Source organism: Ruegeria sp. BG5 (genome assembly GCF_056538425.1).
The window spans coordinates 1-115,343 of the sequence record NZ_JBQFTC010000003.1; the positions used below are offsets into that span (position 1 = coordinate 1).

Consider the following 115,343-nt stretch of genomic DNA (forward strand, 5'->3'; position numbering starts at 1 on the left):
CCGAAACCTCGTCTGCACATGCCCCCCAATGGACGCATACAAAGACGCAGCTGAATAACAACAAACCCCCCGCCACAAAAAGGCGGGGGGTCCACGAACCGCCCCAAGCATTTAGTAATAGTACGTTCCACTTGTAGAAAGGCATCGCAATGAAACATTACGTCCCTAACGATGCGTGCCTGGAACTGGCAGGATCAGTGTCGCCGCAGCCCCAAAAGCAGCGCGACGTTGACGTGTTTGTGGCAACCGATATTGCAGCCGCATCAACCGGAATGATTGCGGAATTCTTCCAGGCCCTTAACGCGTTTTCCGAAGACTATTCCTATCAGGTGAACATCCGCCAGATTGCACAGGAAAAACCGGGGAACCCGATCTTCTGGCACGGGCGGACCGCTATCTTCTGGGGGGATCTGGAAAATCACTGGACCTTGTCCCCCATGGAAAGAGCATGGACCGCGCAGGTGATCAGCCTGGCCCAACGCACCATCCTTGTTGGAAGCGCCGTGTTGTTGCTGGCCGAAATCGGGCGTACGCACAAGAAATCCGTGGCGGTGCACCCGAACTTTGCCGCCGCCGCGCAGGAAAGCGGGCTGTGCATCTGTAGTGCTGACAGGCACCTGACTGCCGAGGGGCGCACGCATAGCGCCTCGACCCGGCTTGGTGCGTTGCGGTTGCTGGCTGATCTGGCCTCACTGGATCACGGGGCCTATATCGCGGACACGCTGCGCGCGTATATCGGCCTGACCGAGCCGGAAGCGCAGCACAAAAGCACTTTGGCCACACGGTTGATCCAAAGATCCGGCGCGGACCCGATGGTGTTGCACGCCGTTGATGCCATGCTGGCGCATATCGAGGACCCGCTGAAAATCCCCGATATTTCGCGCATTCTGGGAACCTCGACCCGACAGTTGCAGCGGCGGTTTCTGGAAAAAACCGGAACCAAACTGTTGTCGACCTACAAGGCCCTGCGGTTGGAACGGGCGCATGAGTTGCTGCGCCACACCGATCTGTCACAGCGCGAGATTTCGGCGGCGACCGGGTTTTCGTCGGTCACAACGCTGACCCGGTCGTTTCGCGACCGCTATCGCCTAACCCCGGACGCGATCCGCAGCCAGCGCTTTAGTGGCTGCCTCTAGCTGGGACATCCGAACCTGCCAGCAGATTGGCGGCGGCGCGGGCGATGACCAGTTCCTCATTCGTGGGGATCACCATTGTCACCACGCGGGACAGGTTGGTCGAGATGATCCGGTTGTTGTCTGCATTTGCGTCGGGATCTATCTCGATCCCCAGCCAGCCCATCCCGGTACAGACCCGGTCGCGCACAAGGCGTGAGTTTTCGCCAATGCCACCGGTGAAGACCAAAGCATCGATGCCACCCAGAACCGCCGCCATCGCACCAAGTTCGCGCCGCAGACGGAAGGTGAAATAGCTGATCGCCTGTCGGCTTTCATGCGTGTCGGCCTTTTCCAGTGTGCGCATATCATTGGACAGACCCGACAGGCCGAGCAGGCCGGATTTTCGGAACAGCAGATCCGAGATTTCTGTAGCGCTCAGCCCCTCCTGCTCCATCAGATACAGCACGACACCGGGATCAAGCTGACCGCAGCGGGTGCCCATCGGCAGCCCGTCCAAGGCCGAGAACCCCATGGTCGATCCGACAGAGCGCCCGCCGATCATCGCGCATATCGATGCCCCGTTGCCCAGATGCGCAACAACGACCCGGCCTTCATGCAGCAACGGTGCGGTATCCGCCATATGGCCCGAGATGTAGTCATAGCTGAGGCCGTGAAACCCGTAGCGACGTACACCTTTGTCATAATACTCGCGCGGCAGGGCGAAGACGTCATTCTCCCACGGGTGGTTGCGGTGAAAGGCGGTGTCGAAACAGGCGATCTGCGCCGCGTCGGGAAACCGTTCCATCGCCGCCCGCACCCCGGCCAGGTTATGCGGCTGGTGCAGCGGCGCGAAGGGCGAGAGTTTGTCCAGCGCCGCGATCGAGTCTGCGGTCAATGGCAAGGGCGTGTCGATATCCGGGCCTCCATGGACGACACGGTGCCCGACCGCCGACACCTGCGCGGACGGATAGGTTCGGCTGAGAAAGCCCAGAACCCAATCCAGCGCTGCTGCATGGTCCGGCGTCTCGCCCGGGCTGCCATTGGCCAGCGCCCTGCCGCTGGCCGATTTTGCCGTGACCGAGACGCTCGCCTCGCCGATGCGCTCGACGGTGCCGGTGCATTTCTCGACCGGGTCGCCGGGGGCAAGTTCGTAGAACCCGAACTTCAGCGAGGATGACCCGGCATTCAGCGTCACAACATGGGTCATGCCCGCCCCTTCCCAACTGCTGAGATGCGCGCCTGATGCAGCGCCGCCACTGCGCAAGACGCAAGCCGCGCCTTGTCGTCATCCGCACGGCTGGTCAGGATGATCGGCACTTTGGCCCCCATGACCACCCCTGCCCCTTCGGCATTGGCGATATAGGTCAGTTGCTTGGCCATCATGTTGCCCGCATCCAGATTGGGCACGACCAGAATATCGGTGCGGCCCGCAACCTCGGACACGATGCCTTTGGTGCGTGCGGCGGCAAGGCTGACCGCATTGTCCATCGCCAGCGGCCCATCGACCAAGCCGCCTTTGATCTGGCCACGCTCGGCCATCTTGGACAGAAGTGCCGCATCGACCGAAGACCGGATCGCCGGGTTCACCGTCTCAATAGCTGACAACACCCCGGCGCGGGGCTGTTCGATGCCCAGCGACAGCGCCAGATCGATGGCGTTCTGGGTGATGTCGATCTTGGTCTCAAGATCCGGTTCAATGTTGATCGCCGCGTCGGTCACAAGCAAAGGCCGCGGCTGGCCGGGTACATCCATGACAAAGACATGGGTAAAGCGCCGACCGGTCCGCAGCCCCTGATCCCGGCGCAATGCTGCCTTAAGCAGCTCATCCGTGTGCAAATGCCCTTTCATCACGGCCTGCGCCCGCCCTTCGGCAACCAGATCAACGGCGGTGTGTGCCGCGCCAAGGTGATCCATCACCGGCAGAATCTCGAACGCATCCAGCGACTGACCAATCTCACGCGCAGCGGCGTAGATTTTGTCCGGATCACCGATCAGGATCGGTTGAATAATGGTCTCACGCGCCGCCAGCAGGGCCCCACCCAATGAGTTCGCCTCTTCCGGGGCGACAATTGCGGTTGGCATCGGGTCCAATGGGCGCACCCGTTCCAGAAGGGCGTCAAAATGGCGATGACGTTTGACCACCAGGCCGGGCAGATCAACCTCGGCAAAGGTCATCTGTTTTTCCGGCGCAATCACGACGGCCTGACCGCGCAGGATCACGGCCCCATCCGATACCCGCGTGACGCTGGTGTCAAACACAACCTCGCGGTTGTCGCGCTTTTCCAGAACGGTGACTTTCGAGGTCAATTCGTCACCCGCATAGGCTTGCGCGACAAACTCGAAACTTTGGGATTTATACAGCGTGCCTGCGCCAGGCAGAACGTTGCCCAGCACCGCCGAGACCAGCGCGCCGACAAAGATCGCGGGGGCAAGCGCCTCGGGCTCATTGTCGCCGTCGCCGTCTTCATGCGCCAGATGCAGCGGATTGTGATTGCCCGAGTTGTTGGCGAAGACATAGAAGTCGTCAACCGAACAGCTGCGCGTGATTTCGGCGCTGTCTCCGACGCTAAGCTGATCGTATGGTTTGTTGTGATATTGCATGTTTTTCAGTTACCTACGACCCCGGGGGCCGCCCATTTCCAAACAATCCGACCCGAGCGTCTTGCATTGTGTCAACCAAGTCCAGCCAGATGCAGCCCGGTTGCCGGCAGCGTATCATTGGCTGCTTAACGAATTTGCGACGTGTCTGCCCTTTGTTCACGCCCTGCGCCGCGTGTCGCCGCCCTTCTTGCGCATGGTCAGGCCGATGCGTTTGCGCGGCACATCCACTTCGACCACGCGCACTTTGACGACCTGACCGGTCTTGACCACCTCATGCGGGTCCTTGACGAAACGGTCCGCCAGTTGGCTGACATGGACCAGCCCGTCCTGATGCACGCCGATATCGACAAACGCGCCGAAGGCCGCCACGTTGGTGACGGTGCCCTCCAGCATCATGCCGGGTTTCAGATCAGTGATCTCTTCCACCCCGTCCGTGAACGAGGCCGTGACGAAACTGGGGCGCGGGTCGCGGCCGGGTTTTTCCAATTCGGCAAAAATATCGCGCACGGTGGGTAGGCCGAACCTGTCATCCACAAACTGTTCCGCCCGCAAACGTTTCAGGGCACCCTCATGCCCCATGATCTGCCGGATATCCCGGCCACAGGCAGCAACCACACGGCGCGCGACGTCATAGGCCTCAGGGTGGACCGAGGAGGCATCCAGCGGCTCTGCCCCATCCCGGATCCTTAGGAACCCGGCGCATTGTTCAAAGGCGCGGGGGCCAAGGCGGGCGACGTCCAGCAGATCCTTGCGCGACCGGAATGGTCCGTTGATGTCCCGATGGCTGACGATGGCCTCGGCCTGCGCCGGACCCAGACCCGACACATGCGACAGCAGCGGGGCCGAGGCGGTGTTCAGATCAACCCCCACCGCGTTCACCACATCCTCGATCACGGTTGCCAGCGACTGGGACAGGCGGTGCTGATCCACGTCGTGCTGGTATTGCCCCACGCCGATGGATTTCGGTTCGATCTTCACCAGTTCGGCCAGCGGGTCCTGCAACCGGCGGGCAATCGACACCGCTCCGCGCAGCGAGACGTCCAGATCGGGAAACTCGCGCGCCGCCAGTTCCGAGGCGGAATAGACCGAGGCCCCGGCCTCGGATACCACAACCTTGGTGGGTGCTGTCACGCTCTTGGGCAACAGGCTGATCGCGTCGGCCACCATCCGTTCGGTTTCGCGGCTGGCAGTGCCATTGCCGATGGCAATCAGTTCGATCTGATGGGCCGAGATCAGGTTCAGGATCGCCGCCTGCGCCCCGCGCAAATCGTTCTTGGGCTGAAACGGATAGAGCGTGTCTGTCGCCACAACCTTACCCGTTGCATCCACCACAGCCGCCTTCACCCCGGTCCGGATACCCGGATCCAGCCCCAATGTAGGCCGCGCGCCTGCGGGGGCGGCAAACAACACATCCTTGAGGTTGCGGGAAAAGACCTGAATAGCCTCGTCCTGCGCCCGGCTGCGCAGGTCGGCCATCAGCTCGACCATCATGCTCAGCGACAGCTTGACCCGCCAGGTCCAGCCCGCCACTTTGCGCAGCCACTTGTCGCCCGGCCCATCGCCGCGCGTCTGCAAATGGGCGGCCACAATCGTCTCGGCCCGCCCTGCACCAAATTCCGGCTCCGGCGCGATGTCCAGCGTTACGATCCCCTCTTTCGAGGCCCGCAGCATCGCCAGCGCCCGGTGCGAGGGGACGTCGGCCCACAACTCGGAATGGTCGAAATAGTCGCTGAACTTGGCGCCTTCCTTTTCCTTGCCCTCAATGACCTTGGCACTCAGATACGCCTCGCGCTGCATGAAACTGCGTAACTCGCCCAAAAGGGCGGCGTTTTCGGTCAGCCGTTCGGTCAGAATATCCCGCGCCCCGTTTAGCGCGTCGCGCGGCGTAGGCACGGCGTCAGTAAAATACCCGTTTGCCAGCGCCTCGGGATCAGCGAACCGATCCGCAAGGATCGCATCGGCCAGAGGCTCCAACCCGTTTTCGCGGGCGATCATCGCCTTGGTGCGGCGTTTGGGTTTATAGGGCAGATAGATGTCTTCAAGCTGCGCTTTTGTATCGGACTGTGCGATGGATTTGGCCAGATCGTCGCTCAGCTTGCCCTGATCCTTGATCGATTTCAGAATCGTGTCACGCCGCGCCTCAAGCTCGCGCAAATAGGTCAGGCGGTCGGACAAGGTGCGCAGCTGACCGTCATCCAGCCCGCCCGTCGCCTCTTTCCGATACCGCGCCACAAACGGCACCGTCGCCCCGTCATCCAACAGTTTGACCGCTGCATTCACCTGTTCGGGGCGGGCTTGAATCTCGGTGGCGATGGTGCGGGCGATACGGTCCAATGGGGCCTCCTGAAATCAAGTTGGACGCACTTCTTAGACAGCCCGTCCCACAAGGGAAAGAGGCCCCGAAACTTTTATCAGGAGCCCGCCTTCTGTGCTGCCTCGCGCATCTGGCTGAGGGTCTGGCGCGGAGTCAGCGCTTCGGCTGAGATGTTCAGATCCAAAACCGCCCCGCTGTCCGACGCCAGCGCCCGTTCGAACGCGGCCTTGAACTCCTCGGTCCGCTCAACCCGCTCAGCATGGTAACCGTAAGACCTTGCAAGTGCTGCGAAATCCGGGTTCTCCAGCGTCGTGCCCGAGACGCGAGCGGGATAGGCTTTTTCCTGATGCATCCGAATGGTGCCGTATGTGCCATTGTTCAGGATCAATACGATGGGCTGGGCCCCGGCCTGCATGGCGGTTCCAAGCTCCTGACAGTTCATCTGAAAATCACCATCCCCGGCAAAACAGACAACAGTCCGGTCCGGATGCGCGACCTTGGCGGCAACGGCAGCCGGAAGCCCATAGCCCATCGCCCCGGATTGCGGAGCCAGCAGCCGCTGGTTCGGGCCGTACTTGAAGAACTTGTTCGGCCAAACGGTAAAGTTGCCGGCACCATTGGTCAGGATCGCATCCTCGGGCAGACGGTCGCGCAGATAGGCCGAGACCTTACCCATATCCACGGGGCTGGGCAGGTCGGGCAGATCGAAAAATGCCTCATAATCCGCGCGGGCTCTGGCCCGCCAGTCCGCCCAGCTGCCTTGCACAACCTGTTGCGACATGGCCTGAGCAAAGGCATTCGGGCCGGATTGGACACCTAGGTCAGCAATGTAGACCTTTCCAATCTCGCGGTCCGAGGCGTGCACATGGATCAGCGTCTGATCCGGTTTGGGCACGTTCAGCAAGGTGTAGCCATCAGTTGTCATCTCTCCGAACCGCACGCCAATGGCCAGAATCACATCCGCGCCCTGGATCTGTGCTCGGGTCGCCGGTGTCATGCCGGTCCCGGCGTCACCCACATAGCTGGGCGAGTGGTTGTCCAGGATGTCCTGAAACCGGAAGGCGGCGATCACCGGAATATCGGCGGCTTCGGCAAATCGCTGCAAAGCCGTGCTGCCCTCGGCCCGCCAGCCACCACCACCAATCAGGATCAGCGGGCGTTTTGCGGTCGAGAGTTTGGACACAACCGCCGCAATCGCGTCGGGCGTTGGGCCGGGTTCGTGAACCGGCGCAGGGCCCGTCAACGCGGGGACGTCTGTTACTTCGGTCAGCATATCCTCGGGCAAGGCGACAACCACTGGGCCGGGGCGGCCTGATATTGCGGTGGTCCAGGCGCGGGCGATGATCTCGGGGATGCGGTCCACCGCCTCAATCTCGGTTACCCATTTGGCGACAGTGCCGAAATAGGCGCGATAGTCGATCTCCTGAAACGCCTCGCGCCCTTTCATGTCCGTCCCGACCTGCCCTACGAACAGGATCATCGGGGCGCTGTCCTGCATCGCCGTGTGCACGCCAATTGAAGCATTGGTCGCGCCCGGTCCTCGGGTCACAAAGCAGATACCGGGCTGACCGGTCAGCTTGCCGTAAGCCGAAGCCATGAACGCAGCACCACCTTCATTCCGGCATAAGGTGAAATCCAGCGCGCCGTTTGTATCCCGCCTTGTGCTGCTTGTGTCATGCAGCGCATCCAGAACTGCCAGATAGCTTTCACCGGGAACGCCAAAACTGTGCCGCGCCCCAAGCCCCTGCAGGCATTCAACCAGTACCACACCGCCATTTCGTTGCGTCATCTCGGATCTGTCCTTCGAACCTGTCTGCGGCATTGCGCAGTCTCTGACGGGCAACTTGACCTAAGGGCGCGGCATACGCAAACGGGGAAATTCCTGATTTTGCGGTTTTGATATTTGGGTCCGTATTGCGCGCGAGGGTTTCGTCCTAAGGACCAAAAGGACTTAGAGCTATTTGGTTTTTAATAATCATTATTTCGGATTTTTGCGCGCTGCATTGGGCGGGTGTGTTGGACAGGCAAACCGGATGCAGGCGATTTACTCAAACGCCTCTGGCTCCAGGTCCTGCCAAAAGGCAAAGATTGCCGCCGCGTTCAGGCCAGAACGCCACCCATGTGCGCGGAAATGCTCTCGGTCCAGGTCATTGTCCAGGCCGGCCAGAAACAAACGCTTGTCGGCATCTCTCTGCGTGGGGTTTCGCCGCGAAACCAGCTCCTCGACGATCGAGAGTTTTCGCGCCCTTTCGGATCGCTCAGCCACCCGCGCGGCATAGGCGCGATCTTCCTCAGCCCGTTCTTCCTGACGCTGTTCCGCCGCGGCCAGAGCCTCAGGGCTTGGCTCTGGTTTCGTGTCCGGATCGGGTGGCTGGTAATCATCGCGCAGCGCAGCCGATAGGTAGCCCAGCGTTGATTTCACGCCCCCCTGCCCGCTTACATAGTCCAGCTTTTGCCGCACATAGTCTTCCCCATGTTCAGCAATCCATTGCCGCGCCAACCTGTCCGAGACACCCTGATCGCGCATCGTCTTGTAGATCGGCAGGTTGCGAACGCCGTCGCTGTCATCAATCTCGAACATCGCTTTCTGTGGATTGCCCTTGATACGGAATCGGATGTCCGTGACGGTGCGACCCTTCTTCTTGAATTCCGGTTCAATCAGAATGTCCGAGCTTTTGTTCACCTCGGCCACCGCCGGTTTGATGATCTTGGCGTTCAGATGCTTGAAGCTGCTGTAATAGTCGCTGCCATCCACGCCCATCAACTTGCGGAACACGTCCAGCGCCCACCACCCTGTCGAGCCCGTTCTGACGAAGCGATAGCAATTCTCATACAATGCCAGGCCATGGCCTGAGCTGAAATTCCTCTGAATCTGCACATTGATGAGGGCATAGATCTTGGGGTCATAAAGCTTCTGCGCCAACGCCGGGGAATAGGCATATTCGCACACCCCGTTCTTCAGCTTGGCAAAACTCAGCAAGGACGAGACGCCCCATTCCTGACGGCCCTGTTCATCCAGCATATCCCACTCGGCTACGGTTTCAGCCAAAGCGCGCAGGCTGGCGCGCAGTGTATCGAAGTCGTTGGAATTGTAGCCCACCATCATGGCCAGGGTTCTGGCGTCAATCGTATGGGTGGCGGCCGAGGTCAGTGCATCATAGGCATTCAGCAACAGCACATTGGACAGCTTACGCTGCAACAGCGTCAGCTTGCCGCTGATATGAATCGCGGCGACATTCTTTTTCACCGTCTCCCGGCGCAGAGCACCAGAGAGGGTATCCATGTCCAATAATGTATCCGGCATGATTCTGCCTGACTGCTCGTTTTAATATTTGTGCCACGAAAGGTACCCAATGATCAATCTTCTTTGGGTGCCCAAATACAGGATGAAAGGAATCCCGTAAACAGGTACCTAATGACTCTGCACTGAGAGTTATCCCCAGGGCAGGGACTCGGCGAAGACTGGATGCCGCTCAAAACGACTCGTCAACCTGTTCCGAGGGGCAGGATTAGGCTCTGATTTCGCCTGTTTTTTTGAATACCGCGAATCGGGCCCCCTCTTCCCGGATTCTGGCGCTTTTCGTCCTGCAAACAGGAACCTATTGTCCTGAAAAGAGGTTCCTTTCGTACCGTATTGAGGTCCGGTAGTACATTCATCTCATTGTTATTATTAGCAGTTTTGGGCCCAAAGAATCTAAAACTTCTAAATAGAATAAACTCTTTGTTGCGCCTTTTTCTGTTTTAAGAATTGGTTTCGCGACGAAACTCGGTCATTTGATGTATTTCTGTGGAAAAAACCGCAATGAAGGATAGCCGCCAGACAAAATGTTCGCTACATTTTGGAATATACGCTGGTAAGGCGAACATTATCCGAGGCATCGACAGTGAACAAATCCAACCAACCTCCCGTGCCGCCCTATTTGAATCTTGATCCAGAGAACGCGGCAACCAAGTTGCCTGATCCTATCGGGACATCTCGATTCGCAAAAGCGGCCACATTCTGCGCCAAGGGACGAGAAGACCTTGCCCGCCGTGGCTATGCCCCTGATGGAGAAAAACGGCTGCGGCGGTTTTCCATATGGGAAATCACCAAGTATCTTATCCCCGTCGCCCCCGCCCATCTGAGGCGGGTTCTGAAGGCCAATCCCGACCTGCCCCAGGGCGAGGGCGAGACCGGATCCAAATGGTTCACTTTGGAAGAGGTTCTGACCCTGCGCCAGCATTTCGCGGCTGAAGGCGTCAGCACAAAGGAATATCTGCCGTATCGTCCGGAGGGCCTTCCGGCAAAGGTCGTCGCCGTCGCCAACTTCAAGGGTGGTGTCGGAAAGACCTCGACTGCTGCTCATCTGGCGATGTCCGCCGCGCTGGACGGCTACAAGGTTCTCGTGATCGATTTGGACAGCCAGGGGTCCATGACCTCGATCCTTGGTGGTCGCGTCGCGGATGAATGGCAAACGGTGTTTCCATTGATCGCCAAAGACTATGCGCGCGCCGTGCAAGAGGAAAACAGGGTTCGCATCGCGGCGGGTCAACCCGAAATCCCCTTGGACGAAACGCTACAAGAGGCCCTGGCCACCCTGCCCCGCGATGTCATTCAAAAGACGCACTGGCCCAATATCGATCTGATCGGCGCGCAGCTGAACCTGTATTGGGCCGAGTTCCAGATTCCCGTCTGGCGCATGGGCCTGCGCAGCTGGCCTCTTTGGGATGGGTTGACGAACTTCCTGCAAGACGAGGGCGTTCTTAATGATTACGACATCGTGTTCCTCGATACCCCTCCTGCACTTGGGTACCTAACGATCAATGCGCTGGCCGCGGCGGATATTCTGTTGGTGCCGCTTGGGGCGTCATTCCTGGAGTTTGATTCGACGGGCCGGTTCTTCGACATGCTGTATACGACTTTTGCCAGCATCGAAGATGGCGAGAATGCCGCGCAACGGGCGGCAGGTTTACCCGAACTTAAGTTCGAATGGGATGTAGTCCGGGCAATCATCACGCGCTTTGACGCCAGTCAGCAGACCGACATGGCAAATGTCATACAGGCTTATTTCGGGGATTTCATGAATGCCTACCGTCAGGACTATACCGCTTTGGTCGGGCAGGCGGGGGAGCAAGTGAACGGGATTTACGAAGCGGATTACCGCGATTTCAACCGCGACACCTATGTGCGAGGCCGCGAGACCTTTGACCGGACTTATGCGGAATTCAAAGAGGTTCTGATCGGGTGCTGGTGGCGCGATGCTCAGATGGGAGGAGAGGCAGATGGCTAAACGCAGAAGACTGACCGCCCCGGACACGGCGGAACTGGAACAGCTCGAGGCTGGTTTCGTCGCGAAACCTTCGATCAGCCCGTTTGATACAAAATCCCCGGCACCGCCGATTGCACAGGTTGCGGCCGAGGCTGCGTCTTTGAACGGGATGGCTGCGGTGACGGACAGGGTCGCACTGGCGCAGGACCAAACAGATGCCGCCGCCTGGCGCGACGCAAAAGACGCTGGTCTGGTGGCGCAAAAGCTGCCCTTGGACGATATTGATGCCGACTATATCCGACGGGACCGCATGGTCGAGGATGAAGAGGCAATGGCCGAGTTGCTGGAGTCCTTGCGCGTCCACGGCCTTCGCACACCGATCGAGGTTACACCGGACGGTGAGGGGTATGGCCTTATTTCCGGGTTTAGACGCCTGGATGCCTTCCGGCGTCTGGCCATAACCGATCCGAGATTTGCGGCGATCCCGGCCTTTGTGCGCAACGCCGAGACAGGGCAGGGTGCCTATGTTTCGATGGTCGAAGAGAACGAACTGCGCGCCAACCTGAGCCCGTATGAGCGCGGTCGGATCGCTGTTCTGGCCGCAGGGCAGGGGGTTTTCGACTCCACCGAAGCCGCAGTGGACGTTTTGTTTGCAGCCGCGTCCAAGGCCAAACGTTCCAAGGTGCGCAGCTTTGCCAGTGTTCACGAGGCGCTGGGGGATTTGCTGCAGCATCCCATCGCCTTGACCGAGAAGGCCGGTCTGAAGCTCGCGGCCGCATTGAGGGACGGGGCACAAGCCAAACTGCGGCAGGCCCTGGCAGGTGCAGATGTTCTGGATGCCAAGGCGGAATGGTCCTTGCTGGAAAATGCGCTCAGGGACGCGCCCGAACCGTCCAGAGACAAAACGCGTGGCGGACGACCGCAACAGGTTGAGCGTTTGGCACCGGTCAGTCTTCCGGGTGGTGGGGAAATTCAGGCAGAGGTCTCGGCAGGCGAACTGCGCCTTCGCATTCGCGGGCGCAACTTGTCTGCAGATGATGCGGCGCGGATCGTTGAGCAGATTGCAGAGCACATGCTCTGACCTCGGTTTCGCAACGAAACTGAGGGGCAATCTAGGAGACTAGTTCCAACCTGGTTTGGGCCTTTCATTGAGGGTTTCAAGTTGTGCGCATTAATGTCAGAAAAAGAGCATTATGTGCATCGCCTCATTGTTTGAGAATGCACCTCTAAAGCAGGCGAAGGTCCAACTCCGAGACTGTCGCGAAGCAAAAAAACTGGAAGGTGCGGGGTGTGATGCGCTAATATTGAACGCGACCATTCAATAAGGTCGTCGATACAAGTTTGAGCAAAAACTGGGCGAATGGCGTCAATTCGCACAGGATTTAAGCAGATCGACAGGAGAATCGGCAGGTCCAGGGCGCAGTTCATAGAGTTCACTGCAACAGGCGGCGACAAATTTCCCGCAGCCTTGAAGCATGAGCCGTTCCCATCACCGAGACCATCCCGATATCGTCCCCCAATTTGGCCAATCCGCCCCGCGCCGTGGGCAGGGTCTTTTTGTCCAGCAAGGCACTGGGCCGCAAAACAGTCATCGACGGGTTCCAGCAGTCGGGCTCGTACAAGTGCATGTTCCCGCGCGCGCAGGACCTGGGTCTGGAGGCCGTTTTGCTCAACACGGCCGGTGGGATCACCGGAGGCGATCAGTTCCGCTTTACCGGGCAGATAGCCCCTGACACGACAGTGACTTTGACAACCCAAGCGTGTGAGCGGGTTTACAAGGCGCAGCCCGGACAAGTTGGTACCGTCAGTAACACGATCAAGGTGGGCAGGGGCGCGCGCCTGAACTGGCTGCCGCAAGAGACGATCCTCTATGACAACAGCGCTCTGAATCGGCGTCTGATCGTCGATCTCGATCCCGGCGCGCAGGCGCTGGTGGTCGAGCCGCTGATCTTCGGGCGGCAAGCCATGGGCGAAACCCTCGGCGACATACGCTTGTGGGACCACATCGAACTCCGCCTCGGAAATCAGCCATTGTTTCTGGATGCGATCCGGTTTGAAGGAGATCTGAATACGCATCTTGGCAGGCCCGACATTGGTGGCGGGGCAGGGGCTATGGCGTTGGTCATTCTGGCCTCGGACTCGGCAAGCGGTCATCTGAAAGCAGTGCGGGAAATACTGCCGGACACTGGAGGTGCCAGCCTTATCCGCGAAGACCTGATGGTGGTTCGGATACTGGCACCCAGCGGGTTCGCGTTGCGCCGCGTTTTGCTGCCGGTCCTGCGACGACTGAATTCCGAAACTCTCCCACGATGCTGGATGCTGTGACATGAACCTGACCCCGAGAGAGAAAGACAAATTGCTGATCGCCATGGCCGCCGAGGTCGCCCGCAAGCGTTTGGCGCGTGGCGTCAAGTTGAACCACCCCGAGGCGATCGCCCTGATCACCGATGCGGTGGTTGAAGGCGCGCGGGATGGGCGCTCGGTCGCTGACATGATGCAGGCCGGGGCCGAAGTCATCACACGCGATCAATGCATGGAGGGCGTGCCCGAGATGATCCACGACGTACAGGTCGAGGCCACGTTTCCGGACGGAACCAAGCTTGTGACCGTCCACAACCCTATTCGCTAACCCATACAGGAGGTCCAAATGAACCGCATGCTGTTTCCCGCCCTTGTCCTGTCCGGCCCGGCGCTGGCCCACTCGGACACCCATATTCACGCTCATGGCGGCGATTACGTCGCGTTGGGTGTTGGGCTGGCCCTGATCGCGCTGGTCGCCATCACTCTGATATCCAAACTGCCCAAATGATCCCGGGCGAGGTCATTCCGGCGAAGGGGTCGCTGACGCTCAATGCCGGGCGCAGCAGTCGTTTGGTTGTGGTGGCAAATACGGGCGACCGCCCGGTTCAGGTTGGCAGCCATTATCACTTTGCCGAGGCGAACTCGGCGCTTGATTTTGATCGCTATGCCGCATTGGGGATGCGGCTTGATATTCCGGCCGGGACAGCCGTGCGGTTCGAGCCGGGGCAAATGCGCGAGGTCATGCTGGTTCCGTACGAGGGGCGTCGGCACATTTACGGTTTCAACATGCATATCATGGGGGCTTTGAGAGATGCCGGGCAAGATTAGCCGCAGTGATTATGCCGCCATGTTCGGGCCAACGGTGGGCGACAGGGTGCGTCTGGCCGATACCGATCTGATTATCGAGGTTGAAAAGGACCTGATCGTGGATCGCGCGACAGCGGCCCGGTTCACCGAAACCGGGCATCGCGACGCGGTCTATGGCGAAGAGGTCAAGTTTGGTGGCGGCAAGGTGATCCGCGACGGGATGGGGCAGTCTCAGGTCACGCGGGCCGAGGGGGCCGTGGATACGGTCATCACCAATGCGCTGATCGTCGATCACTCGGGCATATACAAGGCGGATGTGGGCCTGAAAGACGGGCGCATTGCGAAGATCGGCAAGGCCGGAAATCCGGATACGCAACCCGGTGTCGACATCGTCATCGGACCGGGGACCGAGGTTATTGCGGGCGAGGGGCGCATTCTGACCGCCGGTGGTTTCGACAGCCATATCCACTTCATTTGCCCGCAACAAATCGAAGACGCGCTACACTCTGGCCTGACGACCATGCTGGGTGGTGGCACCGGCCCGGCCCATGGCACTTTGGCCACCACATGCACCCCCGGCCCCTGGCATATCGGGCGGATGTTGCAGGCGGCGGACGCCTTTCCGATGAACCTGGCCTTTGCGGGCAAGGGCAACGCTTCGCTGCCCGCCGCAATTGAGGAACAGGTCAAGGGCGGGGCCTGCGCGTTGAAACTGCACGAAGATTGGGGGACGACGCCCGCCGCCATCGACTGCTGCCTGTCTGTGGCGGATGCGATGGACGTGCAGGTAATGATCCACACCGATACGCTGAACGAATCCGGTTTCGTGGAAAACACGGTGGCTGCGATGAAAGGCCGGACGATCCATGCCTTCCACACCGAAGGCGCGGGTGGCGGCCATGCACCGGACATCATCAAGATCTGCGGCGAGAACCATGTTCTGCCCTCATCCACCAACCCGACGCGGCCCTTCACAGTGAACACGGTCGAGGAACATCTGGATATGTTGATGGTGTGCCACCACCTCGACAAATCCATCCCCGAGGATGTGGCCTTTGCCGAAAGCCGCATCCGTCGCGAGACCATCGCGGCCGAGGATATCCTGCACGACATGGGCGCGTTCAGCATCATTGCGTCCGACAGTCAGGCCATGGGCCGGGTGGGGGAGGTGCTGATCCGCACCTGGCAAACCGCCGACAAGATGAAGAAGCAACGCGGACGCCTGCCCGAGGAAACCGGTGACAACGACAACCTGCGCGTCCGCCGCTACATTGCGAAATACACCATCAATCCGGCCATCGCGCATGGCCTGAGCAATGAAATCGGCAGTATCGAAGAAGGCAAGCGTGCCGATCTGGTGCTGTGGAACCCGGCGTTTTTCGGGGTAAAGCCCGAGATGGTCTTACTGGGTGGCACCATCGCCTGTGCACAGATGGGGGACCCGAACGCCTCGATCCCGACGCCGCAGCCGGTCTATAGCCGTCCAATGTTCGGGGCCTATGGCCGCTCGGTCGAGCATTCAGCGATCACCTTTGTCTCGGCAGCGGCTCAGGCCGACGGGATTGGTGACGCGCTTGGTTTGGCCAAACAAACGGTTGCCGTGCGAAACACGCGAAACATCGGCAAGCGGGACCTGTTGCTGAACGATGCAACCCCGCATGTCGAGGTCGATCCCGAAACCTATGAGGTCCGCGCAGATGGCGAATTGCTGACTTGCCAACCGGCCGAGGTTTTGCCGATGGCGCAACGCTATTTCATGTTCTGAGATTGGAAGAGGCCCGATGACACCCGATATAAAAACCGCCCGCATCTATCACGATCACACCCATGCCCCTGCCCATGCGCAGGTTTCGCTGGACTATGACGGCCGGTTCCTGCGCCGCAAGATGCTGGCCACCGATGATGGTGAGGCGTTTCTGGTCGATCTGGCGCAGACGCTGTCGCTGGATCACGGCGGCGTTCTTGTTCTGGAGGATGGGCGCGAGATCGAAGTGGTCGCTGCGCCCGAAGATCTGCTGGAAGTCAGCGGCGACAACCTGCTGCGCCTGGCCTGGCATATCGGCAACCGCCACACGCCCTGTCAGATCGAACCGGGCCGTTTGCTGATCCAGCGCGATCATGTGATCCGGGACATGCTGGACAAGTTGGGTGCCACCACGCGCGAGGTTGTGGAACCCTTCACTCCGGAAGGCGGGGCTTACGGGCACGGCAGGACCCATGGCCACGCCCACTGACGCCGATATCCTGACGCTGAACCAGTGGCTGTCACCCGCCTATCCGGTGGGCGGGTTCACCTATTCGCACGGGCTGGAATGGGCCATCGATAGCGGGGCCGTGACGGATGCCAACAGCGCGGGCGCGTGGATTTCGGATGTGCTGAACCATGGCTCGGGCCGGAATGACGCTTTGTTTCTTGTGGCGGCTTATAATGCCAACTCGAAGAAGGAACTGACCGAGATCGACGCAACCGCACGCGCCTTCTGCGCCTCGTCCGAGCGGTTGATGGAAACGCAGCTTTTGGGTGAGGCCTTCTGTGGTGTCACAGCACAGGTTTGGGAGGTGGATCTGGCCGGCCTGACCTATCCGGTTGCGGTCGGACGTGCCGCGCGTCTGCATGGTTTGCCTCTGCTCCTGACGACACAGATGTTCGTGCAATCCTTCATGTCGAACCTTGTGGCATGTGCCACGCGGTTGGTTCCCCTTGGCCAGACCGAGGCGCAACGGCTGATCCGAGACCTGACACCGCTATGCTCCAGACTGGCGACCGAAGCGCAGGATCAAGGGCTCGAGGCGCTTAGCTCGACCGCGTTTCTGTCCGATATCGCGTCAATGAAACATGAAACCCAATATTCAAGGATGTTCCGAACATGACCCAGATGAATGGCCCTTTGCGGGTCGGAATCGGCGGCCCGGTTGGGGCTGGAAAGACAACGCTGACAGCCGCCTTGTCCGAGGCGTTGCGCGATACGCATTCGGTTGGTGTGATCACCAATGACATATATACTCAGGAGGACGCCGAGGCCCTGATGCGGATGCAAATCCTGCCGCAGGACCGGATTATCGGCGTGGAAACAGGCGGTTGCCCCCACACTGCGATCCGCGAGGATGCTTCGATCAATCTGGCGGCAGTGGCCGAGATGCAAACGCGCCACCCGGATGTTGAACTTGTGCTGATCGAAAGCGGAGGCGACAACCTGTCGGCGACCTTCAGCCCTGAACTGGCGGATGTGACACTTTACGTGATCGACGTGGCGGCGGGTGAGGAGATCCCGCGCAAAGGTGGGCCAGCGATCACGAAATCGGACGTTCTGATCATCAACAAAACCGATCTGGCCCCGCATGTGGGCGCGTCGCTTGAGGTAATGGAACGCGACGCGACCAGAATGCGCAATGGCCGCCCGTTTGTGTTCTCGTCATTGCGGCAAAGGGAAGGAATTGGTGCGATCGTAGAACTTCTGACCTCGATCGGCGGGCTCAGGGCACCGGACGCGGCGTGATGGTCTGGCCGTCGTGCTGACAGCGGGCCTGCAATAACTCTACCGCCAGATCAAAGGGCGCGACGTTGCTTTCCGCGCGGGCTGTCAAATGCGCGCCTTCCAGCAAGGCAAGGGTCGCGCGGGCCTCGGCCGGGGGGCGGCCCAGATTGCGAATACTGTTGTCCGTCTGCGCAAGCTCGAAAATGCCCGTCAGACGGGCCACCATCATGGCGCGGAAGTCGTTGATTTTCTGGATGACTTCGTCTGACAGGCTTTCACGACTGCTGATCAGCGCGACACACAGGCAGAGCGTTTTGCCATCGTTCAACGCATCCCGATACAACGCGATAACGGACAGCAGACGTTGCGCGGCGGTGGGGCAGGTTTCGTCGATCCGGTCGCATTCGCCTTGCAAGGTTGCGTGATAGCGGTCCATCAAGGCCACCGAGAGGGCGGCTTTGGTCGGAAAGTGATAGTGGATCGACGCCTTGCGGATACCGACCGCAACGGCCAGATCGGCATAGCTGAACCCATCGAAACCGCGCGCGCGGGCGGCGTGTTCGGCGACATCCAGAAGGGCGGTTTTGGTGTCTGGTCTCATAGTGTCTCAAACCTTTTCCTGCAAAAGCCGCGCGGCAACATGGTCCGCCGCTTCCAATGCGCCTTCCAGATAGCCGCCAAACTGCGGGGCCACTTCGGTTCCGGCAAAGATCAGACGGTTGTCCCAAATTCGGTCCAGCGTGCGGGGCAGGCCATAGGAGGGGTGGCTGAACAGCGGGTGTTGATCCTCTTCCACGGCGGTAAACGGGTCGGCGGACCAGTCTTTGATTTGCACATCCAACGGCTGCGCGGCCTCAGCCCCGAACAAGCGGGTCAGTTGTTCCGTTATCATCTGGCGCAGGCGCTGTTGATCTGTGCGCGCCTGCGGCGGCGTTCCAATGAAGCCGAACACCGCATAAGGGCCGGTTTCAGCGGGCGAGGCATCGTGGACCTCGACCATCGGGCCCCGGCGGCTCATGGCATCACCCGACAGCCCGGCCTTGCGCCAAAACGGCGTGTCATAGATCGCAAGGGCCTTGGCTTGACCGGCCATCCACGTGGGGGCGGCTGCCATTGCATTTGTGGCGGCTTCTGGCAGGGCTGGCGTGAAAGACATGCGCATCGCGACCCGAGGGGGCAGGGCCAGAACAACATGCCTCGCGCGGAAGGTCAGACCGTTCCGGCTGGTGGCGATCACACCATCATCGGTGCGCTGCAATGCCTGGATTGGGGTCGCGAGATATATGCGGTCGGGATCAACCTGCTTCGCCAAGCCATCGATCAGGGCGCCAAACCCTCGGTCCACCCGCAAAGACCCCTGCATCGACGAAAACCCGTGCCCGCGCAGGACGCGGCCCTGCTCGTCCTCATAGGTCAACTCGCCCGCGGAATACTGTTCGAACGCGGCCAACCCCAACCGCGCGATCAGCGCTGCGATCCGGGGCTGCCCCGGCCAGAACCACGCGGGGCCAAGATCAAACCCCGCGCTGCCGTTGTGGTGGGTCAGGATACGACCCCCCAGACGGTCGCGCCCCTCGACCAGTACAAAATCCTGCCCTTGCCGCGCCAGTTGCGCGGCAAGGCTGAGACCTGACAAACCTGCGCCGATGATCAGTGTCTGGGTGTCCAGCGTAAGGTTGCGCCTCACGGTCTCGGCCCCCGATCACACTGCAGGAGGTTGGGCAAAGGGCAAATGCCCGGTTTTCATCCAGACCTTCGCGCCGTCTGGCCCAGCAACCGCCGACAGGGTTTCACCTTCGGGCAAACGCAACCAGGCGTTTTTGGCCAATTGGTCCCCACCCGCTGTGATTTGTCCATCGATCACCAGGATCTCGTGCCCGCCGCTGGCGTCCGAGATCAATTCAGCGCCCGGATCAAGACGACTATATGTGACAACTTCGCGCGCGTCCTCATGCAGGGTTGCGGTTGCCACACCGTTGACGGGCGTTCCAAGCTCATCCGCCATGGTTTTGCGAAACTGCGTGCGGTCATCCATATCGAATTGCCAGAGTTTGACGAAGATCGTGCAGCCGGGGGCAGAGCCGGGCGTGTGGGATGAGGTCGGCGGGTTGCGCACATAGGTCCCTGCCGGGAAGTCGCCATGTTCATCCTGAAACACGCCGTCCAGCACGATGAATTCCTCTCCGCCCGTATGGGTATGGGCCGAGAACGAACTGCCGGGGGCGTAGCGCACGATTGTCGTGGCACGTGCCACTTCTCCGCCTATCCGGTCCAGCATACGGCGATCAACGCCTTTCATCGGCGAAGGCTGCCAGTCCAATCGATCAGAATGAACGACAACGCGGGCAGAGAAATCTGAGTTCAGTTCCATAACGGTTTTCCCTTTTTTGGACGGACCACGGCTGTGGGATATGTTTGAGATAAACTATCTACTACTAGGTAGGGAAATTTCAAGTATCAGTTCCAAATACTCACTTCCGACTTCAAAAACCTGTGGGATTGATCTCAGATCACCCGTGCGCGAGGGCTGCCGCCAGATGATCGATCAAAGCCCGAATGCGGGCCGTCAGGTGCCGGTTGGGCGGGTAGGTGGCATAGAGGCCCAAGACTGCGGTCTCCTGCGCCTCAAGGATAAGCTGCAACCGCCCGTCCGCCAGAAAGGGCCGGGCAGTATAAAGTGGGACGCGACCGATACCCAGCCCGTCCGCCGCCATATTGGCCACTGCGCGCGGGGAATTGGCGCGGAAATTTCCGGATACCGGCACCATGATGTCCCCGTCCGGCCCTTTGAACGCCCAGCTGTCGATCACATTGCCGGTCGTTTGCAGCAGGCAATTATGCTCTGACAGATCCTCGGGCACATCCGGCGCGCCGAACCGGGCCAGATAATCGGGCGCGGCGCAGCAGACGATCCGCATATCTGTCAGTTTGCGCGCGACCAGGGTTGAATCCTTCAGCCCACCGAAACGGATGGCCAGGTCAAAGCCTTCATCCACCAATGAGACGTGGTGATCGGACAGGTGCAGCTCGATCACGACATTCGGATGTGCGTCCTGAAACGGTTTCAGAAGATGGACCAGTTCCGCCGACCCATAGCCGGTCGGGGCCGTGATACGGATGCGGCCTGCCAGCTCGGTCTGGCGTTGCTGCACCAGCCCCTCCAGCTCCTCAAACTGTTCCAACAAAGGCAGGCACCGTTCGAAATAGGCTTTGCCGGTGTCGGTCAGGGTCACGCTGCGGGTGGTGCGGTGGAACAGTTGCGCGTTCAGGCGCTGTTCCAGCTGGCCGACATATTTGCTGGCCAGTTTGGTGCTGATCCCAACCTGCCGCGCACCGTCGGTGAACGAGTTGTGGCTGGCCACGGCCACAAAGGTGCGCATTCCGATGATCGTGTCCATTGTCTACAAGACGTTCATAGTCAATCACCAATTGAATATATTATAGTTAAGATGCGGGCAAGTTAGCTTGGGGTTCAGTGACAATCGCCAAGAAGGAACTGCCTTATGTCCCAGACCCTCCGCATTCACAGCTTTCCGCTTTCGGGCCACGCGCACCGGGCCGTTTTGTTCGCAAATCTCGCGGGCCTGCCACATCAGGTGATTGATGTGGACCTTCCCGGCGGGGCGCATAAACAAGATGACTTTCTGGCCATGAACCCGGCAGGGCAGGTGCCTGTTCTTGAAGATGGTGAGGTGATCATCTGCGACAGCAACGCGATCCTTGTATATCTGGCGCGCAAATATGCGCCTGACTACCTGCCCAATGATCCCGTGCTTGAGGCCGAGGTGCAGAAGTTCCTGACCCTCGCCGCAGGTGAGATCGCCTTTGGCCCCGCAGCGGCCCGGTTGATCAACGTGTTCAACGCACCGTTGGATAAGGCGTTCACCCACGCAACGGCGGCCAAGGTTCTGGGCAAGCTGAACGCGCATTTGCAAGGGCGCGACTGGCTGGTGGGCGACCGCTCGACCATCGCCGACGTGGCGATCTACAGCTATACCGCCCATGCGCCCGAGGGTGACGTCTCGCTAGAGCCCTACCCGAATGTCCGCCGCCTTCTGGCGAATATCGAGGCGCTGGACGGCTTTGTCCCGATGCCCAAGACCGCAGCCGGTCTGAACGCCGCCTGAGGCGGATCGGATCCATGACAAAACCGGTCGTGCGATGCCACGGCCGGGCCCTCAAACCCATGCGAGGCCCCCGATGAATGTCCCCGGACAAACCGCCGAATCCCCGTTTCACCGTGGCGAACGCGAGATGCAGACACGTATTGGCAAGCGCGAGCGGATGGAGAAAATCGGCCGCACCGTCATACGCCCCTACATGCCGGATCAGCATCGTGAGTTTTTCGGCAAACTGCCCTTTGTCGTGCTGGGCAGCGTTGATCCGCAGGGCTGGCCCTGGGCCTCGATCCTGTCGGGGCGGCCCGGGTTTCTGTCCACGCCAACCGAAACTTTGCTGGACTTTCAGGCCCAACCGCATCCGGATGATCCGCTGAAAGCGGCCCTTGAAACCGCAGCACCGATTGGGGTGGTCGGGGTCGAGTTGTCGACCCGGCGGCGCAATCGGATGAATGCGACGGTGCAAGAGGTGTCGGAAACCGGCTTTTCGCTGGACGTGCTGCAATCCTTCGGGAATTGTCCGAAATACATTCAGACCCATGATGTTGAGTTTATCCGCGACCCCGCACCCGAGGGGGCACAGATCAAAAGCGAACGGTTTGAAACTCTGGACACGGCGGCGCGCGAGTTCATCGCCTCAGCCAACTCGCTCTACGTGGCCAGTTACGCTGACACCGAAGGTGAGCGCAGCGTTGACGTCTCGCATCGCGGCGGGCGGTCGGGGTTTGTGAAAGTGCAAGGCAACAGCCTTGTTGTGCCCGATTTCCTTGGAAACAACTTCTTCAATACGTTGGGGAATTTCCTTGTTACGCCGCGCGCGGGGCTGTTGTTCCCGGATTACCAAAACGGCGATCTGCTGATGCTGACCGGAACGGTCGAGGTGCTGGACGCGCACCACCCCGACATCGCCGGGTTCCAAGGGGCCGAACGGGGCTGGCGGTTTGATATGGTTCAAGGCCTTCGGCTTAGTGACGCCTTGCCCTTCCGGGGCAGCCTGACCGAGTTCTCGCCCAACAGCCTGAATACCGGCGACTGGAAAACGGTGACGCCGCAATAGTGGGACCCGGCCCGTGCGACGGCATTTGACCGCTGATTTGTCGCAAATGTGCTAGTATCGCCGGGCAAACCACGGGACAAACAGGTATGAACCGCGTGTGTATCCATAACCCTCTGGATCGTCGGGCCACGGGCTGCGACCTCGTTGCGATGTGTCAGTAATCGCCTTTTTGGGCATTTGACTGGCAGGATTGCAAACGAGGACGGACCACCACATGACACACGCGCTGCGATTGGCCATCGACATTGGCGGCACGTTTACCGACACGGTTCTGGTTGAAGGCGAAGACAGGATTCTGGCCTCGACCAAAACCCTGACCACCCATCAAAACCCGGCGGATGGCGCGATGGAGGGCGCGCGGCGGGTCATGGCCGCAACCGGGCGGTCCCTGTCGCAAGTGACGGGGTTCATCCATGGCACCACGCTGGCCACCAACGCTCTGATCGAACGGCGCGGGGCCGTGGTGGCGACGATCTGCACCGAAGGGTTCCGCGACATCCTCGATATCGGGTATGAGCGGCGCTATTCCCAATACGATATCAATCTGGAAAAACCCGATCTTCTGGTCCCGCGCGAGCGGTCCTTTGTGATCCGCGAACGTATATCCGCCGAGGGTGCTGTGCTGATCCCGCTGGACGAGGCGCAGATCGATAACCTTCTAGCTGAACTTGACGCAAGTGGGGCCGGGGCAGTGGCGATCTGCCTGATGCATGCCTATGCCAACCCCGCGCATGAGCGGCGATTGCGTGATTTTCTGACCCGGCACCGCCCCGGCCTGACCGTCTCGATCTCATCCGATGTCAGCCCCGAAGCGCGGGAATTTGACCGGCTCTGCACCACAGTGGCGAACGCCTATATCCAGCCTCTGATGCAAAGCTATCTGGCCCGGTTCGTAGATCAGTTCGAGGCCGAAGGCGTAACATGCCCGATCCTGATGATGAGCGCAGGGGGCGGCATGTGCACGGTCGAAACTGCGGCCCGTTTTCCGATCCGTCTGGTCGAATCCGGCCCGGCGGGTGGGGCCATTCTGGCGGCACGTATCGCGGCGCGGGCGGGTCTGGATCAGGTGCTGTCCTTCGATGTAGGGGGCACCACCGCCAAGTTGTGCCTGATTGATGGTGCCCGCCCCCAGAACTCGCGCGCGTTTGAGATCGCCCGGGCGGCGCGGTTCATCAAAGGCTCGGGCATGCCGGTGCGTATTCCGGTGATCGAGATGATCGAGATTGGCGCGGGTGGCGGCTCGATTGCCGGGGTGGATCGTCTGGGACGCTTGACCGTCGGGCCACAATCTGCAGGGTCCGAGCCGGGGCCGGTTGCGTTCATGCGCGGCGGCACCGAACCCACCGTGACCGACAGCGACATCACGCTGGGTTACATCGTCCCGGACACCTTTGCCGAAGGACATATCCGGCTGGACCCCGAAGGATCCAAAGCGGCGCTGGCCCGCGTGGTTGGTGAACGGCTGCAACTTGACGCCGTGGGCGCGGCAGATGGCGTCAGTCGGATTGTGGATGAAAGCATGGCCAGCGCGGGGCGGATGCATGCGGTGGAATCGGGCAAGGATCTGGGCCCGCGCACGATGATCGCCTTTGGCGGCAATGGTCCGTTGCATGCCAGCCGTGTCGCGCGCTCTGCTGGCGTGTCGCGCATCGTGATCCCACCCAATCCGGGTGTTGGGTCGGCGGTGGGCTTCCTGTTCGCGCCGGTTTCGTTTGAGATCGTCCGCTCGCGCTATTCGCTGCTGGACAGCATGGATTTGGACGGGGTGAATGCCTTGTTCGATACAATGATTGCCGAGGCGGAAGAGGTCGTGGCCCAAGGGGCGGGTGATGCGCAAACCCAGACCCTGCGCACCGCGTTTATGCGCTATAACGGGCAGGGGCATGAGATCGAAATCCCCCTGCCGGATCGTGCGCTGACGCCCGAAGACATTGCCCCGCTGACCGCAGCATTCGAAGAAGAATACCGCAAGCAATTTTCACGCCCCGTGCCGGGGAGGCAGATCGAGATATTGAACTGGGCCGTGCGGGTAGCGACGCTGGACAACATGGTTGCACGGGTGCTCAATGCGCCCGAACGCAATGTGTTCACCGCAACCGAGACGCGCCCGATCACCTGCGATGTGGATGGAACTGTGAAAAACGCCGCTTTCATTGCCCGTGCCGATTTGAAACCCGGCGATCACGTTTCAGGTCCGGCGTTGATCCATGAACCGCAGACCACCACGCTCGTATCTGCCGATTTCTCGGCCCATATGGATGCAATTGGCAATTTGGTTCTGATCCAGGACCAGAAAGGAGGCGCATGATGAGCTCCGACCTTTCCCCGGCCCGCCTGCAAGTGATGTGGAACCGCCTATTGGCAGTAGTTGAGGAACAGGGCCAGACCCTCATCCGCGCCGCCTTTTCCCCCATCGTGAGGGAATGCGGCGATATCTCTGCCGGGATATTCGACGTCGATGGCCGTATGCTGGCGCAGGCCGTGACCGGAACCCCCGGACATATCAACACCATGGCCGAAGCCGTCCTGCATCTGCGCCAACGCTTTGCCGTTCAGGACATGAAGCCCGGTGACATCTACATGACCAATGACCCGTGGCTGGCCTCGGGTCATTTGAACGACTTCCTGCTGATGATGCCCGCGTTCAAGGATGGCAGGGTGGTTGGGTTTACCTCCTGCACCTCGCATCTGGTGGATCTGGGGGGCTTGGGCATGGGGCCGGAAGGCTCGGATATCTATGACGAGGGGCTGCTGATCCCGCCCTGCAAACTGGTCGAAGAAGGCACGCCAAACGCGCTGCTGATGGACATCATCCGTGCCAATTCGCGCGAGCCGATCGCCAATGAGGGCGACATCTACGCCCTGATCGCCTGTTGTGAGGCCGGAGTGAACCGGCTGGTGGCGATGATGGATGAGTTCGGGATCGACGATCTGGACCGTTTGGGCAGCTATATCATCGATACCTCGCGCAACGGCGCGCTGGAGGCCATCGCCGAGGTGCCTGAAGGCGTCTACAAGAACGTGCTGCGCATGGACGGGTACGAGACTGAGCTGGAGCTACACGCCACGCTGACCGTTGCCAAGGACGGGATGCATGTGGATTTCACCGGCACGTCGGGTTGTTCAAGAAAAGGCATCAATGTGCCGCTGAACTATGCGACGGCCTATACCGTTTTCGCCCTGCGCTGCATTGTCGGGCCGGACATTCCCAACAATGCGGGCTCGCTGGAACCGTTCACGGTGGGCGGCCCCAAGGGCTGTATCCTGAACGCGCAGCGCCCGGTTCCGGTGGCGATGCGTCACACGCTGGGGCAGGTGACACCCGATCTGGTGCTGGGCTGCCTGCATCAGGCACTGCCTGACAAGGTTCCGGCCGAGGGTGCCTCGTGCATGTTCGACTTGCCCATGCGCCACGCGCCCGAGGTTGCGGCCAATGGCGGGCGCGAGTTTGCCATTGAACCCGTGCACAATGGTGGCACTGGCGCGCGGCCTCATGCGGATGGGCTGTCGGCCACGGCTTACCCGTCAGGCGTCTTTGGCTCTCAGGTCGAAATTACCGAAAGCGTGGCCCCGGTGATCATGTGGCGGCGCGAGTTGCTGCCGGATTCGGGCGGTGCGGGCAAATATCGCGGCGGGCTGGGGCAGAGGATCGAGATGACCTCGTCCAACGACGCGCCGTTCATCGTGTTCCTGTCGGTCGAGCGGCTGAAATTCCCCGCCTTGGGCCGAATGGGCGGGCAGCCCGGCGCGCCGGGGCGGATCCGGTTTCGGGACGGCGTCAGCGACATCCCCGGCAAGGGCGAGTTGCGGGTCGAAGGCGGGGACTACCTGATCTTCGACACGCCCGGCGGTGGCGGGTTTGGCGATCCGGCAGATCGGGACCCGGATGCGCTGGCGCTGGATCTGAGGCGCGGGTTGGTGACGCCCGAAGGGGCCAAGGCCTATGGGGGCAAACCATGATCCGGGCGGTCGATCACATCCGTTCCATGGCCGCCTATGCGCTGGCCGATCTTGGGCATGCGGGCACCGTTTCGCTGGCACAGAACGAAAGCGCCTTTCCAGCCAGCCCAAAGGCGATTGCGGCGGGGCAGGCGGCGCTGGACCAGATGCCGCTCTACCCGGACCCGGACTGGCCCGAGTTGCGCGCGGCGATTGCCGAGGTCCACAAGCTTGACCCCAACACGGTCCTGTGCGGTGCAGGGTCGATGGAACTGATCGGCTGTCTGATCCGCACCTTTGCAGGGTCGGGGGACCGGGTGCTGGGTACGGATTACGGCTATGCCTATGTGGCGTCGGCCACAGCGCAGGTGCAGGCGGATTACGTGCAAGCGCGTGAGGTCGATCTGACCGTTTCGGTCGATGATATTCTGGCCGCCGTCACGCCCCAAACGAGGATCGTTTTTGTCTGCAATCCGGGAAATCCGACGGGGACGCTGATCCCTAATGCCGAGATCATCCGTCTTCGTGACGACTTGCCCAAGGATGTGCTGCTGGTTGTCGATCAGGCTTATGCGGAATTTGCGGATGATGGCCAGAACCCGGCCGAGGTTTTTGATTTGATCGAACGTGGAGACACTGTCGTCATGCGCACCTTCTCCAAGGCCTATGGGCTGGCGGGTGCGCGTGTGGGGTGGGGCGTGTTCCCGCCCGCGATTGCGGCTGAGATGCGGAAAGTGCTGAACCCGAACAATGTGTCGATCCCGTCGCAAGCCATGGCAACTTCGGCGATCCGGGATCAGGCGCATATGCGGGAAACGGTGAACCAAACGGCTGCGATCCGGGATCGCTTTGCCGAAGGGTGCCGGGCGCTGGGTCTGTCGGTTCCGCCCAGCCATACCAACTTTGTGCTGATCCGGTTCGCAGATTTTGAAACCGCCCGGAAAGCCGATCAGGCTCTGCGGGCCGAAGGCTTGCTGATGCGCGGTATGGGCGGATACGGCTTAGCTGATTGCCTGCGGGCCACGATCTGCCGGGAAGCGATCATGGATCGCTGTCTGGCCGGGCTGCGAAAGGTGACGTCATGACCCATGAAACCCGCAGGCGCGCGAAAATCGGCGTTTTGGTGCCTTTCACCAACACCAACCTCGAAGCGGATATGATGCTGATGCGCTGCCCGGATACGACGGTGCATTTTCAGCGCATGGGTGGCTATGACGTGGATGAGATTCCGGGCTCGGACCAGATGGCCGGGCTGGGGGCCTCGGATATCAGCCATGATCTGCGGATGATCGCGGGCGTCCGGCCCGATGTGGTTCTGTACGGCTGCACCTCGGCCACGCTGACCCATGGCCCCGGCTTTGACGCGCAACTGGCACAGGATATCAAGGCCGCCTCGGGTGCGATCACCTTTACCGCCGCCGGTGCGTTGGTGCAGGCGATCAAGGCGCTGGGTGTGTCGAATGTGGGTTTCTCTTCGCCCTATCTGGGCGAGATCAACACGCAGGCCATGGGTTTTCTGGCTCAGAACGGGATCGAGACGGTGCACTGCGCAGACATAGGGCGCGAACTGGGCAATTACGGTCAGGGAGAGCTGACGCCAGAGGAGGTTTTTGACCTTGCCTGCCGGGCCGACGATCCCAAGGCCGAAGCCATTGTCCTGAGTTGCACCGATATGCGCGCGGTCGAGGCGGTTGAGCGGATCGAGGATGCGCTTGGCAAACCGGTCGTGACCTCGAACCAGGCGATGATGTTTGCGTTGGTCCAGCAGCTTGGGCTGCCACCACATGCCGGGCTTCCGGGTCGGCTGTTCGACCGATTGTAAGGAAGGTTCTGATTTGTCGACATTCGGATGCCAGCTAAACCCTTTGTGCAGAAGGATTGCCGTGAGATGACCCTATGGATCAACCCCTTGCCGCCATCGCTGACATTGACGATGGTTTCCTTTGAGATACGGATCCCACACGGGCGCAGGCCATCGCGGCCCCGACACTTGGACGCAGTGACAGGAAGTACAACATGATCAAAGACAACCCCGGTCTGATCGCGGCGATCCGCGATCGTTTTGCCCATGTGGATAGCTGCCCGTTTCAGGGCGAGCGTGTTTTCTTTGAAAACGCAGGCGGCGCGCTGACGCTGAAGAAGGTGGCCGAGACCTCGGCTTTCTATGCGGCGATCCCGGACAATCCGGGGCGGATCAATCCGGCGGGGCAGGGCACCCAAAATGTGATCAACAAGGCCAAGGCCGATCTGGGCGTGTTCATGAACGCCTCATCCGGCCAGTTCTTTGCCGGGGAAAGCGGGACTGAGTTGCTGTTCCGGCTGATCCGCACGGCCTGTCTGGTTGCGCCGAAAGGGGCGAAGGTGATCGGGTCCTCAATCGAACACCCGGCGACCCGCAGTGCTGCGCGTCGCTGGGCTGGGATTGCCGGGCTGGACTACGTGAACGTGCAGCATGACGACGAAACCGGGCTGGTCACGGCTGAGGATTATGCCGCGCGGATGACTCCGGACGTGGCGGTGGCGACAATCCTGCATGCCTCACCCGTGACGGGGATGGGCATGGATGTGGCCGCGATCTCAGCCGCGATCCGGGCTGTCTCACCCGACTGTCTGATCATCGTTGATGGTATTCAGCACGCGGCACACGGGCAGTTGGATCTGGATGCCTACAACGTCGATGGCTATGCGATCTCACCTTACAAAGTGTTCTCGCGCCACGGCTATGGCATCGCATGGATTTCCGACAAGCTGAGCGCGCTGCCCCATGACATGCTGATCGATGCGCCGGCAACAGGGTGGGAGTTCGGAACCCGCGACACCGGGTCCTACGCCACCATGTCCGACGTGATCGACTATTTCATCTGGCTGGGCGGCGAGGTGTCCGACGAAACCGATCCGCGCAAACGGATCGAGGCTGCGGGTCGCGCCATTCACGGCTACGAGACGCATCTGACGAACGCGATGATCAACGGGGTCGGAAACCTGCCGGGGCTGCGGGATATGGACCACATTCGCATTCTGGCCGGGGCGGACAACGCTGCGCGTGAGGGGTTGGTGTCGATTGTGGTCGATGGCATCCCGTCGGAACAGGTGGTCGAAACGCTCAATCAGCAGGGTATCCGCACCCATACCCGCAAGGCAGATCATTACTCGGGCAATGTGCTGACGCCGCTGGGGCTGTCGGATTGCATCCGCATTTCGCTGTGCCACTACAATACCGAGCAAGAGGTTGCGCAGTTGCTGACTGCCCTGAAAGACATGACCGCCTGAACAAAAAAGCCCGGCCAGAAGGCCGGGCTTTTGGTTTGATCGGATCGCGGCTTTAGAAGTGGGCCGATTTCGTTCCGGCGGGCGCTTGCACCGGCGGGGCGAATTTGGTCAGGTCGATGCCTTCGACAGCCGCTTTGTATTCGTCCAGCGTCGGGGTCCGGCCAAGGATGGCGGACAGAACAACGACCGGGGTCGAGCCCAACAACGACTCACCCTTCTTGTCGGGCGCATCCGCCACGACGCGGCCCTGGAACAGGCGGGTGGAGGTGGCCATAACCGTGTCACCCTTGGCCGCTTTCTCCTGGTTGCCCATGCAGAGGTTACAGCCCGGACGTTCGAGGTACAGGATGTTCTCGTACTCGGTGCGTGCCTGCGTTTTGGGGAACAGATCGTCGAATTCAAACCCAGAATAGCGCTGCAGGATTTCCCAGTCGCCTTCCTCTTTCAACTCGTCGATGATGTTGTAGGTCGGGGCTGCGACCACCAGCGGCGCGTTGAATTCAACTTTCCCCGAGACTTTTTCGAGGTTGCGCAGCATCTGCGCCACGATCTTCATGTCGCCCTTATGCACCATGCACGAACCGACAAAACCCAGATCCACATGCTTTTCAGCATTGTAGTACGAGATCGGGCGGATCGTGTCGTGGGTGTAGCGCTTGGAAACATCGGCGTTGTTGACATCCGGGTCGGCGATCATCGGTTCAACGATCTGGTCCAGATCGACGATAACTTCGGCGAAGTATTTCGCATTGTCATCGGGGCGCAGGGCAGGCTTTTCACCCGACCTGATCTGAGCAATGCGCGCATCGGCGATGTTGACCAGCTTTTGCAGCATGCCGTTTTCATGCTCCATGCCTTTTTCGATCATGATCTGAATGCGCGACTTGGCCAGTTCCAGCGAGCCGATCAGCGTCTCATCATCCGAGATACAGACCGAGGCTTTGGCCTTCATCTCGGCGGTCCAGTCGGTGAAGGTGAAGGCCTGATCCGCCAGCAACGTGCCGATATGCACTTCGATCACACGGCCCTGGAAAACGTTGTCGCCATGCTGTTCCAGCATCTGCGCCTGCGTCGCATGCACCACGTCGCGGAAATCCATGTGCTCGGCCATTTGGCCCTTGAAGGTCACCTTGACCGATTCCGGGATCGGCATCGAAGCTTCACCGGTGGCCAGCGCCAGTGCCACGGTGCCCGAGTCCGCGCCAAAGGCGACGCCTTTGGACATACGGGTGTGGCTGTCGCCGCCGATAATGACCGACCAGTCGTCCACGGTGATGTCGTTCAGCACCTTGTGGATCACGTCGGTCATCGAATGATAGACGCCTTTCGGGTCACGCCCGGTGACGAGGCCGAAATCATTCATGAACTTCATCAGACGTGGCGTGTTGGCCTGCGCCTTGGCGTCCCAGACCGATGCAGTGTGACAGCCCGACTGATAGGCACCATCGACGCTGGGGGCCACGACGGTTGCGGCCATCGCCTCAAGTTCCTGCATGGTCATCAGACCGGTGGTGTCCTGAGAACCCACGATGTTGACCTTGACCCGCACATCCGATCCGGCGTGCAGGGTCTTGCCCGGCGTCGCGCCCACGGCGTTTTTGTTGAAAATCTTCTCAACTGCGGTCAGGCCCTGACCCTCGTGGCTGATTTCCTTGGACAGGGCGAAGACCAAAGGTGCTTCGATGCCCAGTGTCTCGGCTGCAAATGTCTGCAGTTTCTTGCCGAAGACAATGGCGTATGAACCGCCCGCCTTCATGAATTCCATCTTTTGCGGTGTGAAGGACGACGAGACGTCGACCAGTTCGTCACCATCCTCACTCAGCAGCTTGTGGCTTTTGGTGTCGATTTTCAGAACCGTACCGGTCGCAACCGAATATTTCTGTTCCAGAACCGGGTTGCCGTCGTTGTTGAGGATGGCGTTGCCGTCCTCGTCCACCTTCTTGACCCAGTTTTTCAGGTCGATCCCGATGCCGCCGGTGACGCCAACGGTGGTCAGAAAGATCGGCGAGATGCCATTGGTGCCCGCCACGATCGGGGCGAAGTTGACGAAGGGCACGTAGGGGCTGGCCTGCTTGCCAGTCCACAGCGCCACGTTGTTGACGCCAGACATGCGGGACGAGCCCACGCCCATGGTGCCTTTCTCGGCGATCAGCATCACGCGCGCGTCGGGGTGCTGGAGTTTCAGCGCCTCGATCTCTTGCTGTGCCTTCTCGGAAATCAGGCATTTGCCGTGCAATTCCCGGTCAGCTCGCGAATGCGCCTGATTGCCCGGCGACAGCAGGTCGGTCGAGATATCGCCTTCGGCAGCGACATAGGTAACGACCTGGATCTCTTCGTCGATGTCGGGAAGCTTGGTGAAGAACTCGGCCTTGGCATAGCTTTCCAGGATGTCCTTCGCGACCGGGTTGCTAGCCTCGAACGCGGTCTTCAGACGGTCGGTGTCGGCATCATACAGGAAGACTTGTGTTTTCAGCACCTCAGCCGCTTTGCCAGCGATCGAGGCGTCCTGACCCAGGGCCAGATCCAGCAGAACCTTGACCGAGGGGCCGCCTTTCATGTGCGACAACAGCTTGAACGCAAAATCCTGCGAAATCTCTTCGACGGCGGCTTCGCCCAGAATGATTTCTTTCAGAAAGCCTGCCTTTTCACCGGCAGCGCTGGTTGTGCCCGGCAGAGTGTTGTAGATGAAATAATGCAGCGAATCCGCGCGATATTCGTTCTGCGGATCGCGGATCTGATCAATGATTTCTTTCGTCAAAGCCCCATCATCGATGGGTTTGGGGCTGAGGCCCTGTTCTTTGCGGGTTTCGATTTCGGTAAGGTAATCTGTATAAAGGCTCATGGCGTGTTCCGACGGTTTGGGCGAGAGCGCGAGGTGCGTTTGGCACCCGGCCATTTTGTTTGTATGCCGCGGTATACGAAATGCCAGCCGGTTGCAAGCACAACTCCTGTGGCGCGTTGTCTCTGCCGTGAAATCAGCGGATGATCGAAATCCAGACATCGCCTACGCGGAACCGGCTGTTCATGCCCAGACGCGTTGGTTTTTCCGGCCTGATCTGCCGACCACCAATGAATGTTCCGTTCGACGAGCCCAGATCGCGCAGGTAGAGTTGGTTGCCCTTGGCGATCTGGATCACGCAATGCTGCCCGGACGCCTTTTTGCTACGCTCCAGCGAAAGATCGGCCCAACCGGAATCGCGCCCGATCTTGATCTGATGGGTGGACGCGATTCCCGGCACATCGCGGAATACAACCGACTTGCCCTGATCCGGGCCGGACGAAACCGCCAGACGCCACATCTTGATCGGGCGCGGCGCCATCGGGCTAAACCAGCGCACTTCGGCGGCCCGGTCATAGCGCGCGGCCGAGTTCGGGTTCAGGCCGGTCAGGCCAAGGGTCATGATCTTTTTCATCGCCCGCGACGACCGGCGCATTGCCGAAACCGGCTTGCCGCTTTTGTCACGCATGTTCAGGCGCATGACAAACCGACCGATGGTTGCGCCGCTCAGGATGCCTTCGCAGATCAGCCAGTAGATCAGCACCAGCACCAGAAACAGGCCAATCGGCAGGGCAAGGCCCGCCTGATGCAATCGAAGCTCTTGCCGCAGTACGGGTTCAAGCGTGGCGACGACAAAGCCCAGGAACATGAAATCCAGCAGGGCCGCCGCGCTAAGCAAGCGCGCGGCGTTCTTGTCGTCCAAAGGTCCGCCGATCATCATTATCGTGTCCCCAGCAATGTCAGAACCAGGAACAGGGCCGCGCCGATTGAAAACAACAGCAGCGCATCACAGCGCAACCTCAGCGCATGTCTGCCCCCGGCGTTGGAACTGCTAAAATGGAAACCCGCCACCCAAAGCGCCAGACCCATGCCCGCGACGGTAAACAGCAGGGTCTCGGACAGAATCTGCTGTCTGAGCGACACCGCCAGCCACTCGGCCGCGCCGACGATCATTCCGCCCCACAGAATGGCCACGACATAGGCCGCGAAGCTGAGGGATTCATTGTTGGACCGGCTCAGCCACGCGACCAGAGCGCCCAGCCCCCAGCCCAGTGCCGCCGCAATCAGAATCAGCAGCGTCATGCGAACTGGCAACGAGAGGCTGGCAACTTCAACATTAAAGACCACACTGGTGGTATTGTTCGCGAAATTCGAGCTAATGCCCAAAAGCGCAAACAGCGCGCCAATTCCTGCGGCAATGTGTCCGGCAAATGCAAAAATCTCGTTTGCCAGATTCATCTTGTCCCGAATACCAAGGGGTATTTTCATCTTTAAACTCTACCTATGAACGAATCTTCGAAAGTGTTTGGTCGAAAGTGTCCCGAATCAGTATCCTGTAATCACAAGACATTCGCGAATCGTTGATTGAAAATAAAAAACATGTGAGTTCATAATCAACTACGAAGAAAAATTTGTATTACGGAGTAACGAGATGCGTACAGCCGCAGTGTCCCTTTTTGCTGCTATTTCCCTTTTCATTTCAGCCTGTACCGAAGAGACGATCCAATCCGCGTCATCGTCGTCGGTGGCCGGTAAGACCCAGCAGGAAAAGCAACTTGAAAAGCAAGTTCGCAGCCTGGATCAGGTGTCCAAGGACATCATTGTAAACAACACGGTTCAGGGTGCCGTTGCGGGTGCCATTGTCGGCTGCGGACTTGGTCTGCTGCTGGGTGGTGACGCCGGTGATTGCGCTGCGGGTGCCGCCGCAGGGGGCCTGATCGGCGGCGTTGGCGGCAATCAGGTGGGCAAGCAGGCCGCAGCCAAAAACGTCGAGATTGTAAACAGTAAGGCGGTTCTGGCCAATCTGTCGAATGTCAGCAAACAGCTGAACTCGGTCGAAGCGAACCTGCGTTCGGTTCTGGCCTCGCAGAACGCAGAACTGAAGTCGCTGCGTCGTCAACTGGATGGCGGGCAATTGTCGCAATCCGCGTATAACCAGCGTGTCAAGGCGATCAAATCCAACCGTCAGGTGGTCTCGACCGAGCTCAAGCGCAGCGAACAGAATATGGACAACACCATTTCCGAACTTCGGACGGCCTCAAGCAAAGGTCAGCCCGGTTTGGGCGGTGCGACCAATGCGGCGGTCAGCAATAAAAACCGTCTGGCCCGGACCCGCGCATCCATTAATCTGCTTTAATTTCCTTTGACCCGCGTCTGTCTTTCAGGCGCGGGTTTTCCAATAGTAAGTGTGGTAAAATGACGTGTGATCTTTTCCGTTTCTCAAAACCAGTAGCTTTTGTTTCCTTGATTGCGATTGCCGGTTGTACCGGATCGACCGATCCGACAACGGCCACATTGTTCGACAATATCGCAAACCTGAATTCGGGCGAATATGACCGCCAGATCGCCAATAACAAGGCGCAGGCGGATGCCATTATTGCGCAAAACCGGGCAGCCGAGCAGCGCAACGCGCAATTGGCCGCACAACGGGATGCCAACAGTTCCGAAATCGCGTCGCTGCGCCAGCAGATTGCCGAAGTGAAAGCGCAAGGTGCGCAGGCGCGTGCGGCCTCGGCCTCGGACCCGGTGAAGCTGCAGCAGGTGCAGGCGCTGGATAACCAGCTGAGCGCGGTCGAGCGTGACGTGAACAGTGGCGCAAGTGCGTCGGTCGTGTCGTCCGAACTGAACCGGATCAAAGCAGCCTATCGCGCGTTGTCGATTTAATACCAATCACGTCAGGTCGGCGCTTGTCGACGCATGCGACGACCGGGACGTCTTGCCTGAGGGGGGTCTTGGGATCGTGACCTACGGATTTTCACGCAGATTTCTGGCGCTTGCCGCCGCTTTGGTCATTTCGGGCGCTGCCCACGCGCAAGAGGGGAAGACCCGCGCACCAGCCACAGGGCTGGCCATTTTGGATTGCGCCCCGGAAGCCCCCGCACCCGAGGATAGCTGTCTTGTGCGCGTCCCGTCCGGCAATGAACGCGGCGGGATGAGCTTTCGGTCACTGGGCGATGCACAGGCCGATTTCGAGTTCGTCAAATCTGTGGACGATCTGCCCGGCAATCTGACCCTTTCGGCCACGATGGTTCTGATCGACCTGTCGGTGGGCGACGGCAGTGGCCGCCTGCGCAGTTGGAACCGCGAACGCGAGTTGATCTCGCGCGTTGTGAGCAACCTGCCGACGGATGAGAAAGTGGCGATCTATGGGTTTGGCAACGACATTGTCGAACTGTCGCCCTTCTCGACCAGTCGCGCCCGGGCCGAGGATGTGATCGAAGACCTTGAGATCAAGGAACAGAACACCCGCCTTGTCGCCAACGCCACCCGCGCCATCGAATTGCTGAGCCAGCAGGACGATGTGCTGCTGAAAAACCTGATCCTGATCACCGACGGTGATGAGGAAGGTCTGGCCACGGTCGAAGAGATTTCGGAAGCGGCTGAGCGTGAGGGTGTATCGGTCTCGGCCCTTGGCATGTTCTGGCGGGCGCAGGGCAATGCGCGCACGACGCGCGGCATCGATGTTCTGAAACGCCTGACTGACCCGCAAAACGGGTTGATGGAAGAGGTGTTCCTGCAGAACCAATCCAATGCGACCTCGGTCGTGGCGGATTTCATCCGGTCTTATGGCAACGCGGTCAAAGGCTCGGGCCTGATCGTTCCCGTTGGCGATCCCGCGCCTGCGCGGATCACCATCGACATGATCCAACCGGTTGTGGGCCAGCCGGGACAGACGGAAACCAAAAGCTATTCGGCCGAATTCCAGCCCGTGGTCGATCCCACGCCGACGCCGGATCCAGTGGTCGACCCGGTTGAAGAGGATCTGATTTTCGGCCTGCCAGCGCTGTATGTGTATATCGGGACCGGGGTTCTGTTGCTGTTGCTGATCCTGTTGATCGTGCTGCTGACCCGGCGCGGATCGGGCGATGACGGCGATGATCTGGAAGCGGGAGAGTTCGACGATGGCGACATCACCGGCATGCGCCCACCGCAGGATGACGCGCGTACCGTCGCCACCGCTCCGCCACCGATTGCCTATCTGGTGCGGGTCGATAACGGGCATCGGTTCCCGGTGCCGTCTGGCCGCTCGACCCTGGGGCGCAGCAGTACGAACGGCGTGGTGATCCCGGATGGCGGTATCTCACGGGTGCATGCAGAGCTTAGCGGCTCGCCCGACGGGCGGTTCACGCTCAGCGATCTGGACAGCCTGAACGGGACGCTGGTCAACGAACGCAAGATCAAAGGCGCACAAAGAGTGAATGTGGGTGACACGTTGGGCCTTGGGTCCGTTCGCCTGAAACTGGTCCGGGCATAACCCAGCGGCCAAACACACAGGAAAGGTGAAGAACATGGGCAACGACAACAAGACAAGCTGGCTGTTCGACAAGGACGAAGAAGACCTGAACGACGATCTGGATTTCGGCTCGGATGACGGGTTTACCGAAAGCATTTCTCCGTCGGACGACGAGGCGACGCATGCGATGCCAAGCGGGTCGTCCTTCAGCGAAGCGCCGACCGAATATGTCGAGGATGACAAGACGCAGATCTATCACGGCGGAATGTCCAAGAATTTTTCGGACAAGGCCGAGTTCGACCCGATGGTGGATCCGATCACCGGCTGGCTGGTCGTGGTCAAAGGGCCGGGGCTGGGGCAGTCGGTCAATCTGGGCTCGGGCATGAACACGCTGGGCCGCGACGGTGCTGAGCGTGTGTCGTTGGATTTCGGCGACAAGATGATTTCCGGCAATGATCACCTTCGGATCATTTTCGACGATGCCAACCGGGTGTTCTTTGCCGCCCCCGGCACGGGCCGCAATATCAGCCGGATCAATGGTCAGATTGTGGCCACGACCATGCCACTGGAAAACTACGCGTTGATCGAACTGTCCAAGCAGACGCATGTGCGGTTCGTCGCCTTCTGTAACGAGGATTTTGACTGGTCGGAACTGGCCGAAAGCTCTGACGACTGATCCAGATGACAATCATCAGCGGCAAACAGAGCCTGGGCCAGCGCGACAATCAGGAGGACGCGTTCGATCTTGTTTATCAGAACGAGCGTGATCCCAAGTCCGACATCCTGATGTTGGTCGCCGATGGGATGGGCGGCCATGCCGGGGGTGAGGTTGCATCCAACCTGGCCCTGTCGGCGTTCAAAAAGCACTTTGTCGGGGGCTCGGACGCGCCGCGCCCGCGCGACCGATTGCAAGAGTCGCTGACGGCGGCAAACGAGGCCCTGCGCCAGCGCATCGCCACGCAGCCTGACCTTAAGGGGATGGGCTGTACCTTGGTGGCGGCGCTCAAGCTGGGGGACCGGCTGATCTGGGTGTCGGTGGGCGACAGCAGCCTGTTTCTGTTGCGGGACGGGCGGCTGAAAAAGCTGAATGCGGATCATTCGCTTTATGGTGAATTGCTGCAGATGGTGGCGGCTGGAAAACTGTCGCAGGAAGAGGCCGACAGCCATCCGCGCCGCAACGCGCTGCGCTCGGCCCTGATGGGCGACCGAATTTCCCTGACAGATGTCAACGCGATCAGCCTGAAACCGGGGGATGTGGTCCTGTCCTGCTCGGACGGGCTGGATACCCTGTCTCAGGCCGAGATTCGCGAGATCCTTCAAAACGGCAAAAGCCGCGATATGCGCGGTGTCGCATCCGATCTGCTGAACGCGGTCGAGGCGAAGGGAAAGCCGAAGCAGGACAACACCACTGTTGTCGTCTACGCCCATGTTCAGGACGGCATGAGCAGCCTTTTGCGGGGCAGCCAATGGGCGTTCCACAATTCGGACAGGAACAACAAATCCCTGAAATACGCGGCGATTGGTCTGGGGGCGCTGGCCGTTGTCGCAACGGCAGGGGCGTTGATTTTCAGCCGGGGCGGCGAACCCGAGGTCACGCAGGAAGAAGAGCCCGCGCCAACCCCGCCCGTGCAGCAGGAAGAACGGCGCATCGGTGACAGTTCGGTCGACGAAGACCCGGCGGTGTCAGACCCGGAAGGCGAGGGTCAGCCGCTGACGGAACCCGAGCCGGAGAGTCAGGAGGACCCGGATACAGGGCCCGCGGCACGCTCGCCGGATGAAGCCGAGCCCGAAGCACCGGCCCCGGAAGCGCCGCAAGAGTCGGAAACCCCGCAAGTGGAAGAGGAACCAGCATCCGAACCCGTCCCGAACGAGGACGAGGCAGAGGATGGTGAACCCCTTGGTGAAGGAAGGTAGACCCAACAGTGTCCGTGCATCTGCCAAAGGGAGAAACCTTTGCCGGTTACGTTCTTGGCGACGTGCTGGGGCAGGGGGGGTTTGGCATCACCTACCGCTCGCGCAATCGCGAAACCGGCGAGCGGTTCGCGATCAAAGAGTACTTTCCGGCGGATTATGCGGATCGCGGCCCCAACAATGCGGTGTCGCCCACATCCGAGGGGCGGCAGCTGTTTCACATGGGGCTGGAAGCCTTCCTGCAAGAGGCCAACCTGCTGCGCGATCTGCCCCAGCAGCAGGGCCTGATGCGGGTACGCGCGGCGTTTCGCAAGCACGGCACGGCCTATTGCGTGATGGAATATATCCACGGCGATCCGCTGGACCGAATGATGGCGCGCATGATCGACGCGCGGGGGTCGGTGCCGCAGGACCTGGTGATGACCTTCCTGAGATCGATGCTGGGCGCGTTGGACGCGGTGCATGAGGTTGGCGTGGTGCACCGGGATATGAAGCCCGCGAATGTCATGATCCGCAAAGACGGTCAGCCGATCCTGATCGACTTTGGCGCGGCGCGGTTGATGGGGAAATCCAGCGGGCTGGCCTCGATGTTCACCCGGAAATATGCGGCGATTGAGCAATTCCCCGCGGAAAAGACCGGTCTGGCCGGAGGCGTTCATGAAGGCCCGTGGAGCGACCTGTTCGCCTTGTCCGTGATCCTGTACGAGATGGTCTCGCAAAGCCTGCCGCCCAATGCCGAAGAGCGTTGGAAAGAAATGCGGGCCAGCGGGCGGGACCCTTATGTCCCGGTGCGTCAGAACCTGAAACGCAACCGCGTTCAGGCGCAATATGACGACGCGCTGCTGAATGCCATCGACATGGGCTGCAAGCTGCTGCCACGGGATCGCATCCGCACAGCCCGCGACTATGCGCGCGTTGTTGGTATCGACCTGCACGCGCCCCAAGCAGCCCCGCGCAATTCCGCGCCCGAACCGCGCAAAAAGGGGACCAACCGCCCAACGCCGAAACCCCGAAAACGGGGTGGATCGCGGGCGGCGTCGGTACTGGTCTTGCTGTTGATCCTGGTCGTTGCTGCGGCCGTCATTGCATATGGAATCCTGATGTGAGTGTCGTGAAAGTTATCCGTTCCCTTGGCTTCGCTGCCGCCTGTTTGATCGCCATGGCTTGCGCGGCACCTGCCCAGATCGTCCCGGAAATTGTTGCCGAGGCCGATAAGGCGATGGGGCGGACCCTGGTGGACCGGGGCGGTGGCCGGGGTGGTACCGGATCGGGCTTTGTTCTGTCGGAACTGCCCGAAGGCAACGGGTATTACTATATCACCAACCATCACGTCATTGATGGCGGCCAGTATATTCAGGTCGGGTTCAAACAGGGTGATCGGGTATTCTTTTACGACGCGCAGGTGCTGCATGCCTCGCGCGAGTTGGACTTGGCGGTTTTGCGGATCGTCCCGCAGGAAAACGGCGGGCATCGGCCCGGCATCCTGTCGCTGCGCGAAGGCAAGGCGCTGAAGGGCGAACAGGTTGCCGCCATCGGCTATCCGGGATCGTCAGATCAGATCAACGCGGGCGGCGATATGCTGCCGTTTCTGGAACCAACTCTGACCCAAGGCGCGATCAGCAAGGTGGCACCGGGATCGTTTAACGAAACCGGCCGGACGCTGGAGATTGTGCAGCACACCGCATCGGTCAATCCGGGCAATTCGGGCGGGCCGCTGATCGACTATTGCGGTTCGGTTCTGGGCATCAACACGGTGATCTCAGTCTGGAGCTCGGATGGCGTTACACCCACGAACAACACGTTCTGGGCCTCGTCCGCGAACCCCATTGCCGGGTTTTTGCGGGATACGGGTATCCCGTTCACGTCCCATCAACAGGAATGCGATCCGGAAAACCCGGAAATGGTGAACCCCGCCGGGGGTGACAACAGCCTGCTGATCATTCTGGCGGTTCTTTGCGGGGCCGGGGCCCTGGTGATCGGCGGGATCTACTATGTTGCGTCGCAAAACAAGGGCGATGACGGGTCAAAATCCTTGCGTGGCGGGGGTGTTAAATCCTCGGGCCGGGCGATTCTGGCTGTCAGCATGGACGGGCAATCGGCCAAATTCAGCGCGTCGCAGTTGCAATCCGGCGTCACCATCGGGCGGGCCAGTGAAAACACGCTGACCATTACCGATCGCAACCTAAGCCGGCGTCATGCCAGCCTGTCCTTGCAGGGGCGCAAGATGATGCTGACCGATCTGGGCTCGTCCAACGGCACCAAGGTCGATGGCCGGCGTCTGAAGCCGAATGAACCGGTGCAGATCAACACCAAGTCCAAGGTTGAACTCGGGGGGGTAGCGCTTGTCCTCAGACGTCCCTGATACGGTTCTGTCGATCCGCAACCTTGGGATCGAACGTGCGCCCGGTTTCTTCGTGGTGATCGAAGAGTTGGAGCTGAACGCGGGCGAAACCATCGTTCTGGACGCGGTTAGCGGTGCGGGCAAAAGCACCGCGCTTGGGCTGATTGCCGGGGCGTTGCCTCTGACCGACCTGCCGGACAGGCGGCATGTGATTGACGGGGTTCAGGTCACGCCCGACACCCCAAGGGCCGCGTTTGCCGGGCCGGACAAGCTGGGCTTTGTGCTGCAAACCAATACTCTGGTGCCGTATCTCAGCTTGCAGGAAAACATCGAACTGCCGGTGCGTGTTGCCGGGCAGGTACCGGATGCCGAATGGCAGGATCACCTGATCCGCGCCATGGGGCTGCGGGATCTGACCACGCGCAAGCCGGGTCAGTTGTCCGTGGGCCAACGCCAACGCGCCTCGGTCGCCCGGGCGTTGCTGGGGCAACCTGCGCTGCTGTTGCTGGATGAGCCTGTCTCGGCCCTTGATCCCGCCAATGTGGCCGAGGTCGAAGGGTTGATTGTGCATCTGGCGGCCGAGGCCGGATCGGCGGTGGTTCTGGCCAGCCATCAGGCGCAAACCGGTGAATTTGCGGACACCCCCCGCGCCGATCACCGCATATTGGATCATCAGGGGCAGTCCTACTCGATCTTCTCAACCGCAGGCCGCGCGGCGGCGAGGGTGGCGTGATGGTGCGGATACCGACCCTATTGGCCTTGCGCGAATTGCGCCATGACTGGCAATCGGCTTTGTGTTTCGTGGCCGCTTTGGCAGGCGTATTGGGCCCGCTGCTGATCATTCTGGCCCTGAAAAACGGGATCATCGGCACCATGGTGGGCCGGTTGATCGAGGATCCGTCGAACCGCGAAATTCTGGCCATCGGGGCCGAACAGCACGACGCGGCTTTCTTCGCGGCCTTAGGCGCGCGGCAGGATGTGGGGTTCATTGTGCCTGCCACCCGTTCGATCAACACATCGGCCAATGCGGTGCGGCATGAAGCACAGCGCAAGTTGGAGCGCGCGGTGCCGCTGATCCCCTCAGCCGCTGGCGATCCGCTGATCGACGGCGAAGCGGTTGCGCCGGGGCGTGTATGGATCTCAGACAAGCTGGCGCAGGATCTGTCGGTATCGGCGGGCGATACGCTGGACATGATCATCGGGCGCGAGGTGGACGGCCAGCGCGAAAACGCGCGCCGCGATCTGCAGGTCATCGGCGTGCTGCCGCCCGAGATCTGGCCCCGCCCGGCCATCTTTCTGTCGCTGCCCGATCTTCTGGCGGTCGAGCGGTTCCGGGACGATCTGACCTCGACCCCCGCGAACTGGACGGACCCTGTGGCCGAGCCCAAGACCTATGCCAGTTTCCGCCTTTATGCGCGCTCGCTTGAGGATATCGGAACCCTGTCCGCGCATCTGTCCGAGATGGGGCTGCAATCGCGCCCACGGGCCGAAAACGCGGCCCTGTTGCTGTCCTTCCGGCGCAACCTGAACATTCTGTTCACCGCGATTGCGGCGCTGGCGATGTTTGGCTTCTGGGCGGCGATGTCGGCCAATCTGCGCGGCATGGTCGAGCGGCAGCGGGTGATCTTCAGCCTGTTTTCCATGCTGACCATGCCCGACCGGCAACGCTGTGTGATCCCGGTGGTGCAAAGCCTGACGCTGGTGCTGGGCGGTGTGATTGCCACGCTGATCATCATCCTGCCCTTCCTGCTGGCCATCAACGCAACGTTTGAAACCGCCCCGGGTGAATCCGTGGCGCGCCTTTATGTGGGAAACATTCTGGCGACGCTGGTTCTGGGGGCCGTGACAGCGGTGACCGCAGCGGTCTGGGCGGTGTTTGCCGTGCGCAAAGTCGAACCTCAGGAGGTGTTGACCCATGCCTAAACTGACCCGCCTTGCCCTGGCCCCGCTGATCGGTCTGCTGACCTTCTCCGCAACCGCGCAGGCGCAGGACATCACATGGCGCGAGAAATACTATAACCCGCAGCCTGCAGATGGAGACTTGTCCCTGCCCATGCCTTGCGGCGGGGCCATGACCTTTCGAAAGGTGGCGACGCCCAATACCGATGGTGTGATCGGCGATGTTTCGGTCGTGCTGGGACAGGAAGGCAGCGATCAGCCCTATCTGAACGGTCTGCGCCGGGCCTTTGTCTCAGGCGCGTTTGCCGACCCCGAAGGCGCGGCCAAGGGCTATTTCTACATGGCCAAGTATGAGTTGGCGCAGGCGCAATGGGATGTGGTCATGGAAGGCTGCCCCGACAAGGAACCCCGCCGCCGAGGCTTTGTTCCGGCGGTTGGGCAGACCAAGCTGGACTATCAGCGCTTTGCCGAAGCCTACACCCTGTGGCTGATGGAAAACGCGCCGGACTCGCTGCCCAGAGTGGGTGATACCCGCGCCTATCTGCGCCTGCCGACCGAAGAGGAATGGGAATATTCCGCCCGTGGCGGTCTGGAAGTCGATCAGGCCCTGTTCCGGGCCCCTTTGCCGCCTGTGCCCGAAGGCACGCCGCAGGATGAATACATTGCCCATGGCGGCACAGCTTCAGCCGGGGGGAAATTGCAGGTCGTGGGATCTCTGCGCCCCAATCCGCTGGGTCTGCACGACATGTTGGGCAACGCGTCCGAGATTGTGGGCGATCCCTTTGCGCTGGTGCGTCACGGGCGTTTGCATGGTCAGGCGGGTGGCTTCGTGAAGCGCGGTGGCGACGCGCGGACGCCTTTGGCTGACATCACATCCTCGACCCGGTTCGAAGTGCCGCCCTTTGACATCCTGTCCAACACAGCCTCGGCGGACCGGTTCACCGGCACCCGGCTGGTGTTGCAGGGTCTGGCGATTACCTCGGCCGATCAGGATCAGGCGCTGAAGGACGGGCTGGACCAGTTGGCGCGCCCCGATGAAGGGCTGGCGGTGGCGGCCAGCGAGCAAGAGGCGATGGACCTCTTGGACGAAATCTCGGCAGAGACCCTGTCGGATCGTACCAAAACGCAGCTTGCGGTGATCAAGGACACGCTGAACCGGGGCCGGGTCGAGCGCAACGCGCAGCGGGACCAGTCGATCCGCCTGATCCTGACCTCGGGCGTGCTGGTCTGTGGTCAGGGCATCCGGCGCTACTTGAACGCGCTGATCTCATCCCTGACCATCGCGCCGGAACTGGACGCGCTGGAGGCGGAAGCGCGGCAAAGCGGGGATCAGGCTTTCCTTGATGAAGTGCTGGCCGCCAAGGAAGACGCCGCCGCCAAACTGGCCGAGCTGGAGGCCAAGGCCAAGGCGGATATCGTCGAATACGCCAACCTGATCGAGGGTCTTGTCGATCAGTACTCGCCCGTCCTGCTCCGCAAACAGATCGATTTCATCTACCCCACCGAGGCCGAGCGTGGCCGCGAACGGGCGACCTGTCTGGCGATGGTGCAGGATCACATCGGTGCCCGCACTGTGGCGGGTTATTCGGATTTGGATCAGATCGCAGATGACTTTCAGGCCGTTGCTCTGGGCTTTGTCGAAGAATGAATTGGAAAGGTTGAAGAATGCGGGATGTATTGAACAAATCGCTTGAAGTGCTGGTCTGGATCACCACCGGCATATCCATCGTTTTTTTCTGTTTTATCGCGGTGAACATGCTGCGCCTGTCGCCTTTGGGACCGGATACAACGACCATTATCGCGGCGTTTCTGACCGTGGTGTTCGGGATCACATCCTCGCTGGTGTTTGCGGGCATCTGCTTTCAGATCATGGATATCCGCACCTTTAGCAAACACAGCGCCATCAGCCTGAAAAACCGGAGGTAAGGACGACCATGGAACATTCGGTACTTGGCCTGAAACCCGGCAGCGTTCTGCAGGACACCTACGAGATCAAGTCCCTGCTGGGCGAAGGCGGCATGGGGGCCACCTTTCGCGGGTTGAACCGGGCCAGCGGGCATGAGGTGGCGATCAAGGTCATGACGCCCAGCTTTGCCAGAAACAAAAAAGCGGTCGACCTGTTCCGGCGTGAGGCGAACCTGCTGCGCACCGTACGCAGCGATGCGGTTGTGCGGTTCGAAACCTCGATGCTGGACAAGGATGGCCGTCTGTTTCTGGTGATGGAGTTTGTGCCGGGTCACCCTTTGGCGCACTACCTGAAGAAGGGCGCGCGGCTGTCCTCGGACGATGTTCTGAAACTGGGTTTGCGCCTGTCGCAGGGGCTTGAGGCCATTCACAAGCTGGGCATCGTGCATCGTGACGTGGCCCCGGACAACGTCATGATCTCGCACGAGGATATCAATCAGGCCAAGTTCATCGATTTCGGTCTCGCCTCGGACAGTGTGGGTACGGACAAGTCGATTATCGGCGACAGTTTTGCCGGCAAGCTGCGCTATTGCGCGCCCGAGCAATTGGGCCTGTTTGGCAATGAGGTCTCAGCCGCCACCGACGCCTATGCGCTGGGGCTGGTCCTGATGCGGACATCGGGGCTGAAACTGCCGGGTGAAGGTAAGGGGTTTGCCGCCGTCGAAGATCGCAAGACGGACGTAAAGATCACCGATCCCAAGGTCGAGCCGGGCCTGAAATGGGCGTTGGAGCAGTTGTTGAAAGCCAACCCCAAGGACCGCCCCACCGATTTGCCCGGCCTGTTCCGCAAGGCGCTGAGTGGCGGGGCCAAGAAATCCGCCTCGGCTGGTGCGGCACCTGAAAAACAACCCGCCGCGACCCCCGAGGCGTCGGGTAGCAGCAAACTGCCCCTTGTTGCGGCTGCTGTTGTTGGATTGGCCGTGATTGTAGGCGGCGCGTGGTATGTTCTGAACGGCGCAGGTGGCCCCTCGGCTGAAGTCAACGAATCTGTGGGCATCGCTCAGGATGCAGTCGCTGCCGACAACCCTCTGACTGCGGCTCGTGACCTATTGGCCGCGGGCGGGTCACAGAATCTGGATGCCGCGCTTGGGGCGTTGATCGCGATCAGCAATGATCAGGAACTGCCGCAGCAGGACAGGGCTGACGCCAATATCCTGATCGCCGAGATGTACGATCCCAAGACCCATAGCACAGTAACTTCACCCTTCCCGCGCCCCGACCCTTCTGCGGCGCGGCGCTATTATCAGCGTGCGGCTGATCTGGGCTCGGACCCTGCACGCGACGCCCTGAACCGCTTGGGCGAGTGAGGAGACGGATATGATGTTGAAACGGATAGCCCTTCTTGCAACTGCCTTGATGCTGACCGGGCCGGTGCTGGCGCAATCGAAATCGCCGCTGCCGATCGAGGGCAAAACCAGCCTGTTCCAACGGGTGCTGATCCGCGAACGCATCGACGCGCGGGTTGAGCCCGATAGTGAAGAAACCGCCACCGCCCTGTCGCCTTTGCAGGTGTTCTTTGTTTACGAACGGGACGGCGATTGGATGCAGATTGGCGCGACCGATCAGGGTGACGATCTGATGTGGGTGCCGCAGACGGCGACAGTTGACTGGAACCAGAACATCGTCGCGACGCTGGAAGGCAGCGACAATGTGGGGCGGGTTCTGTTCTTCAACGACATCGATCCGATCTACGACATCATCGAAAGCGAAAATCCAGCCGGGTTGGCCAAGGATGCCCGGGATGAGGCACTGGCGGCGGAACAGGGCGGCACGCCGTCGGAAACCGTGATCGCCCTTGGCCCGCGTGAGACGATTGACCAGCGGCAGAACCTCTATGTCATGCCGATCTTGTCCACCGAAGAGGCGGTGTTCGATATCGGCCCCTTCGTCAATCTGTTGCAGGTTGCCGTGGCCAGCGCCAACGCGCCGAACCTGCCGGACGTGACCAGCCCCGACGCGACGGGTGATCTGAAAACAGCGGTGGTGTTTGTCGTCGATACAACAATTTCGATGGAGCCCTATATCCGCGCCACACGGGATGCGCTGCAGGAAGTATATCGTCAGGCGGCATCCTCGGACGCGGCTAATGCGCTTAGCTTTGGGCTTGTGGGCTATCGCGACAGCCTGCAGGCGGCTCCGGGGCTGGGGTATGACGTCAAAACCTTTGTCGATCTGGAACAGGGCCTGAATGTCGAGAATTTTCTGGCCGGTATCGACCAGATGCAGGAGGCCGAATCCAGCAGCAAGAACTTCCGCGAAGACAGCTATCGTGGCATCGAACATGCGTTGCAGGATATGGGCTGGGGTGAGTTCGGCAGCCGGTTTATCGTGCTGGTCACCGATGCCGGGCCTCGTGAGTTCGATGACGAATACTCGTCCACCGGCCTCAGCGCGGAAAGCCTGAACCGGCTGATCCGTGAACGCATTGGCGGGGCCATGGCGGTCATGCACTTGCGGACCGAGCGCGGGGCAAAAGATCACCCCTCGGCCGAGGCAGCCTATAAGCAACTGACCGCTTTCCCGAACTCCGCGCCGTTGTATTTCCCGATCGAAAACGGCGATCCGGCCATCTACAAGGACACCGCCCGTCAGCTGGGACAGTTCGTGGCGCAGCAGGCGTCATCCTATCGGCGCAGCGGTGGCGATGAGCTGCTGAACGAGGACGCGATCATCGACGAAAGTGAAGGCGGGCTGTTCAGCGGTCTGAACACCGCCAGCCGCACCATGCAACTGGCTTATCTGGGCCGGACCGAGGGCGCGAAAGCGCCCGATCTGTTCGAGGCTTACGTGGCCGACCGTGATTTTGACCGCACGGGCCTGAAACCGCTGTCGATCCGGCTGCTGATCTCCAAGGCCGATCTGAGCAATCTGGAAGAGGCCCTGCGTATCATCGTGGATCAGGCCGAGCGCAACGTGGTGAACCCCGATCAGTTCTTTACGCAGGTTCTGGGTGTGGCCGCGGATATGAGCCGCCGACCCGATCAGGTGTCGCGCCAGTCCGATCCCAGCCTGGCCGAGGCGGTGGCGCTGGACGAATATCTAGCGGATCTGCCCTACAAATCGCAGATCATGGCAATTACCGAGGATGACTGGGTGCGCCTGCCGATCTCGGAACAGCAGACCATCGTGAACGGTCTATACGACAAGATCGAACGTTATCGCCGCTATAATGAGTCGACGGATCAATGGGTCGATTATCTGGGAGCCGGGCCACAGGCGGGCAATCTGCTTTATCCGATGTTGCTGGACGATCTGCCCTAGTGCCCTGCGACCAGCGTTAGTGTTCCGGGCCTCGGGAACAGACCGAGGCCCGGATACTCACCCGGCAATCGCCGCTTTTTCGTTGCCCTTCTTGAACTGCTGGTCAAACAGCTTGCGGAAGCTGCCTTCGCGGGCCATCAGCTCATCCAGATTGCCCTGTTCGACAACCGAGCCATCCTGAACCACCATGATCTTGTCCGCCTCCAGAACCGTCGACAGACGGTGCGCAATGACGATCACGGTCATGTCTTTGGTCAGGGAATCCAACGCTTCGCGCACAAGGTTTTCGGATTCGGCATCAAGTGCGCTGGTTGCCTCGTCCAGAAGCAGAATTTCCGCTTTGCGCAGGATGGCGCGGGCAATTGCCAATCGCTGTTTCTGACCGCCAGACAGGAATGCACCGTTCTCACCCACCATCGTGTCGTAGCCATCGGGCAGTTCTGTGATGAAGTCATGCGCATAGGCGGCGCGGGCGGCGTCATAGATTTCCTCATCCGTCGCATCCGGCGCCGCGAAGCGCAGGTTTTGCATGACGGTGGTCGAGAACAGGAACGTGTCCTGACCCACATAGGAGATCTTCTTGCGCAGAGAGTCGAAGCTTGCGAGGCGCACATCGTGGCCGTCGATCTCCACGGTACCCTCCTGCGGGTCATAGAAGCGCATGATAAGACCGAAAATCGTGGATTTCCCGCCGCCAGACTGACCGACCAGAGCCGTGGTCTTACGGGCTTCGAAGGTCACATTCATATCGTCGATCACCGAGATCGAGCCCTGGTAGCCAAACTTCACGTTCTTTAGCGCGATCTCACCCGGCCCGTCAGGCAGATCCTCGGCATCGGGGCTTTCGATCATGGTATCCTTCTGGTCAAGCAGGCCGAACAGGAGGCCTACGCCAACCATGGCTGCCTCGATCTGGACGCGCATCTTCGACAGTCGCTTTGCGGGTTCGTAGGCCATCAGCAAGGCGGTGATGAAGGACATAAGCTGGCCGGCCGTGGGTTGCTCGGTTCCAGCAATGCCAAGGGTGCTGACAATCAGAATGCCTGCAATCGCCAAGCCCGCCAGAAACTCCATCAGCGGGCTTGCGATGGCCTGCAGACGGGCAATGTCATTGGCGCGTTTTTCAACTTTCCGAACGGCGGTATCCATCCGCTCGGTCATGCGATCTTCCAGTGAAAGCACCTTGATGACCCGGATCCCGGCGGAGGTTTCCTGCAGCACGCGGATGATTTCGGCCATCGATTTGAATTCAGCCTTCATAATCGTCCGGACACTTTTCAGAAGGTACCGGACACCCAGCAAGGCAACGGGGCCCACGATCAGGAACATGACGGACAACAGCGGTTGCTGATAGACCATGACGATAACCAGCCCCAACAACGTAAGGGCATCGCGAATGAAGCCGGTCACCAGAACGTCGATCAGTTTACGGGCGGCCTGCGCGCCATTTGTCGTTCGCATCAGAAGTCCGGAGGATTCATTCTTGCCAAAGAAACCAACGCCGTGCCGGATCAATTTCCGGTACACTTTTTGCTGCTGCGACGCGACGATCCGGTTCCCCGCCCGCGCAAGGTAGACCGCCTGCACGAACGAAGCCACCGCCTTGGCCAGGAACAACCCGATGACGCCAAGCGCAATCAATGGGGCCCATTCGCGCATCTCGGGGCTGGTCATGGCATCTACGATGTATTCCATCATGTAGGCCGACCCGGCGGTGGTGGCCGCCACGATGATCATCGCAACAATTGCGACAGCGTACATCCAGCCCTGAGCCCGCAAACTTTCGCCCATCAGGCGACCCATATAGCCGGATCGCCATTCATTCCAGGCGCGCTTAATCATTGCATTCTCCAGATCATGAAACCATGCGCTCGCTCAGATAACCTATAATCATTTCTGCCTAAAGGGCAGATTGTATCACGTGACAGAGTGACCGTTTTCGATGGGCGAGCGTATGACGGCAATATTCGCCGCGTAGGGATGCTCAGCTAGGAATGATCGAGCAGAGTTGCAAGAGGTCGGCGCATTGCCGTTTGCCCCGTATGCGCAGCATATGAATGCGCAAGGGATCAGTTGGTCATCCGGTATTATGTGTCTTATCGGTCACGCCGATCACCCAATATTACAAGGGAAAGCTGTTGCCTTACGCTATGTGGGGCGGTCTGATTAAGCCTCCGTTCAGCGCAAGTATTATTGCATCTCACCAAGCGTAATTCGAAATTTGAATAAGCAGTTTCAGTGTGATAGCCTGACATTGGCCTATCGCGGTACATCTTTGGGGGACGGGCTTCTGAATATTTACGCCTGGCTTGTTGTTCAGCGGAAAACCGCCATTGGGCTCAGCGCACCCAACGGCGCATGCAGGTGCCGTTTTAACGCTTGTGAATGTCATGTATGGCCCTTAGAACCCCGGCAAATTTGATTAGGTGAAAGCAAGTGTCGATCAAAGCCGTAATTCTTAGTCTGCCAAAAGACGTAGACCGGCGACGCTCCTGCGAAGACGAACTTGCGCGCCTGGGTTTGCAGTATGAATTTTCGGACGCCCTTGCCGGTGATCAGCTGAACGAAACCGACCTGGGTCGTTACTATGACGCGGACATGAACCGTAGCAAGTTCAAACGTCCCCTCAGCGCAAACGAAGTGGCCTGTGCGCTTGGACATCGGCAAATCTGGCAAGCTGTAGCCGAGTCCGAGGATCACGTTGTTCTGGTGCTGGAGGACGATGCGACTTTTGTGCAGGACCCGACGGCCTTTCTGAGAGCATTGTCGAAATGTTCCGAATGCTTTGAAGATGTCATGATCAAACTGGATGGCGTTTCAGGCCGAAATAATCAGATACTGAAACCCTTTGCTGATCAGAACCTTGTCTTGTCGGATTGTCTGCCGCCCAGAACCACGGGTTATATTCTGGGTCGCCGTGCTGCGGCACAATTGCTTCGGGTACACGCGCCGTTTGCGCGGCCTGTGGACATCGATCTCAAGTTTTATTGGGAACACAAAGTCCCAATCCTGACCCTGGCAGAGCAGATGGTGGCCGAGCGTGGGGTGTTTGACAGCAACATTGAAGCCTGCCGCACCAGCAAGAAAAGCGAGTCGTCCATCGGCCGGTTCGTGCGGAACCTGTTGTACCAGATCAAGTACACCTACGGGCGGCTCAGCCATCCCCTGAAGCCAGAGATGATTGAAGGGCTGGGCCCCTTGCTGCGCACGGATAACACGCTTCGGAACCGTATATGAAAAAGAACCTTGTCGTCGTCCGTGCGGGCGGCAAATCCCTCCATACCCGTTGGACGGAGATTCCCTATGAAGACCGGAACTATGACCTTCTGATCAGTTATTTCTCGGACGAGGCTTTTGCGGCGTTCCAGCCAGAGCCTGGGGTCGAGGCGGTTCTGATCAAGGGCGGGAAATGGGACGGGCTGTTCGCGACCCTGTCAGATCGGGATTTGGATGCGTATGACTTCTACTGGCTGCCCGATGACGATCTGGACATCAGCGCGCAGGATGTGAACGCGCTGTTTGATGCGATGAACACGCATGGTCTGAGGATCGCGCAGCCCTCGCTCAGCCCCGAAAGCTATTTCTCGCATTTTGTGTTCAGCCAATGCCCCGGATTTGTGCTGCGATACACCAACTACATCGAGATCATGGCCCCCTGCCTGCACCGGGATGTTCTCAGGAAGGCCCTGCCTTTGTTTCGCGGCACGATGAGCGGGTATGGGCTGGACTATATCTGGTGCCGCTGGGACGAGGCCGGAGCATATCGCACTGCCATTCTGGACGGGATTGCGATGCATCATACCCGACCCATCGGCAAGAACCTGAAGGCGGTGATGGCTGAGACGGGCAACATGAGCTCGGAAGAGGAAGAGGCGGTCTTGAAAGAGATGTTCGATCTGTCTCGCCGCACGGTCCCGATTGTCTTTGCCGGGATTTTGCAGGGCGGTCAGCCAGTCTCTGGCCGGGTACAGGTAGGCTGGCGCATGTGCCGGGGCTGGATGTCGGTTCTGCCGCGTTTTCGCAGCACCAGCGAGGCCCGCGCCGGGATATTCAAGATCGCGCGGCGACAGCTGAGCAAACCGTTGGATATGACGACAATTTCCAAAAAGACCTGAGCGGGAACAGCAATGCGCAGGCAGAGTGCATTGATACAAGGGGCCCAACAAGACTCTGGTTGCAAGATATTCTGCAATCAAATATCGACACATACCGCCAACAGAAACCGAGAAGGCCGGGAATGTCTGGAAAATATTTGATGGTGGGCGCGGGCTTGTCCGGCGCTGTAATCGGTCGGTACCTGGCAGAGGCGGGCCATGACGTCACCGTCGTCGACTCGCGGGATCACATTGGCGGAAACTGCCACACGGCCCGCGATGAAAAAACCGGTGTGCTGCTGCATGTCTACGGGCCCCATATCTTTCACACAGACGACGCCGAGGTGTGGGATTACGTAAACCGGTTCGAGACCTTCCTGCCTTACAAGAACCGTGTCAAAACCACGTCGCGCGACGCGGACGGCGAACGCGGCGTATTCTCGCTGCCGATCAACTTACACACGATCAACCAGTTCTTCGGCAAAACCCTGCGCCCGGATGAGGCTGAAGCTTTCATCACGCAAGAGCAGGCAGACACCAGTATCGACGACCCCCAGACATTCGAGGAACAGGCGCTGCGCTTTGTCGGCAAGGATTTGTACGAAGCGTTTTTCAAGGGTTACACGAAAAAGCAATGGGGCCTTCATCCGTCGGAATTACCGGCATCCATCCTGAAAAGATTGCCGGTCCGGTTTAATTACGACGACAATTATTTCTTTCATCGCTTTCAGGGGATGCCGGAAAACGGTTACAGCGCGATGATCGGGGCCATTCTGGATCATCCCGGGATCACCGTGCATCTGAACACCCAGTTCACCAAGGATATGGGCGCAGACTACGATCATGTGTTCTATTCGGGGCCGCTTGACGGGTATTTCGACTACCAGTTGGGGCGCCTTGGCTATCGCACGCTTGATTTCGAACGGTTTGACTATGATGGGGATTACCAAGGCTGTGCGGTCATGAATTATGGTGACGAGGACGTGCCCTATACCCGTATCACCGAGCACAAGCATTTTGCCCCATGGGAACAGCACGAAAGCTCGGTCTGCTATCGCGAGTTCTCTCGATTGGCAGAACCCGGTGACACGCCTTACTATCCAATCCGTCAGGTGAAGGAAAAGGAGTTGCTCGGATCCTACGTTGATCTTGCTCGTTCAACGGACGGAGTGACGTTCGTAGGCCGGTTGGGAACCTATCGCTACCTCGATATGGACGTGACAATCCGCGAAGCCCTCGACACCGCCCGCGCATTTGAGGCGAGTCTTAGCAAAGGCGAGAAAGCCCCTGCGTTCTTTGTTGCGCCGCTCTAAACGCCCGTTTTAAAAAGCACAAAAATAAGGCTTCGGCTGCGTCCGCAAAGCTGTCGAAACATCTTGCACTGCGCTCTTGCTACTGCGTCAAAGCAGTCGGCATCGAACTCTTTTATGTGTGCCAGGTCACGGCGGACCACTTGCGAAGGGGGCTGGTGGACAAGGAGCATAGGACTCAAGCACCACTGAAACACGCAACGGCAGCTCTGCAAGCAGAATGATTGCGTAATTAGGGGACAACTTTGATTTTGGTCGGAGTGAGAGGATTCGAACCTCCGACCCCTGCCTCCCGAAGACAGTGCTCTACCAGGCTGAGCTACACTCCGACCGTGGCGGCGGGTCTATACCCGGTGTTTGGGATGTGCAAGAGGGATATTTCTATATCTCGCGGGCAACTGGAATAGGCAGGCGCGCGGGTCAAGCGCAGCTATGCGGGCCTTTAGGGCAGCGGGCCGGATTGGTAGAGTTTGATTTTCGTGCCGCCGTGATCGACCACTGGCCCGGCGGACAAATCAGGCAAGCGGGTGGATCGGGCGAGAGAAGGATTGCTGGTCACGATCCCGACGCGCCAGCCGGAAAAGCGCGCCAGCAGGGTCTTGCCGAGGCTGCCGTAAAGCGATCTGAGGCGTTTTTCATCGCCGATGCGGGCTCCGTAAGGCGGGTTGACGATGACCAGCCCGGCGGGGCCTTCGGGTGGTTTTATGTCGCTGACCGCGCGTTGGGTGAAATGGGCCACGTCCGAAACACCGGCCTGATCTGCGTTTGCGGTGGCGGCTTCGATGGCGCCTGCATTCCGGTCCGAGCCGTAGAACCTGATGGACGTCTGTACCTCAGGCCCGGTTACGCGCAGCGCGTCAAACGCTTGTGCGTCAAAGCAGGCGAGGTCTTCGAACGCAAACCGGCGCGAGCGGCCGGGGGGCAGGCTAAGGGCGATCTCGGCGGCTTCGATCACGAAAGTGCCCGAGCCGCACATGGGGTCCAGCACCGGCTCGGTCCCGTCAAAGCCGCAATTGCGCAGGAACATGGCAGCCATGGTCTCGCGCATTGGCGCTTTGGCGATGGCGGGTTTGTGGCCGCGTTTGTGCAAAGGCTCGCCCGAGGTATCCAGCGACAGGGTGCAGACGTCTTTGTCGATGCGCAGCATGACGCGCAGGTCTGCCTCGGATGAAATCGGCGCGCCCAGCGTTTCCGAGATGGCGCGTTCCACGCGTTGGCGCGCAGCTCCGGCATGATAGATGCGCGATTTGCGGCTGGTGGCCTCGACCTTCACGGGGATGCCGGGGCGCAGGAATGTGGCCCATGGAAATTTGCGGGCGCGTTTGTCCAGTTGTGCCAGATGAACAGCGGGGAAACTGCCGATCCGGACCAGAACCTTGTTTGCCCCGCGCAGGCACAGATTGGCGCGCCAGACCTCGGACCAGTCGCCCCGGCAACTGACGCCGCCGGCCACGCGATGGGCGTTTGCGAATCCGTTCTGAACGGCTTCGTCGCAGAGCGGCGCCTCGAGGCCCGGGGTCGCCGCCAAAAAGATCTCGAACTGGTCAGATGTTGTCATTTCCGTTGCTTACACCGGATAGAAACCGGGCGCGACACGGTTTTTTTTATGCTAGATTGCTGCCATTGTGCCTGTTCACACAGAAAGTGATAGGGTTTCCGCATTTTCGGCGGTAACAGGTTTGCGTTTCGCGACAGGCGCGCGTAAAGGGTCCGTGATCGAAAGAACGCCAGCGGATTTTGGCAGGGAAATGGCGCTTTTGCCCTCCCTTGGATGAGACAATTCGCGCTATCTCGGGCCATGACCCGATGGCAGAGATGGTCGGCGCAGTTAAAGAGGCTTGGAAGACAGTAGCGACATGCAAACTTTCAAACTGAAGAAGGGGATGGAATTGCCGGTTCAGGGTGCGCCTGAACAGAAAATCCATCCGGGGCCGGAATTCAAAACCGTAGCGGCGTTGGGCGCAGATTATCTGGGGCTCAAACCACGCATGCTGGTGCAGGAAGGGGATGCTGTTCAACGCGGCACGCCCTTGTTTTGTCACAAGGATGCGCCCGATGCGATGATGGTGGCCCCGCTGACCGGCAAGGTCGTGGCCATCAATCGCGGTGCGCGCCGCGTGCTGCAAAGCGTGGTGATTGAGGTATCGGACCCCAATGATGCAGGCGTCGATTTCTCGGGGGTTGGCAATGCCGACAGTGCCGAAGGCGTGACCGAAAAGCTGTGTGCCGCCGGTCTGTGGACCGCGTTCCGCACACGGCCCTATTCGAAAATGCCCGAACCCGGTACTAAACCCGCTGCAATCTTCGTGACGGCGATGGATTCCGAACCTCTGGCCGCAGATGCCGCTGTGATCATTGCGGATGCGGGGGATGCGTTTGCTGCGGGTCTTGGGACCATTGCAAAACTGACCGAGGGCAAGACATATCTGTGCCACAAGGACGGCGACAGCGTTCCCGGTGCGGATGCGCCCGGTGTTGAAGCCGCCGCCTTCGCGGGCCCGCACCCGGCAGGTCTGGCTGGTACGCATATCCACTTCCTTGAACCTCTGGCAGGCGACAAACAGGTCTGGACCATCGGCTATCAGGACGTGATTGCCATCGGTCGTTTGGTGCAGACCGGTCATCTGGACCCGAATATCGTCATCGCGATCAGCGGTCCCGGCGCGCGTCAGCCGCGCCTGATCCGTACCGTCATGGGCGCGTCGACCGACGATCTGACCCGGGACGAGGTCAATGTCGATGGCACGCCCCGGATCATCTCGGGTTCGATCCTGTCGGGAACGCAGGCCGATGGACCGACCGCTTATCTGGGGCGCTTTGCCCGCCAGATCTCGATCATTCGCGAAGATCACGACCAGCATACGCTGGGCTGGATCCTTCCGATGCCGTCGAAATTCGCGGTGCAGCCGGTTCTGGGGTCTGCCCTTGCCAAGAAGCTGTTTCCGCTGACCTCGAACCTGAATGGCGGACGCCGCGCGATGGTTCCGACCGGCACGTTCGAGCAGTTGATGCCGCAGGACTACCTGCCGACACAGCTGCTGCGCGCGCTGCTGGTGATGGACACCGATACCGCGCAAGCGCTGGGTGCTTTGGAGCTGGACGAAGAGGATCTGGGCCTTGTCGGCTTTGCCTGTCCGGCGAAATATGAATACGGGCTGGCGCTGCGCGACTGCCTGACCAAGATTGAAAAGGAGGGCTGAGCCAAATGGGTTTGCGCAGCTTCTTTGATCGGATCGAGCCGAACTTTACCAAGGGCGGCAAGTACGAGAAGTACTTCCCCATCTACGAGATGGTGGAAAGCTTTATCTACACTCCGAAAACCGTAACCACCGTCGCGCCGCATGCGCGGTCGTATATCGATATGAAGCGGATCATGACCTATGTCGTGTTCGCGACAATCCCCTGTATCCTGTGGGGGATGTATAACACCGGTTATCAGGCGAACTCGGCCATTGCTGCGCTGGGGCCTGACTCGGCGACCGGATGGCGGATTGCGCTGTTGCAGATGTTTGGGATTTCGCTGGACCCCTCCAGCGTCTTTGCCAATGTGATGCACGGGCTGATGTATTTCCTGCCGATCTACATCGTGACGCTGGTTGCAGGCGGTATCTTCGAGGTCATCTTTGCCACCGTGCGCGGGCACGAAGTAAACGAAGGTTTCCTCGTCACCTCAATGCTTTACACGCTGATCATGCCAGCTACTGCGCCCTTGTGGCAGGTGGCGCTGGGGATCATCTTCGGCGTTGTGATCGGGAAAGAGGTCTTTGGCGGCACCGGCAAGAACTTCCTCAACCCTGCTCTAGTGGGCCGGGCGTTCCTGTATTTCGCTTATCCGGCCAGCATGTCCGGTGACACGGTCTGGACGCCGGTTGACGGGTTCTCGGGCGCGACTGCATTGTCCGTTTCTGCCTCGCAGGGCTTTCAGGCGCTGGCCGCGGATGGCATCACCTGGTGGAATGCGTTCTTTGGTTCGATTCAGGGAAGCTTTGGCGAAACCTCGACGCTGGCCTGTATGATCGGTCTGGCCTTCCTGTTGGCCACGCGGATTGCCAACTATCGCCTGATCATCGGCTGTCTGGCGGGCACCATTGGCTTTACCCTGCTGCTGAACCTGATCGGGTCCGACACCAACCCTATGTTTGCGATGCCATGGTACTGGCACATCGTCATCGGCGGCTACGCTTTTGGTCTGGCCTTCATGGTGACCGAGCCGGTCTCGGCCAGCCACACCAACATGGGCCGCTATATCTACGGCGCGCTGATCGGTGTCATGGTTGTGATGATCCGTGTCATCAACCCGGCTTTCCCCGAAGGCATGATGCTCGCCATTCTGTTCGGCAACGTCTTTGCACCGCTGATCGACTATTTCGTCGTCCAAGCCAACATCAAACGGAGGGCGCGTCGCCATGTCTGATACGCAATCCCCAGAACCCAAGGGCGCGATTGCCAAGTTTCTGGCGGCCTCGCCGGATTCGGTCGGCAAGACGATCTTCATCGCGGTCGCCGTCTGTCTTGTCGCCTCGATGGTTGTCTCGGCCGCGGCGGTCAGCCTGCGTCCGGTGCAAGAGGTCAACCGCCTGAAGGACAAACAGATCAACGTGCTGCAGGTGGCAGGCGTTTATGAGCCGGGCACCGACGTGACCGAAGCTTTCGCCGCGTTCGAGCCGCATGTTGTGGAACTGTCCACCGGCGATTTCGTCGATGACCAGTTCGATCCGGCCACCTTCGACGACATTGCCGCCGCCAGCGATCCTGAGCTGAGCGTTGCGCTGGACGATGACCCGGCTGGTATTGGCCGCAAGTCGAAGTATCGCGTGATCTATCTGCTGCGGGACGATGCGGGTGAACTGGACAAGGTAATCCTGCCGCTGCATGGCTATGGCCTGTGGTCCACGCTCTATGGCTTTATCGCGCTGGAAAATAACGGCAACGATATCTACGGCCTGCAATTCTATCAGCATGGTGAAACCCCCGGCCTTGGGGCCGAGGTGGACAACCCCCGCTGGAAAGCGCTTTGGAACGGTAAAAAGCTGCGCGATGACAATGGCGATCTGCAGATCACCGTGTCGAAATCCCAGCCTGCCGCCGGACCTGATTTCTATATCGATGCGCTGGCAGGGGCGACCCTGACCTCGGTCGGTGTCGATAACCTGGTGAAATTCTGGATGGGCGACGCGGGCTATGCTCCGTTCCTGGCCAAGCTGCAAGCAGGAGAGTTCTGATGTCTCAGACCAAGAAAGAGATGCTGGTCGACCCGCTTGTCGACAACAACCCGATTACCTTGCAGGTGCTGGGCATCTGTTCCGCGCTGGCGGTGACCTCGTCGCTGCAAGTGTCGATGGTGATGGCACTGGCGGTGATCTTCGTGACCTCGTTCTCGTCCTTCTTCATCTCGTGCCTGCGCAACCAGATTCCGGGCTCGATCCGGATCATCGTGCAGATGGTGATCATCGCCTCGCTGGTGATCCTGGTGGACCAGATCCTCAAGGCTTACGCGTTTGAGATTTCGAAAACCCTGTCGGTTTTCGTTGGTCTGATCATCACCAACTGTATCGTGATGGGCCGCGCCGAGGCGTTTGCGATGAAAAACCCGCCGGTCGCGTCCTTCATCGACGGGATGGGCAACGGCATGGGCTATGGTCTGATCCTGCTGCTGGTCGGCTTCATTCGCGAGCTGTTTGGGGCGGGTTCGCTGTTTGGCATCACCATTCTGGAGACCGTCAACAACGGCGGCTGGTACGTGCCCAACGGCATGTTGCTGCTGCCGCCGTCGGCGTTCTTCATTATCGGTCTGATCATCTGGGCCTTCCGCACATGGAAGCCGAACCAGGTGGAAGAGCGTGAATACAAAATTCAGCAGGTAGAGGCCCACTGATGGAAGGTCTGATCTCACTGGCCGTAAAGGCCATCTTTGTCGAAAACCTTGCGCTCAGCTTCTTTCTGGGGATGTGTACCTTCATCGCCGTTTCGAAGAAGATCTCGACAGCGCTGGGTCTGGGGATTTCGGTGATGCTGGTTCAGGCGATCACCGTGCCTGCCAACAACCTGCTGCTGAACTACCTGCTGAAACCGGGCGCGCTGGCCTGGGCCGGGTTCCCGGATGTGGACCTGACCTTTCTTGGCCTGATCTCGTATATCGGTGTCATCGCGGCGATGGTTCAGATCCTCGAGATGATCCTGGATAAGTATTTCCCGCCGCTTTACAACGCGCTGGGGATCTTCCTGCCGCTGATCACAGTGAACTGCGCCATCCTTGGTGGCTCGCTGTTCATGGTCGAGCGGGACTATAACTTTGCCGAGGCGGCGACCTATGGTCTGTCTTCGGGCTTTGGCTGGGCGCTGGCGATCACCGCGATGGCGGGTGTGCGCGAAAAGCTGAAATATTCGGACATTCCGGACGGCTTGCAGGGTCTTGGCATCACCTTCATCACTGCGGGACTGATGGCTATGGCCTTTATGTCCTTCTCGGGCGTGAAACTGTAAGGAGGGCGCAATGGAAACCTTTAGCTTAGGCGTCATCCTATTCACTCTGATCGTTCTGGGACTGGTTGCCATCATCATGGCCGCCCGCTCGCGCCTGGTGTCGACCGGTAACGTCAACATCACGATCAACGGTGAGAAAACCGTATCCGTTCCGGCGGGTGGCAAGCTGCTGCAAACGCTGGCGGCCGAGAAACTGTTCGTTCCTTCCGCTTGCGGCGGCGGCGGTACTTGTGCGCAATGCCGGGTGAAGGTGCATTCGGGTGGCGGGTCGATCCTGCCGACCGAGGAAAGCCACATCACCAAGCGTGAGGCATCCTGCGGCGACCGCCTGTCCTGTCAGGTTGCGGTCAAGCAGGACATGGAAATCGAAGTCCCGGAAGAGGTCTTTGGCGTCAAGAAGTGGGAATGTACCGTTCGCTCGAACGAGAACGTGGCGACCTTCATCAAGGCCCTGACGCTGGACCTGCCAGAAGGTGAAGACGTAAACTTCCGCGCCGGTGGCTATATCCAGATCGAGGCCCCCGCGCACCAGTTGAAATACACCGATTTCGACGTTGAGGAAGAGTATCGCGAGGATTGGGACAAGTTCAATCTGTGGCAATACGAGTCCGTCGTGAACGAGCCAATCGAACGTGCCTATTCCATGGCCAACTATCCGGATGAGAAGGGCATGATCATGTTGAACGTTCGGGTTGCCTCACCACCTCCGGGCTCCGAAGGGATCCCCGCCGGTCAAATGTCGTCGTATATCTTCAACCTGAAACCGGGTGATAAGGTGACGATCTCGGGTCCGTTTGGTGAGTTCTTTGCCCGCGAGACAGAAAAAGAGATGGTCTTCATCGGAGGTGGCGCCGGTATGGCACCCATGCGCAGCCACATCTTCGACCAGCTCAAGCGACTGGAAAACCGCAACCGCAAGATCACCTTCTGGTACGGTGCGCGTTCGAAGAAAGAGATGTTCTTTGTCGAGGATTTCGATCAGTTGGCCGAGGAGTTCGACAATTTCGAATGGCACGTGGCGCTTTCGGATGCTCAGCCCGAGGACGATTGGAAAGGCTACACCGGCTTTATCCATAACGTTCTGTACGACGAATACCTCAAGAACCATCCCGCGCCCGAGGATTGCGAGTTCTATATGTGTGGCCCGCCAATCATGAACCAGTCGGTCATCAACATGCTGCTGGATCTTGGCGTGGATCGCGAAGACATCATGCTCGACGATTTCGGCGGGTAAGACTAACGCAGGATTAAGCTTGAAAAGCCCCGCTCACTGGCAGCGGGGCTTTGCTTTTTTGTGGCCTTGAGCAACTACCGAGATGGCTTAGATCTGCGTCCAGCCAGCCTTCAGCCAGGCCGCAAATTCCGCCTCGTCAACCTGTCCCGCTGCAAGGTCCTCCATCATCTGGACACCTTTGACCGGGTCGGGCAGGAAGGCATATCCATTGAGCCTCAGAAAGGTCACGGCGGTGACGAAAGCCGTGCGTTTGTTGCCGTCGATGAACGCATGTGCCTTGGCGATGCCGAACGCATAGGCCGCTGCGATTGCCGCCAGATCGGCGTTCTCATAGGCCGCGAGATTCATGGCGCGTGCGCAGCCCATCTCCAACAGCGCCCGGTCGCGCATACCGGGCGCGCCGCCATGGCGTGAGATTTGTCGGTCGTGAATGGCGATGACTGCGGCCAGCGGAACCCAGATCCGCGGCTTCAAGCCAAGGCCTGCAGAAGGTCGCGGTTTTCATCCATGACGACCTCAGCCGCGGCCAGCGCCTCGGCCACCGAAGGGTCATGCGCCATGACTTTCAACGTGCCATCATCCCCACGCAGCACAAAAAGGGTGTCCCCCTCCTTGGCATCGAGGATGGTCAGCATTTCGGTCGACAATGTCATAACGGCCGAGTTTCCGACCTTGCGGATCTTGGTTTCGATCATTTGGACCTCCGGTATATATGGATGTATATACTGAAAGCAGCCCCATTTCGCAAGCTTGGGGGCTTGAGGCCCCCAGGGCTTGTCGGATCTAGGCCTAAAGCCTCAGATCGCTGGCCTCACGCGGCAGGCAGGATTTGATGTCATAAATGATGCTTTGCGATTTGCCATACGCGCGGAATTGGTCCGGATCGAGCGTTTTGTATTCCTCATGCGCGACGGCCAGAATGACGCCATCATAGGCCCCGTCCTGTGGCGTTTCGATCAGGGACAGACCATATTCCGCCTGCGCCGCTGCCGGGTCGGCATGCGGGTCGTGCACATCGACGCTGACGCCATAGCTTTGCAGTTCCTCGATAATATCAACCACGCGTGTGTTGCGCAGATCCGGGCAGTTTTCCTTGAAGGTCAGCCCCAGCACCAGAACCCGCGCCGCGCCGACATTGATACCGTCGCGCGTCATCCGCTTGATCAGTTGCGAGACCACATAACCGCCCATCCCGTCATTCAGGCGCCGCCCGGCGAGGATGATCTGAGGGTGGTGCCCCACCGCCTCGGCCTTGTGGGTCAGGTAATAGGGGTCGATGCCGATACAATGCCCACCGACCAGACCGGGGCGGAAGGGTAGAAAGTTCCACTTGGTGCCTGCGGCACGCAGAACGGCCTCGGTATCGATTTCCATCCGGCCGAAGATCATCGCCAATTCGTTCACCAAGGCAATGTTCAGGTCTCGTTGCGTGTTCTCGATGACCTTTGCGGCCTCGGCGACGCGGATGCTCTCGGCCTTGTGGGTTCCGGCGGTGATGATCCGCGCGTAAAGCGCATCGACCAGATCGGCCACGTCGGGGGTCGAGCCCGAGGTGACTTTGCAGATATCCGCAATCCGATGGGTTTTGTCGCCGGGATTGATCCGTTCAGGGCTGTAGCCTGCATAGAAATCGGCGTTGAACCGCAGGCCCGAGGCGCGTTCCAGCACCGGCACACAGTCTTCCTCGGTCGCGCCGGGATAGACGGTGGATTCGTAGATCACCAGATCGCCGGGTTTCAGAACCCCGCCCACCGTTTCGGACGCCGCCAGCAAAGGCGACAGGTCCGGCCGTTTGCCCGGCGTGATCGGGGTGGGAACGGTGACGATATAGGTGTCACAGGCCGCCAGATCCGACACATTGGTGGTAAAGCTCAGCCCTGAGGCGGCGGCAAGATCTTCGGGCTCGACCTCTTGCGTGGCATCATTGCCACCGCGCAAGGCGTCGATGCGCGGCTGGTTGATGTCAAAGCCGATAACGGGGCCGATCTTGCCAAAGGCCACGGCCAGCGGCAGGCCGACATAGCCCAGTCCAATAACAGCGATCTTGCGGGCATCCGGGTTTGTGTCCAGCATCAAGCTTTGCCCCTTATTTGCCGTGATACTCTCGGAACCACTCGACAAAGCGGGCGATTCCATCCTTGAAATCGGTTTGCGGGCGGAAACCGGTCAGGCGTTGCAGCAGGTCTGTATTGGCCCATGTGGCGGGAACATCGCCCATCTGCATCGGCATATAATTGCGGATTGCCTCTTTGCCCACCGCCTCTTCGATGGCTTCCACGAAGTCCATCAGGCGCACCTTGTCGCCATTGCCGATATTGACGACCCGATAGGGGGCGACCGGGGACAGGCTGTCGCCGTCATCGATCTCATCCGCGCTGGCGGGTCGGACCGGAGGCACATCGATCAACAATCGGATGCCACGGACAAGATCGTTCACATTTGTGAAGTCGCGATACATGTCACCGTGGTTGTAGATGTCGATTGGACGATCATCCAGAATCGCATCCACAAATTTATACAGCGCCAGATCGGGCCGTCCCCAGGTGCCATAGACGGTGAAAAAGCGGAACATGGTGGTCGGCAGGTCCCACAGATGCGCGTAGGAATGGCCCATCGCCTCATTCGCCTTTTTGGTGGCCGAGTAGATGGTCAGCTGCGTGTCGGCCTTTTCGACCTCGGTAAAGGGCATATCCTCATTCGCGCCGTAGACCGACGAGGTCGAGGCCATCAGCAGGTGATCGACCTTATGCACACGCGCGACCTCCATCACGTTGAAGGTGCCGACAACATTGGAGTTTATGTAGCTGCGCGGTTCTTCCAGGCTGTAGCGGACACCGGCCTGGGCGGCGAGGTGCACAATGACTTCGGGCTGAAACTCATCGGCGATTTTCATCAGTTGGTCGTGGTCTTCCAGCATGGCCTCGGTCGCGGTGAAGCCCGGCGTCTGCATCAGCATCTGATGGCGGCGCTGTTTCAGGGTGACGTCGTAATAGTCGGTCATCCCGTCATAACCATGAACGCGGAACCCTTCTGACAGCAGCAGCTTGGCCAGATGGAACCCGATGAAACCCGCTGTACCGGTAATCAAAACTCGCTTCATAAAACCCTCGAACACAATAAAACCCTAGGCATCAGGGATACTCTCCTTGCTGCAAGGTCAAGTAGAATCTCCCTTTTATCCGTCATAGCAAATCTGCAACCGGATTGGTCAACATCGTGCCATGGCCCGGAATTGCCGATTGTCGGAACGCATCAGGCCGGGTAGTGAAAGACTGTGATGGTTAGGAACTGGATCAAAGGGTTGTTCGGGCAGGGTGACGCGCAGACCGCAGAGGTTGACGCGCCGGAAATCGCGCCCGAGGAGCGGTTCATCGCAATCGGGGACATTCACGGGCGGCTGGACCTGTTACAGGATCTACTGCCTCGTCTGGATGATACGTGTCCATGGGTGTTTGTCGGCGACTACGTGGATCGCGGCGACAGCAGCGCACAGGTTCTGCATCACCTGCACCACCTCAGCGAATCCTCGGGCGGGCGGATCATCTGTTTGCTGGGCAATCACGAAGAGATGCTGTTGCGTTTTGTCGAAGACCCAAAGCGTGTGGGTCACCTTTGGCAGCAAAACGGCGGCGTTGAGACGCTGAACTCGTTCGGAGTGTCAGGCGGTGCCGAGGTGACAGAAGGCGAACAGGCCGTTGCCGTAGCCGAAGAGCTGCGGCAAGCCATGGGAAATGAGTTGCTGAGCTGGCTGTCAAACCGCCCGCTCAGCTGGACCAGTGGGAATGTCACGGTTGTCCACGCCGCTTTGGACCCGCGCAAGGCGCTGGACGCGCAATTGCGCCAGATTTGCCTGTGGGGGCATCCGATGTTCCGGGTTCAGGCCAGACAGGACGGGCAATGGGTTGTGCACGGGCACACGATTGTCGCCCACGCGCGGGCGCAGAACGGGGTTGTCTCAATCGATACCGGGGCCTATTCCACCAGCCGCCTGACGGCGGCTGAGATATTCAGGGGCGGGGTGCGGTTTACCTCGACCTAACCGACAATCATCTGCTTCATGCGCAGCGCTTCGTATTCCAGTTCTTTAAGGCGGAAATGCACCACGTCGCCGATTGTGATCACGCCGCACAGGTTGCCATCGCGCAGGACCGGCATGTGGCGGAACCGGCCCTCGGTCATCGTTTTCAGAACTTCGTTCAACGGATCATCGGGCGAGCAGGTCTTGACCTCGCGCGTCATCAGATCCTCGACCGATTGCGGCAGGGTCTGGCCGGGCGTGTCCGCCATCCGGCGCACGATGTCGCGTTCCGACAGAATCCCCTGCAGCGCGCCGTTCTGATCGGTTACCAGAACAGCCCCGATCCGCTTTTCTTTCAGGGTGTTGACCACGGAATGGATCGTCTCGTTCGGGCGCACTGAAAACACCGAGTCGCCCTTGCCCTCAAGCAGTTTGGCCACGGTCGTCTGTGACTGCGCCAGATTGGACCCCGTCGTTTGGCTGTGCGTCGTCTTTTTGTCTTTATCGCCGCGCATCGGTGCCTGGTAAGAGGTTGGGGCCATGGGCAATCTCCTTCTTGGTTCTTGCAGTGTCTTTCCCTTTTACCTTAGCGCAGCTAAATGGCCTGTATAGGGTGCAAATGCCCTGATCGGCGAAATCCCGGAGTCTGACCTTGTGAGCGATCTGTACCTGACACCCCCCATCGCGGCGCTGATCTTCTTTGCGGTGGTCGTCTGTGGCCATAATTTCCGCATGGCGTGGAAACAACAGCCCGAGGGTTGGCAGAAACGCGCGTGGCTGTTCGGGCTTCCGGCGGGGATCGGCCTGTTGGTGCTGGGCTTTTTGCCGCTGAAGCTGTGAAGCCGGTTTGACTCTGACAGGGGGCGCTGGCATATGCCGGGCACTGATTTTCCCCGGAGACCGATCCATGCGTCTGTTGTCTGCACTGGCCCTTGCAACCTTTCTGACCGGCTGCCTGTTCGACAAGGAACCCGACGTGGTGCGCCTGTCGGGCGAGACGATGGGTACGACCTTCAACATCACCGCAATTGGCGAGGATCTGGACGAGGCCGCGCTGGCCGCATCGGTCGAACAGGCACTGGCCGGGGTCAACGCCAAGATGTCGAACTGGGACCCGAATTCCGAGGTTTCGACCTTCTCGGCCTCAACCAGCACCGACCCGGTGGCGATCTCGGACGAATTCGCGTTGGTTTTGGCGGCCGCGAATGATGTGCATGAGAAAACCGGCGGTACTTTCGACGTCACACTGGGCCCGCTGATCGAGCTTTGGGGCTTTGGCCCGCGCAAGCCCGAGGATCCGGTGCCATCGGATGCTGATATTCAGGCCGCCCTGAATGGTGTGGGGCAGGCGCGACTTTTGACGCTGGATGCCTCGGCTGGCACGCTGGCGAAATCTGATCCGTCTGTCGGGATCAACCTGTCGGCGATTGCCAAGGGCTATGGCATCGATGCGGTGGCAGAAACCTTGCAGGATGCGGGGATCGAGGACTATCTGGTCGAAATCGGCGGCGATCTGGTGACCAAAGGCCAGAACGATCAGGGCGAGGCCTGGCGGATCGGCATCGAAAAACCCGAGGCCGGATCGCAGAGCGTGCAGCTGATCGTGTCACTGGATGATCGCGGCATGGCCAGCTCGGGCGATTACAAGAACTTCTTCGAGCAAGATGGCGTGCGCTATTCGCATATCATCGACCCGACCACCGGGCGTCCGATCACGCATCGCACGACCTCGGTCACTGTTCTGGCCGAAAACGCGATGATGGCCGATGCCTGGGCGACTGCCATGCTGGCGCTGGGGCAGGAAAAGGGTCTGGAACTGGCCGAACAGCATAAACTTGCCGTGTATTTCATCTCGCGCGATGTGACAGGCGGCGACGATGCCTATATAACCGTCCACAGCAGCGCGTTCAAAGACGCCCTGGGAACCAACTGACCGGTAGGAACCGACATGAGCACCTTCATTCTGGCCTTTATTCTTCTGTCTCTGGTCATGGTCGGCATGTCGCTGGGTGTGATGCTGATGGGTAAGACCATCAAGGGCAGCTGCGGTGGTCTGAACGCGATCTCGGGCGCGGATAAATGCGTGGTTTGCCAAAAGGATGTCGACCCGAACAGCCCCCTACGCGATCAGCTTCAGTGCAAGCGCGCCAAGAAGATGCTGGAACAGATGGAACGTCAGTCCTGATCTGCATTTGCGCAGCGCCGTTGGAACTGGCTAGATAGCCCTCGGACCAGTCGGGAGGCGCGCGTGGCCAAAGCCAGAAACATCCTGTTCATCATGTTCGACCAGCTGCGCTGGGATTATCTGAGCTGTTACGGGCATCCGCATCTGCACACTCCGAACATTGACCGTTTGGCCGCCCGTGGTGTGCGGTTTGACCGGGCCTATATCCAGTCGCCGATCTGCGGCAGTTCCCGCATGTCCACCTATACCGGGCGCTACGTGCATTCCCACGGTGCGTCGTGGAACGGCATCCCGCTGAAAGTGGGTGAGATCACGATGGGCGATCATCTGCGCAAGGCCGGAATGGACTGTTACCTTGTCGGCAAGACCCATATGCGCGCCGACGCCGAAGGCATGGCTCGGCTGGGGCTGGAACCTGACAGCCTGATCGGGGCCCGCGTGGCCGAATGCGGCTTTGATGTTTTCGAGCGAGACGACGGAATGTTGCCCGAAGGGCCAGATGGCTATTACGACCCGGACGGCGCGAAGGAATACAACAAGTATCTGACTGCCAAAGGGTACGAGAGCGATAACCCATGGCACGACTTCGCCAATTCCGGTCTGGATGCCGAGGGCAACGTTTTGTCCGGCTGGTTCCTCAAGAACGCAACCGAGCCCGCGAATATCGCCGAAGAGGATAGCGAAACGCCCTATTTGACCGGGCGCGGTATGGAGTTCATGGAAACCCATGAAGGCCCATGGTGTTGCCATCTGAGCTTTATCAAACCCCATTGGCCCTACATCGTGCCGGAACCCTATGCCTTGATGTACGGCCCCGAACATGTGCTGCCGGTTGTGCGATCCGAGGCAGAACGCCAGACCGCGCATCCGGTGCTGAAGGCATTCATGGACACCAAGATCGGCCAGACTTTTTCTCGTCAGGAGGTCCGCGAGGCCGTGATCCCCGCCTATATGGGCCTGATCAAGCAGGCCGATGACCAGATGGGCCGCCTGTTCGACTGGATGGAACAGACCGGGCGGATGGACGACACGATGATCGTTCTCACCTCGGACCACGGGGATTTTCTGGGCGATCACTGGATGGGTGAAAAAACCTTCTTCCACGATGCCTCGACCAAGATGCCGTTGATCATCTACGACCCATCGCCCGAGGCTGATGCGACCCGTGGCACCGTCTGTGATGCGCTGGTCGAATCCATCGACCTAGCGCCTACTTTTGTCGATGTGGCCGGAGGGGAAGTGGCCAACCATATCCTCGAAGGTCATTCCCTGCTGCCAATCCTGCATGGGCAGGTGCAAGAGGTGCCACGGGACGTGGTGATTTGCGAATACGACTATTCCGCCTCACCCATTGCCGAGCGGCTGAACGCTTCGGTCCGGGATGCAGTGATGTTCATGGTCGCCAACAAACGCTGGAAACTGATCCATTGCGAGGGCGGGCACCGCCCCATCCTGTTCGATCTGGAAAACGACCCGCAGGAACTGATCGATCTGGGCGACAGCGCCGATCATGCCAAGGTGATCGCCGAGATGTACGAGCATCTGTTCGCCTGGACCCGCCGCCCGTCGCAGCGCACGACCCGGTCGGAACAGCAATTGATCGAGATGCGAAGCAAAAGCCGGGGCAGGGGGATTGTCTTGTGGGTTTACGACGAAAACGAGATGCCGCTGGACCTGACGGTCAAGTACCGCAACCGCAAGGCAAAACCCTACAAAACCTACCTGAAAGACTAGCTGCGCCGCGCTTTCCATTGCACATAGCGCGCCATGCTGCGTTCCAGCAGGTTCGGCGCTTTACCATCGTCCAGATGCAACCCGCCGCCGCCCGCGCGATACATCTCGGCAAACACATCCAGCACTTTGGATTTGACCATTCCGCGCAGGGGGACATGGGCCATCATGCCATAGGTCGCCGCCCCGCCGGTCTTGGCAAGTTCGGGATTGGCGCGCACGGTGGCGACGGCCTGCGCCAGATCAGACAGGTATTCCCCGGCCACATGCAGGTGCTTGGCGGTGACCATACAGTGGATGCCATCGGGGTTTTGCACCCGGTTGATGTTCCAACCCGCCCGTTCTAACTGATCCGCCACGGCGTAGATGTTCAGCTTTGGATCGCTTGAACCATAAGCCAGCAACGGCCCCTGCGGGTTGCCCAGAATGCGCAGCCCTTCGATGGCGGTGATACCTGCTTTCAGCTTTTCGACCGCCTCGGTCGTGTCTTTGGCCAGCCGACAATACCCCTCGACCCCCAGTTTCTGCATCACCGCCCATGCGGCGGCATAGGCTCCGCCCGGTCTTGTACCCAGCAGAGCGGGTGAGGCGAACACCCCTCCGGGCCAGTCCTGACAGATGAACATCTGGTGCTTCAGCAGGTCCAGATCGCGGTAGAGGATGGTCGAGGCCCCCTTGGCCGCATAACCGTATTTGTGCAGATCGGCCGAGATCGAGGTGACGCCCGGAACCCGGAAATCCCAGTCGGGCAGGTCGACCCCGTTCCGCTCCATAAACGGCAGGATCAGCCCGCCGACGCAGGCATCGATATGCAGGGGGATGCCTTTGGACTGGGCAATCGCCCCCGTTTCGGCAATCGGGTCGATGGTGCCATGCGGGTATTCCGGGGCCGAACCCAGGATCATGACCGTGCCCGCGTTGATCATCCGCTTAAGCCGGGAAATGTCGGTCGCATAATCCGGTGTCATTGGCAGCAGGCGCGCCTTGACCCCGAAATATTCCGCCGCCTTGAACCATGCCACATGCGCCGTCTTGGGCAGGATCATATTGGGCCGCGTCACCTTGCGCCGTTTGCGCGCCATGTCGCGATAGGTTTTGACCGCCATCAGGCAGCTTTCCGTCCCACCCGCCGTCACAACGCCGCACGTGTCCGGCCCGCCATGCAGCAACCCGGCCATGGTCGAGATGATCTGGGTCTCCATCCGTTTCAGGCTTTGAAACGCGGCAGGGTTCAGGCCGTTGGCGGAAGAAAACGCGCTGTAGGCCTTGGCGGTGAAGGCGTCGTGGTCGTCATCCAGATGGTAAACGAGGCTCCAGGTCCGGCCATCGCGGTAATTCGGGTCATCCTTGGCAAAGGATTTGAGCTGGTCCAGTATCTCACCCTCGGGGCGGCCCGTTTCCGGTAGTTTCTGATGGTCCATATCCTATCCCCCTTGGGCCAGCAGCAGCGCCAGTGAAATGCCCAGATAGTTCCCGATGGCAAAACCCAGAATGCCTGTCGCCATGCCCGACATCAAGATCGCCGGGTTGCGCAGGCTGCGCGATATCATGGGCACGAAAGCAGGTGACATGACGGCGGCGACCGAGGTGATCAGAAACGTGTCCCGATCCACCCCCGCCAATCGCGCCAGCAGCGCATGCAGGGCAAAACTGCCAAAGGTTGCGATCAGGACAAACCCCAGAACGGCCAGATCCAAGTCGCGCAGCTTTGCCAGATCCATCGAGGCCGCAACGCTGAACGAAAATACATAAAGCAGATACATCCCCATATGCGGCGCGGCCCGGTTTTGGCGTAAGGACGGGGCCAGGGATCCCAGAATGCCCAGCGTCGTCAGCAGAACGACGATCATCACCTGCGGCGCGGCGAAGGTGACGAAAGGGGCCAAGGTCAATGCCGCACCGACACACATCGAGGCCCCAAGCAACGCAATCAGCCCGTGGGCGATCCAGTTAGGCCGGGTGGCCTCGGCCGGTTCCGGGGGATTGGTTTCAACGCCTCCGGCAAAGGGTTTCAGGAATCGCCCAAACACCACAGGAGCCAGCGTCAGCACAAACAGCAGGTAGGCCGCGCCGACAACGGTATCGACGGTGGCGAACAGCAGATAGCGACCCTCGGGGATATCCAGCGCCAGTTTGATCGCGCCCATATTGGCCAGCCCGCCGGTATACATACCGACGGCCATACCCGACAGCTGCTCGGCCTGTTCGGTGCCGCCTGCGTTGAACACGTAAAACAGACCGGTAGCCACAAGACTTACCGACAACACGGCCAACGCCATGGACAAAAGGGCTGATCCGGCGATCCGACCCCAGGCGCGCAGATTGACGCCAAATAGCAGCAGCGGAAGGGCAAGCCCCAGGCTGGCCTCGATCACGCTGTTGCGGATATGCTGGGCCGGTTCGGGTTGCAGGCCCGACAAACCCAGCGCCAGACCACCCATATAGCACAGCACAATCGGCCCCAGCCGCCCGGCCAGCGCCCAATGCCGCGCCAACAGCATCAGCGCGGCAGGCGCGAATACGTAGATCAGTGCAAACACCGCAATCTCTGGCTGCATGACTGTCCTCTCCCCTGTGGTCGAGACTAGGCAGCCCGACCTCAATGGCGCAAGGTGGCGTGACGTAAGGTTCGCTGCGTGTTGGGGTATGGAAATCCGGGCCTCTGTGCCCGATGAGCGGTTGATTAAATCTGCGCCAATTGCCTCAAAGGCGGTTCACCCCCCGGCGGTCACCGGGTAGAAGGTTCGCCAAGAGCAGTTACCGGAGAGTAAAATGGCCACGCCCAAACCCGTAGTCCTGTGCATTCTCGATGGTTGGGGATTGTCCGAGGACACGCAGGCCAACGCGCCTTATCTGGCGAAAACGCCCACCTTCGATGCGATCATTCAGGGCCCGCATGCCACGCTGATCACCCACGGCCCGGATGTGGGTCTGCCCAGCGGGCAGATGGGCAATTCCGAGGTTGGCCATACCAATATCGGCGCGGGCCGGGTTGTGGCGATGGATCTTGGACAGATCGATCTTGCCATCGAGGATGGATCCTTCTTCGACAATGAAACGTTGCAGGATTTTATCGCCAAGGTGAAGGCGGCGGGTGGTACGGCGCATCTGATGGGTCTGGCCTCGGACGGCGGCGTGCATGGCCATGTGAATCACATCGTCGCTGCGGCCAAGGCAATCACCGATGCCGGGGTGCCGGTCGCGTTGCACGCGGTGACAGACGGTCGCGACGTTGCCCCGAAATCGGCTTTTGGGTACATCGCCGAGCTTGAGGATCGCCTGCCCGAAGGCGCCCGCATCGTCACCGTCAGCGGGCGCTACTTTGCCATGGACCGCGACAACCGGTGGGAGCGTGTGTCAGAGGCGTATAACGCCATGATCAACGGTCGGGGCCGCACGGCCAGTTCCGCGCATGGGGCGGTCGATCACGCCTATAACCAATCCGAGACTGATGAATTCATCTCCCCCACGGTGCTGGACGGCTATAAGGGTGTCAAAGACGGCGACGGGTTCTTTTGTCTGAACTTCCGCGCCGACCGCGCGCGGGAAATCCTGCGCGCCATTGGCGAGCCGGGCTTTGCCGATTTCGACACTGGCCCGCGCCCGGCGCTGTCGGCCTTGCTGGGAATGGTCGAGTATTCCGACGGCCACAACGGTTACATGACAACGGTGTTCCCGAAACGCGCCATCGTCAACACGCTGGGCGAATGGGTGGCCAAACAGGGCCTGCGCCAGTTCAGGCTGGCGGAAACCGAGAAATATCCGCATGTGACCTTCTTCCTGAATGGCGGCAAAGAGGTGCCCGAGGCAGGCGAGGACCGCTTCATGCCCAAATCGCCCAAAGTGGCGACCTATGATTTGCAGCCCGAGATGTCCTCGGTCGAAGTGACCGCCAAATTCGTCGAGGCGATAAAGGCGGGCTATGATCTGATCGTCACCAATTACGCCAACCCGGATATGGTTGGGCATACAGGCGATTTGCAGGCTGCGATCAAAGCGTGCGAAGCGGTGGATCAGGGTCTGGCACAGGTTGTCGAGGCGTTGAACACAGCCGGTGGCGCGATGATCGTCACCGCCGATCACGGCAATTGCGAAATGATGGTCGATCCGGAAACCGGCGGGCCGCACACGGCGCATACGCTGAACCCGGTGCCGGTTGCTCTGGTCGGTGGCCCCGCAGGTGCCGCGTTGCGAAGCGGGCGATTGTCGGATCTTGCGCCAACGCTTCTGGACCTGATGGACCTGCCCAAACCCCCTGAAATGACCGGGGAAAGCCTGCTGTCATGAGAGGTCTGGCCGTCGCAGTCGCGCTGTGTCTCGCCGGTTCGGCGACGGCCCAAAGCAATCCGTCTGAGGCGGCGCTGGCAGCGGCCGAGATGCTGGAACAGGCCTCGGTTTCCCTGACCGAAGCCGACAGCGCGCGGGATCGCGTGCGGGCCCTGACCCAGACGATCCAGGCCTACGAGGCCGGACTGTCCGCCATGCGCGACGGTTTGCGCATGGCCGCCACGCGTGAGGCGCAGCTGTCCGCCGAATTGCGCGCCCGCGAAAAGGATGTGGCGCAGCTGCTGGGTGTGTTGCAGACGATCGAGACCACCGCACCGCCGGTTCTGATGCTGCACCCTTCCGGTCCCCTCGGGGCCGCGCGCACCGGCATGATGCTGTCCGAGGTCACACCGGGCCTGAACGCCAAGGCCGAAGCTCTGGCGCGTGATCTGCAAGAGGTTCAGACCCTGCGCCTGTTGCAACAGGACGCCGCCGAAACCCTGACCGAAGGCCTGACCGGTGTGCAATCGGCCCGCACCCGTCTGAGCGAGGCGATTGCCGACCGGACCGACCTGCCGCAGCGCTTTGTCGAGGATCCGATCAAGACGGCGATCCTGATCTCGTCCACCGAAACGCTGGACGGGTTTGCCAGCGGATTGTCCGAAATCTCGGAAGGGGAGATTGCGGCCACCAATGCCAGCGTCTCGGGTCGCAAGGGTGATATATTGCTGCCGGTTCAGGGCATTCTTCTGCACAGGGCAGGCGAAACCGACGCTGCGGGCGTGACGCGCCCCGGTCTGGTCCTGGGCACACGGCCCCGCGCGCTGGTGACTGCGCCCACTGCGGCAACCATCCGTTATCGCGGCCCGCTGCTGGATCTTGGAAACCTGATTATTCTGGAACCGCAACCGGGGCTTCTGTTCGTTTTTTCCGGCCTGCAAGAGGTCTATGGCGACATCGGACAAGTGATCCCCGAAGGCACACCGGTTGGGCTGATGCCCGGTGAAACCCCGGAAATCGGCGCTATTTTGTCAACAACTGGTGATGGCACTGGAACTGACCGGTCAGAAACGCTCTATATAGAGGTAAGAGAAGACAACAGCCCCGTGGACCCGGAATCGTGGTTTCGGACCAGCAAGGATGGATAAACGAGTATGAAGAAATTTGTGATGGCCGGACTGGCCGGAACCGTGGCAGGCATCATTGCAACCACTCAGATTGCAGGCCCGTTGCTGGCGCAAGAGGCCGAAAAGAAGGCCGATGTGTATCAGCAACTCGACCTGTTCGGTGACATCTTCGAACGCATCCGCGCGCAATATGTCGAAGAGGTCGAGCCCGAGGAACTGATCGAAGCGGCAATTGACGGCATGCTGACCTCGCTGGATCCGCATTCCAGCTATCTGTCGCCCGATGATGCTGAACAGATGCGCGTGCAGACACGGGGCGAGTTTGGTGGCCTTGGCATCGAAGTCACGCAGGAAGAAGGCTTTGTCAAAGTTGTCTCGCCCATCGATGACACGCCCGCCGATGAGGCCGGGATCGAGGCCGGGGATTTCATCACTCATGTGGATGGCGAAAGCATTCTGGGCCTGACATTGGACAAGGCCGTTGAGCTGATGCGCGGGCCGGTGGGCTCCGAGATCATCATCACCGTTGTCCGCGAAGGCGAGCCCGAGCCCTTCGATGTCACCATCATCCGCGACACGATCAAACTGACCGCCGTGCGCGCTCGCACCGAGGGCACCAGCGTGGTGCTGCGCGTGACAACCTTTAACGATCAGACCTTCCCCAACCTGCAGGCCGGGCTGGAAGAACAGATCGCCGAAGCCGGTGGTATCGACAAGGTCAATGGCGTGGTTCTGGACTTGCGCAACAATCCCGGCGGTCTGCTGACGCAGGCGATCCGGGTGTCGGACGCGTTCCTGAACGAAGGCGAGATCGTCTCGACCCGTGGCCGCAACCCGGAAGAGGGCGAGCGGTTCAACGCAACCCCCGGTGATCTGGCCGAGGGCAAACCCATCGTTGTTCTGATCAACGGCGGCTCGGCCTCGGCCTCGGAAATCGTGGCCGGTGCCCTGCAGGATCACCGCCGCGCCATCGTGGTCGGCACCAAGAGCTTTGGCAAAGGCTCGGTCCAGACGGTTATGCCGCTGCGGGGCGACGGGGCGATGCGCCTGACCACCTCGCGCTATTACACGCCGTCGGGACGCTCGATCCAGGCGCTTGGCGTCAGCCCGGATATCATCGTCGAACAACCACGCCCGCAGCCCGAAGCCGAGGAGGAAGAGGAAAACCGCTTTACCCGGTCCGAGGCCGAACTGCGCGGCAGCCTGGACAATGACAGCCTGAGCGAGGACGAGATTCGCCAGATCGAAGAAGACCGCGCCAAAGCCGAAGCCACCGCTGAACTGCGGGAAGAGGATTACCAGCTGGCCTATGCCATCGACATCCTCAAGGGCCTGTCGGCCTTCAATCCAAACGGGCCTTCGCAGTAGGGCGCTTGGACATTAGGGGCGCGGGGCGGCGTAGGGCCGAACCTCTGACCAAAAGTGTTGATCGTGTGCGAATAAGTGCGCGATCGACAACGTGTGAATGGTAGTTGTGGGTGCCAAAGCAAACGGTGTTCGTTTGGTGAATTTGCTCAAATGCCACAGGAATTTCCTATCAAAAACAAATATATGAATTGTTCTCTTCAAGCCTTATGATGGTGAAGTGGTTTCGCCTTTTGCCGCGAGAGGAGACAGTTGGTGATAATCAATAGCCCGATCGATTTGGGTCGCAAATTGCAGCGCGTGGCTTTGACGAGTTTAACATTCGTAAGTTTAGCTTACTTTTTGTTGTCAGCCAGCGCACAAGCCCAAAGCTCACAGGTTTGCGCTGAATTGGGATCGCCTCGAGTAGAGTATTCATCTGGATCTGAAACTACTCTTACAAACCAAACTATCTCTACAACCGAGCGTACGTGTCTTCCAATCCCGAATGGACCGATAACGGGACTTACTATTGAAAACTCATCAATAACGTCCTCTGGGGAGATCGAGATATATGTCCCGGGTCGGAACGTAGTTCGCAGTAACGCTTCAGTATTGACCCTGCTTAATGTAGATGTCGCAGCAGGTAGTGGAGACTTTGTTTCCCGAGAAGCGCTGGCTACAAACCTGAACGGCAAGCTTAGAGTAAATCTGATCAACACTTCGATTGGATCGGGCCGATCCATGACGTTTGCGCCATTCAATGGCCAAAACATCGACCCCACCGAAGTGTACTTTCAATCCGACCGTCCGTTAACCTACGACAACCTGACGGTTGTGGGAGCAACCGAAGTCGTTTTCGGTGCATATTTTATTCAAACTCGGATTGTTGAGGCTTCTGATTTTACACTGACCAATAGTTCGATTTCTTCAACCAGCGATATGGAGATTGCCGCCGGAACAACGTTGCGCCTGGATGCGTCAAGCAGTCTTTCTTCCTTTAACTTCGACAATTTTGGCACTTTGGCGGGCAATGGCACGGTAAATGCCGTCAATTTCACGGTAAAAAACGGCGGCGTACTTTCGCCGGGCTTTTCTATCGGAACGCTCCACAACACTGGAGGGATCGCCTTTGATGCCGGATCAACCATCCTGACTGAAGTTGATCCCTTAGCCGGACAAAAAGCCGACTTGGTTACATCCACCGGTCCAGTGACCGGAATCAATCGTGCGAGGATACAGGTCGAAGCAGCTCGACCCGGTTTGTCAGCACAAGACTATGCGTCTGGCAACGATTACACAGTCTTTCAAGCTTCCAGTTTCGACGGTGACACCCCCATACTTGTTGCCGGGGGTTCCTTGCCAGCTCTCTCCAGCTTGAGTATCGCAAATGTGCCAACGGCAGACGGTAGAATTGATATAGCGTTTACGACGCTGCCCGTTTCAAGCCTGCCGCAGAACCCCCTAGTTGCAGGCTCTCCCAATGCCAGTAACCTTTCCGGAGCAGTTGCGAACACGGCAAGCACTTCGCCGGGAACCATGCTTAGCAGTGGCGCGACTTTGGGCAACGCTGTCAGCACGCTAACCAATGCTGGGTTGGCCGGGTTCAATCGGGTACATGCCGAGCCCTATTCCTCAAATTTGACAATCGGGTTGGAGCAACTGGACCTGATAACCAACGCTGTGCTTAGCCACGCAGATTGTCGCAGGTATCAATCGGTTGGCTTCAGGACCCAGGACCAACCCATTGCGTCCGGTGACATCGATGCCATCCAGAACAGGACTGGTGCAATAGACTGTGCTGATCGTCGCTGGTGGATCGATACAGCTTATGTGAGTGGCAATGTCGATGGCAGTAACGGCCTCGGAACATTCGATTATTCGCTCAGCACCATTGTGGCCGGTGCGGATGTCGTAAGTTCCGATAGAGGGGTCGTTGGCGTTTACGCAGGCGTTGGGACGTCCTCTATGGATGAGCACGATCAAGTCGATCAAGACTTTTCGACCGACAGCTATCACGCTGGTGTTTACGGTCGTACGACAACCGGAACCTGGGAATTTTCCGGGTTGATCGGATACATGTTCGGTGAAACCGACGCCAGGCGGATTAACCCTTCTCTTGATGGCTTTACTGGAGGTGAGGCAAAATCGGATCTTGACCAAGAGGGAATTCACGCCGGTGTTCAGGCAAGGAAGCTGGTCAACCTGAAAAGCGGTGCAAGAATGTCCACAGTTTTTGGATTGAATTATGGTCGCATCCGGCAAGGCTCTGGGACAGAGACCGGGGGCGGTGACTTTAACTATTCAGTTGAAAATGCGGATGCGGAGTCCCTGATCGCTTCCATTGGAATTGACTATCAACAGGACTTCTTAACCGAGAATGGTTTGCTCACACCAATAGCCTTTGCCCGCTACGAGTACGACTTCTATGCCAACAAGAACAGGGAACACGAAATCACCGTTACGAGCCCGATATTTGGGACATTCACTCAAGTCGGACAAAACCGAGGAGCCAATGGGTTCGTTCTTGGGCTGGGGCTAGGGTATCAGATGTCTGAGCAAACTAGGTTCACGGCAGGGTACAGTTATTCGGCTCGTTCCAATGGCGAAGAACATGGCCTGGGAGCAAATTTAAGCGTACTGTTCTGATCAGTAAAAAAAGCCATCGATTAAACTGCGGCTTTGTTGCGCACTGCCGCCGTTCCCGGGTGCGGTACATTCCCAGAAATATGCGAGGGTTAAATTTTAGAGTAGTTTAGTACACTGTGCTTTGTATCTGGCCTCGCAATACTTCTGGTAAGTTGCTTGCAGCAGGGCGCGGACCTTCTTCATCCCTCGATCTTGTGCAGTTTGCTTTCGTCCAGCCTCAGCGCAAGAAGAATACCGACCGAGACCGAGATGGTGGAAAAGACAAAGGCCATGCTCATGCCGCTGTTGAAGGCCGCTGAAAGGGCGGATTTGACCGTTTCGACCTGATCCGCATCAAATTTGGCCAAAACCGCGCGGGCCGAGTTTGTATCGAGTGTGCCGCCGTTGATGGCGCGCAGATCGGTGTCGGACAGGGTGATCTTGGCGGCGGCCAGTTTGTCGCGCAGGCTGGACAGGGACACCACATACATGATCGCGGTGGCGCAGGCGACGGAGATCGCTCCGTAAACAAGGTGGGTCATGAAACTCAGCCCACCGACCAGACCGGCGCGTTCGGGCTTGACCGCACAAACTGCCGCGGTGCCCGACGGACCAACCGTCAGCGTTGCCCCCAGCCCGATCATCGCCATGCCGGGCAGGATCTGGAAATACCCCAACCCGCCGGGCAGAAGCACGATGCTGGCCGAGCCGATGGTGGCCAGCATGTATCCCCAGAACAACAGCCGCTTGGGCCCGAAATCATTGTAAAGCGTCCCCGACACGATCGAGCCCACGGCCAGCAGAACGGTCAGCGGAGCAAGCCCCAAAGCCGAGGCAAAGGTCGACCAGCCAAGCACCTCTTGCATGTATTGCGGGAAATACAGCAGGGCGACAAAGGCAGCGGAGACGTTGAACATGTTCAGCCCCAGTGTGATCCGGAACTGTTTGTTCTGCATCATCTGCGGCAGTAGCAGCGGTTCCTTCACGCGTTTCTCGACCTTTGGGAACAGGAAAAACAGAACCGCGCTGACAAAGAACAAAAGCAGCAGCGGAACCGAGGTCCAACCCCAATCCGCGCCGACATCAAGCCCGTAAAGCAGAAGCAGTACGGCCAGGGACAACAGGCCCATACCGGCGAAATCGATATGCTCGCCCTGCTTGTGCTGGGTCTCGCGCTCCATCAGGACCAGCGCGGTGGCCATCGAGATGCAGGAAAAAATCACATTCGCCAGGAAGAAATAGCGCCACTCGCCCAGGTTTACGGCAAGCCCGCTGATCATCGGACCAAAGACGTTGCCCGAGGTGACGCCGGCCAGGATCAGACCCATCACCAGCGCGCGGTGTTCCTGACGCGAGACTTTGGTGGCCCCGAAAGCCAGCGTGCAGGGCCAGACGCAGCCCGCGCCGATCCCTTGCAGCGCCCGCGCGCCGATCAGGAAATCGAGGCTGGGGGCCACAAAACACATCACCGACGAAAACAGAAAGATCGTCAGGCCGATGATCATGATTTTGCGGTGGCCGTACATATCGCCAAGGCGGCCCCCGGCTACCATGGTCATGGCAAAGAACAGCGCATAGATATTCAGGACCCATTGGGTGCTGGTGATATCGGTGTCAAAGCTGTTCTCGATTGCCGGGACCAGCATCAGGGCGCCGGTAAAATCGATCCCGATGCCGAAGGCGGTCACCATCAAAGCGATGACTTTTATGATGCTGCTCCGCTCCATATCCGCACCTTTTTCGATCCTGGTGGGTCAATGATGCATGAAAAGGGCTGAAAAGATAGGGAAACCGGCCCGAGGCGGTCAGGCGTCGTCCCGGCAAATCCGGCGGAAGGCGCGTTTGAGCATCTCCAGTTCGGCGCGCAACAGCTCGACCTCGGCGCGCAGATCATCGGCGGCGGGCTCGCCCGCGATTATGGTGAAACCGCCCAGCTTTTGCGTGTTGGCCGTGTCGATGATGACAAAGCTATGAACGCCTTCGGACAGGGCGGCAACGGGAACGGGCACTGTGATGGTCCAACCGCCATCGGCGGGTGAGACCTCGACCCCAGACAAGGTTTCGCCCAGATAGCGGGCCTCGATCTGAGGCTGCGTGTCTGCCTCAAGATGGCCTTGCCAGATGCCGTTTTCAAAGCTGGATGGGGTCAAGCTGGGCTGCGTCATGTCCTGGCGTCTCACAAATCGGCGCGGTGGCGGCGGCAGAAGGTCAGATCGCGCAGAACGATGCGGTTCATGCGCGGGTTTTTAAAGATCAGGTCCAGCCAGATCTTTTCGATCCGCCGCTCGTTCAGGGGCAGATGCGCCAGATCGAAATCCACCGCCACGGGGGATACGGATAAATCCATCTGCCGCAGCACCTGTTCGGTGTTTGGCCCGTGCTGGATGTTGAGGCGTGCAAACACGCCCGAGTTCTGTTCGCTGTCAATCAACGTATCGACACGCATCAGATGTTGTTTGGTCAGATCCCGTGCGGCCTCGGGCGGCAGTTCGACGGACAGTGACAGGAATGAGCCCTCGAAGCTGAACGCCTCAACCGCCAGGCTGAACGGGGCCAGATCATCGTCGCCCCGGTTGCGGACCTGCCGCACCGCGATCTCGGATTGTGGACAGTCGTGGAACAGGGTGACCTGACTGTCAATCCCGGCCTTGCGCGGGGCCGAGGCCACACCCGGTCGGGCCAGAGGTCCGCGCCACAGGTCCGGGCGCCAGGACCAGTCGGTGCCGACGGGTTTGGGAAACTGAACCGAGCCAATCTGGGGACGGATAAGACGCCCATCGGCAATATGGATCAGCTTGTTCAGATGGGCCCGCAGCCCGCGGGCCTGATCGCGCTGAAGCCGCAGTTTGGACTGCGGCACATCCTGCGCCTGCTGCGCGGCGGTGCGCCAACGCTGCATGGCCCGTCGATGAATATAGCGATCCAGAATCCTGCCCATGGTCCCATCGTCCGAAGTTGTACCTCTTTAGTCAAAGACGCGGTGCGGGACAAACCCGGAATGGCACAGTAGGGGGCGAATATTCACCAATCCTGAAGACGCACCCCCGCAGGCCCCGATTTCGTGCCAAGAAACACCCCAAGCGTTCTTGTATTACGCGGGGCCAGTGCTTACCGTCTGCCACCTGACTTAAAGTGGGTCTTTCTTAGGAACCTCGGCGCAACAATTTCATTACAGACAAGGCCAGTGCATGGAACCCACTCTGTTTTCGTTTATTTGGAAATACTCGAAGAAACAGCAACTTGTGCTGCTGGTTCTGACCGTTTTGTCATTTCCGTTCCTGTATGCCTCGCTGGAATTGCCCAAGCAGATCATCAACGACGCCATTGGGGCGCCGGGGGATACGGTGACCCTGTTGGGGATCACTTTCACACAGGTCCATTACCTGCTGATCCTGTGTTGCGCCTTTCTGGCCACCGTGATCGCCAGCGGGCTGATGAAAATGCGCATCAACACGATGAAGGGCGTTCTGGCCGAGCGGATGCTGCGCCGGTTGCGGTTCACGCTGATCAACCGATCCATGCGGTTTCCAAAATCCTACTTTGCGACGACAAGCCAGGGCGAGCTGGTCTCGATGATCACCTCCGAGGCCGAGCCGATGGGCGGGTTGATGGGCGACGCCATTGCGCAGCCGGTATTCCAGTTCGGCCAGATGATGACCATCGTCACCTTCCTGTTCATGCAAAGCGTCTGGTTCGGGCTGGCCAGCATCGCCCTGATCCCGCTGCAGGCCTGGCTGATCCCCAAGCTGCAACGTCAGATCAACCTGCTGAACAAGGACCGCATTCAGGAGGTCCGGCACCTGAGTTCCGAGATCGGAGAAAGTGCGGCAGGGATCAGCGATCTGCGCACCAATGGCGGTTGGCGCTATCGTCTGGCGCAATTCAGCCATCGGCTGGGGAACCTGTTCGAGATCCGGTTCAAGATCTACAACAAAAAGTTCTTCATGAAGTTCCTCAACAATCTGATCACTCAGATGACGCCGTTTCTGTTCTATTCCGTCGGCGGCTATCTGGCGATCAAGGGCGAGATCACGGTGGGCGCTCTGGTCGCGGCCCTTGGGGCGTACAAGGATCTGAGCGGCCCGTGGAAGGATCTTCTGACCTATTACAATCAGGTGCAGGACATGTCGCTGCGCTGGGAAATCGTGACCGAGCGATTTGCGCCGGACAACATGATCCCCGAGCATTTGTTTGACGGCGAACCCGAGACGATCCCGCATCTGAATGGCGATATCGAGTTGCGGAACGTAACGGTGCGGGATGGTGATGGTAAAACCATCCTTGAGGACCTTGATCTTGTCATCCCCAACGGCGCGCGCGTGGCAATCCAGTCCACCCACGCGTCCGAGCGCAGCGCTTTGGGTCAGCTGCTGACGCGCGAGATTCTGCCGGTTCAGGGTGACGTGATCATGGCCGGGCACGATTTGCGCGAATTGCATCAGTCGGTTATCGCGGCCCGCATCGGATACGCCTATTCGCGCCCATATCTGTTTGACGGAACGCTGGGCGACAACCTGATGATGCCCCTGCGAACGCATCCCCAGCCTGAAAGCGACGACAAGAAGGCCCCGACGCGGCGACAGATCGAATCCGCGCGCTCGGGCAACCCGACGGACTCGCTCAGCGATGAATGGATCGATCCGGGTCTAGCGGGGTTGGAGAATATCGACGATATCCGCAATTGGTGGTTCGAGCTGGTCGAGGCGATGGGCATTGACGAATTCATGTTCCGCCGGACGCTTGGGTCGCGCTTTGATCCCAAGCTGCATCCCGTTCTGGCGCAGGAAATCGTCAATTTGCGGGACACCATTGCCGAACGCCTGCGCGAAAAAGGGTTGGACAAATATGTCTATCGGTTCGATCCCAACCGCTTTAACCCGGCTGTCCCGCTGGGCGGCAACCTGCTGTATGCAGCCCCCACACGCCATATCTCGCCCGAAAGTCTGGCCAGTGACGGGCATTTCCTGTCCATGCTCAGGGCGCATGATCTGGCCGATGACGCGATGAGCATCTCGAAGGCGGTTCTGGATACGCTGAGCCGCACCTTTGGCCGGGACGGCACCGATCACCCGCTGTTTCTGCGACTTGGGATGAGTAAAGAGATGTACCACCGCTGGCTGGACATCGAAGATCGCCGCAAGGGCAAAGGCGACGGAGAGCTGAGCGATGAAGAAAGCGCATTGCTGCTGACCGTGCCTTTCCTTCTGACCGCAGAACAGATCGGCGCGGATTTCCCCGATGAATACAAGGACAAGATCCTTGCGATCCGGCAGGGGCAGGGCGAACAATTGCGCAGTTCGATGAACGGTATGTTCCTGCCGCTGTCGCCGGACATCTATATCCCTATGCTGCCGGTTCTCGAAAACGCGCTGTATGGGCGAATCTCTCTGACCGCCGGCGTCCATGCGGGCGAGATCGAGGACGTTGTGGCCGAGGCTATGAACCAGGCCGGACTGCGGCGCCGCGCGGCGGCCATTATCTACGATCTGCCATCGGGTCTGGGCGGGAACAACCTGCCAACGGTGTTTCAGGAACGCGCCGCGTTTTCGCGCGCCGGTATCAAGCGGCCAGATGTTCTGATCCTCGACAAAGCGCTGGCCAGTCACGATTCGGAAAGCCGACTGCGCACCCGCCTGAAACTGCGCGAGCTGCTGCCGGACTCGATCATGATCTTCATGGAGGACCACTTTGCCCATCCCGAAGCCTATGATCTGTTCATCGAGATCAAGGATGGCCGGATTGACGGCGTGTCCCGTACGCAGACCCTGCACGAAGAAAGCGTCTCGGCCGATCTGAGCCGTAAGCTTGAAATCATATCGTCGACCGAGCTGTTCTCGGGCATCGACGCGCGAAACCAGCGCCTGCTGGCATTTTCGGCGCAATGGTATGATGTCGCCGCTGGTCAGATGATCTTTTCGCGCGGGCAGGTTCCGGATGCGGCGTATCTGTGCATCAAAGGCAAGGCCAATCTGGATTGGTCCGACGAGGATGGAAACCGCCGCACGATCTCGATCATCGAACCTGGTCGTCTGATCGGTGACCTGTCGATCATCACCGGAGATCTACGGCAGCTGGATCTGACCGCCACCGAGGATTGCACCTTCCTGCGCATCGGCGCGGAAGAACTGCGTGCCGTGATCGAAAGCGACGCCGGGGTTGCCGTGCAACTGCTGCAGACTGTGGCAGGTTATCTTTCCACGCTGTCTACACGTATCAACAACGCCAAGGACCCATCGGAAATCTTCCCGGAAGTTGCGACGACGCTTCAGGATGAAAGTGCGGGCCCTGATGCCTGAGCCAACGGCCTATTCCGCGCATGAGCAACTGGTCAGCGATGCCCGTGCCCGGCCCGAGCTGTGGCGGCTGTTGGCCGGGCTGGTCATCGTCATGGCGCTGTATTTGGCACTGAACTCGGTGTTGTTTGCCTTGATCGGGGGCCTGATCCCACCGTCCGAGGTCGAGGGGTTCTTGTTGGGAACCTCGACATCCGGTGCGCTTCTTTTGCTGGCCAGCTTTGGCATTCTGACCCTGGGCGTAGCCGTTGCAGCCCGGGTGATGCAGCATCGCCCGCTCAGCGCGATTCTGGGGCCGCGACGTTTGGCCGTTCATCAGTTCTTGCGCGTGTTTGTGGCCCTTGTGCTGCTTGGAATTGCGATGGCTGTCCTGCCGCCTTATGGCATGGGCGATCCACTGACGCCGAATTTGCCATTATCTGTCTGGCTGATCGTGCTGCCTTTCGCCGCCTGCGCTGTACTGATCCAGACCAGCGCCGAAGAGATCCTGTTTCGCGGCTACCTGCAACAATCGCTTGCCGCGCGGTTCAGGTCTCCGCTGATCTGGATGGGGGTGCCATCGGCCCTGTTCGCCGCCGGTCACTACGCCCCGGGTCTTGCCGGTGACAACGCCCTGATCGTGGCAGTCTGGTCTTGTGTCTTTGGCTTGCTGGCCGCTGACCTGACGGCCCGGTCCGGCACTCTGGGCCCGGCTATCGCCTTGCACTTCTTCAACAATGCGGTTGCGCTACTGTTTATCTCGCTGCCCGACACGCTGAGCGGGCTGGCCCTGTACCTGCTGCCTTATGACATGTCCGAAACCGGCATGTTGCGACAATGGCTGCTGGTGGATTTCGTCGCAATGTTTGTCGGTTGGCTTACAGCACGGCTTGCCATCAGGCGCTGATTGCATTTCTTTCCGTAGCGTCTTATTTGACGTCAACGCCGCACAAGCAAGGTTCCGACATGAACTGGATCACAAACTACGTCCGCCCCCGGATCAACTCGATCTTCTCGCGCCGCGAGGTGCCCGAAAACCTGTGGCACAAGTGCGACGAATGCGGCACGATGCTGTTCCACCGCGAGCTGGCGGAAAACCAGAATGTCTGTACCCAGTGCGGTCACCACATGGCGATCACCCCGCGTGAGCGGTTCACCCATCTGTTCGACGGCGGTATCTTCACCGAGGTCGAGGTGCCCGCACCCAAAGACGATCCGCTGCACTTCCGCGATCAGAAAAAATACCCCGATCGCATGAAAGCCGCGCAGAAAAAGACGGGCGAGAAAGAGGCGATGCTGGTGGCTTCGGGCGAAATCGGACGTACGCCGATCATTGCCGCCGCACAGGATTTCTCGTTCATGGGCGGGTCGATGGGCATGTATGTCGGCAACGCCATCATCGCCGCCGCGCAAGAGGCGGTGAAACTGAAGCGCCCGCTGATCCTGTTCTCAGCCGCTGGCGGCGCGCGGATGCAGGAGGGGATCCTGAGCCTGATGCAGATGCCGCGCACCACCGTCGCGGTCGAAATGCTGAAAGAGGCGAACCTGCCCTATATCGTCGTGCTGACACACCCGACGACGGGCGGCGTAACCGCGTCTTACGCGATGCTGGGCGATGTGCACATTTCGGAACCCAACGCCCTGATCTGCTTTGCCGGCCCGCGCGTGATCGAACAGACGATCCGGGAAAAACTGCCCGAAGGCTTCCAGCGCGCCGAATACCTGCTGGATCATGGCATGCTGGATCGGGTGACCAAACGCACCGAGATGCGCGAGGAACTGATCACCATCACCCGGATGCTGATGAAACAGCCCCCTGCGATCAAGGGCGATCTGCCCGCACCGGACCCCGAAGCACCGGCGGCTGATGCCCCGGCCGAGGATACGGACAAGAAATGACCGCGCAGACATCGGACGCCATCCTCGACCGGATGATGGCGCTGCACCCCAAGATCATTGACCTGACCTTGGATCGCGTCTGGCGTCTGCTGGACGCGCTGGATAACCCACAAACCAAACTGCCGCCGGTGATCCACGTGGCCGGAACCAACGGCAAAGGCTCGACCCAGGCGATGATCCGCGCGGGGCTCGAAGGGGCAGGGCTGTCGGCGCATGCCTACACATCACCGCATCTTGCACGATTCCACGAACGCATCCGTCTGGCCGGAGAACTGATCTCGGAACCCGATCTGACCGCGGTGCTTGATGAATGCTACGCGGCCAATGGCGGCGAAAACATCACCTATTTCGAGATCACAACCTGCGCCGCCCTGCTGGCCTTTGCCCGCGCGCAGGCGGACTATACCCTGCTTGAGGTCGGCTTGGGCGGTCGGCTGGACGCCACCAACGTGATCGAACAGCCCGCGGTCACGGTGATCACCCCGGTCTCCATCGACCACGAACAGTTTCTGGGCAACACGCTGGCGAAGATCGCGGGGGAAAAGGCCGGGATCATCAAGCGTGGTGTGCCCTGCATCGTCGGCCCGCAAGACGATGAGGCGATGGACGTCATCGAACAGACCGCCGCCCGCCTCGGCGCGCCGCTGATTGCCCACGGCCAGCACTGGCATGTGGCCGAGGAAAACGGACGCCTGATCTATCAGGACGAAACCGGCCTGTGTGACCTGCCTCTGCCCAATCTGCTGGGCGCGCACCAGATCCAGAACGCAGGCGCCGCGCTGGCGGTTCTGCGGCACCTGAACCTGGGCGACGACGCCTATGAGGCTGCGGTGACCAAGGCCGAATGGCCCGCCCGGATGCAGCGCCTGAAAACCGGACCGTTGGTCGAAGCCGCCCCGCAGGCCGAGCTTTGGCTGGATGGCGGGCACAACGCCGCCGCAGGCATTGCATTGGCGGATGTGCTGGCCAAACTGCCCAAACGCCCGACCCATATGATCTGCGGCATGCTGAATACCAAGGACGTGACCGGCTATCTCGCCCCGCTGGCGGCGCAGGCCGAAACCCTGACCGCCGTGTCGATCCCCGGTGAAACCGCCACGCTCAGCGCCGAAGACACCGCTGCGGCTGCGACGAAAGTCAATCTGCCCGCCACCACAGCCAGCAGCGTCGCAGATGCGCTCAACTCCATCGTGGCCCAAGATCCACAAGCCCGCATCCTGATCTGCGGTTCACTCTATCTTGCGGGCAATATCCTGCGCGAAAACGGCTGAGGCGATCCGCCCGCAGGGTTTCATCTGGATAAAAATACCTCGGGGGAGCCGCCAAAGGCGGCGGGGGCAGAGCCCCCTAGGCCCCCCAATCCTCAGCCTGCATCTCTCTCAGGCGCGAGGCGGTGCGTTCGAATTCAAACGTCCCTTCCCCCTCGACATACAACATCTCGGGCTCGGCAGCAGCGGAACAGATCAGCCGCACCTTCCCCTCGTACAAAGCGTCGATCAGCGTGACAAAGCGCTTGGCTTCATTGAAGTTGTTGCGCGACAGGCGGGGGATGTCTTCCAGCACCAGAACCTTCACCTCAGCGGCAATGGCCAGATAATCCGCCGGGCCCAGCATCCGTCCGCACAGGTCATAAAACGACGCTCGCGCGATGCCGTTGCGGAACTGGGGCAGCTCGACCGCCCGTCCCTTGACCTGCAACACCAGCGGATCGGCCGGACCACCGGCCAGATCGCTCCAGACCGCGCGGATGCTCTGCCGGGCTTCGGGGCCAATCGGCGTGAAATAGACCGGCGCACCTTCCAGCCGGTTCTGGCGGTAATCGGTGGGTGAGACCAGTTCCCACACCTGCAACTGCTCTTTGATATGCGCGATGAAAGGCAGAAACAGCTGCCGGTTCAGCCCGTCCTTGTACAGATCATCCGGATGACGGTTCGAGGTCGTCACGACCACAACCCCGCCCTCATGCAGCAGATCGAATAACCGCCCGACGATCATGGCGTCGGTGATATCGGTGATCTGCATCTCATCAAAGGCCAGCAAACGCACGGATTTCACGACCGCTTGCGCAACAGGGGCAAGCGCATCCTCAACTCCGTCCTGCCGCGCCTTGTGCATCCCGGCATGAATTTCCTGCATGAAGGCATGGAAATGAACGCGCCGCGCGGGGATGTCCTGCAAACTGTCGACGAACATATCCATCAGCATGGACTTGCCGCGCCCAACACCGCCCCACAGGTACAGTCCCTGCGGTGCAGGTGGCGCCTTGCGAAACAACCCGCGTTTCACTGGTGCGGCCAGCGCGGCGCGGATCCGTTCGAAATGTGGCAGAACAGCCTCTTGCGCGTCGTCGCGGGTCAAAATGCCTTCGGCAATGCGGGTGTCGTAAAGCGAGATCAAATCCGTCATAAACCCGAGCCTTACCTTTGACCCCCGGGCTTGAAAAGCGTCATTTCGGACAATGCATCAATTTTGCGGGATCGTTGTGGTGCCTAGGTGAATGGCCCGTCCAATTGCCAGAAGGTCACGGCGCAGGCGCAGGAATTCTGTTTCAGGCCAACATAACCCGACAGGGAAGAAATACCGAAACTACAGGTTTCGAACCCCGTCCGATGTCAGGGAGCTGACCAGATCGGCATAGTCTTCGCGGGCTTTTGCCCCCGCGCCGGAATTCCACATGTAATACCAGTTCAGCATCCCAAAGACAGACATGGTGGCTCCGCGCAGCTTGTCCTTGTCATCGCCAAAGGATTGAGGCGACAGGTCCCTCAGAATGTCGCGCATGAAATTCACCAAATCCATCTGATAGCCGCGTAGCCGCTTCTGTTGATCATCGGTCAGGGCACTCATGCCGCTGATCTGGACCCGGTGTTCGTCATCGGCACCCTGATAGGCGAACAGGATCTCGCGCACGGCCTTGCGCAGCTTTTCCTCAGGGTCCAAGCCGTCCAGATCAACGTTGCAAATTCGGTCGCGCAGTTCCCGCAGATAGGTTTCAAGGATGTCATACAGGATGGCATCCTTGCTGTCGTAGTAATGATAGATGTTGGCCTTTGAGATCCCGCATTCCTTGGCCAGCAAGGTCATCGAGGCGCGGTCAAACCCCTGATCGGCAAACACTTTGGCCGCCATTTTCAGGATCTGCTTGCGTTTCTGGTCGTGGTCTTTGGCAATTGTCCGGGCCACGGCTTATTCCTTGTCGCGATTGTCGATGACGCGCTTCGCCTTGCCCTGAGAGCGTTCGACGTCGCCGGGGTCACCTACAACAATTTCCGTGGAAACGCCAACGACGTCCTTGATCCGCTTGGTCAGCATTCGCGCCGCGGCAGTCTTGGACAGCTCATCGGTGGAATCCAGCGCCGCCTCGACAAAGACACGCATGGCGTCCATGCGACCGGATTTATAGAGTTCGATCTGGTAATAGGGCGCAAGGCCGCCAGTCGCCATCACCTGTTCCTCGATCTGGCTGGGGAAGACATTGACGCCGCGCAGGATCATCATGTCGTCGCTGCGCCCGGTGATCTTGGCCATCCGGCGCATGGACCGCGCCGTGCCCGGCAAAAGGCAGGTCAGGTCGCGTGTGCGATAGCGGATCATCGGCAGACCTTCTTTGGTCAGGGTCGTGAACACCAGCTCGCCGGTTTCGCCGTCGGGCAGGACCTCGCCTGTCTCGGGGTTGATGATTTCGGGCAGGAAATGGTCTTCCCAGATCACCGGGCCGTCCTTGGTTTCAACGCATTCATTGGCGACACCGGGGCCCATGATTTCGGATAGGCCGTAGATATCGACCGCGTGCATGTCAAAGGCCGCCTCAACCTCGGCCCGCATGGCGTCCGTCCAGGGTTCTGCGCCGAATACACCCACCTTCAGCGAGCTTTCGCGCGGGTCCAGCCCCGCCTTGTGGAACTGTTCGAGGATATTGAGCATATAGGACGGCGTCACCATGATCCCGTCGGGCCGGAAATCATGGATCAGGCTGACCTGCTTTTCGGTTTGCCCGCCTGACATCGGAACCACGGTCGCGCCCAGCCGTTCGATCCCGTAATGGGCGCCTAGCCCGCCGGTGAACAGCCCATAGCCATAGGCATTGTGCACCATGTCCCCCTTGCGCAGCCCCGAAGCGCGCAGGGACCGTGCGCCCAGATCGGCCCAATTGTCGATGTCGGATTTTGTGTAACCCACCACGGTCGGTTTGCCCGTTGTACCGGATGAGGCGTGCAGGCGAATGATCTCGCTGCGCGGGACGGCGAACAGGCCAAACGGGTAATTGTCGCGCAGGTCGTTTTTGTAGGTAAACGGAAACTTCGCCAGATCGGAGAGCTGTTGCAGATCGTCAGGATGCACGCCCGCCTCGTCAAAGCGCTGCCGATACATCGGAACGTTTTCATAGGCGTGGCGTACCGACCATTTCAGGCGCTCAAGCTGTGTGGCGCGGATTTCGTCGATCGAGGCGATCTCGATCGGGTCCAGGTCCGCCCGGTTCGGGGAAAGGTCTTCCATCGCGTGCCTCCTCTGGTCGCGAAGCTATTCTTCGAAATTCTGGCCACCAATCGCGCGGGATATGCCGCGAAACTCGGCGATCAGAGTGTTGTCCTGGTTGGTGACGCGGACGTCGTAGATACCGTTGCGGCCCGCAACGGTGACTTCGGTCGCGGTCGCAGTCAATTGGTCGCCCTTTTTTCCGGGGGCGAGAAAGCTGATCGTCGTATGCTGCGCGACGGTTGCCGTGTTGCGGCTGTTGCAGGCAAAGGCAAAGGCGCTGTCGGCCAGCGCATGGGTGACGCCCCCGTGGCACATGCCATGCCCGTTACAGTGATGGGGCGCGATGGTCAGGGTCAGGACTGCGCGGCCTTCATCGACCTCGGCGATCTCCATCCCGAACCATTTGCTGGCCTCATCATGGGCCCACATTGCGGCGGCGGATTTTTCGGCGCGTTCCTTTGGGGTCATCCTTAGCGTCCTTGAAAATTCGGTGCGCGTTTTTCCAGGAAGCTGGAAACACCCTCGGCATAATCCGCGCTTTCACCGCAGGTTTTCATCGCATCTGCTTCGATCTCAAGCTGATCGCTCAGGGATGTGGTGGCCGCGGTTTGAATGCAGTGTTTTGTCAGGCCAAGTCCAAGAGTGGGGCCGTTGGCGAGTTGCGCGGCAAGCGCGCGCGCCTCGTCCATCAGTTGATCATCGGGCAGCGCCTTCCAGATCAGCCCCCAGTCTTCGGCCTGTTTCGCGGTAAGCGGTTGCGCCGTCAGGGCCAGACCCTTGGCGCGAGCCTCACCCAAAAGACGGGGCAAGTGCCAACTGCCGCCGGTATCCGGGATCAGACCGACTTTGGAGAAGCTTTGGATGAATTTTGCGCTTTCCCCGGCCAGAACCATGTCGCAGGCCAGTGCCAGATTTGCGCCCGCGCCTGCGGCGACGCCGTTCACGGCGCAGATCACGGGAAAGTCCATCGACCGTATTAAACGGACCAGCGGCGCATAGAAACTGCGGACCGTTTTGCCCAGATCGGGCGGGCCGTCCATTTTCGACGGGTCGCGGTCGCCGAGGTCCTGACCAGCACAGAAGCCACGCCCGGCTCCGGTCAGCAGGATCGCCCTAGCCCCATTGTCGCGCGCAGATTTCAGCGCGCTCTGCAAGGCAAAGTGCATCTCTTCGTTGAACGCATTCAGCTTGTCGGGACGGTTCAGGGTTATTTCGACCCAGTTCCCGTTGTCTTGCACAAGAATCGTATCGCTCATGACTGTCCTGCCCGGTCCCGTTTCAACTTAATCATTGCATTAACCGAACGGTTGGTCAATATATAAACCCGAACCGATTCCGGGCCGATCAAAGGAATAGCTCATGTCGCTGGTGCGTGTTGATTTCAGGGGGGACGTGGCCTGGGTCACGGTTGACAACCCGCCGGTGAACGCAACCTCGACCGGGGTGCGGCAGGGGCTGTCCGGCGCGGTTGACGCGGTCAAAGGTGCGCGCGTGGCGGTGCTGTGCTGCGTAGGCAGAACCTTTATCGCGGGCGGAGATATGTCCGAATTCGATGCGCCGCCGGTTGAGCCGCATTTGCCGGATGTTGTGCAGAAAATCGAAGACAGTCAGGTGCCGTTCATTGCCTGCATGCACGGCAATGTGCTGGGCGGCGGTTTTGAGGTTGCGATGGCCTGCGCCTGGCGGATTGCCGCGCCGGGTACAGGCTTTGGTCTGCCCGAGGTCAATGTGGGTCTGATCCCCGGCGCAGGGGGCACGCAACGCTTGCCGCGTCTTGTGGGGATGCAGGCTGCAATCGACATGGCCTGTTCTGGCAAAATACTGAAAGCCGAGGCTTTGGCCGAACTTGGGGGCGTGGATCTTGTCGCAGGGGACCCCAAGGCCGCGATCCCCGATTTTATCGCCAAGCTGCCCGAACGTCCGATCCCTGTCAGCCAGCGCCCCGTGGCAGATTTTGCGCCCGACCTGCTGGACATCAGCCGCCAGACCCTGAAGAAACGCGCCAAAGGGCAGCAATCGCCGCTGGAGAACCTGACCGCGCTGGAATGGTCTGCCGAGCCGTTTGCAACAGCACAGCCGAAAGAGCGTGCCCGCCATCTGGACCTGCGTCAAAGCGCAGAAAGCCGTGCCCTGCGCCACGCCTTTTTTGCGGAACGCAACGTGGCGAAACCCGCGGTGATCAAAGGCGCAACCGCGCGCGACATAAGCCGGATCGCTGTTGTCGGCGGGGGGCTGATGGGGGCCGGAATTGCCACCGCTGCCCTGAACGGTGGCCTGTCGGTCACTTTGATCGAACGGGACTCGGATGCGGCGGCAACGGCGCACAACCGGGTCGAGGGTTTGCTGCAGGGGGCCGTCAAACGGGGTAAGATGACCGAGGTGCAGCTTCGGGATCGCCTTGCCGCCTTCCGTGCCGTGGACAAGTACGCCGAGGCCGCCGATGCAGAACTTGCGATCGAGGCGGTATTCGAAGACCAGTCCGTCAAGCAACAGGTATTCGCGGAACTGGCCCGCCATATGCCCCAAGACGCAATTCTGGCGACCAACACGTCCTATCTGGACCCGCGTGAGATCTTCGAGGGCATTAAAAACCCGTCTCGCTGCATTGGTCTGCATTTCTTTAGCCCGGCCCATGTCATGAAGCTGTTGGAGATCGTGAAGACCCCGCACACCTCGGCCGAAGTGATCGCAACCGGGTTTGCGCTGGGTAAAAAGCTGCGCAAGATCTCGGTTCTGTCGGGCATTTGCGACGGGTTTATCGGCAACCGCATGCTGGCCGCTTACCGGCGCGAGGCCGATTATCTGCTGGCGGACGGGGCGCTGCCCTATCAGGTGGATCGGGCCATGCGGGCGCTTGGAATGCCCATGGGGCCGTATGAGTTGCAGGACTTGACCGGCCTTCAGATCGCCTGGGCCAATCGCAAGCGCAATGCTGCAACCCGCGATCCGGGCGAACGCTATGTGACCATCGCGGATCAGCTGTGTGAAATGGACCGGCTTGGCCAGCGCACGGGAAAAGGGTGGTATCGCTACGAAGATGGCAAGCGCGAGCCGATCCGCGATCCAGAGGTTGAGGCGCTGATCGAAGCCTATTCCGCGCAGCAGGGCATTACTCGCCGCGCTTTTTCGGATGACGGGATCACCTCGCGTATACTCGCCGTGCTGGCCAATGAGGGGGCGTTGATCCTCGAAGAGGGGATCGCGGAAAACACCGAGGCCGTCGATATGGTACAAATCCAAGGATACGGCTTTCCGCGCTGGCGCGGTGGGCCGATGGCCTATTGCAAAGAGATCGGGCCGGACGTCACCCGCGCAACCATGGCAACCGTCGCTGCAGAAAGTCCGGGGTCTTGGCGCATCGCGGAAGGGCTTGAGGGTCTTTAACATGTTGATGGTTACAAAAGCGACCATTAACGCATTTGCGAGTCATGTTTCACAGGGAGGAGACAGAACCATGAAACTTACCAAGTTGAGCACGCTTTTGGCCTCGGCCGCGCTGGCCGTTTCAGGCACCGTAGCGTTGGCGGCGGATTACACGCTGACCATTTCCAGCTGGGCCCCGCCGACCCATGGCATCAACGCCAAGATGTGGCCGAAATTCGTCGAGATGGTTGAAGAGGCCACTGATGGTCAGGTGACTGCCGAATTGAAACTGGGTCTTGCCCCTCCGCCTGCGCAGATGGACCTGATCATGGACGGCGCGGCGGATGCCTCGATCATCTTCCACGGCTATCAGCCGGGCCGGTTCGTCACCACCAAGATGATTGAACTGCCCGGATATGAAGGCTCGGCCGAGGATGCCTCGGTTGCCTATTGGCGCACCTATGACCAGCACCTCAAGGCAGCGGATGAACATCGCGGTGTGAAAGTGATCGCCCTGCATACCCATGGCCCGGCGCAGCTGCATTCCAGCAGCCCGGTGACCGCGCTGGACGAGGTCTCGGGCCTCAAGGTTCGTATTCCGGGTGGTGTTGGCGGTGACGTCGGCACGGCGCTGGGGGCGACCGGTATTCAGGTGCCTGCGCCGAAAGTATACGAAACGCTGGCCTCGAAAGCGGCCGATGGCGTGGTCATGCCCTTTGAATCCCGCAAGGGCTTTAAGCTGACCGAAGTGGCGCAGAACGTTTACGAGGTTCCGGGTGGTCTGTATCGCGGGTCGTTCGCTTTCATCATGAACGAGGATACCTTTGCCGATCTGCCCGCCGACCTGCAGGCCGCACTGGAAGAGAACGTCTTCGGCGAACCGCTCAGCCGCGAGATTGGCAAGATCTGGGATGAGATTGACGCGATTGGCCGGGAAGCCACCGAAGGGACCGAGGGCAACGCGATCAACACAGCCTCTGCAGAGGATCTGGAAAAGTTCAATGCGATTGCAGTGGATGTGCGCGCCAAGGTGATTGATGAGGTCAACGGCACCGGTGTCGATGCGCAGGCCGCCTATGACATGATCGTCAATGAAATGGCTGCGCAATAACGCGCTTTGGCTGGCGGGATCGATCCGCCAGCCAGTTTCACCCACCGGGGACCAATCATGCAATCTCTCGTGACCTTTGCGCGTCGCGTCAGCATCATTCCGACGGTGCTGGCCTGTGTGGCGCTGTTCATCCTGATGGTGATGACCTTTTTCGACGTCATCCTGCGCTCTGTCTTCAATGCTCCGATTGAGGCCGCGACCGAGCTGACGCGGATTCTGATGGCGATCCTTGTGTTCTCGGTCCTGCCGATGATCTCGGCGGGGAAGGGGCAGATCGCAGTGGACCTGACGGATGGGATATTCTCGCGCCTGCGACTGAGCCGGGTGCGCGATGCGATTGTCTATCTGATGTCCGGCATCATGCTGATCTGGCCGATTCAGCGGGTCTGGGTTCTGGCGGAGCGCGCGCGGGATTATGGTGATGTCACCGAATACCTGTCGATCCCGGTTTTCTACGTGGGTTGGTTCATCGCCGGTTTCACTGCGATCACCGCCGTTGCAATGATCATCACCGGCCTTCTGCAGATCTTTGCCCCCCACGCCTTGTCGGAGCACGCCTGATGACTGCCGCACTAATCGGTTTTGCCCTTGTTCTTGTCCTCGTGCTGCTGCGGTTGCCCATCGTGTTTGCAATGGGCCTGGTCGGCACGCTGGGTTTTGCTTATGAACGCGGCGGCAGCATCCTGTCCGAGCGCGGGTTGAAGGCCGCGATGTCGATGGTGGGTCGTCAGATCACCGACACGGCGCAGGACTACGGCCTGTCGGTCGTACCACTATTTATCCTTATGGGGCTGTTTGTGAACAAGGGCGGTCTGGCGCGTGAACTTTACGCGGTTTCGAACGCCTTTCTGGGGCACTTTCGCGGTGGTATCGCCATGGCGACCGTCGCGGCCTGCGGCGGGTTTTCGGCCATTTGCGGCTCTTCACTGGCGACGGCTGCGACCATGTCCAAGGTCGCCATGCCGGAAATGCGCCGCTACCGTTATTCGGATGAGCTGTCGACAGCGTCGATTGCTGCAGGCGGCACGCTGGGCATCCTGATCCCGCCATCGGTGATCCTTGTGATCTACGGCCTGCTGACCGAAACCTCGATCGGCAAGCTGTTCGTCGCGGGTATCATTCCCGGCGTGCTGGGCATCCTATTCTACCTGTTTGCCGTGCGCTGGACGGTTTGGCGCAGGCCCGAGTCCGGCCCGGCGGGCGAACGCCATGGCTGGGGCGAACGTCTGTCAGCACTGCGCTCGGTCTGGGCCGTGCTGTTGCTGTTCTTTCTGGTGATCGGTGGCCTGTATGGTGTGTTCGATTTCTACCCGCTGAACCTGACCTTCAGCCCGACCGAGGCTGCGGGCATGGGTGCAATGGGCGCATTCCTGATCGCACTGTCCCGTGGTGGGCTTACGTTGGGGTCCACCTTTGAGGTGCTGAAAGAAACTTCATTCACGGCGGCGGCGCTGTTCTCGGTCCTGATCGGGGCTCAGATCTTTTCGAATTTCATCAACCTTGCCGGTCTGCCCGAAGCCTTGATCGCCTTGGTCACGGCGTATGAGGTGGAACCCTTCGTGGTCATCCTGATGATCCTCGGGATCTATATCATTCTGGGCTGCGTCTTTGAATCGCTGTCGATGTTGCTGCTGACAGTGCCGATCTTTTTCCCGTTGGTCACGTCGCTGGGCTATGACCCGATCTGGTTCGGTATTGTCGTCGTTGTCGTCACCGAGATCAGCCTGATCACGCCCCCTGTCGGTTTGAACGTGTTCATCCTGAAAGGCGTGGTCGGCGATGTATCGACCGGTACAATCTTCAAAGGGGTCACGCCGTTCTGGGTGGCGGATATCTTCCGTCTGGCTCTGATCGTTCTTGTGCCCTGGCTGGTATTGGTACTGCCCGAACATATGGGGGCGATGGGTCACTGATGTTTTCTTTGACCGCATTGCCAGAAGGATTCCACGCGGACCCGTATCCAACCTACGCCACGCTGCGCGAGGATACGCCGGTCTGTTGGCAGCCCGACGGATCTGTGGTTCTGTCGCGGTATGATGATCTGGATCTGGTGTATCGGGACACGGACCGGTTCATATCTGACAAAAAGGCGGTTTTTGGTCCGAAATACGGGGTCGATAGCCCCTTGTTCGAACATCACACGACCAGCCTGGTGTTCAACGACCCGCCCCTGCACACCCGTGTCCGCAAGGTGATGGTCGGCGCGATGAACCCGCGGGCTTTGGGGCAGATGGAGCCGGGGCTGATCCAGCTGGTCGATGGTTTGCTGGGCGCGATGCAGGAGAAGGGCACGGTCGAATTGATTGAGGATTTTGCCGGTGCGATCCCGATTGAAATCATCGGCAACCTTTTGGGCATTCCCCGGTCCGAACGGGGGCCGCTGCGCGATTGGTCCTTGGCCATTCTCGGCGCATTGGAGCCCAAATTGACGCCTGAGCAAGAAGAATGGGGCAACCGCTCGGTCTCTGAATTCAAGGACTTCTTGCGGCAAATCGTACAGGACCGCCGCGCCAATCCCGGAGACCCCGCGACGGATGTTCTGACGCGGCTGATGCAGGACGACACCGATGGCGGGCTGACCGAAGTCGAGCTGTTTCAGAACTGCATTTTCATCCTGAATGCGGGGCACGAGACCACCACCAACCTGATCGGCAACGCGTTGGAGTTGCTGGACCGCCACCCCGACAAACGGGCCGAGTTGCTGGCCGTCCCCGATCTGATCACCACCGCAGTGGATGAGTTTCTGCGGCTGGAAAGCCCGAACCAGTTCGGCAATCGTTTGACCACCCAAGACGTAACGTTTCACGGAGAAACAATCCCGGCCGGGACCGACATTCACCTGTGCATCGGTGCGGCCAACCGCGACCCGCGGCAGTTCGACCGGCCCGATGCTGTCCTGTTGAACCGCCGCCCCAACAAACATCACGCCTTTGCCGGTGGGCCCCATACCTGCGTCGGCCTGACCCTGGCGCGGATGGAGGGGCGCGTTGCCGTCGGGCGTTTTCTGACCCGGTTCCCCAACTATCGTATCACGGAAGGTGTCGAACGCGGCGGGCGGATCCGGTTTCGCGGCTTCGCACGACTGCCCGCGCAGGTTTGAGATGTTTGGTTCAGGGGTATCGGCTCGGGAATTTATTGACCGACCGTACGGTTTAAAATATCATTTCGTCAGACCGGCAAAGGGCTGCCCGAAGATCGCCATGCAGATGAGGAGACGCTCATGACCATCCAACAGATTTCCAGCTTCGCAGCCGGTGAGTGGGTTTCGCCCGGCGAAGGGGCCCGCACCATTGCCAGCGCTGTCACGGGCGAGGTGATCGCCACGGCGGGCAACAGCGCGTTGGACGTGCAGGCGATGTTGGACCACGCGCGCAACGTCGGCGGCCCGGCCTTGCGCAAGATGACATTTCACGAGCGGGCCAAGATGCTCAAGGCGCTGTCTCTGCATTTGGGTCAGCACAAGCAGGCCCTTTATGACCTGTCCTTCAACACGGGCGCCACGCAGTCGGATCACCTGATCGACATCGACGGCGGTATCGGCACGATGTTCGTCTTTGCCTCGAAAGGCCGGCGCGAGATGCCGGACGGGCATGTGTATCTGGATGGTGAGGTCGAGCAGCTATCGCGCAATGGCACCTTTCTGGGCCAGCACATCTGCACCCCTCTGCAAGGCGTGGCGGTTCATATCAACGCGTTCAACTTTCCTGTCTGGGGGATGTTGGAAAAGCTGGCGCCGACCCTGTTGGCAGGTGTTCCGGCGATTGTGAAACCGGCGACGAATTCCTGCTATGTGACTGAACTCTGTGTCCGGCTGATGTTGGACTCGGGCATTTTGCCAGCGGGCGCGCTGCAACTGGTCTCGGGCGGGCTGGGCGATATGCTGGACCGCCTGACCATGCAGGACGTGGTCAGTTTCACCGGATCTGCCGATACCGCTCTGAACCTGCGGTCCAACCCTGTGATCTTGCAGAACTCGGTGCGGTTTGTGGCGGAACAGGACAGCCTGAACTGTTCGATCCTCGGCCCCGATGCACAGCCGGGCACGCCGGAATTTGACCTGTTCGTCAAGGAAGTTCAGCGTGAAATGACCACGAAAGCGGGTCAGAAATGCACCGCAATCCGCCGGATCATCGCGCCCGAGTCGCAAGTGCAGGAGGTGATCGAGGCGCTGTCCGCGCGGCTGGCCAAAACGGTCATCGGAGACCCGAAGCTGGAGACCACGCGCATGGGCGCGCTGGTCTCGACCAGTCAGAAACGCGACGTTCTGGAAAAGGCCGCGATCATCGGGCAAGAGGCCGAGCGTGTCTTTGGCGACCCGGATGATTTCACTGTCGATGGCGCGGATGCCGAAAAAGGCGCTTTCCTGCCGCCCATGCTGTACCACTGCGCCAACCCGGACACGGCGCAGCGCGTGCACGACACCGAAGCCTTTGGTCCGGTCAGCACAGTGATGGGGTATCGCGATCTCGACCATGCGATCGAACTGGCGAACCGGGGGCAGGGGTCGCTTGTGGCGTCGGTTATCACCCATGACCCGGATGTGGCGCGGCAGGTTGCGATGGGGGCGGGGGCCTATCACGGGCGGCTTTACTTTAACAATCGCGACTCGATGAAGGAATCCACCGGCCACGGCTCACCCCTGCCGCATATGGTCCATGGCGGACCCGGTCGTGCCGGGGGTGGCGAAGAAATGGGCGGCGTGCGCGGCGTAAAACACTATATGCAGCGCACCGCCATTCAGGGTTCACCCGATCTGCTGACCGCAATTGGCGGCAAATGGGTGCCGGGTGCTGCTGAAATCGAAGGCCCCGCGCATCCCTTTACCCGCAGGTTCCACGACCTTGCGATTGGTGAGACCATCCACACCGACCCTCGCACCATCACGCTGGAGGACATCGAACATTTCGCCCAATTCACTGGTGATACGTTCTATGCCCATATGGATCAGGCGGCAGCGGAACGAAACCCGTTTTTCCCGGGCCGCGTCGCGCATGGATACCTTCTGCTGTCCTTTGCTGCGGGGTTGTTTGTTGAGCCCAATGAAGGGCCGGTTCTGGCCAATACCGGCCTGGACGGGTTGCGCTTCATGAAACCGGTCGAGGCGGGGGATACGATCAAGGTGCGTCTGACGGTCAAAAGCAAGACCAAGCGAAACGACGAATATGGCGAGGTTCGCTGGCATGTCACCCTGACCCAGCAGGATGATGACATGGTAGCAGAGTATGAATTGCTGACCATGGTCGCCTACTAGACCCACAAGGCCGGATGGAAATTCCGTCCGGCCCTATTATACTTGGCCTATGAAAGATACGGCTCCTGATTGGTTTGAAACCTGCGTCAGCCAACTGACAAACACGGGCACGCAGCGGGTGTGGTCGGTTCTGGTTACGATTTTTGGCGATCTGGCGCAGAACGGATCGGATCAGGTGAGTGGTGCGCTGATTACCACGCTCACCACTCTGGCCGGGATCAAGGCCGAAGCGACACGCGTCGCGCTGCACCGGCTGCGCAAGGAAGGCTGGATCGAAAGTACGCGGGTGGGGCGGAACAGTGTGCACAGGCTCACCGAATTCGGCCGCAGCCAAAGCGCGGCCGCCGCGCCGCGTATCTATGCCCGCGAAACGACTGAGCCTGATGTGTGGCATGTGCTGATTGCCAGCAATACTGAGAGTTCCCGGAAAGAACTGTCGGATTTGATGCTGACGGGGGACTATATCTCGGTGAGTCCCACAACAGCCATGGCGCCCGGCCCGATCCCGGACGGGCTGGAGGAGTTGCTGGGCATCGAAAGCAGCACCATCGCGGCACCTGATTGGCTGCGTGATCTGTGCGGGCCAGAGGCCCTGAAAACGGCGTATAACCAGTTCTGGAGCTCGATACAGATCGTCGAACAGCATCTGCCCGCAAGGGGCGTGGACGATCCGTTGCGCAGGGCTGTGCTGCGCGTTTTGATCGTGCACGGGTGGCGGCGTCTGATCCTGCGCCACCCGGCCATGCCACCTGCGTTTCTGCCTTCGGATTGGAAGGGGGAAGAGTGCCGCGAGGCGGTTTTTCGGTTGCTGGACAAGCTGCCCCGCCCCGATCTTGCAACATTGGAAGCCGCGCTGGACGATTGACGCAGGGCCGGTTGCCCGCGCCGGTCAGGGTACAAAACCAGTGGCTTGGGTTGGTTCAGCCATTGTGGCGGCATAGGTATGGATTATCATGTTACACAATATGCGAAGCAGGCGGCTATATGGTAACATAAGTCTTGCTTCGAATCGGATCTGAATTTATTAACCGACCAGACGGTTAATGGCAGTTCCTGCGAACAGGAGACATTACAGATGGACGCATTCATTTGCGACGCGACGCGCACTCCGATCGGACGGTATGGCGGAGCGTTGTCTTCTGTGCGCACGGATGATCTGGCCGCCATCCCGCTGGCCGCCCTGAAAGCCCGCAATCCGCAGGTTGACTGGGCCAGCGTGGATGATGTGATCTATGGCGACGCCAATCAGGCGGGGGAGAGTAACCGTAACGTGGCGCGCATGGCCGCGCTATTGGCCGGGTTGCCGATTGACGTTCCCGGAACAACGATAAACCGCCTGTGTGCCAGCGGCATGGATGCTGTCGGAATGGCCGCGCGTGGGATCAAAGCGGGGGATTACGATCTGGCCATCGCGGGCGGTGTAGAAAGCATGTCGCGCGCGCCGTTTGTGATGCCCAAGGCGACGTCCGCCTTCACGCGCAGCAATGCTGTGTATGACACAACGATTGGCTGGCGCTTTGTGAACCCCAAGATGCAGCAGGAATACGGCATCGATTCCATGCCGCAAACCGCTGATAACGTGGCCGAGGATTACGGGATCAGCCGCGAGGATCAGGATGCCTTTGCCGCGCGCAGCCAGGCCCGTTGGCAGGCCGCGCATGCAGCGGGCGTGTTCAGGGACGAAATCACCCCGGTCTCGATCCCGCAGCGCAAGGGCGATCCGATTGTCTCGGACACCGACGAACATCCGCGACCGGGAACAACGGCAGAAAAGCTTTCGGGTCTCAAAGGGGTGAACGGGCCGGACAAGACGGTTACGGCGGGAAATGCCTCGGGCGTGAATGATGGGGCCGCCGCGATCCTGATGGCGAATGAGGCGGCAGCGGCAAAGAACGATCTGACCCCTATGGCCCGCGTGGTGGGCATGTCGGTCGCGGGGGTAGAGCCGCGCGTCATGGGGATCGGCCCGGTGCCTGCGACGCGCAAGGTTTTGGCTCGTGCGGGGCTGCGCATCGAACAGATGGACGTGATAGAGTTGAACGAAGCCTTCGCGTCCCAGGGGCTGGCGACGCTGCGGGAACTGGGCCTGCCCGATGATGCACCGCACGTAAACCCGAATGGCGGCGCGATTGCGCTTGGCCATCCCTTGGGCATGAGCGGCGCGCGTCTGGTGCTGACCGCGGCCTATCAGTTGAAACGAACCGGGGGCCGCTATGCGCTCTGCACCATGTGTGTGGGTGTCGGGCAGGGCGCGGCCCTTATTCTTGAACGCGTGTGACGGAGGAGACGGAACATGTACGCTCAGATGGTAAAATCCGAAGCGTCGGACGACGATCCGGAAAAGCTGGCGGAATTTCAGGCGCGGATCGACGCGGATATCAAGATCGAACCCAAGGACTGGATGCCTCAGGCCTATCGCAAGACCCTGATCCGCCAGATCGGGCAGCACGCGCATTCCGAGATTGTGGGCCAACTGCCTGAAGGCAACTGGATCACGCGCGCGCCAACGCTGGAGCGTAAGGCGATCCTTCTGGCCAAGGTGCAGGATGAGGCCGGACATGGGCTGTACCTGTACTGCGCGGCCGAGACATTGGGGGTCAGTCGCGATGAACTGACCGAGATGCTGCTGGACGGGCGCATGAAATACTCGTCAATCTTCAACTACCCGACCTTGAACTGGGCCGATATCGGCGCGGTCGGGTGGTTGGTCGACGGGGCTGCGATCATGAATCAGGTGCCGCTGCAGCGCACGTCTTATGGCCCTTATTCCCGCGCCATGATCCGCATCTGCAAGGAAGAAAGCTTTCACCAGCGTCAGGGCTATGACGCGATCCGCAAGATGGCCGAAGGCACGCCCGAGCAGCGCAGGATGGCGCAGGACGCGCTGAACCGGTTCTGGTTCCCGTCGCTGATGATGTTCGGACCGTCCGACAAGGATTCCGTGCATTCGGCGCAGTCGATGGCGTGGAAGATCAAGATCAACACCAATGACGAGCTGCGTCAGAAATTCGTCGATCAGACCGTGCCGCAGGCCGAGTATCTGGGTCTGACCATCCCCGACCCGGACCTGAAATGGAACGAGGACCGCGGGCATTACGATTTCTCGGAACCCGACTGGTCCGAGTTCTTCGACGTGCTCAAAGGCAACGGCCCCTGCAACGTGGATCGTCTGGCCGCCCGCAACAAGGCCTGGGATGACGGCCAGTGGGTCCGCGACGGGCTACTGGCCCATGCCCGCAAGAAACGCGCCGGCAATCTGGAGGCGGAATAAGCTTGCCCAAAGGAGGAAACCCGATGAACAACGAATGGCCCCTGTGGGAAATCTTCATCCGCGGCCAGCATGGGATGAGCCACCGGCATGTCGGTTCGCTTCATGCGCCCGACGCGGAAATGGCGATCAAGAACGCGCGCGACGTTTACACCCGCCGCAACGAAGGCGTTTCGATCTGGGTGGTCGAAGCCAACAACATCTCGGCCTCTTCACCCAGCGACAAAGGCCCGCTGTATGAACCCAGTGAAAGCAAAGTGTACCGCCACCCGACCTTCTTCGACATTCCCGAAGACGTGGGGGCGATGTAATGAGTGTTTCGGTTTCCAACGACGCTTTGCTGCAATTCCTGCTGCGGATGGGGGACAATACCCTGATCCTGGGCCACCGCGTCAGCGAGTGGTGCGGCCATGCGCCCGTGCTGGAGGAGGACATCGCGCTGGCCAATACCGCGCTGGACCTGATCGGACAGACCCAGATGTGGCTTGGCCTTGCGGGCGAGGTCGATGGCGGCAAAAGCGCCGATGATCTGGCCTTTCTGCGCGATGCCTGGGATTTCCGCAATGTGCTGCTGGTCGAGGTGCCGAACGGCGATTTCGGCCGTACGCTGATGCGCCAGTTCCTGTTCGACGCATGGCATTCGATCATGCTGGGGCGTCTGATGACATCCTCGGACGAGCGGGTTGCGGCCATCGCCGCGAAAGCCAGCAAAGAAGTTACCTATCATCTGGAACGCTCGGGCGACACGGTGGTGGGCCTTGGTGACGGGACCGAGGAAAGCCACGCAAGGATGCAGGAGGCGCTGGATTACCTGTGGCCTTACGTGGGCGAGATGTTTGTCAGCGACGATATCGATGCCCAGATGGTTGCAGCGGGGATCGCGCCGAACCCGTCCGATCTGCGCGCCGAATATGACGCTTTGGTTGAACTTGTTTTGACCAAGGCAACGCTGACCATTCCGGACAACCGCTTTGCCCATAAGGGCGGGCGCGATGGGCGGATGCATACCGAGCATCTGGGCCACCTGCTGACACAGATGCAATGGTTGCAACGCGCCTATCCCGGCGCGAAGTGGTGAGATGTGATGCAGGCCTCGACCGAACAGATCTGGGGCTGGCTGGATGCCGTTCCCGACCCCGAGATCCCGGTGATCTCGGTCGTGGATCTGGGCATTGTCCGTGATGTGCGGTGGGAGGCTGAGACGGTGGTTGTTACGGTCACACCAACTTATTCCGGCTGCCCGGCGACGTCGGTGATCAGCATGGATATCGAAACCGCCCTGCGCGATCATGGGATCGGGGATGTGCGGATCGAAACCAGCATCGCCCCCGCCTGGACCACCGATTGGCTGAGCGATAAGGGCCGCGCCCGGTTGGAAGACTATGGCATTGCACCGCCGCAACCGGCGGGCGGCCCGGACCGGTGCCCCCATTGCGGCAGCAAGGCGGTCGAGAAGGTCAGCCAGTTCGGCTCGACCCCCTGCAAGGCCCATTGGCGCTGCACCGATTGCCTGGAACCCTTTGACTATTTCAAGTGCATCTGAGGAGGAGCACCGGATGGCACGTTTTCATGATCTGAAAGTCACCGACATCCACAAGACCATCCGCGATGCGGTTGTGGTGACACTTGAGCCGGTAAACGGTGCGGCGGATCAGTTCGACTTTACTGCCGGTCAGTATCTGACGTTCCGGCGTGATTTTGACGGTGAGGAACTGCGCCGATCGTATTCGATCTGCGCGGGCAAGGATGACGGTGTTTTGCAGGTTGGTATCAAACGCGTCGAGGGCGGTGCCTTTTCAAGCTGGGCCAATGCAGAACTTACCGTTGGCGACGTCGTGCAGGCGATGCCACCAATGGGCAGCTTCCACGCGCCCATCGATGCAGATGCGCAGAAACAGTATCTTGGCTTTGCCGGCGGCTCGGGCATCACGCCGGTTCTGTCGATTCTGAAAACCACGCTGGCCCGCGAGCCCAAATCCCGTTTCACGCTGATCTATGCCAACAAAGGCATCAACACGATCATGTTCCGGGAAGAACTGGAGGACCTGAAAAACCTCTATATGGGCCGCCTGAACGTGATCCACATCCTCGAAGCAGACGCGCAAGAGATCGACTTGTTCACCGGTCTGGTCACGCAGGACAAATGCGGCCAGCTTTTCAAGCATTGGATCGATATCACAAACGTGGACACCGCTTTTATCTGCGGACCGGAACCGATGATGCTGGGGATTGCCGCCGCTTTGCGCGACCACGGGCTGGAAGACAGCCAGATCAAGTTCGAGCTTTTCGCCAGCGCCCAACCGGGACGGGCCAAGCGCAAGGCAAGCGCGGCGCAGGCGGGCACGCAGGCCAACCAGACCAGTGCGTCGATCACGCTGGACGGGGCCACTCAGACCATGACCCTACCCAAGGATCAGTCCATTCTTGAGGCCGCGCTGGAAAACGCCATGGACGCGCCATACGCCTGCAAGGCAGGAGTTTGTTCCACCTGCCGCTGCCGCGTGCTCGAGGGCGAGGTCGAGATGCTCGCCAATCACGCGCTTGAGGATTACGAGGTCGAAAAGGGCTATGTCCTAAGCTGTCAGGCCTATCCGGTGACCGACCGCGTCGTCGTTGACTATGATCAGTGACAGGAGAGGATTGATGAGCGATACAATGACACTCGACAGCTATCTGGCCGCAGGCGGGGTGCTGACCAATCCAACCAATGTGCCGCCGCGATACCGGGCCGAACTGATGAAGCTGATGGCCACTTTCGTGGATAGCGAACTGGCCGGGGCCGCCGGTTTTGCCGACATCATCAATCAGGGGCCGGGCATCAAGGAACGCATTGCGGCCGCCAAGATCGTGCTTGAAAAAACCGACAACGCGGATCGCGTCCTGAAGATCATGGGTGAGTTCGGGGCAGACACCGAAAGATACGCCACCCATCACCCCTGGACCGCGCGTCTGGACCGGGATGCCGACATTGGCGCGACCCGCAGCAAACACGACATGCGCCTTGCGGTGTTTAACTACCCGATCAGCGGCTGGACAGATGCCGTCGTCATGAATCTGCTGATGAGCCGCGCCGTCGCCGAGCAACTGGCCGAGTTTTCGACGATCTCATATCAGCCGCTGGCCGAAGCTTTCCGGATCATCGCGCCTATCGAGGCGAACCACGGCGATCTGGCCTTGGAGGGCGCAACCAAGCTGATCGCTGCGGGCGAGGCGGACGCGATGCAAAGCTCGGTCGATTATTGGTGGCCCCGCGTGACCGCCTCGTTCGGGGGCGATGATCCGAAACGGTTCGAGCTTCTGAAATCCATGAACCTGAGACGCACCGAAAACCACATGCTGCGAGAGCGGTGGCACCATACGATGGGCGAGACCTTGGCGACATTGAACCTCAGAAAGCCCGTCTAGACCCTGTCATGCGACCTGGCCGCTCGTAATTCGCGACCAGACGGCCCTTTGCTTTCGAGGTTGATTAGCGCATCAATATTTCTGATGCGTAACCGCAAATCTGTTGAATTGACGGGCCGTCTGAATCCGCTAACGTCTGCCGGATCAATGCGCCCCGAGGTCCCCATGCCGCAATCCGCCCGACTGTTGAATCCGATCCTGATCGTGGGGTGTATCATCATCACGGTCAGCTTCGCTGTGCGCGCCTCGTTCGGGGTGTTTCAGATCCCGATTGCGGATGAGTTCGGCTGGCTGCGCACCGATTTTTCCCTGGCCATTGCGATCCAGAACCTGGCCTGGGGCATTGGGCAACCAATCTTTGCTGCGATTGCCGAAAAGATCGGTGATCGAAAGGCGATCATCCTGGGTGCACTGACCTATGCCGCAGGTATGGTTCTGTCGGCCTGGTCGATCACGCCCTTTGGGCACCAGATGTACGCCTGGCTGGTGGGCTTTGGTATCGCAGGCACCGGGTTCGGCGTTGTTCTGGCTGTGGTTGGCCGCGCCTCATCCGACAAGAACCGGTCGATGTCTCTGGCGATTGTGACTGCTGCGGGCAGTTTTGGTCAGGTCATCGGCGCGCCAACTGCTGAATGGTTGCTCACCTTCCTGCCGTGGCAACAGGTGTTTATCGTATTCGCCGTTGCGATCCTTGCGCTTGTTCTGACGCTGCCCTTTATGCGCGCGCCGCAACCGGTCAGCAAGGCCGAGCTGGAAGAAAGCATGAGCCAGATCCTGGGTCGCGCCTTCCGGGACCCATCCTACGCTTTGATCTTCTTGGGTTTTTTCAGTTGCGGCTATCAATTGGCCTTCATCACCGCCCATTTCCCGGCTTTCGTGACCGAGATGTGCGGCCCTATTCAGCCCGGGGGTGTTTTGCATTCGCTTGGCATTACTACGACGTCGGCCCTCGGTGCCGTAGCGATTTCGCTTGTGGGTCTTGCCAATATCGGCGGCACGTTGCTGGCAGGTTGGGCGGGCAATCACTTCCCCAAGAAATACCTGCTCGCCGCAATCTACACAGCGCGAACCCTTGCAGCCGCAGCCTTCATTCTGATGCCGATCACGCCAACTTCGGTGATCATCTTCTCAATCGTCATGGGCTCTCTGTGGCTGGCGACGGTGCCGCTGACCTCGGGCCTTGTCGCGCATCTTTACGGCTTGCGCTACATGGGCACGCTTTACGGCTTCATCTTCCTCAGCCACCAGATCGGGGGGTTCCTGGGCGTCTGGCTGGGTGGGCGGATGTATGACGTCTATGGCGACTACACCATGGTCTGGTGGATCGGCGTCGCGGTCGGAGCGTTCAGTGCCATCGTCCATCTGCCGATCCGCGAAAACCGGGGCGCAACACCCGCAGCAGCCTAGCGGGCTTCTTCTTCGGTCAGCAAGCCTTCGGCAACCAGGCGATCCGCCCAGCCTTGCGGGCCGGTGAAGTGATGCGTCTGCCAACCACGGGACCGCGCGGTTTCGATGTTGTCGATCCGGTCGTCCGCGAACAGCAATGTCTCGGGCGGCAGGCCACAATCGGCCTCGACCTGTGCATAGATCGGCACATGGGGCTTCACCATCTTCATCCGGCCCGAGACATAGTGCCGGTCAAACTCGTTCAGAAACGGATAAACGGTGGTGGCATAGTCGAAATTCTGCACACCGAAATTCGTCAGGGCAAAAACGGGCACGCCCTTGGCGCGCAATGCCCGTTGCAACCGGACCGAATGCGGAATTTCAGGCGCGGCAAGCTCGATCCATTTGTCGTGCCACATGCGAATCTCGTCGCGCCAATTGGGATATTTCTCGGCCCAATTGTAGATCGTATCGGTGAAGTGATGGCCCTGATCCACCAGATCGTTCATCCCGTGCAGATCGACCTCGTCGAACATCGCGCGGCGGCGATCCTCGCCGATCACGCGGTCATAGTAGCGCTCGGGCTGCCATTCGATCAGTACATTGCCGATGTCGAAAATGACCGCTTGGATGGGCATGTTGTGTTCCTGCTTCAAATTCCTGCCGCGCCGACTGAACCAAGCCCGGCGTTCAAGTTCAAGCACCAACCGCAGCGCGCAGCGCTGCCCGGCCCAACCGGAGAAGATGCATCCTTGATGCATCCCCGACGGGCGGGAGGGCTATGCCCGTTTTGCAGCCCTCAGTTCCCGTTCCAAGGCGTCCAGAAACCGGGATCGGTCGGCCTTGCCAAAGGGTTTGCCGCCGCCCCCTGCACCCAACGGGTTTGCCGCGCGCAGGTCGGCCATAAGGTCACGCATCGCCAGTTGCTGGCCGATATTGGCGGCGGTGAACGCCTCGCCATTGGGGCGCAGCACGCGGGCTCCGGCCTCGACGCATTTTGCAGCCAAGGGGATGTCGGATGTGACCACCACATCGCCCGGCCCGCAGCGTTCGGCGATCCACTTATCCGCTTCGTCTGCCCCTTCCGAGACAATGACCACCTGCACCAAAGGGTTTGCCGAAGGCCGCAGCCCGCCATTCGACACCAGCGCCATCGGAACCTTGTGCCGGGTCGCCACCCGCTCGGCCTCGGCCTTTACCGGGCAGGCATCGCCATCGATATAGAGCGTTGTCACGCTTTCTTTGCCTCTTTCGTCGCCGCTGGCTTCTTTTTCACCTTGAACTCATCCGGGATCGGCATCCGGTTGAACGCATCCAGACCGGCGATCTTGTAGGCTTCGGCCAGCGTTGGATAATTGAACGTGTTCTGGACAAAGTAGTCCACGGTGCCTTTCAGGTTCAGCACGGCCTGCGCGATATGGATCAGCTCGGTCGCGCCTTCACCGACGATCTGCACGCCCAGAACCCGGCGGGTTTTCAGCGAGAACAGCATCTTCAGCATACCATGCTCCAACCCCATGATATGCCCGCGCGAGGTTTCGCGGAACCGCGCCACGCCGACCTCATAGGGAATGCCACGCTCCTGCAGCTCCTCCTCGGACATTCCGCAGGTGGAAATCTCGGGTACCGAATAGATGCCATAAGGATACCAGGGGCTTTCAGGCAAGGTCGGTGTTTCCAGCGCGTGACAGGCGGCTACACGTCCCTGTTGCAGCGAGGTCGAGGCCAGCGAGGGGTGCCCGATCACATCGCCGGTTGCGTAGATATGTGGTACCGAGGTTTGATAGGTCTTGCGATCCACCTTGATCCGGTTGCGGTGGTCTGTTTCCAGCCCGACCGCGTCCAGATTCAACGCCGATGTCGCGCCCATCCGCCCGGCTGCAAACAACAGCATTTCGGCGCGAACATGGCGGCCGTTTTCCAGCGTGACTTCAACGTGGTCGCCGGTGTCTTCGATTTTCTCGACCGCAGAGCCCAATCGCAGATCGACACCGTTCTCGCGGATCTGATGGGTAAAATCGTGGATCAACCGGCTGTCGATGAAATCGAGGAAGGTTTCGCGCGGCTCAATCAGTGTCACCCGCACATCCAGAGCCGAGAACATGGTGGCGTATTCCACACCGATCACCCCGGCCCCGATGACGACCAGCGAGCGTGGAATCTCGGCCATCTCAAGAAAATCGTCACCATCCACGACGGTCTTGCCGTTGAAGGGCACATAATCGGGGCGATAGGTTTTGGTTCCGGTGGCGATCAGAAACTTGGCCGCCGTAAGGCGTGTTTTCTCGCCGGCATCGGTGGCAACTTCGATCTCATGGGGGCCAACGAACGAGGCCAACCCGTTCAGGGTTTCCACGTGGTTGCGGTTGAACTGGTGTTCCAGCACATCGACCTCATGATCCAGCGTCATATGCAGACGGGCCTTGAGGTCTTCGGCGCGGATCTGGTCCTTTACGCGATAGGACCGCCCATAAAAGCTGCGCTCGCGCCAGCCGGACAGGTTCAGCACCGTCTCGCGCAGGGTTTTGGACGGGATGGTGCCGGTATGGACCGAGACACCGCCAAACCGATCCTTGCGGTCGATCACCAACACGCGGCGCTTCAGCTTACCGGCCTGAATCGCGGCGGACCGCCCCGAAGGACCGGACCCGATGATGATCAGGTCGTAGTCATAATCGCTCATGCCTCAGTCTCCGTACAGCGCTTCGGCATGGAAGGTGATGTGGTCTTCCATGAAGGTGGACACAAAGAAATAGGAATGATCATAGCCCGGCTGCAGGCGATATGTGGATTGCTGGCGACGTTCGGCGATGGCGGCGGCCAGCGCTTCGGGGCGCAGCAGGTCGATGAACTGGTCGTTTGCGCCGGTGTCGATCAGGATCGGGCCGTCAAAGCCGACCTCTTTCATCATCAGGGACGCGTCATGCTTTTTCCAAAGGCCCTCATCTTCGCCAAGATACGCGTCAAGCTGTTTGCGACCCCAATCCGCGCCGGTGGGGTTCGAGATCGGCGCAAAGGCCGACACCGACCGGAAACGTCCCGGCAGGTTCATCGCCAGCGTCAGCGCACCGTGGCCGCCCATCGAATGACCGGTGATGGCTTGACGGTCCATGTCGATGGCAAAATTCTCGGCCACCAAGGCGGGCAACTCCTCGGCCACATAATCCCACATGTTGAAATGCGGGGCCCAGGGGGATTGCGTAGCGTTCACATAGAACCCGGCACCCTGGCCCAGATCGTAATCCTCGTGATCGGCCACGCCTTCGCCGCGCGGCGAGGTGTCGGGGAAGATGACTGCGATGCCCTGTTCAGCAGCCCAGGCTTGCGCCCCCGCCTTGGTCATCGCGTTTTCATGGGTGCAGGTCAGGCCCGACAGATACCACAGGATCGGAACCGGACCGTCCTTTGCCTCGGCCGGAAGAAACAGGCCAAAGGTCATGTCGCATTGGCACGCGGTCGAAGCATGGCGGTAGACGCCCTGCACGCCACCGAAACAGGCATTTTCCGAAAGGGTTTCCATCAGGTCTTTTCCTTACGTTAGGGTTCGCCCATGGCTAACGGTCCAAGGCCCCTACGTAAAGTCCGGGCACCTTCGTCGCGCGTATTTTTCGAAAAGGTGAAGATCAGAAGGTGCCGACCCAGGCAATGACCACGGGGACGGTCAGGATGCTGGCCACAGTAGACAACAAAATCGCGGCTGACGCGCGGTGCGGAGCGACATTATAATGCGCGGCCAGCATGTAGACATTGCCCGCCACGGGCAGTGCCGCCGCAGCGATTGCGACCGCCGCCGGAAAGGCTTCGACGGGCACCAGCCATATTACGGCCACGGCCACGCAGGCGGGATGGATGACCAGCTTGCAAAAGCTGAGCCAGGCGGCGATGTGGACGCGCTCGGCGGATTTTCCGGCCAGAGAGGCTCCGATGGCGAACAGCGCGCCGGGCGTTGCGGCCCCGCCCAGAATGGTCAGGAAATCATTCAAGGGGCCGGGTACCGGCACTTGCAAGGCTGACCAGATCAGACCGGCGGAAATGGACACGATCATCGGGTTTTTCAGCAATCCGATCCCGATCAGGCGCAGCGTTGAAGGGGTTAGTTTTCCGTCCCGCCCGCCATTGATCAGAATGACAATCAGTGAGGAAAACACCACCAGATCCACCGCCAGCACCAGCATCACCGGGCCAATCGCGGCCTCGGTCAGCAGCAGGGCCAGCATCGGCAGGCCCAGAAATCCGACATTGCCAATGGCGGCACATTGCGCCTCGACCGCTGCCGTGGGGATGTCCATGCCGCGCAACCACGCGACAAAGGTGGCAAGGGAATAGACCGCCAGCGTTCCGATCAGGTAACCGATGATCAGGCGGCCGTTGAAAATCTCGGCAAAGGGCAGGGTGGCTGCGAACCTGAACAGCATTGCCGACAGTGCGAAAAAGAACACGAACTTGGTCAGATAGGCGGTGGCCTCGGCCGAAAAAAACCGGGTGCGCCCGGCCCAATAGCCCAGGCCGATGATCGCAAAGAAGGGCAGCGTGCGCAGAAAGACCTCGACCATGGGTCTTGTCCTAGCATGGTTTGGGCCTGCTGCAAGCCCGGTCTTGGGGCAGGGGCGACCGTACTGGAAGTGCCGGATTTCACAGGATCGTGACGTCAAACCGCGCGAAATGGCCAAGAATCCTTGTATCTGAACCGAACGGTTTATAAGCTCGGACCACCTTAAGCATCAGGAGACGACATGACCCAGACCGCTACCATCCTGCGCACCGGCCGAAAATTCGACCAGGTTCTGCGCGGGGCCCGAGAGGTTTTCATGGCGGATGGGTTCGAAGGCGCAAGTGTGGACGACATCGCCCGTGCGGCGGGTGTGTCCAAGGCGACCCTGTACAGCTATTTCCCGGACAAGCGGCTTTTGTTTGTCGAGGTGGCCCAGACCGAGTGCCGCCTTATGGCCGAGCGTGTTCTGTCGATGATCGATGAAACCAAGCCAGCACGTGAGGTGTTGACCATCACCGCAACACAGTTGGTCGGGTTTTTTGTATCGGACTTTAATCAACAGGTCTTCCGGGTCTGTGTCGCAGAACGGGATCGGTTCCCGGAACTGGGGCAGGCGTTTTATGAGGCCGGACCCCAGAACGGACAGCGCAAGATTGCCGAGTATCTGGAAAAGGCCGTTGTCAGAGGTGAACTTGCGATTGAAGATGTCCAGATTGCCGCCGAGCAATTTGCCGAACTGTGCAAGGTTCGGCTGTGGGTGCGCGCTGCCTTTGGCATCCAGAAAGAGTTCAGCCAGGCCGAGATTGACGAAGTCGCGCTGCATGCCGTGGATATGTTCCTGGCCCGCTATGGTGCCTGAAAATTGATGGCCTGCACCGGGGCTTGCGGTGCAGGCCATCCTTCACTCATTAAAATGGCACTCGGTAAGTATTGGGTCTAAGGCACAGGTCTTTGGAAATCCTTTATTCGATGAAAGTTCGTGCCAGCCGGTCGCTGATGGGTTGCGCCAGATAGGCGATCACCGTGCGCTCGCCGGTATTGACGAACAGATCGGCAGGCATGCCCGGAACAAGATCGAGCGCGGTAACCGGCGCGGGTTGATCCGCATCCAGCCTGACGCGGGCCTGGTAATAGGGCTCGC

104 protein-coding genes and 1 tRNA gene (1 of these 105 running past the window's edge) are annotated in these 115,343 nt (G+C 59.9%); 69 read left to right on the forward strand and 36 right to left on the reverse strand.

Annotated elements, in window-relative coordinates:
• Nucleotides 1-149 precede the first annotated feature (149 nt).
• Nucleotides 150-1,136 carry a helix-turn-helix domain-containing protein gene (locus tag ACR0KX_RS12175; RefSeq protein ID WP_170622275.1) on the forward strand — a complete coding sequence of 329 codons (987 nt, stop codon included), beginning with the start codon at nt 150-152 and terminating at the stop codon, nt 1,134-1,136.
• On the opposite strand, the gene ACR0KX_RS12180 is transcribed toward ACR0KX_RS12175, so the two are convergent.
• From ACR0KX_RS12180 to ACR0KX_RS12200, 5 genes are all read right to left on the reverse strand, one after another.
• A complete protein-coding gene (locus ACR0KX_RS12180; protein WP_170622274.1) occupies nt 1,120-2,322 on the reverse strand; it encodes an acetate/propionate family kinase in 1,203 nt (400 codons plus the stop codon). The two genes, ACR0KX_RS12175 and ACR0KX_RS12180, sit on opposite strands and share 17 nt — an antisense overlap.
• Complete coding sequence (locus ACR0KX_RS12185) at nt 2,319-3,716, reverse strand: bifunctional enoyl-CoA hydratase/phosphate acetyltransferase (protein WP_480708461.1); 1,398 nt, start codon at nt 3,714-3,716, stop codon at nt 2,319-2,321. The genes ACR0KX_RS12180 and ACR0KX_RS12185 overlap by 4 nt, the downstream gene beginning before the upstream one ends.
• A gap of 156 nt (nt 3,717-3,872) precedes the next feature.
• Nucleotides 3,873-6,050, reverse strand: a complete 2,178-nt coding sequence (locus ACR0KX_RS12190) for a Tex family protein (protein WP_170622272.1) — start codon at nt 6,048-6,050, stop codon at nt 3,873-3,875.
• 77 nt (nt 6,051-6,127) lie between these two features.
• On the reverse strand, nt 6,128-7,819 hold the full coding sequence (locus ACR0KX_RS12195) for a thiamine pyrophosphate-binding protein (RefSeq protein ID WP_170453995.1): 1,692 nt from the start codon (nt 7,817-7,819) through the stop codon (nt 6,128-6,130).
• 255 nt (nt 7,820-8,074) lie between these two features.
• Complete coding sequence (locus ACR0KX_RS12200; RefSeq protein WP_170622271.1) at nt 8,075-9,334, reverse strand: replication initiation protein; 1,260 nt, start codon at nt 9,332-9,334, stop codon at nt 8,075-8,077.
• 580 nt (nt 9,335-9,914) lie between these two features.
• Between ACR0KX_RS12200 and ACR0KX_RS12205 the strand changes: the two genes are divergently transcribed.
• The 10 genes from ACR0KX_RS12205 (at nt 9,915) to ureG (ending at nt 17,884) form a co-directional block, all read left to right on the forward strand.
• Nucleotides 9,915-11,300, forward strand: coding sequence for an AAA family ATPase (locus tag ACR0KX_RS12205; RefSeq protein ID WP_170622270.1), 1,386 nt, complete (start codon nt 9,915-9,917; stop codon nt 11,298-11,300).
• Nucleotides 11,293-12,360, forward strand: coding sequence for a ParB/RepB/Spo0J family partition protein (locus ACR0KX_RS12210; RefSeq protein ID WP_170622269.1), 1,068 nt, complete (start codon nt 11,293-11,295; stop codon nt 12,358-12,360). The genes ACR0KX_RS12205 and ACR0KX_RS12210 overlap by 8 nt, the downstream gene beginning before the upstream one ends.
• 476 nt (nt 12,361-12,836) lie before the next feature.
• Nucleotides 12,837-13,604 carry an urease accessory protein UreD gene (locus ACR0KX_RS12215; protein ID WP_480708462.1) on the forward strand — a complete coding sequence of 256 codons (768 nt, stop codon included), beginning with the start codon at nt 12,837-12,839 and terminating at the stop codon, nt 13,602-13,604.
• A gap of 1 nt (nt 13,605) precedes the next feature.
• Nucleotides 13,606-13,908 carry an urease subunit gamma gene (locus tag ACR0KX_RS12220; protein ID WP_170524634.1) on the forward strand — a complete coding sequence of 101 codons (303 nt, stop codon included), beginning with the start codon at nt 13,606-13,608 and terminating at the stop codon, nt 13,906-13,908.
• An 18-nt stretch (nt 13,909-13,926) separates the two neighbouring features.
• Nucleotides 13,927-14,088: a hypothetical protein gene (locus ACR0KX_RS12225; protein ID WP_170622268.1), complete on the forward strand. Its 162-nt coding sequence runs from the start codon at nt 13,927-13,929 to the stop codon at nt 14,086-14,088.
• Nucleotides 14,085-14,408 (forward strand): urease subunit beta, encoded by a 324-nt coding sequence (locus ACR0KX_RS12230; RefSeq protein ID WP_170622267.1) that lies wholly within the window; start codon nt 14,085-14,087, stop codon nt 14,406-14,408. Before ACR0KX_RS12225 ends, ACR0KX_RS12230 begins: the two co-directional genes overlap by 4 nt.
• The gene (gene ureC / locus ACR0KX_RS12235) at nt 14,392-16,152 is read left to right on the forward strand and encodes an urease subunit alpha (protein ID WP_170622266.1); all 1,761 of its coding nucleotides are present in this window, start codon (nt 14,392-14,394) and stop codon (nt 16,150-16,152) included. Before ACR0KX_RS12230 ends, ureC begins: the two co-directional genes overlap by 17 nt.
• Before the next feature lie 16 nt (nt 16,153-16,168).
• The gene (ureE, locus tag ACR0KX_RS12240; RefSeq protein ID WP_170453979.1) at nt 16,169-16,621 is read left to right on the forward strand and encodes an urease accessory protein UreE; all 453 of its coding nucleotides are present in this window, start codon (nt 16,169-16,171) and stop codon (nt 16,619-16,621) included.
• Nucleotides 16,605-17,258 (forward strand): urease accessory protein UreF, encoded by a 654-nt coding sequence (locus ACR0KX_RS12245; protein WP_170622265.1) that lies wholly within the window; start codon nt 16,605-16,607, stop codon nt 17,256-17,258. Before ureE ends, ACR0KX_RS12245 begins: the two co-directional genes overlap by 17 nt.
• The gene (gene ureG / locus ACR0KX_RS12250; protein WP_170453975.1) at nt 17,255-17,884 is read left to right on the forward strand and encodes an urease accessory protein UreG; all 630 of its coding nucleotides are present in this window, start codon (nt 17,255-17,257) and stop codon (nt 17,882-17,884) included. Before ACR0KX_RS12245 ends, ureG begins: the two co-directional genes overlap by 4 nt.
• Here the strand turns inward: ureG and ACR0KX_RS12255 are convergent.
• The 4 genes from ACR0KX_RS12255 to ACR0KX_RS12270 form a co-directional block, all read right to left on the reverse strand.
• Nucleotides 17,862-18,464 (reverse strand): TetR/AcrR family transcriptional regulator, encoded by a 603-nt coding sequence (locus tag ACR0KX_RS12255; protein WP_170453973.1) that lies wholly within the window; start codon nt 18,462-18,464, stop codon nt 17,862-17,864. The two genes, ureG and ACR0KX_RS12255, sit on opposite strands and share 23 nt — an antisense overlap.
• A 6-nt stretch (nt 18,465-18,470) precedes the next feature.
• On the reverse strand, nt 18,471-19,550 hold the full coding sequence (locus ACR0KX_RS12260; protein ID WP_480626618.1) for a flavin monoamine oxidase family protein: 1,080 nt from the start codon (nt 19,548-19,550) through the stop codon (nt 18,471-18,473).
• A 15-nt stretch (nt 19,551-19,565) separates the two neighbouring features.
• Nucleotides 19,566-20,234, reverse strand: a complete 669-nt coding sequence (locus ACR0KX_RS12265) for a cupin domain-containing protein (protein ID WP_170453971.1) — start codon at nt 20,232-20,234, stop codon at nt 19,566-19,568.
• Nucleotides 20,235-20,373: 139 nt separating this feature from the next.
• Nucleotides 20,374-21,261 (reverse strand): LysR family transcriptional regulator, encoded by an 888-nt coding sequence (locus ACR0KX_RS12270; RefSeq protein WP_170524658.1) that lies wholly within the window; start codon nt 21,259-21,261, stop codon nt 20,374-20,376.
• 105 nt (nt 21,262-21,366) lie between these two features.
• Here ACR0KX_RS12270 and ACR0KX_RS12275 point away from each other — a divergent pair, with 105 nt between their 5' ends.
• From ACR0KX_RS12275 to ACR0KX_RS12305, 7 genes are all read left to right on the forward strand, one after another.
• A complete protein-coding gene (locus tag ACR0KX_RS12275) occupies nt 21,367-21,990 on the forward strand; it encodes a glutathione S-transferase (RefSeq protein ID WP_170622264.1) in 624 nt (207 codons plus the stop codon).
• Nucleotides 21,991-22,117: 127 nt separating this feature from the next.
• Entirely contained in the window at nt 22,118-23,038 is a 921-nt protein-coding gene (locus ACR0KX_RS12280) for a pyridoxamine 5'-phosphate oxidase family protein (RefSeq protein ID WP_480708463.1), read from the forward strand.
• A gap of 214 nt (nt 23,039-23,252) precedes the next feature.
• Nucleotides 23,253-25,346, forward strand: coding sequence for a hydantoinase/oxoprolinase family protein (locus tag ACR0KX_RS12285; protein ID WP_170622262.1), 2,094 nt, complete (start codon nt 23,253-23,255; stop codon nt 25,344-25,346).
• Nucleotides 25,346-26,998 carry a hydantoinase B/oxoprolinase family protein gene (locus tag ACR0KX_RS12290; RefSeq protein ID WP_480708464.1) on the forward strand — a complete coding sequence of 551 codons (1,653 nt, stop codon included), beginning with the start codon at nt 25,346-25,348 and terminating at the stop codon, nt 26,996-26,998. Before ACR0KX_RS12285 ends, ACR0KX_RS12290 begins: the two co-directional genes overlap by 1 nt.
• The gene (locus tag ACR0KX_RS12295; protein WP_170622260.1) at nt 26,995-28,062 is read left to right on the forward strand and encodes an aminotransferase class I/II-fold pyridoxal phosphate-dependent enzyme; all 1,068 of its coding nucleotides are present in this window, start codon (nt 26,995-26,997) and stop codon (nt 28,060-28,062) included. Before ACR0KX_RS12290 ends, ACR0KX_RS12295 begins: the two co-directional genes overlap by 4 nt.
• On the forward strand, nt 28,059-28,799 hold the full coding sequence (locus tag ACR0KX_RS12300; RefSeq protein WP_170622259.1) for an aspartate racemase/maleate isomerase family protein: 741 nt from the start codon (nt 28,059-28,061) through the stop codon (nt 28,797-28,799). Before ACR0KX_RS12295 ends, ACR0KX_RS12300 begins: the two co-directional genes overlap by 4 nt.
• Before the next feature lie 194 nt (nt 28,800-28,993).
• Nucleotides 28,994-30,247 (forward strand): aminotransferase class V-fold PLP-dependent enzyme, encoded by a 1,254-nt coding sequence (locus ACR0KX_RS12305; protein ID WP_170622258.1) that lies wholly within the window; start codon nt 28,994-28,996, stop codon nt 30,245-30,247.
• 52 nt (nt 30,248-30,299) lie between these two features.
• Here the strand turns inward: ACR0KX_RS12305 and ACR0KX_RS12310 are convergent, their stop codons facing one another.
• The 3 genes from ACR0KX_RS12310 to ACR0KX_RS12320 form a co-directional block, all read right to left on the reverse strand.
• Nucleotides 30,300-33,089, reverse strand: coding sequence for a bifunctional aconitate hydratase 2/2-methylisocitrate dehydratase (locus ACR0KX_RS12310; protein ID WP_170622257.1), 2,790 nt, complete (start codon nt 33,087-33,089; stop codon nt 30,300-30,302).
• 133 nt (nt 33,090-33,222) lie between these two features.
• Nucleotides 33,223-33,966 (reverse strand): FHA domain-containing protein, encoded by a 744-nt coding sequence (locus tag ACR0KX_RS12315; protein WP_170622256.1) that lies wholly within the window; start codon nt 33,964-33,966, stop codon nt 33,223-33,225.
• A complete protein-coding gene (locus ACR0KX_RS12320; protein WP_170622255.1) occupies nt 33,966-34,514 on the reverse strand; it encodes a sensor histidine kinase family protein in 549 nt (182 codons plus the stop codon). Before ACR0KX_RS12320 ends, ACR0KX_RS12315 begins: the two co-directional genes overlap by 1 nt.
• Before the next feature lie 163 nt (nt 34,515-34,677).
• On the opposite strand from ACR0KX_RS12320, the gene ACR0KX_RS12325 reads away from it, so the two are divergent.
• The 13 genes from ACR0KX_RS12325 (at nt 34,678) to ACR0KX_RS12385 (ending at nt 48,856) form a co-directional block, all read left to right on the forward strand.
• On the forward strand, nt 34,678-35,382 hold the full coding sequence (locus ACR0KX_RS12325) for a hypothetical protein (protein WP_170453949.1): 705 nt from the start codon (nt 34,678-34,680) through the stop codon (nt 35,380-35,382).
• A 107-nt stretch (nt 35,383-35,489) separates the two neighbouring features.
• Complete coding sequence (locus ACR0KX_RS12330; RefSeq protein WP_170453947.1) at nt 35,490-35,909, forward strand: hypothetical protein; 420 nt, start codon at nt 35,490-35,492, stop codon at nt 35,907-35,909.
• A gap of 76 nt (nt 35,910-35,985) precedes the next feature.
• Complete coding sequence (locus ACR0KX_RS12335) at nt 35,986-37,500, forward strand: FHA domain-containing protein (RefSeq protein WP_170622253.1); 1,515 nt, start codon at nt 35,986-35,988, stop codon at nt 37,498-37,500.
• A 34-nt stretch (nt 37,501-37,534) separates the two neighbouring features.
• Nucleotides 37,535-38,155: an FHA domain-containing protein gene (locus ACR0KX_RS12340; protein WP_170622252.1), complete on the forward strand. Its 621-nt coding sequence runs from the start codon at nt 37,535-37,537 to the stop codon at nt 38,153-38,155.
• Between the two features lie 5 nt (nt 38,156-38,160).
• Nucleotides 38,161-39,393 (forward strand): PP2C family protein-serine/threonine phosphatase, encoded by a 1,233-nt coding sequence (locus ACR0KX_RS12345; RefSeq protein ID WP_480708465.1) that lies wholly within the window; start codon nt 38,161-38,163, stop codon nt 39,391-39,393.
• An 8-nt stretch (nt 39,394-39,401) separates the two neighbouring features.
• On the forward strand, nt 39,402-40,496 hold the full coding sequence (locus tag ACR0KX_RS12350; protein ID WP_170524696.1) for a serine/threonine-protein kinase: 1,095 nt from the start codon (nt 39,402-39,404) through the stop codon (nt 40,494-40,496).
• A 5-nt stretch (nt 40,497-40,501) separates the two neighbouring features.
• Nucleotides 40,502-41,752 carry a trypsin-like peptidase domain-containing protein gene (locus ACR0KX_RS12355; protein WP_170622250.1) on the forward strand — a complete coding sequence of 417 codons (1,251 nt, stop codon included), beginning with the start codon at nt 40,502-40,504 and terminating at the stop codon, nt 41,750-41,752.
• Nucleotides 41,733-42,464: an ATP-binding cassette domain-containing protein gene (locus ACR0KX_RS12360; RefSeq protein ID WP_480708466.1), complete on the forward strand. Its 732-nt coding sequence runs from the start codon at nt 41,733-41,735 to the stop codon at nt 42,462-42,464. Before ACR0KX_RS12355 ends, ACR0KX_RS12360 begins: the two co-directional genes overlap by 20 nt.
• Nucleotides 42,464-43,654, forward strand: coding sequence for an ABC transporter permease family protein (locus ACR0KX_RS12365; RefSeq protein WP_480708467.1), 1,191 nt, complete (start codon nt 42,464-42,466; stop codon nt 43,652-43,654). Before ACR0KX_RS12360 ends, ACR0KX_RS12365 begins: the two co-directional genes overlap by 1 nt.
• The gene (locus tag ACR0KX_RS12370) at nt 43,647-45,278 is read left to right on the forward strand and encodes an SUMF1/EgtB/PvdO family nonheme iron enzyme (protein WP_170453932.1); all 1,632 of its coding nucleotides are present in this window, start codon (nt 43,647-43,649) and stop codon (nt 45,276-45,278) included. Before ACR0KX_RS12365 ends, ACR0KX_RS12370 begins: the two co-directional genes overlap by 8 nt.
• Before the next feature lie 17 nt (nt 45,279-45,295).
• Entirely contained in the window at nt 45,296-45,556 is a 261-nt protein-coding gene (locus tag ACR0KX_RS12375; protein WP_170453926.1) for a hypothetical protein, read from the forward strand.
• Between the two features lie 8 nt (nt 45,557-45,564).
• Nucleotides 45,565-46,902: a serine/threonine-protein kinase gene (locus tag ACR0KX_RS12380; RefSeq protein ID WP_170453925.1), complete on the forward strand. Its 1,338-nt coding sequence runs from the start codon at nt 45,565-45,567 to the stop codon at nt 46,900-46,902.
• A 13-nt stretch (nt 46,903-46,915) separates the two neighbouring features.
• On the forward strand, nt 46,916-48,856 hold the full coding sequence (locus tag ACR0KX_RS12385) for a vWA domain-containing protein (protein WP_480708468.1): 1,941 nt from the start codon (nt 46,916-46,918) through the stop codon (nt 48,854-48,856).
• A gap of 57 nt (nt 48,857-48,913) precedes the next feature.
• Here the strand turns inward: ACR0KX_RS12385 and ACR0KX_RS12390 are convergent, their stop codons facing one another.
• Complete coding sequence (locus ACR0KX_RS12390; RefSeq protein WP_480708469.1) at nt 48,914-50,698, reverse strand: ABC transporter ATP-binding protein; 1,785 nt, start codon at nt 50,696-50,698, stop codon at nt 48,914-48,916.
• Between the two features lie 594 nt (nt 50,699-51,292).
• Between ACR0KX_RS12390 and ACR0KX_RS12395 the strand changes: the two genes are divergently transcribed.
• From ACR0KX_RS12395 to glf, 3 genes are all read left to right on the forward strand, one after another.
• A complete protein-coding gene (locus ACR0KX_RS12395; protein ID WP_480584881.1) occupies nt 51,293-52,093 on the forward strand; it encodes a glycosyltransferase family 25 protein in 801 nt (266 codons plus the stop codon).
• Nucleotides 52,090-52,971: a hypothetical protein gene (locus tag ACR0KX_RS12400; RefSeq protein WP_480708470.1), complete on the forward strand. Its 882-nt coding sequence runs from the start codon at nt 52,090-52,092 to the stop codon at nt 52,969-52,971. Before ACR0KX_RS12395 ends, ACR0KX_RS12400 begins: the two co-directional genes overlap by 4 nt.
• Before the next feature lie 122 nt (nt 52,972-53,093).
• On the forward strand, nt 53,094-54,263 hold the full coding sequence (glf, locus tag ACR0KX_RS12405; RefSeq protein ID WP_480708471.1) for a UDP-galactopyranose mutase: 1,170 nt from the start codon (nt 53,094-53,096) through the stop codon (nt 54,261-54,263).
• A 249-nt stretch (nt 54,264-54,512) separates the two neighbouring features.
• Here glf and ACR0KX_RS12410 read toward each other — a convergent pair.
• A tRNA-Pro gene (locus ACR0KX_RS12410) sits at nt 54,513-54,589 on the reverse strand.
• Between the two features lie 113 nt (nt 54,590-54,702).
• Nucleotides 54,703-55,818 carry a THUMP domain-containing protein gene (locus ACR0KX_RS12415; RefSeq protein ID WP_170622246.1) on the reverse strand — a complete coding sequence of 372 codons (1,116 nt, stop codon included), beginning with the start codon at nt 55,816-55,818 and terminating at the stop codon, nt 54,703-54,705.
• A gap of 298 nt (nt 55,819-56,116) precedes the next feature.
• Between ACR0KX_RS12415 and ACR0KX_RS12420 the strand changes: the two genes are divergently transcribed.
• From ACR0KX_RS12420 to nqrF, 6 genes are read left to right on the forward strand one after another with little or no spacing between them, the layout of a single operon-like run.
• Nucleotides 56,117-57,460, forward strand: a complete 1,344-nt coding sequence (locus ACR0KX_RS12420) for a Na(+)-translocating NADH-quinone reductase subunit A (protein WP_170622245.1) — start codon at nt 56,117-56,119, stop codon at nt 57,458-57,460.
• 5 nt (nt 57,461-57,465) lie between these two features.
• On the forward strand, nt 57,466-58,674 hold the full coding sequence (locus ACR0KX_RS12425) for an NADH:ubiquinone reductase (Na(+)-transporting) subunit B (protein WP_170622244.1): 1,209 nt from the start codon (nt 57,466-57,468) through the stop codon (nt 58,672-58,674).
• The gene (locus ACR0KX_RS12430) at nt 58,667-59,482 is read left to right on the forward strand and encodes a Na(+)-translocating NADH-quinone reductase subunit C (protein WP_170622243.1); all 816 of its coding nucleotides are present in this window, start codon (nt 58,667-58,669) and stop codon (nt 59,480-59,482) included. The genes ACR0KX_RS12425 and ACR0KX_RS12430 overlap by 8 nt, the downstream gene beginning before the upstream one ends.
• Nucleotides 59,482-60,135: an NADH:ubiquinone reductase (Na(+)-transporting) subunit D gene (locus ACR0KX_RS12435; RefSeq protein ID WP_117873115.1), complete on the forward strand. Its 654-nt coding sequence runs from the start codon at nt 59,482-59,484 to the stop codon at nt 60,133-60,135. Before ACR0KX_RS12430 ends, ACR0KX_RS12435 begins: the two co-directional genes overlap by 1 nt.
• Entirely contained in the window at nt 60,135-60,743 is a 609-nt protein-coding gene (gene nqrE / locus ACR0KX_RS12440) for an NADH:ubiquinone reductase (Na(+)-transporting) subunit E (RefSeq protein WP_170453916.1), read from the forward strand. Before ACR0KX_RS12435 ends, nqrE begins: the two co-directional genes overlap by 1 nt.
• A 10-nt stretch (nt 60,744-60,753) precedes the next feature.
• Nucleotides 60,754-61,977 (forward strand): NADH:ubiquinone reductase (Na(+)-transporting) subunit F, encoded by a 1,224-nt coding sequence (gene nqrF, locus ACR0KX_RS12445; RefSeq protein ID WP_170622242.1) that lies wholly within the window; start codon nt 60,754-60,756, stop codon nt 61,975-61,977.
• Between the two features lie 87 nt (nt 61,978-62,064).
• Here the strand turns inward: nqrF and ACR0KX_RS12450 are convergent, their stop codons facing one another.
• The 4 genes from ACR0KX_RS12450 to ACR0KX_RS12465 form a co-directional block, all read right to left on the reverse strand.
• Entirely contained in the window at nt 62,065-62,451 is a 387-nt protein-coding gene (locus ACR0KX_RS12450; RefSeq protein WP_170622241.1) for a type II toxin-antitoxin system death-on-curing family toxin, read from the reverse strand.
• Nucleotides 62,448-62,672, reverse strand: a complete 225-nt coding sequence (locus ACR0KX_RS12455) for an AbrB/MazE/SpoVT family DNA-binding domain-containing protein (protein WP_170622240.1) — start codon at nt 62,670-62,672, stop codon at nt 62,448-62,450. Before ACR0KX_RS12455 ends, ACR0KX_RS12450 begins: the two co-directional genes overlap by 4 nt.
• Before the next feature lie 94 nt (nt 62,673-62,766).
• On the reverse strand, nt 62,767-64,050 hold the full coding sequence (gene tviB / locus ACR0KX_RS12460; protein WP_170622239.1) for a Vi polysaccharide biosynthesis UDP-N-acetylglucosamine C-6 dehydrogenase TviB: 1,284 nt from the start codon (nt 64,048-64,050) through the stop codon (nt 62,767-62,769).
• A gap of 13 nt (nt 64,051-64,063) precedes the next feature.
• On the reverse strand, nt 64,064-65,077 hold the full coding sequence (locus ACR0KX_RS12465; RefSeq protein ID WP_170622238.1) for a GDP-mannose 4,6-dehydratase: 1,014 nt from the start codon (nt 65,075-65,077) through the stop codon (nt 64,064-64,066).
• Between the two features lie 177 nt (nt 65,078-65,254).
• On the opposite strand from ACR0KX_RS12465, the gene ACR0KX_RS12470 reads away from it, so the two are divergent.
• Nucleotides 65,255-66,016, forward strand: a complete 762-nt coding sequence (locus ACR0KX_RS12470; RefSeq protein WP_170622237.1) for a metallophosphoesterase — start codon at nt 65,255-65,257, stop codon at nt 66,014-66,016.
• Here ACR0KX_RS12470 and ACR0KX_RS12475 read toward each other — a convergent pair.
• Nucleotides 66,013-66,537 (reverse strand): CBS domain-containing protein, encoded by a 525-nt coding sequence (locus ACR0KX_RS12475; RefSeq protein WP_170453910.1) that lies wholly within the window; start codon nt 66,535-66,537, stop codon nt 66,013-66,015. The two genes, ACR0KX_RS12470 and ACR0KX_RS12475, sit on opposite strands and share 4 nt — an antisense overlap.
• A gap of 112 nt (nt 66,538-66,649) precedes the next feature.
• Between ACR0KX_RS12475 and ACR0KX_RS12480 the strand changes: the two genes are divergently transcribed.
• The 4 genes from ACR0KX_RS12480 (at nt 66,650) to ACR0KX_RS12495 (ending at nt 69,914) form a co-directional block, all read left to right on the forward strand.
• A complete protein-coding gene (locus ACR0KX_RS12480; RefSeq protein WP_170453909.1) occupies nt 66,650-66,835 on the forward strand; it encodes a hypothetical protein in 186 nt (61 codons plus the stop codon).
• Nucleotides 66,836-66,902: 67 nt separating this feature from the next.
• Nucleotides 66,903-67,928 (forward strand): FAD:protein FMN transferase, encoded by a 1,026-nt coding sequence (locus tag ACR0KX_RS12485; RefSeq protein WP_480708472.1) that lies wholly within the window; start codon nt 66,903-66,905, stop codon nt 67,926-67,928.
• Nucleotides 67,929-67,943: 15 nt separating this feature from the next.
• The gene (nqrM, locus tag ACR0KX_RS12490; RefSeq protein WP_170453907.1) at nt 67,944-68,180 is read left to right on the forward strand and encodes a (Na+)-NQR maturation NqrM; all 237 of its coding nucleotides are present in this window, start codon (nt 67,944-67,946) and stop codon (nt 68,178-68,180) included.
• A 93-nt stretch (nt 68,181-68,273) separates the two neighbouring features.
• Nucleotides 68,274-69,914, forward strand: a complete 1,641-nt coding sequence (locus ACR0KX_RS12495; protein ID WP_480708512.1) for a sulfatase-like hydrolase/transferase — start codon at nt 68,274-68,276, stop codon at nt 69,912-69,914.
• On the opposite strand, the gene ACR0KX_RS12500 is transcribed toward ACR0KX_RS12495, so the two are convergent.
• Nucleotides 69,911-71,332, reverse strand: coding sequence for a pyridoxal phosphate-dependent decarboxylase family protein (locus ACR0KX_RS12500; protein ID WP_170622234.1), 1,422 nt, complete (start codon nt 71,330-71,332; stop codon nt 69,911-69,913). The genes ACR0KX_RS12495 and ACR0KX_RS12500 overlap by 4 nt on opposite strands.
• 3 nt (nt 71,333-71,335) lie before the next feature.
• Nucleotides 71,336-72,469 carry a DUF819 family protein gene (locus tag ACR0KX_RS12505; RefSeq protein ID WP_170622233.1) on the reverse strand — a complete coding sequence of 378 codons (1,134 nt, stop codon included), beginning with the start codon at nt 72,467-72,469 and terminating at the stop codon, nt 71,336-71,338.
• A 214-nt stretch (nt 72,470-72,683) separates the two neighbouring features.
• Here ACR0KX_RS12505 and gpmI point away from each other — a divergent pair, with 214 nt between their 5' ends.
• The 4 genes from gpmI (at nt 72,684) to ACR0KX_RS12525 (ending at nt 79,297) form a co-directional block, all read left to right on the forward strand.
• Entirely contained in the window at nt 72,684-74,198 is a 1,515-nt protein-coding gene (gene gpmI, locus ACR0KX_RS12510; protein ID WP_480708473.1) for a 2,3-bisphosphoglycerate-independent phosphoglycerate mutase, read from the forward strand.
• On the forward strand, nt 74,195-75,325 hold the full coding sequence (locus ACR0KX_RS12515) for a peptidase M23 (RefSeq protein WP_170453902.1): 1,131 nt from the start codon (nt 74,195-74,197) through the stop codon (nt 75,323-75,325). The genes gpmI and ACR0KX_RS12515 overlap by 4 nt, the downstream gene beginning before the upstream one ends.
• Before the next feature lie 6 nt (nt 75,326-75,331).
• A complete protein-coding gene (locus ACR0KX_RS12520; RefSeq protein ID WP_170622231.1) occupies nt 75,332-76,672 on the forward strand; it encodes a S41 family peptidase in 1,341 nt (446 codons plus the stop codon).
• Nucleotides 76,673-77,263: 591 nt separating this feature from the next.
• Nucleotides 77,264-79,297 carry an autotransporter family protein gene (locus ACR0KX_RS12525; protein WP_480626643.1) on the forward strand — a complete coding sequence of 678 codons (2,034 nt, stop codon included), beginning with the start codon at nt 77,264-77,266 and terminating at the stop codon, nt 79,295-79,297.
• Between the two features lie 179 nt (nt 79,298-79,476).
• Here ACR0KX_RS12525 and ACR0KX_RS12530 read toward each other — a convergent pair whose 3' ends face one another.
• The 3 genes from ACR0KX_RS12530 to ACR0KX_RS12540 all read right to left on the reverse strand — a co-directional run bounded on the left by ACR0KX_RS12530 (nt 79,477) and on the right by ACR0KX_RS12540 (nt 82,214).
• Nucleotides 79,477-81,003, reverse strand: coding sequence for an MFS transporter (locus ACR0KX_RS12530; protein WP_480708474.1), 1,527 nt, complete (start codon nt 81,001-81,003; stop codon nt 79,477-79,479).
• Nucleotides 81,004-81,081: 78 nt separating this feature from the next.
• Nucleotides 81,082-81,441: an Ig-like domain-containing protein gene (locus tag ACR0KX_RS12535; RefSeq protein WP_170453899.1), complete on the reverse strand. Its 360-nt coding sequence runs from the start codon at nt 81,439-81,441 to the stop codon at nt 81,082-81,084.
• A gap of 11 nt (nt 81,442-81,452) precedes the next feature.
• Nucleotides 81,453-82,214 (reverse strand): DUF6478 family protein, encoded by a 762-nt coding sequence (locus ACR0KX_RS12540; protein WP_170622230.1) that lies wholly within the window; start codon nt 82,212-82,214, stop codon nt 81,453-81,455.
• Between the two features lie 250 nt (nt 82,215-82,464).
• Here ACR0KX_RS12540 and ACR0KX_RS12545 point away from each other — a divergent pair, with 250 nt between their 5' ends.
• Genes ACR0KX_RS12545 through ACR0KX_RS12560 form a run of 4 tightly spaced genes read left to right on the forward strand, consistent with a single transcriptional unit; the run spans nt 82,465 to nt 88,718 of the window.
• Entirely contained in the window at nt 82,465-85,572 is a 3,108-nt protein-coding gene (locus tag ACR0KX_RS12545; RefSeq protein WP_170453897.1) for an ABC transporter transmembrane domain-containing protein, read from the forward strand.
• Nucleotides 85,565-86,455: a CPBP family intramembrane glutamic endopeptidase gene (locus tag ACR0KX_RS12550; RefSeq protein WP_480708475.1), complete on the forward strand. Its 891-nt coding sequence runs from the start codon at nt 85,565-85,567 to the stop codon at nt 86,453-86,455. The genes ACR0KX_RS12545 and ACR0KX_RS12550 overlap by 8 nt, the downstream gene beginning before the upstream one ends.
• 59 nt (nt 86,456-86,514) lie before the next feature.
• Nucleotides 86,515-87,447, forward strand: a complete 933-nt coding sequence (accD, locus tag ACR0KX_RS12555; RefSeq protein WP_170453895.1) for an acetyl-CoA carboxylase, carboxyltransferase subunit beta — start codon at nt 86,515-86,517, stop codon at nt 87,445-87,447.
• Nucleotides 87,444-88,718, forward strand: a complete 1,275-nt coding sequence (locus ACR0KX_RS12560) for a bifunctional folylpolyglutamate synthase/dihydrofolate synthase (RefSeq protein WP_170622229.1) — start codon at nt 87,444-87,446, stop codon at nt 88,716-88,718. The genes accD and ACR0KX_RS12560 overlap by 4 nt, the downstream gene beginning before the upstream one ends.
• A 76-nt stretch (nt 88,719-88,794) precedes the next feature.
• Here the strand turns inward: ACR0KX_RS12560 and zapE are convergent, their stop codons facing one another.
• From zapE to paaG, 5 genes are all read right to left on the reverse strand, one after another.
• Nucleotides 88,795-89,853 carry a cell division protein ZapE gene (gene zapE / locus ACR0KX_RS12565; protein WP_170622228.1) on the reverse strand — a complete coding sequence of 353 codons (1,059 nt, stop codon included), beginning with the start codon at nt 89,851-89,853 and terminating at the stop codon, nt 88,795-88,797.
• Between the two features lie 180 nt (nt 89,854-90,033).
• The gene (locus ACR0KX_RS12570) at nt 90,034-90,630 is read right to left on the reverse strand and encodes a TetR/AcrR family transcriptional regulator (protein WP_170622227.1); all 597 of its coding nucleotides are present in this window, start codon (nt 90,628-90,630) and stop codon (nt 90,034-90,036) included.
• A 3-nt stretch (nt 90,631-90,633) separates the two neighbouring features.
• Complete coding sequence (gene paaK, locus ACR0KX_RS12575) at nt 90,634-91,944, reverse strand: phenylacetate--CoA ligase PaaK (protein ID WP_170622226.1); 1,311 nt, start codon at nt 91,942-91,944, stop codon at nt 90,634-90,636.
• Between the two features lie 24 nt (nt 91,945-91,968).
• The gene (paaI, locus tag ACR0KX_RS12580) at nt 91,969-92,394 is read right to left on the reverse strand and encodes a hydroxyphenylacetyl-CoA thioesterase PaaI (protein ID WP_170622225.1); all 426 of its coding nucleotides are present in this window, start codon (nt 92,392-92,394) and stop codon (nt 91,969-91,971) included.
• Between the two features lie 2 nt (nt 92,395-92,396).
• Nucleotides 92,397-93,182, reverse strand: a complete 786-nt coding sequence (gene paaG / locus ACR0KX_RS12585; protein ID WP_170622224.1) for a 2-(1,2-epoxy-1,2-dihydrophenyl)acetyl-CoA isomerase PaaG — start codon at nt 93,180-93,182, stop codon at nt 92,397-92,399.
• A 103-nt stretch (nt 93,183-93,285) separates the two neighbouring features.
• Here paaG and ACR0KX_RS12590 point away from each other — a divergent pair, with 103 nt between their 5' ends.
• The 15 genes from ACR0KX_RS12590 to ACR0KX_RS12660 all read left to right on the forward strand — a co-directional run bounded on the left by ACR0KX_RS12590 (nt 93,286) and on the right by ACR0KX_RS12660 (nt 109,731).
• Nucleotides 93,286-95,310: an FAD-dependent oxidoreductase gene (locus ACR0KX_RS12590; protein WP_170622223.1), complete on the forward strand. Its 2,025-nt coding sequence runs from the start codon at nt 93,286-93,288 to the stop codon at nt 95,308-95,310.
• Nucleotides 95,311-95,380: 70 nt separating this feature from the next.
• Nucleotides 95,381-96,400 (forward strand): TRAP transporter substrate-binding protein, encoded by a 1,020-nt coding sequence (locus tag ACR0KX_RS12595; protein WP_170453887.1) that lies wholly within the window; start codon nt 95,381-95,383, stop codon nt 96,398-96,400.
• Nucleotides 96,401-96,457: 57 nt separating this feature from the next.
• Entirely contained in the window at nt 96,458-96,961 is a 504-nt protein-coding gene (locus tag ACR0KX_RS12600; protein WP_170622221.1) for a TRAP transporter small permease subunit, read from the forward strand.
• The gene (locus ACR0KX_RS12605; RefSeq protein ID WP_170453885.1) at nt 96,961-98,313 is read left to right on the forward strand and encodes a TRAP transporter large permease; all 1,353 of its coding nucleotides are present in this window, start codon (nt 96,961-96,963) and stop codon (nt 98,311-98,313) included. The genes ACR0KX_RS12600 and ACR0KX_RS12605 overlap by 1 nt, the downstream gene beginning before the upstream one ends.
• Nucleotides 98,313-99,500: a cytochrome P450 gene (locus ACR0KX_RS12610; RefSeq protein WP_480708476.1), complete on the forward strand. Its 1,188-nt coding sequence runs from the start codon at nt 98,313-98,315 to the stop codon at nt 99,498-99,500. The genes ACR0KX_RS12605 and ACR0KX_RS12610 overlap by 1 nt, the downstream gene beginning before the upstream one ends.
• Nucleotides 99,501-99,620: 120 nt before the next feature.
• On the forward strand, nt 99,621-101,651 hold the full coding sequence (paaZ, locus tag ACR0KX_RS12615; RefSeq protein WP_170622218.1) for a phenylacetic acid degradation bifunctional protein PaaZ: 2,031 nt from the start codon (nt 99,621-99,623) through the stop codon (nt 101,649-101,651).
• Between the two features lie 49 nt (nt 101,652-101,700).
• The gene (locus ACR0KX_RS12620) at nt 101,701-102,516 is read left to right on the forward strand and encodes a PaaX family transcriptional regulator C-terminal domain-containing protein (protein ID WP_170622217.1); all 816 of its coding nucleotides are present in this window, start codon (nt 101,701-101,703) and stop codon (nt 102,514-102,516) included.
• A gap of 210 nt (nt 102,517-102,726) precedes the next feature.
• Nucleotides 102,727-103,929 carry a 3-oxoadipyl-CoA thiolase gene (pcaF, locus tag ACR0KX_RS12625; RefSeq protein ID WP_480626654.1) on the forward strand — a complete coding sequence of 401 codons (1,203 nt, stop codon included), beginning with the start codon at nt 102,727-102,729 and terminating at the stop codon, nt 103,927-103,929.
• 15 nt (nt 103,930-103,944) lie between these two features.
• Nucleotides 103,945-104,922 carry a 1,2-phenylacetyl-CoA epoxidase subunit PaaA gene (gene paaA, locus ACR0KX_RS12630; protein ID WP_170622215.1) on the forward strand — a complete coding sequence of 326 codons (978 nt, stop codon included), beginning with the start codon at nt 103,945-103,947 and terminating at the stop codon, nt 104,920-104,922.
• A gap of 23 nt (nt 104,923-104,945) precedes the next feature.
• Entirely contained in the window at nt 104,946-105,230 is a 285-nt protein-coding gene (paaB, locus tag ACR0KX_RS12635; RefSeq protein WP_170453879.1) for a 1,2-phenylacetyl-CoA epoxidase subunit PaaB, read from the forward strand.
• Nucleotides 105,230-105,997 (forward strand): 1,2-phenylacetyl-CoA epoxidase subunit PaaC, encoded by a 768-nt coding sequence (gene paaC / locus ACR0KX_RS12640; RefSeq protein ID WP_170622214.1) that lies wholly within the window; start codon nt 105,230-105,232, stop codon nt 105,995-105,997. Before paaB ends, paaC begins: the two co-directional genes overlap by 1 nt.
• A 6-nt stretch (nt 105,998-106,003) precedes the next feature.
• On the forward strand, nt 106,004-106,462 hold the full coding sequence (gene paaD / locus ACR0KX_RS12645; protein WP_170622213.1) for a 1,2-phenylacetyl-CoA epoxidase subunit PaaD: 459 nt from the start codon (nt 106,004-106,006) through the stop codon (nt 106,460-106,462).
• A 13-nt stretch (nt 106,463-106,475) separates the two neighbouring features.
• Nucleotides 106,476-107,549, forward strand: coding sequence for a 2Fe-2S iron-sulfur cluster-binding protein (locus tag ACR0KX_RS12650; protein WP_170453876.1), 1,074 nt, complete (start codon nt 106,476-106,478; stop codon nt 107,547-107,549).
• 13 nt (nt 107,550-107,562) lie between these two features.
• Nucleotides 107,563-108,324 (forward strand): Phenylacetic acid catabolic protein, encoded by a 762-nt coding sequence (locus ACR0KX_RS12655; RefSeq protein ID WP_170522640.1) that lies wholly within the window; start codon nt 107,563-107,565, stop codon nt 108,322-108,324.
• Nucleotides 108,325-108,489: 165 nt separating this feature from the next.
• A complete protein-coding gene (locus ACR0KX_RS12660; RefSeq protein WP_170622212.1) occupies nt 108,490-109,731 on the forward strand; it encodes an MFS transporter in 1,242 nt (413 codons plus the stop codon).
• Here the strand turns inward: ACR0KX_RS12660 and ACR0KX_RS12665 are convergent.
• From ACR0KX_RS12665 to ACR0KX_RS12685, 5 genes are all read right to left on the reverse strand, one after another.
• Entirely contained in the window at nt 109,728-110,348 is a 621-nt protein-coding gene (locus ACR0KX_RS12665) for an HAD family hydrolase (RefSeq protein ID WP_170453874.1), read from the reverse strand. The two genes, ACR0KX_RS12660 and ACR0KX_RS12665, sit on opposite strands and share 4 nt — an antisense overlap.
• Before the next feature lie 141 nt (nt 110,349-110,489).
• Entirely contained in the window at nt 110,490-110,945 is a 456-nt protein-coding gene (locus ACR0KX_RS12670) for a YaiI/YqxD family protein (protein ID WP_170453873.1), read from the reverse strand.
• Complete coding sequence (sthA, locus tag ACR0KX_RS12675; RefSeq protein WP_170622210.1) at nt 110,942-112,393, reverse strand: Si-specific NAD(P)(+) transhydrogenase; 1,452 nt, start codon at nt 112,391-112,393, stop codon at nt 110,942-110,944. Before sthA ends, ACR0KX_RS12670 begins: the two co-directional genes overlap by 4 nt.
• Nucleotides 112,394-112,396: 3 nt before the next feature.
• Nucleotides 112,397-113,230, reverse strand: coding sequence for an S-formylglutathione hydrolase (gene fghA / locus ACR0KX_RS12680; protein WP_170622209.1), 834 nt, complete (start codon nt 113,228-113,230; stop codon nt 112,397-112,399).
• A 103-nt stretch (nt 113,231-113,333) separates the two neighbouring features.
• Complete coding sequence (locus ACR0KX_RS12685) at nt 113,334-114,263, reverse strand: AEC family transporter (RefSeq protein WP_170622208.1); 930 nt, start codon at nt 114,261-114,263, stop codon at nt 113,334-113,336.
• A gap of 180 nt (nt 114,264-114,443) precedes the next feature.
• Here ACR0KX_RS12685 and ACR0KX_RS12690 point away from each other — a divergent pair, with 180 nt between their 5' ends.
• Nucleotides 114,444-115,061 carry a TetR/AcrR family transcriptional regulator gene (locus ACR0KX_RS12690; RefSeq protein WP_170453869.1) on the forward strand — a complete coding sequence of 206 codons (618 nt, stop codon included), beginning with the start codon at nt 114,444-114,446 and terminating at the stop codon, nt 115,059-115,061.
• A 103-nt stretch (nt 115,062-115,164) separates the two neighbouring features.
• Here ACR0KX_RS12690 and ACR0KX_RS12695 read toward each other — a convergent pair whose 3' ends face one another.
• Nucleotides 115,165-115,343 carry the end of an HlyD family type I secretion periplasmic adaptor subunit gene (locus ACR0KX_RS12695; protein ID WP_480708477.1) on the reverse strand. Its footprint extends 1,192 nt past the window's final position, so 179 of the gene's 1,371 nt are visible here — the last part of the coding sequence; the start codon falls outside the window, past its right edge; it ends in the stop codon at nt 115,165-115,167.

Coding starts and splice junctions, on each gene's coding strand:
- ACR0KX_RS12275 (WP_170622264.1), top strand. CDS start 21,367: ATGTCCCAGACCCTCCGCATTCACAGCTTTCCGCTTTCGGGCCACGCG.
- ACR0KX_RS12285 (WP_170622262.1), top strand. CDS start 23,253: ATGACACACGCGCTGCGATTGGCCATCGACATTGGCGGCACGTTTACC.
- ACR0KX_RS12470 (WP_170622237.1), top strand. CDS start 65,255: ATGGTTAGGAACTGGATCAAAGGGTTGTTCGGGCAGGGTGACGCGCAG.
- ACR0KX_RS12270 (WP_170524658.1), bottom strand. CDS start 21,261: ATGGACACGATCATCGGAATGCGCACCTTTGTGGCCGTGGCCAGCCAC.
- ACR0KX_RS12220 (WP_170524634.1), top strand. CDS start 13,606: ATGAACCTGACCCCGAGAGAGAAAGACAAATTGCTGATCGCCATGGCC.
- ACR0KX_RS12390 (WP_480708469.1), bottom strand. CDS start 50,698: ATGATTAAGCGCGCCTGGAATGAATGGCGATCCGGCTATATGGGTCGC.
- ACR0KX_RS12665 (WP_170453874.1), bottom strand. CDS start 110,348: ATGCCCATCCAAGCGGTCATTTTCGACATCGGCAATGTACTGATCGAA.
- ACR0KX_RS12465 (WP_170622238.1), bottom strand. CDS start 65,077: ATGAAGCGAGTTTTGATTACCGGTACAGCGGGTTTCATCGGGTTCCAT.
- ACR0KX_RS12610 (WP_480708476.1), top strand. CDS start 98,313: ATGTTTTCTTTGACCGCATTGCCAGAAGGATTCCACGCGGACCCGTAT.
- paaK (WP_170622226.1), bottom strand. CDS start 91,944: ATGGAAGACCTTTCCCCGAACCGGGCGGACCTGGACCCGATCGAGATC.
- paaD (WP_170622213.1), top strand. CDS start 106,004: ATGCAGGCCTCGACCGAACAGATCTGGGGCTGGCTGGATGCCGTTCCC.
- ACR0KX_RS12265 (WP_170453971.1), bottom strand. CDS start 20,234: ATGGAACTGAACTCAGATTTCTCTGCCCGCGTTGTCGTTCATTCTGAT.
- paaI (WP_170622225.1), bottom strand. CDS start 92,394: ATGACCCCAAAGGAACGCGCCGAAAAATCCGCCGCCGCAATGTGGGCC.
- ACR0KX_RS12210 (WP_170622269.1), top strand. CDS start 11,293: ATGGCTAAACGCAGAAGACTGACCGCCCCGGACACGGCGGAACTGGAA.
- ACR0KX_RS12455 (WP_170622240.1), bottom strand. CDS start 62,672: ATGATCGAAACCAAGATCCGCAAGGTCGGAAACTCGGCCGTTATGACA.
- ACR0KX_RS12325 (WP_170453949.1), top strand. CDS start 34,678: ATGCGTACAGCCGCAGTGTCCCTTTTTGCTGCTATTTCCCTTTTCATT.
- ACR0KX_RS12520 (WP_170622231.1), top strand. CDS start 75,332: ATGAAGAAATTTGTGATGGCCGGACTGGCCGGAACCGTGGCAGGCATC.
- ACR0KX_RS12475 (WP_170453910.1), bottom strand. CDS start 66,537: ATGGCCCCAACCTCTTACCAGGCACCGATGCGCGGCGATAAAGACAAA.
- ACR0KX_RS12485 (WP_480708472.1), top strand. CDS start 66,903: ATGCGTCTGTTGTCTGCACTGGCCCTTGCAACCTTTCTGACCGGCTGC.
- nqrE (WP_170453916.1), top strand. CDS start 60,135: ATGGAAGGTCTGATCTCACTGGCCGTAAAGGCCATCTTTGTCGAAAAC.
- glf (WP_480708471.1), top strand. CDS start 53,094: ATGTCTGGAAAATATTTGATGGTGGGCGCGGGCTTGTCCGGCGCTGTA.
- ACR0KX_RS12310 (WP_170622257.1), bottom strand. CDS start 33,089: ATGAGCCTTTATACAGATTACCTTACCGAAATCGAAACCCGCAAAGAA.
- sthA (WP_170622210.1), bottom strand. CDS start 112,393: ATGAGCGATTATGACTACGACCTGATCATCATCGGGTCCGGTCCTTCG.
- ACR0KX_RS12590 (WP_170622223.1), top strand. CDS start 93,286: ATGTCGCTGGTGCGTGTTGATTTCAGGGGGGACGTGGCCTGGGTCACG.
- ACR0KX_RS12255 (WP_170453973.1), bottom strand. CDS start 18,464: ATGAGACCAGACACCAAAACCGCCCTTCTGGATGTCGCCGAACACGCC.
- ACR0KX_RS12650 (WP_170453876.1), top strand. CDS start 106,476: ATGGCACGTTTTCATGATCTGAAAGTCACCGACATCCACAAGACCATC.
- ACR0KX_RS12230 (WP_170622267.1), top strand. CDS start 14,085: ATGATCCCGGGCGAGGTCATTCCGGCGAAGGGGTCGCTGACGCTCAAT.
- ACR0KX_RS12420 (WP_170622245.1), top strand. CDS start 56,117: ATGCAAACTTTCAAACTGAAGAAGGGGATGGAATTGCCGGTTCAGGGT.
- accD (WP_170453895.1), top strand. CDS start 86,515: ATGAACTGGATCACAAACTACGTCCGCCCCCGGATCAACTCGATCTTC.
- ACR0KX_RS12305 (WP_170622258.1), top strand. CDS start 28,994: ATGATCAAAGACAACCCCGGTCTGATCGCGGCGATCCGCGATCGTTTT.
- ACR0KX_RS12560 (WP_170622229.1), top strand. CDS start 87,444: ATGACCGCGCAGACATCGGACGCCATCCTCGACCGGATGATGGCGCTG.
- ACR0KX_RS12500 (WP_170622234.1), bottom strand. CDS start 71,332: ATGGACCATCAGAAACTACCGGAAACGGGCCGCCCCGAGGGTGAGATA.
- ACR0KX_RS12345 (WP_480708465.1), top strand. CDS start 38,161: ATGACAATCATCAGCGGCAAACAGAGCCTGGGCCAGCGCGACAATCAG.
- pcaF (WP_480626654.1), top strand. CDS start 102,727: ATGGACGCATTCATTTGCGACGCGACGCGCACTCCGATCGGACGGTAT.
- gpmI (WP_480708473.1), top strand. CDS start 72,684: ATGGCCACGCCCAAACCCGTAGTCCTGTGCATTCTCGATGGTTGGGGA.
- ACR0KX_RS12540 (WP_170622230.1), bottom strand. CDS start 82,214: ATGGGCAGGATTCTGGATCGCTATATTCATCGACGGGCCATGCAGCGT.
- ACR0KX_RS12320 (WP_170622255.1), bottom strand. CDS start 34,514: ATGAAAATACCCCTTGGTATTCGGGACAAGATGAATCTGGCAAACGAG.
- zapE (WP_170622228.1), bottom strand. CDS start 89,853: ATGACGGATTTGATCTCGCTTTACGACACCCGCATTGCCGAAGGCATT.
- ACR0KX_RS12340 (WP_170622252.1), top strand. CDS start 37,535: ATGGGCAACGACAACAAGACAAGCTGGCTGTTCGACAAGGACGAAGAA.
- ureE (WP_170453979.1), top strand. CDS start 16,169: ATGACACCCGATATAAAAACCGCCCGCATCTATCACGATCACACCCAT.
- paaC (WP_170622214.1), top strand. CDS start 105,230: ATGAGTGTTTCGGTTTCCAACGACGCTTTGCTGCAATTCCTGCTGCGG.
- ACR0KX_RS12600 (WP_170622221.1), top strand. CDS start 96,458: ATGCAATCTCTCGTGACCTTTGCGCGTCGCGTCAGCATCATTCCGACG.
- ACR0KX_RS12290 (WP_480708464.1), top strand. CDS start 25,346: ATGAGCTCCGACCTTTCCCCGGCCCGCCTGCAAGTGATGTGGAACCGC.
- ACR0KX_RS12655 (WP_170522640.1), top strand. CDS start 107,563: ATGAGCGATACAATGACACTCGACAGCTATCTGGCCGCAGGCGGGGTG.
- ACR0KX_RS12200 (WP_170622271.1), bottom strand. CDS start 9,334: ATGCCGGATACATTATTGGACATGGATACCCTCTCTGGTGCTCTGCGC.
- paaG (WP_170622224.1), bottom strand. CDS start 93,182: ATGAGCGATACGATTCTTGTGCAAGACAACGGGAACTGGGTCGAAATA.
- ACR0KX_RS12620 (WP_170622217.1), top strand. CDS start 101,701: ATGAAAGATACGGCTCCTGATTGGTTTGAAACCTGCGTCAGCCAACTG.
- ACR0KX_RS12400 (WP_480708470.1), top strand. CDS start 52,090: ATGAAAAAGAACCTTGTCGTCGTCCGTGCGGGCGGCAAATCCCTCCAT.
- paaB (WP_170453879.1), top strand. CDS start 104,946: ATGAACAACGAATGGCCCCTGTGGGAAATCTTCATCCGCGGCCAGCAT.
- paaZ (WP_170622218.1), top strand. CDS start 99,621: ATGACCATCCAACAGATTTCCAGCTTCGCAGCCGGTGAGTGGGTTTCG.
- ACR0KX_RS12225 (WP_170622268.1), top strand. CDS start 13,927: ATGAACCGCATGCTGTTTCCCGCCCTTGTCCTGTCCGGCCCGGCGCTG.
- ACR0KX_RS12175 (WP_170622275.1), top strand. CDS start 150: ATGAAACATTACGTCCCTAACGATGCGTGCCTGGAACTGGCAGGATCA.
- paaA (WP_170622215.1), top strand. CDS start 103,945: ATGTACGCTCAGATGGTAAAATCCGAAGCGTCGGACGACGATCCGGAA.
- ACR0KX_RS12495 (WP_480708512.1), top strand. CDS start 68,274: ATGTTCGACCAGCTGCGCTGGGATTATCTGAGCTGTTACGGGCATCCG.
- ACR0KX_RS12515 (WP_170453902.1), top strand. CDS start 74,195: ATGAGAGGTCTGGCCGTCGCAGTCGCGCTGTGTCTCGCCGGTTCGGCG.
- ACR0KX_RS12195 (WP_170453995.1), bottom strand. CDS start 7,819: ATGACGCAACGAAATGGCGGTGTGGTACTGGTTGAATGCCTGCAGGGG.
- ACR0KX_RS12180 (WP_170622274.1), bottom strand. CDS start 2,322: ATGACCCATGTTGTGACGCTGAATGCCGGGTCATCCTCGCTGAAGTTC.
- ACR0KX_RS12690 (WP_170453869.1), top strand. CDS start 114,444: ATGACCCAGACCGCTACCATCCTGCGCACCGGCCGAAAATTCGACCAG.
- ACR0KX_RS12385 (WP_480708468.1), top strand. CDS start 46,916: ATGTTGAAACGGATAGCCCTTCTTGCAACTGCCTTGATGCTGACCGGG.
- ACR0KX_RS12430 (WP_170622243.1), top strand. CDS start 58,667: ATGTCTGATACGCAATCCCCAGAACCCAAGGGCGCGATTGCCAAGTTT.
- ureC (WP_170622266.1), top strand. CDS start 14,392: ATGCCGGGCAAGATTAGCCGCAGTGATTATGCCGCCATGTTCGGGCCA.
- ACR0KX_RS12505 (WP_170622233.1), bottom strand. CDS start 72,469: ATGCAGCCAGAGATTGCGGTGTTTGCACTGATCTACGTATTCGCGCCT.
- ACR0KX_RS12545 (WP_170453897.1), top strand. CDS start 82,465: ATGGAACCCACTCTGTTTTCGTTTATTTGGAAATACTCGAAGAAACAG.
- ACR0KX_RS12375 (WP_170453926.1), top strand. CDS start 45,296: ATGCGGGATGTATTGAACAAATCGCTTGAAGTGCTGGTCTGGATCACC.
- ACR0KX_RS12185 (WP_480708461.1), bottom strand. CDS start 3,716: ATGCAATATCACAACAAACCATACGATCAGCTTAGCGTCGGAGACAGC.
- ACR0KX_RS12280 (WP_480708463.1), top strand. CDS start 22,118: ATGCAGACACGTATTGGCAAGCGCGAGCGGATGGAGAAAATCGGCCGC.
- ACR0KX_RS12370 (WP_170453932.1), top strand. CDS start 43,647: ATGCCTAAACTGACCCGCCTTGCCCTGGCCCCGCTGATCGGTCTGCTG.
- nqrF (WP_170622242.1), top strand. CDS start 60,754: ATGGAAACCTTTAGCTTAGGCGTCATCCTATTCACTCTGATCGTTCTG.
- fghA (WP_170622209.1), bottom strand. CDS start 113,230: ATGGAAACCCTTTCGGAAAATGCCTGTTTCGGTGGCGTGCAGGGCGTC.
- ACR0KX_RS12315 (WP_170622256.1), bottom strand. CDS start 33,966: ATGATGATCGGCGGACCTTTGGACGACAAGAACGCCGCGCGCTTGCTT.
- ACR0KX_RS12245 (WP_170622265.1), top strand. CDS start 16,605: ATGGCCACGCCCACTGACGCCGATATCCTGACGCTGAACCAGTGGCTG.
- ACR0KX_RS12425 (WP_170622244.1), top strand. CDS start 57,466: ATGGGTTTGCGCAGCTTCTTTGATCGGATCGAGCCGAACTTTACCAAG.
- nqrM (WP_170453907.1), top strand. CDS start 67,944: ATGAGCACCTTCATTCTGGCCTTTATTCTTCTGTCTCTGGTCATGGTC.
- ACR0KX_RS12595 (WP_170453887.1), top strand. CDS start 95,381: ATGAAACTTACCAAGTTGAGCACGCTTTTGGCCTCGGCCGCGCTGGCC.
- ACR0KX_RS12295 (WP_170622260.1), top strand. CDS start 26,995: ATGATCCGGGCGGTCGATCACATCCGTTCCATGGCCGCCTATGCGCTG.
- ACR0KX_RS12605 (WP_170453885.1), top strand. CDS start 96,961: ATGACTGCCGCACTAATCGGTTTTGCCCTTGTTCTTGTCCTCGTGCTG.
- ACR0KX_RS12685 (WP_170622208.1), bottom strand. CDS start 114,263: ATGGTCGAGGTCTTTCTGCGCACGCTGCCCTTCTTTGCGATCATCGGC.
- ACR0KX_RS12535 (WP_170453899.1), bottom strand. CDS start 81,441: ATGACGCAGCCCAGCTTGACCCCATCCAGCTTTGAAAACGGCATCTGG.
- ACR0KX_RS12380 (WP_170453925.1), top strand. CDS start 45,565: ATGGAACATTCGGTACTTGGCCTGAAACCCGGCAGCGTTCTGCAGGAC.
- tviB (WP_170622239.1), bottom strand. CDS start 64,050: ATGCTGGACACAAACCCGGATGCCCGCAAGATCGCTGTTATTGGACTG.
- ACR0KX_RS12415 (WP_170622246.1), bottom strand. CDS start 55,818: ATGACAACATCTGACCAGTTCGAGATCTTTTTGGCGGCGACCCCGGGC.
- ACR0KX_RS12550 (WP_480708475.1), top strand. CDS start 85,565: ATGCCTGAGCCAACGGCCTATTCCGCGCATGAGCAACTGGTCAGCGAT.
- ACR0KX_RS12300 (WP_170622259.1), top strand. CDS start 28,059: ATGACCCATGAAACCCGCAGGCGCGCGAAAATCGGCGTTTTGGTGCCT.
- ACR0KX_RS12530 (WP_480708474.1), bottom strand. CDS start 81,003: ATGGAGCGGAGCAGCATCATAAAAGTCATCGCTTTGATGGTGACCGCC.
- ACR0KX_RS12365 (WP_480708467.1), top strand. CDS start 42,464: ATGGTGCGGATACCGACCCTATTGGCCTTGCGCGAATTGCGCCATGAC.
- ACR0KX_RS12435 (WP_117873115.1), top strand. CDS start 59,482: ATGTCTCAGACCAAGAAAGAGATGCTGGTCGACCCGCTTGTCGACAAC.
- ureG (WP_170453975.1), top strand. CDS start 17,255: ATGACCCAGATGAATGGCCCTTTGCGGGTCGGAATCGGCGGCCCGGTT.
- ACR0KX_RS12660 (WP_170622212.1), top strand. CDS start 108,490: ATGCCGCAATCCGCCCGACTGTTGAATCCGATCCTGATCGTGGGGTGT.